Origin of the sequence: Rhizobium brockwellii, from assembly GCF_000769405.2 — a bacterium.
GTDB lineage: Bacteria > Pseudomonadota > Alphaproteobacteria > Rhizobiales > Rhizobiaceae > Rhizobium > Rhizobium brockwellii.
Genome location: NZ_CP053439.1, coordinates 2,729,190 through 2,840,255 on the forward strand (window position 1 = coordinate 2,729,190; position 111,066 = coordinate 2,840,255).

The 111,066-nt window shown below is 61.3% G+C and carries 109 protein-coding genes, 1 tRNA gene and 1 other RNA gene (2 of these 111 running past the window's edge); 50 read left to right on the top strand and 61 right to left on the bottom strand.

Annotated features, from left to right (window positions below):
- Positions 1–53 carry the 5' portion of a hypothetical protein gene (locus RLCC275e_RS13665; RefSeq protein WP_033180862.1) on the bottom strand. 250 nt of this gene lie to the left of the window's left edge, so the window shows 53 of its 303 coding nt (coding positions 1–53); it begins with the start codon at positions 51–53; its stop codon lies off the left edge, out of view.
- 247 nt (positions 54–300) lie between these two features.
- On the opposite strand from RLCC275e_RS13665, the gene RLCC275e_RS13670 reads away from it, so the two are divergent.
- A complete protein-coding gene (locus tag RLCC275e_RS13670; RefSeq protein WP_245485034.1) occupies positions 301–615 on the top strand; it encodes a hypothetical protein in 315 nt (104 codons plus the stop codon).
- A gap of 75 nt (positions 616–690) precedes the next feature.
- Here RLCC275e_RS13670 and RLCC275e_RS13675 read toward each other — a convergent pair whose 3' ends face one another.
- From RLCC275e_RS13675 to RLCC275e_RS13695, 5 genes are all read right to left on the bottom strand, one after another.
- Positions 691–987 (bottom strand): hypothetical protein, encoded by a 297-nt coding sequence (locus RLCC275e_RS13675; protein ID WP_033180864.1) that lies wholly within the window; start codon positions 985–987, stop codon positions 691–693.
- 155 nt (positions 988–1,142) lie between these two features.
- A tRNA-Lys gene (locus tag RLCC275e_RS13680) sits at positions 1,143–1,218 on the bottom strand.
- Positions 1,219–1,445: 227 nt separating this feature from the next.
- Positions 1,446–2,357: a PhzF family phenazine biosynthesis protein gene (locus RLCC275e_RS13685; RefSeq protein ID WP_033180865.1), complete on the bottom strand. Its 912-nt coding sequence runs from the start codon at positions 2,355–2,357 to the stop codon at positions 1,446–1,448.
- Between the two features lie 166 nt (positions 2,358–2,523).
- On the bottom strand, positions 2,524–3,297 hold the full coding sequence (locus RLCC275e_RS13690; protein WP_033180866.1) for an NUDIX hydrolase: 774 nt from the start codon (positions 3,295–3,297) through the stop codon (positions 2,524–2,526).
- Entirely contained in the window at positions 3,294–4,403 is a 1,110-nt protein-coding gene (locus RLCC275e_RS13695) for an endonuclease/exonuclease/phosphatase family protein (RefSeq protein ID WP_018446467.1), read from the bottom strand. Before RLCC275e_RS13695 ends, RLCC275e_RS13690 begins: the two co-directional genes overlap by 4 nt.
- 199 nt (positions 4,404–4,602) lie before the next feature.
- On the opposite strand from RLCC275e_RS13695, the gene RLCC275e_RS13700 reads away from it, so the two are divergent.
- Entirely contained in the window at positions 4,603–4,971 is a 369-nt protein-coding gene (locus tag RLCC275e_RS13700; protein WP_033180867.1) for a DUF4189 domain-containing protein, read from the top strand.
- Positions 4,972–5,518: 547 nt separating this feature from the next.
- Here RLCC275e_RS13700 and RLCC275e_RS13705 read toward each other — a convergent pair.
- The 4 genes from RLCC275e_RS13705 to RLCC275e_RS13720 form a co-directional block, all read right to left on the bottom strand.
- On the bottom strand, positions 5,519–6,538 hold the full coding sequence (locus RLCC275e_RS13705; RefSeq protein WP_033180868.1) for an ABC transporter ATP-binding protein: 1,020 nt from the start codon (positions 6,536–6,538) through the stop codon (positions 5,519–5,521).
- On the bottom strand, positions 6,526–8,220 hold the full coding sequence (locus tag RLCC275e_RS13710) for an ABC transporter permease (RefSeq protein ID WP_033180869.1): 1,695 nt from the start codon (positions 8,218–8,220) through the stop codon (positions 6,526–6,528). The genes RLCC275e_RS13705 and RLCC275e_RS13710 overlap by 13 nt, the downstream gene beginning before the upstream one ends.
- Positions 8,221–8,227: 7 nt before the next feature.
- Entirely contained in the window at positions 8,228–9,205 is a 978-nt protein-coding gene (locus RLCC275e_RS13715; RefSeq protein ID WP_033180870.1) for an ABC transporter substrate-binding protein, read from the bottom strand.
- Positions 9,206–9,478: 273 nt separating this feature from the next.
- Positions 9,479–10,246: an alpha/beta fold hydrolase gene (locus tag RLCC275e_RS13720; RefSeq protein WP_033180871.1), complete on the bottom strand. Its 768-nt coding sequence runs from the start codon at positions 10,244–10,246 to the stop codon at positions 9,479–9,481.
- A 231-nt stretch (positions 10,247–10,477) separates the two neighbouring features.
- Here RLCC275e_RS13720 and RLCC275e_RS13725 point away from each other — a divergent pair, with 231 nt between their 5' ends.
- The 3 genes from RLCC275e_RS13725 (at position 10,478) to RLCC275e_RS13735 (ending at position 13,375) form a co-directional block, all read left to right on the top strand.
- On the top strand, positions 10,478–10,948 hold the full coding sequence (locus tag RLCC275e_RS13725; protein ID WP_033180872.1) for a MarR family winged helix-turn-helix transcriptional regulator: 471 nt from the start codon (positions 10,478–10,480) through the stop codon (positions 10,946–10,948).
- 223 nt (positions 10,949–11,171) lie between these two features.
- Positions 11,172–12,230, top strand: a complete 1,059-nt coding sequence (locus tag RLCC275e_RS13730) for an aldo/keto reductase (protein ID WP_033180873.1) — start codon at positions 11,172–11,174, stop codon at positions 12,228–12,230.
- A 101-nt stretch (positions 12,231–12,331) separates the two neighbouring features.
- Positions 12,332–13,375 carry a DUF2278 family protein gene (locus RLCC275e_RS13735; RefSeq protein WP_033180874.1) on the top strand — a complete coding sequence of 348 codons (1,044 nt, stop codon included), beginning with the start codon at positions 12,332–12,334 and terminating at the stop codon, positions 13,373–13,375.
- Positions 13,376–13,414: 39 nt separating this feature from the next.
- Here the strand turns inward: RLCC275e_RS13735 and RLCC275e_RS13740 are convergent, their stop codons facing one another.
- Positions 13,415–14,635: an aminotransferase-like domain-containing protein gene (locus RLCC275e_RS13740; protein WP_033180875.1), complete on the bottom strand. Its 1,221-nt coding sequence runs from the start codon at positions 14,633–14,635 to the stop codon at positions 13,415–13,417.
- Positions 14,636–14,841: 206 nt separating this feature from the next.
- Between RLCC275e_RS13740 and RLCC275e_RS13745 the strand changes: the two genes are divergently transcribed.
- From RLCC275e_RS13745 to RLCC275e_RS13775, 6 genes are all read left to right on the top strand, one after another.
- The gene (locus tag RLCC275e_RS13745) at positions 14,842–15,942 is read left to right on the top strand and encodes a branched-chain amino acid aminotransferase (RefSeq protein WP_033180876.1); all 1,101 of its coding nucleotides are present in this window, start codon (positions 14,842–14,844) and stop codon (positions 15,940–15,942) included.
- Positions 15,943–16,285: 343 nt separating this feature from the next.
- Positions 16,286–16,495, top strand: a complete 210-nt coding sequence (locus RLCC275e_RS13755; protein ID WP_012758182.1) for an AbrB/MazE/SpoVT family DNA-binding domain-containing protein — start codon at positions 16,286–16,288, stop codon at positions 16,493–16,495.
- Positions 16,495–16,872 carry a type II toxin-antitoxin system VapC family toxin gene (locus RLCC275e_RS13760; RefSeq protein WP_033180877.1) on the top strand — a complete coding sequence of 126 codons (378 nt, stop codon included), beginning with the start codon at positions 16,495–16,497 and terminating at the stop codon, positions 16,870–16,872. Before RLCC275e_RS13755 ends, RLCC275e_RS13760 begins: the two co-directional genes overlap by 1 nt.
- Positions 16,873–16,990: 118 nt before the next feature.
- Complete coding sequence (locus tag RLCC275e_RS13765) at positions 16,991–17,242, top strand: ribbon-helix-helix domain-containing protein (RefSeq protein WP_012758184.1); 252 nt, start codon at positions 16,991–16,993, stop codon at positions 17,240–17,242.
- Complete coding sequence (locus RLCC275e_RS13770; RefSeq protein ID WP_017994652.1) at positions 17,226–17,561, top strand: type II toxin-antitoxin system RelE/ParE family toxin; 336 nt, start codon at positions 17,226–17,228, stop codon at positions 17,559–17,561. Before RLCC275e_RS13765 ends, RLCC275e_RS13770 begins: the two co-directional genes overlap by 17 nt.
- Entirely contained in the window at positions 17,551–18,138 is a 588-nt protein-coding gene (locus RLCC275e_RS13775; RefSeq protein WP_033180879.1) for a class I SAM-dependent methyltransferase, read from the top strand. The genes RLCC275e_RS13770 and RLCC275e_RS13775 overlap by 11 nt, the downstream gene beginning before the upstream one ends.
- Positions 18,139–18,187: 49 nt before the next feature.
- Here RLCC275e_RS13775 and ilvC read toward each other — a convergent pair whose 3' ends face one another.
- The gene (ilvC, locus tag RLCC275e_RS13780) at positions 18,188–19,207 is read right to left on the bottom strand and encodes a ketol-acid reductoisomerase (RefSeq protein WP_018074238.1); all 1,020 of its coding nucleotides are present in this window, start codon (positions 19,205–19,207) and stop codon (positions 18,188–18,190) included.
- A gap of 49 nt (positions 19,208–19,256) precedes the next feature.
- Positions 19,257–19,922 carry a TetR/AcrR family transcriptional regulator gene (locus RLCC275e_RS13785; protein WP_018074237.1) on the bottom strand — a complete coding sequence of 222 codons (666 nt, stop codon included), beginning with the start codon at positions 19,920–19,922 and terminating at the stop codon, positions 19,257–19,259.
- 141 nt (positions 19,923–20,063) lie between these two features.
- Here RLCC275e_RS13785 and RLCC275e_RS13790 point away from each other — a divergent pair, with 141 nt between their 5' ends.
- Positions 20,064–20,543: a hypothetical protein gene (locus RLCC275e_RS13790; RefSeq protein WP_171816914.1), complete on the top strand. Its 480-nt coding sequence runs from the start codon at positions 20,064–20,066 to the stop codon at positions 20,541–20,543.
- Between the two features lie 23 nt (positions 20,544–20,566).
- Positions 20,567–20,932, top strand: coding sequence for a DUF4087 domain-containing protein (locus RLCC275e_RS13795; RefSeq protein WP_033180881.1), 366 nt, complete (start codon positions 20,567–20,569; stop codon positions 20,930–20,932).
- Between the two features lie 83 nt (positions 20,933–21,015).
- Here the strand turns inward: RLCC275e_RS13795 and RLCC275e_RS13800 are convergent, their stop codons facing one another.
- The 3 genes from RLCC275e_RS13800 to RLCC275e_RS13810 all read right to left on the bottom strand — a co-directional run bounded on the left by RLCC275e_RS13800 (position 21,016) and on the right by RLCC275e_RS13810 (position 24,756).
- Entirely contained in the window at positions 21,016–22,698 is a 1,683-nt protein-coding gene (locus tag RLCC275e_RS13800) for a hypothetical protein (RefSeq protein WP_033180882.1), read from the bottom strand.
- Complete coding sequence (locus RLCC275e_RS13805; RefSeq protein ID WP_033180883.1) at positions 22,698–23,756, bottom strand: glycosyltransferase family 2 protein; 1,059 nt, start codon at positions 23,754–23,756, stop codon at positions 22,698–22,700. The genes RLCC275e_RS13800 and RLCC275e_RS13805 overlap by 1 nt, the downstream gene beginning before the upstream one ends.
- 91 nt (positions 23,757–23,847) lie before the next feature.
- Positions 23,848–24,756, bottom strand: coding sequence for an AraC family transcriptional regulator (locus RLCC275e_RS13810; protein ID WP_033180884.1), 909 nt, complete (start codon positions 24,754–24,756; stop codon positions 23,848–23,850).
- 204 nt (positions 24,757–24,960) lie between these two features.
- Here RLCC275e_RS13810 and RLCC275e_RS13815 point away from each other — a divergent pair, with 204 nt between their 5' ends.
- Positions 24,961–26,007 (top strand): NAD(P)-dependent alcohol dehydrogenase, encoded by a 1,047-nt coding sequence (locus RLCC275e_RS13815; RefSeq protein WP_033180885.1) that lies wholly within the window; start codon positions 24,961–24,963, stop codon positions 26,005–26,007.
- Between the two features lie 66 nt (positions 26,008–26,073).
- On the opposite strand, the gene RLCC275e_RS13820 is transcribed toward RLCC275e_RS13815, so the two are convergent.
- From RLCC275e_RS13820 to RLCC275e_RS13835, 4 genes are all read right to left on the bottom strand, one after another.
- Positions 26,074–28,032, bottom strand: a complete 1,959-nt coding sequence (locus RLCC275e_RS13820) for an elongation factor G (protein ID WP_033180886.1) — start codon at positions 28,030–28,032, stop codon at positions 26,074–26,076.
- A 209-nt stretch (positions 28,033–28,241) separates the two neighbouring features.
- Complete coding sequence (locus tag RLCC275e_RS13825) at positions 28,242–29,507, bottom strand: NAD(P)/FAD-dependent oxidoreductase (protein WP_033180887.1); 1,266 nt, start codon at positions 29,505–29,507, stop codon at positions 28,242–28,244.
- Positions 29,508–29,611: 104 nt separating this feature from the next.
- A complete protein-coding gene (locus tag RLCC275e_RS13830) occupies positions 29,612–30,169 on the bottom strand; it encodes a hypothetical protein (RefSeq protein ID WP_033180888.1) in 558 nt (185 codons plus the stop codon).
- Positions 30,170–30,196: 27 nt separating this feature from the next.
- Positions 30,197–30,661: an Lrp/AsnC family transcriptional regulator gene (locus RLCC275e_RS13835; protein WP_033180889.1), complete on the bottom strand. Its 465-nt coding sequence runs from the start codon at positions 30,659–30,661 to the stop codon at positions 30,197–30,199.
- A 156-nt stretch (positions 30,662–30,817) separates the two neighbouring features.
- Here RLCC275e_RS13835 and RLCC275e_RS13840 point away from each other — a divergent pair, with 156 nt between their 5' ends.
- From RLCC275e_RS13840 to RLCC275e_RS13855, 4 genes are all read left to right on the top strand, one after another.
- Entirely contained in the window at positions 30,818–31,537 is a 720-nt protein-coding gene (locus tag RLCC275e_RS13840) for an aspartate/glutamate racemase family protein (RefSeq protein WP_033180890.1), read from the top strand.
- Positions 31,538–31,768: 231 nt separating this feature from the next.
- Complete coding sequence (locus tag RLCC275e_RS13845) at positions 31,769–32,686, top strand: bifunctional helix-turn-helix transcriptional regulator/GNAT family N-acetyltransferase (protein WP_033180891.1); 918 nt, start codon at positions 31,769–31,771, stop codon at positions 32,684–32,686.
- Between the two features lie 60 nt (positions 32,687–32,746).
- A complete protein-coding gene (locus tag RLCC275e_RS13850) occupies positions 32,747–33,370 on the top strand; it encodes a TetR/AcrR family transcriptional regulator (RefSeq protein ID WP_033180892.1) in 624 nt (207 codons plus the stop codon).
- Between the two features lie 110 nt (positions 33,371–33,480).
- Positions 33,481–34,689 (top strand): MFS transporter, encoded by a 1,209-nt coding sequence (locus RLCC275e_RS13855; RefSeq protein WP_033180893.1) that lies wholly within the window; start codon positions 33,481–33,483, stop codon positions 34,687–34,689.
- 11 nt (positions 34,690–34,700) lie between these two features.
- Here the strand turns inward: RLCC275e_RS13855 and RLCC275e_RS13860 are convergent, their stop codons facing one another.
- A complete protein-coding gene (locus RLCC275e_RS13860) occupies positions 34,701–35,117 on the bottom strand; it encodes a winged helix-turn-helix transcriptional regulator (protein ID WP_027683816.1) in 417 nt (138 codons plus the stop codon).
- A gap of 123 nt (positions 35,118–35,240) precedes the next feature.
- Between RLCC275e_RS13860 and RLCC275e_RS13865 the strand changes: the two genes are divergently transcribed.
- A complete protein-coding gene (locus RLCC275e_RS13865; protein ID WP_033180894.1) occupies positions 35,241–36,128 on the top strand; it encodes an SDR family oxidoreductase in 888 nt (295 codons plus the stop codon).
- 219 nt (positions 36,129–36,347) lie between these two features.
- On the opposite strand, the gene RLCC275e_RS13870 is transcribed toward RLCC275e_RS13865, so the two are convergent.
- Positions 36,348–38,078 carry a WG repeat-containing protein gene (locus RLCC275e_RS13870; protein ID WP_033180895.1) on the bottom strand — a complete coding sequence of 577 codons (1,731 nt, stop codon included), beginning with the start codon at positions 38,076–38,078 and terminating at the stop codon, positions 36,348–36,350.
- A 266-nt stretch (positions 38,079–38,344) separates the two neighbouring features.
- Positions 38,345–39,097: a pyridoxine 5'-phosphate synthase gene (locus RLCC275e_RS13875; protein WP_033181029.1), complete on the bottom strand. Its 753-nt coding sequence runs from the start codon at positions 39,095–39,097 to the stop codon at positions 38,345–38,347.
- 451 nt (positions 39,098–39,548) lie between these two features.
- Here RLCC275e_RS13875 and RLCC275e_RS13880 point away from each other — a divergent pair, with 451 nt between their 5' ends.
- The gene (locus tag RLCC275e_RS13880) at positions 39,549–40,241 is read left to right on the top strand and encodes a MerR family transcriptional regulator (protein ID WP_003560859.1); all 693 of its coding nucleotides are present in this window, start codon (positions 39,549–39,551) and stop codon (positions 40,239–40,241) included.
- An 86-nt stretch (positions 40,242–40,327) separates the two neighbouring features.
- Here the strand turns inward: RLCC275e_RS13880 and RLCC275e_RS13885 are convergent, their stop codons facing one another.
- Both RLCC275e_RS13885 and RLCC275e_RS13890 read right to left on the bottom strand, forming a co-directional pair.
- Positions 40,328–41,455 carry an ATP-dependent DNA helicase gene (locus RLCC275e_RS13885; protein WP_003560862.1) on the bottom strand — a complete coding sequence of 376 codons (1,128 nt, stop codon included), beginning with the start codon at positions 41,453–41,455 and terminating at the stop codon, positions 40,328–40,330.
- Positions 41,456–41,528: 73 nt separating this feature from the next.
- Positions 41,529–42,452, bottom strand: a complete 924-nt coding sequence (locus RLCC275e_RS13890; protein ID WP_033180896.1) for a LysR family transcriptional regulator — start codon at positions 42,450–42,452, stop codon at positions 41,529–41,531.
- A 130-nt stretch (positions 42,453–42,582) separates the two neighbouring features.
- Between RLCC275e_RS13890 and RLCC275e_RS13895 the strand changes: the two genes are divergently transcribed.
- The 4 genes from RLCC275e_RS13895 to RLCC275e_RS13910 all read left to right on the top strand — a co-directional run bounded on the left by RLCC275e_RS13895 (position 42,583) and on the right by RLCC275e_RS13910 (position 45,947).
- Positions 42,583–43,062 carry a carboxymuconolactone decarboxylase family protein gene (locus tag RLCC275e_RS13895; RefSeq protein WP_033180897.1) on the top strand — a complete coding sequence of 160 codons (480 nt, stop codon included), beginning with the start codon at positions 42,583–42,585 and terminating at the stop codon, positions 43,060–43,062.
- A 68-nt stretch (positions 43,063–43,130) separates the two neighbouring features.
- Positions 43,131–43,886 (top strand): SDR family oxidoreductase, encoded by a 756-nt coding sequence (locus tag RLCC275e_RS13900; RefSeq protein WP_033180898.1) that lies wholly within the window; start codon positions 43,131–43,133, stop codon positions 43,884–43,886.
- A gap of 68 nt (positions 43,887–43,954) precedes the next feature.
- The gene (locus RLCC275e_RS13905) at positions 43,955–44,371 is read left to right on the top strand and encodes a cupin domain-containing protein (protein ID WP_033180899.1); all 417 of its coding nucleotides are present in this window, start codon (positions 43,955–43,957) and stop codon (positions 44,369–44,371) included.
- A 94-nt stretch (positions 44,372–44,465) separates the two neighbouring features.
- A complete protein-coding gene (locus tag RLCC275e_RS13910) occupies positions 44,466–45,947 on the top strand; it encodes a mechanosensitive ion channel family protein (protein ID WP_033180900.1) in 1,482 nt (493 codons plus the stop codon).
- A 114-nt stretch (positions 45,948–46,061) separates the two neighbouring features.
- Here RLCC275e_RS13910 and RLCC275e_RS13915 read toward each other — a convergent pair whose 3' ends face one another.
- Together RLCC275e_RS13915 and RLCC275e_RS13920 are read right to left on the bottom strand one after the other, a co-directional pair.
- Positions 46,062–46,550 (bottom strand): RrF2 family transcriptional regulator, encoded by a 489-nt coding sequence (locus tag RLCC275e_RS13915; RefSeq protein ID WP_033180901.1) that lies wholly within the window; start codon positions 46,548–46,550, stop codon positions 46,062–46,064.
- Between the two features lie 134 nt (positions 46,551–46,684).
- Entirely contained in the window at positions 46,685–47,278 is a 594-nt protein-coding gene (locus RLCC275e_RS13920) for a MarR family winged helix-turn-helix transcriptional regulator (protein ID WP_033180902.1), read from the bottom strand.
- A gap of 144 nt (positions 47,279–47,422) precedes the next feature.
- Here RLCC275e_RS13920 and RLCC275e_RS13925 point away from each other — a divergent pair, with 144 nt between their 5' ends.
- The 5 genes from RLCC275e_RS13925 to RLCC275e_RS13945 all read left to right on the top strand — a co-directional run bounded on the left by RLCC275e_RS13925 (position 47,423) and on the right by RLCC275e_RS13945 (position 50,095).
- Positions 47,423–47,758, top strand: a complete 336-nt coding sequence (locus RLCC275e_RS13925; RefSeq protein ID WP_033180903.1) for a cupin domain-containing protein — start codon at positions 47,423–47,425, stop codon at positions 47,756–47,758.
- A gap of 45 nt (positions 47,759–47,803) precedes the next feature.
- Positions 47,804–48,220, top strand: coding sequence for a VOC family protein (locus RLCC275e_RS13930; protein ID WP_033180904.1), 417 nt, complete (start codon positions 47,804–47,806; stop codon positions 48,218–48,220).
- 165 nt (positions 48,221–48,385) lie between these two features.
- Positions 48,386–48,766, top strand: a complete 381-nt coding sequence (locus tag RLCC275e_RS13935) for a COG4315 family predicted lipoprotein (protein ID WP_003560881.1) — start codon at positions 48,386–48,388, stop codon at positions 48,764–48,766.
- A 34-nt stretch (positions 48,767–48,800) separates the two neighbouring features.
- Positions 48,801–49,316, top strand: coding sequence for an RNA polymerase sigma factor (locus RLCC275e_RS13940; RefSeq protein WP_033181030.1), 516 nt, complete (start codon positions 48,801–48,803; stop codon positions 49,314–49,316).
- Positions 49,313–50,095 (top strand): anti-sigma factor family protein, encoded by a 783-nt coding sequence (locus tag RLCC275e_RS13945; RefSeq protein ID WP_033180905.1) that lies wholly within the window; start codon positions 49,313–49,315, stop codon positions 50,093–50,095. Before RLCC275e_RS13940 ends, RLCC275e_RS13945 begins: the two co-directional genes overlap by 4 nt.
- Here RLCC275e_RS13945 and RLCC275e_RS13950 read toward each other — a convergent pair.
- The 3 genes from RLCC275e_RS13950 to nthA are packed head-to-tail and all read right to left on the bottom strand — an operon-like array spanning position 50,090 to position 51,685.
- The gene (locus RLCC275e_RS13950; protein ID WP_033180906.1) at positions 50,090–50,467 is read right to left on the bottom strand and encodes a nitrile hydratase accessory protein; all 378 of its coding nucleotides are present in this window, start codon (positions 50,465–50,467) and stop codon (positions 50,090–50,092) included. The two genes, RLCC275e_RS13945 and RLCC275e_RS13950, sit on opposite strands and share 6 nt — an antisense overlap.
- On the bottom strand, positions 50,454–51,113 hold the full coding sequence (gene nthB / locus RLCC275e_RS13955) for a nitrile hydratase subunit beta (RefSeq protein ID WP_033180907.1): 660 nt from the start codon (positions 51,111–51,113) through the stop codon (positions 50,454–50,456). The genes RLCC275e_RS13950 and nthB overlap by 14 nt, the downstream gene beginning before the upstream one ends.
- Positions 51,110–51,685: a nitrile hydratase subunit alpha gene (gene nthA, locus RLCC275e_RS13960; RefSeq protein WP_245485069.1), complete on the bottom strand. Its 576-nt coding sequence runs from the start codon at positions 51,683–51,685 to the stop codon at positions 51,110–51,112. Before nthA ends, nthB begins: the two co-directional genes overlap by 4 nt.
- 400 nt (positions 51,686–52,085) lie before the next feature.
- Here nthA and RLCC275e_RS13965 point away from each other — a divergent pair, with 400 nt between their 5' ends.
- Positions 52,086–53,360, top strand: coding sequence for an SDR family oxidoreductase (locus RLCC275e_RS13965; RefSeq protein ID WP_033180909.1), 1,275 nt, complete (start codon positions 52,086–52,088; stop codon positions 53,358–53,360).
- Entirely contained in the window at positions 53,360–53,836 is a 477-nt protein-coding gene (locus RLCC275e_RS13970; protein WP_033180910.1) for a DUF2269 family protein, read from the top strand. The genes RLCC275e_RS13965 and RLCC275e_RS13970 overlap by 1 nt, the downstream gene beginning before the upstream one ends.
- On the opposite strand, the gene RLCC275e_RS13975 is transcribed toward RLCC275e_RS13970, so the two are convergent.
- The gene (locus RLCC275e_RS13975; protein ID WP_033180911.1) at positions 53,828–54,421 is read right to left on the bottom strand and encodes a LysE family translocator; all 594 of its coding nucleotides are present in this window, start codon (positions 54,419–54,421) and stop codon (positions 53,828–53,830) included. The two genes, RLCC275e_RS13970 and RLCC275e_RS13975, sit on opposite strands and share 9 nt — an antisense overlap.
- 152 nt (positions 54,422–54,573) lie before the next feature.
- Between RLCC275e_RS13975 and RLCC275e_RS13980 the strand changes: the two genes are divergently transcribed.
- Entirely contained in the window at positions 54,574–55,422 is an 849-nt protein-coding gene (locus RLCC275e_RS13980; RefSeq protein WP_033181031.1) for an aldo/keto reductase, read from the top strand.
- Between the two features lie 99 nt (positions 55,423–55,521).
- Here the strand turns inward: RLCC275e_RS13980 and ilvN are convergent, their stop codons facing one another.
- Both ilvN and RLCC275e_RS13990 read right to left on the bottom strand, forming a co-directional pair.
- Positions 55,522–56,094, bottom strand: coding sequence for an acetolactate synthase small subunit (gene ilvN, locus RLCC275e_RS13985; RefSeq protein WP_003541288.1), 573 nt, complete (start codon positions 56,092–56,094; stop codon positions 55,522–55,524).
- Positions 56,095–56,116: 22 nt separating this feature from the next.
- Positions 56,117–57,907 (bottom strand): acetolactate synthase 3 large subunit, encoded by a 1,791-nt coding sequence (locus tag RLCC275e_RS13990; RefSeq protein WP_033180912.1) that lies wholly within the window; start codon positions 57,905–57,907, stop codon positions 56,117–56,119.
- Positions 57,908–58,229: 322 nt separating this feature from the next.
- Between RLCC275e_RS13990 and RLCC275e_RS13995 the strand changes: the two genes are divergently transcribed.
- A complete protein-coding gene (locus RLCC275e_RS13995) occupies positions 58,230–60,269 on the top strand; it encodes an ATP-binding protein (RefSeq protein ID WP_033180913.1) in 2,040 nt (679 codons plus the stop codon).
- Here RLCC275e_RS13995 and RLCC275e_RS14000 read toward each other — a convergent pair.
- Together RLCC275e_RS14000 and RLCC275e_RS14005 are read right to left on the bottom strand one after the other, a co-directional pair.
- Entirely contained in the window at positions 60,254–61,180 is a 927-nt protein-coding gene (locus tag RLCC275e_RS14000) for a dihydrodipicolinate synthase family protein (protein WP_033180914.1), read from the bottom strand. The two genes, RLCC275e_RS13995 and RLCC275e_RS14000, sit on opposite strands and share 16 nt — an antisense overlap.
- Positions 61,181–61,201: 21 nt before the next feature.
- Positions 61,202–61,816, bottom strand: coding sequence for a LysE family translocator (locus RLCC275e_RS14005; RefSeq protein ID WP_033180915.1), 615 nt, complete (start codon positions 61,814–61,816; stop codon positions 61,202–61,204).
- A 145-nt stretch (positions 61,817–61,961) separates the two neighbouring features.
- On the opposite strand from RLCC275e_RS14005, the gene pdxR reads away from it, so the two are divergent.
- Positions 61,962–63,470, top strand: coding sequence for a MocR-like pyridoxine biosynthesis transcription factor PdxR (pdxR, locus tag RLCC275e_RS14010; RefSeq protein ID WP_033180916.1), 1,509 nt, complete (start codon positions 61,962–61,964; stop codon positions 63,468–63,470).
- Here the strand turns inward: pdxR and miaA are convergent.
- Positions 63,467–64,363 (bottom strand): tRNA (adenosine(37)-N6)-dimethylallyltransferase MiaA, encoded by an 897-nt coding sequence (gene miaA, locus RLCC275e_RS14015; RefSeq protein WP_082229740.1) that lies wholly within the window; start codon positions 64,361–64,363, stop codon positions 63,467–63,469. The genes pdxR and miaA overlap by 4 nt on opposite strands.
- Between miaA and serB the strand changes: the two genes are divergently transcribed.
- Positions 64,362–65,252: a phosphoserine phosphatase SerB gene (serB, locus tag RLCC275e_RS14020; protein ID WP_033180918.1), complete on the top strand. Its 891-nt coding sequence runs from the start codon at positions 64,362–64,364 to the stop codon at positions 65,250–65,252. The genes miaA and serB overlap by 2 nt on opposite strands.
- Positions 65,253–65,434: 182 nt before the next feature.
- Here serB and RLCC275e_RS14025 read toward each other — a convergent pair whose 3' ends face one another.
- The 5 genes from RLCC275e_RS14025 to RLCC275e_RS14045 all read right to left on the bottom strand — a co-directional run bounded on the left by RLCC275e_RS14025 (position 65,435) and on the right by RLCC275e_RS14045 (position 70,885).
- Complete coding sequence (locus tag RLCC275e_RS14025) at positions 65,435–67,159, bottom strand: Do family serine endopeptidase (protein WP_033180919.1); 1,725 nt, start codon at positions 67,157–67,159, stop codon at positions 65,435–65,437.
- A 199-nt stretch (positions 67,160–67,358) separates the two neighbouring features.
- Entirely contained in the window at positions 67,359–68,324 is a 966-nt protein-coding gene (gene hflC, locus RLCC275e_RS14030; RefSeq protein ID WP_003560921.1) for a protease modulator HflC, read from the bottom strand.
- Positions 68,325–68,327: 3 nt separating this feature from the next.
- Positions 68,328–69,410 carry an FtsH protease activity modulator HflK gene (gene hflK, locus RLCC275e_RS14035; RefSeq protein ID WP_003560923.1) on the bottom strand — a complete coding sequence of 361 codons (1,083 nt, stop codon included), beginning with the start codon at positions 69,408–69,410 and terminating at the stop codon, positions 68,328–68,330.
- Between the two features lie 148 nt (positions 69,411–69,558).
- Positions 69,559–70,077 carry a dihydrofolate reductase gene (locus RLCC275e_RS14040; protein WP_033180920.1) on the bottom strand — a complete coding sequence of 173 codons (519 nt, stop codon included), beginning with the start codon at positions 70,075–70,077 and terminating at the stop codon, positions 69,559–69,561.
- Positions 70,078–70,090: 13 nt separating this feature from the next.
- Positions 70,091–70,885: a thymidylate synthase gene (locus RLCC275e_RS14045; protein WP_033180921.1), complete on the bottom strand. Its 795-nt coding sequence runs from the start codon at positions 70,883–70,885 to the stop codon at positions 70,091–70,093.
- A gap of 111 nt (positions 70,886–70,996) precedes the next feature.
- Between RLCC275e_RS14045 and ssrA the strand changes: the two genes are divergently transcribed.
- The 4 genes from ssrA (at position 70,997) to RLCC275e_RS14065 (ending at position 72,631) form a co-directional block, all read left to right on the top strand.
- Positions 70,997–71,359, top strand: a transfer-messenger RNA (tmRNA) gene (gene ssrA / locus RLCC275e_RS14050).
- Between the two features lie 127 nt (positions 71,360–71,486).
- Positions 71,487–72,002 (top strand): SspB family protein, encoded by a 516-nt coding sequence (locus RLCC275e_RS14055; protein ID WP_003541317.1) that lies wholly within the window; start codon positions 71,487–71,489, stop codon positions 72,000–72,002.
- A 50-nt stretch (positions 72,003–72,052) separates the two neighbouring features.
- Positions 72,053–72,247: a DUF4169 family protein gene (locus tag RLCC275e_RS14060; RefSeq protein ID WP_003560930.1), complete on the top strand. Its 195-nt coding sequence runs from the start codon at positions 72,053–72,055 to the stop codon at positions 72,245–72,247.
- Positions 72,248–72,406: 159 nt separating this feature from the next.
- Positions 72,407–72,631 carry a ribbon-helix-helix domain-containing protein gene (locus RLCC275e_RS14065; RefSeq protein WP_033180922.1) on the top strand — a complete coding sequence of 75 codons (225 nt, stop codon included), beginning with the start codon at positions 72,407–72,409 and terminating at the stop codon, positions 72,629–72,631.
- Between the two features lie 92 nt (positions 72,632–72,723).
- On the opposite strand, the gene RLCC275e_RS14070 is transcribed toward RLCC275e_RS14065, so the two are convergent.
- The 3 genes from RLCC275e_RS14070 to RLCC275e_RS14080 form a co-directional block, all read right to left on the bottom strand.
- Positions 72,724–76,440: an AsmA family protein gene (locus RLCC275e_RS14070; protein WP_033180923.1), complete on the bottom strand. Its 3,717-nt coding sequence runs from the start codon at positions 76,438–76,440 to the stop codon at positions 72,724–72,726.
- Between the two features lie 202 nt (positions 76,441–76,642).
- Positions 76,643–78,055: an FAD-binding oxidoreductase gene (locus RLCC275e_RS14075; protein WP_033180924.1), complete on the bottom strand. Its 1,413-nt coding sequence runs from the start codon at positions 78,053–78,055 to the stop codon at positions 76,643–76,645.
- Between the two features lie 161 nt (positions 78,056–78,216).
- On the bottom strand, positions 78,217–79,251 hold the full coding sequence (locus RLCC275e_RS14080; RefSeq protein ID WP_033180925.1) for an aldo/keto reductase: 1,035 nt from the start codon (positions 79,249–79,251) through the stop codon (positions 78,217–78,219).
- A 93-nt stretch (positions 79,252–79,344) separates the two neighbouring features.
- Here RLCC275e_RS14080 and RLCC275e_RS14085 point away from each other — a divergent pair, with 93 nt between their 5' ends.
- The gene (locus tag RLCC275e_RS14085) at positions 79,345–80,247 is read left to right on the top strand and encodes a LysR family transcriptional regulator (protein ID WP_033180926.1); all 903 of its coding nucleotides are present in this window, start codon (positions 79,345–79,347) and stop codon (positions 80,245–80,247) included.
- Positions 80,248–80,503: 256 nt separating this feature from the next.
- Positions 80,504–81,598, top strand: a complete 1,095-nt coding sequence (locus RLCC275e_RS14090) for an AbrB family transcriptional regulator (protein ID WP_033180927.1) — start codon at positions 80,504–80,506, stop codon at positions 81,596–81,598.
- Here the strand turns inward: RLCC275e_RS14090 and RLCC275e_RS14095 are convergent.
- Positions 81,558–82,469 carry an AraC family transcriptional regulator gene (locus tag RLCC275e_RS14095; protein ID WP_033180928.1) on the bottom strand — a complete coding sequence of 304 codons (912 nt, stop codon included), beginning with the start codon at positions 82,467–82,469 and terminating at the stop codon, positions 81,558–81,560. The two genes, RLCC275e_RS14090 and RLCC275e_RS14095, sit on opposite strands and share 41 nt — an antisense overlap.
- Before the next feature lie 45 nt (positions 82,470–82,514).
- Between RLCC275e_RS14095 and RLCC275e_RS14100 the strand changes: the two genes are divergently transcribed.
- Entirely contained in the window at positions 82,515–82,922 is a 408-nt protein-coding gene (locus RLCC275e_RS14100; protein ID WP_033180929.1) for a DUF2000 family protein, read from the top strand.
- Positions 82,923–82,973: 51 nt separating this feature from the next.
- On the opposite strand, the gene RLCC275e_RS14105 is transcribed toward RLCC275e_RS14100, so the two are convergent.
- The 9 genes from RLCC275e_RS14105 to RLCC275e_RS14145 all read right to left on the bottom strand — a co-directional run bounded on the left by RLCC275e_RS14105 (position 82,974) and on the right by RLCC275e_RS14145 (position 96,639).
- On the bottom strand, positions 82,974–83,639 hold the full coding sequence (locus tag RLCC275e_RS14105) for a YiaD family glycine zipper/OmpA-like lipoprotein (protein WP_012758248.1): 666 nt from the start codon (positions 83,637–83,639) through the stop codon (positions 82,974–82,976).
- A gap of 251 nt (positions 83,640–83,890) precedes the next feature.
- On the bottom strand, positions 83,891–84,889 hold the full coding sequence (locus RLCC275e_RS14110; RefSeq protein ID WP_033180930.1) for a flagellin N-terminal helical domain-containing protein: 999 nt from the start codon (positions 84,887–84,889) through the stop codon (positions 83,891–83,893).
- 273 nt (positions 84,890–85,162) lie between these two features.
- A complete protein-coding gene (locus RLCC275e_RS14115; RefSeq protein ID WP_130707790.1) occupies positions 85,163–88,318 on the bottom strand; it encodes an efflux RND transporter permease subunit in 3,156 nt (1,051 codons plus the stop codon).
- Entirely contained in the window at positions 88,315–89,523 is a 1,209-nt protein-coding gene (locus tag RLCC275e_RS14120) for an efflux RND transporter periplasmic adaptor subunit (protein ID WP_033180932.1), read from the bottom strand. The genes RLCC275e_RS14115 and RLCC275e_RS14120 overlap by 4 nt, the downstream gene beginning before the upstream one ends.
- Before the next feature lie 255 nt (positions 89,524–89,778).
- Positions 89,779–90,699 carry an adenylate/guanylate cyclase domain-containing protein gene (locus tag RLCC275e_RS14125; protein WP_033180933.1) on the bottom strand — a complete coding sequence of 307 codons (921 nt, stop codon included), beginning with the start codon at positions 90,697–90,699 and terminating at the stop codon, positions 89,779–89,781.
- 171 nt (positions 90,700–90,870) lie between these two features.
- Complete coding sequence (locus RLCC275e_RS14130; RefSeq protein ID WP_003560959.1) at positions 90,871–92,421, bottom strand: SpoVR family protein; 1,551 nt, start codon at positions 92,419–92,421, stop codon at positions 90,871–90,873.
- Positions 92,418–93,695, bottom strand: a complete 1,278-nt coding sequence (locus RLCC275e_RS14135; protein ID WP_033181032.1) for a YeaH/YhbH family protein — start codon at positions 93,693–93,695, stop codon at positions 92,418–92,420. The genes RLCC275e_RS14130 and RLCC275e_RS14135 overlap by 4 nt, the downstream gene beginning before the upstream one ends.
- A 21-nt stretch (positions 93,696–93,716) precedes the next feature.
- A complete protein-coding gene (locus RLCC275e_RS14140; RefSeq protein ID WP_003560963.1) occupies positions 93,717–95,660 on the bottom strand; it encodes a PrkA family serine protein kinase in 1,944 nt (647 codons plus the stop codon).
- A 502-nt stretch (positions 95,661–96,162) separates the two neighbouring features.
- A complete protein-coding gene (locus RLCC275e_RS14145; protein WP_033180934.1) occupies positions 96,163–96,639 on the bottom strand; it encodes a VOC family protein in 477 nt (158 codons plus the stop codon).
- 247 nt (positions 96,640–96,886) lie between these two features.
- Between RLCC275e_RS14145 and RLCC275e_RS14150 the strand changes: the two genes are divergently transcribed.
- Positions 96,887–99,367: an ATP-dependent helicase gene (locus RLCC275e_RS14150; protein ID WP_130707792.1), complete on the top strand. Its 2,481-nt coding sequence runs from the start codon at positions 96,887–96,889 to the stop codon at positions 99,365–99,367.
- A 26-nt stretch (positions 99,368–99,393) separates the two neighbouring features.
- Here the strand turns inward: RLCC275e_RS14150 and RLCC275e_RS14155 are convergent, their stop codons facing one another.
- A complete protein-coding gene (locus RLCC275e_RS14155; RefSeq protein ID WP_003560970.1) occupies positions 99,394–99,741 on the bottom strand; it encodes a hypothetical protein in 348 nt (115 codons plus the stop codon).
- Between the two features lie 452 nt (positions 99,742–100,193).
- Between RLCC275e_RS14155 and RLCC275e_RS14160 the strand changes: the two genes are divergently transcribed.
- From RLCC275e_RS14160 to RLCC275e_RS14170, 3 genes are all read left to right on the top strand, one after another.
- On the top strand, positions 100,194–100,691 hold the full coding sequence (locus RLCC275e_RS14160; RefSeq protein WP_033180935.1) for an EF-hand domain-containing protein: 498 nt from the start codon (positions 100,194–100,196) through the stop codon (positions 100,689–100,691).
- Positions 100,692–101,010: 319 nt separating this feature from the next.
- Positions 101,011–101,637, top strand: a complete 627-nt coding sequence (gene pncA / locus RLCC275e_RS14165; RefSeq protein WP_033180936.1) for a bifunctional nicotinamidase/pyrazinamidase — start codon at positions 101,011–101,013, stop codon at positions 101,635–101,637.
- A 95-nt stretch (positions 101,638–101,732) separates the two neighbouring features.
- Positions 101,733–102,398 carry a dihydrofolate reductase family protein gene (locus RLCC275e_RS14170; RefSeq protein WP_033180937.1) on the top strand — a complete coding sequence of 222 codons (666 nt, stop codon included), beginning with the start codon at positions 101,733–101,735 and terminating at the stop codon, positions 102,396–102,398.
- A 96-nt stretch (positions 102,399–102,494) separates the two neighbouring features.
- On the opposite strand, the gene RLCC275e_RS14175 is transcribed toward RLCC275e_RS14170, so the two are convergent.
- Both RLCC275e_RS14175 and RLCC275e_RS14180 read right to left on the bottom strand, forming a co-directional pair.
- The gene (locus tag RLCC275e_RS14175; RefSeq protein ID WP_033180938.1) at positions 102,495–104,084 is read right to left on the bottom strand and encodes a hypothetical protein; all 1,590 of its coding nucleotides are present in this window, start codon (positions 104,082–104,084) and stop codon (positions 102,495–102,497) included.
- Between the two features lie 183 nt (positions 104,085–104,267).
- On the bottom strand, positions 104,268–104,513 hold the full coding sequence (locus RLCC275e_RS14180; RefSeq protein WP_033181033.1) for a DUF2164 domain-containing protein: 246 nt from the start codon (positions 104,511–104,513) through the stop codon (positions 104,268–104,270).
- A gap of 132 nt (positions 104,514–104,645) precedes the next feature.
- On the opposite strand from RLCC275e_RS14180, the gene RLCC275e_RS14185 reads away from it, so the two are divergent.
- Positions 104,646–105,377: an AzlC family ABC transporter permease gene (locus RLCC275e_RS14185; RefSeq protein ID WP_033180939.1), complete on the top strand. Its 732-nt coding sequence runs from the start codon at positions 104,646–104,648 to the stop codon at positions 105,375–105,377.
- A gap of 3 nt (positions 105,378–105,380) precedes the next feature.
- Positions 105,381–105,689, top strand: a complete 309-nt coding sequence (locus tag RLCC275e_RS14190) for an AzlD family protein (protein ID WP_003541364.1) — start codon at positions 105,381–105,383, stop codon at positions 105,687–105,689.
- A 69-nt stretch (positions 105,690–105,758) separates the two neighbouring features.
- Here RLCC275e_RS14190 and RLCC275e_RS14195 read toward each other — a convergent pair whose 3' ends face one another.
- On the bottom strand, positions 105,759–107,594 hold the full coding sequence (locus RLCC275e_RS14195) for an aminopeptidase P family protein (RefSeq protein WP_033180940.1): 1,836 nt from the start codon (positions 107,592–107,594) through the stop codon (positions 105,759–105,761).
- Between the two features lie 279 nt (positions 107,595–107,873).
- Here RLCC275e_RS14195 and RLCC275e_RS14200 point away from each other — a divergent pair, with 279 nt between their 5' ends.
- On the top strand, positions 107,874–108,047 hold the full coding sequence (locus RLCC275e_RS14200; protein WP_003541368.1) for a hypothetical protein: 174 nt from the start codon (positions 107,874–107,876) through the stop codon (positions 108,045–108,047).
- Positions 108,048–108,310: 263 nt separating this feature from the next.
- On the opposite strand, the gene RLCC275e_RS14205 is transcribed toward RLCC275e_RS14200, so the two are convergent.
- Positions 108,311–109,189, bottom strand: coding sequence for a 50S ribosomal protein L11 methyltransferase (locus tag RLCC275e_RS14205; protein WP_033180941.1), 879 nt, complete (start codon positions 109,187–109,189; stop codon positions 108,311–108,313).
- A gap of 68 nt (positions 109,190–109,257) precedes the next feature.
- A complete protein-coding gene (locus tag RLCC275e_RS14210; protein ID WP_033180942.1) occupies positions 109,258–109,860 on the bottom strand; it encodes an SCO family protein in 603 nt (200 codons plus the stop codon).
- A gap of 324 nt (positions 109,861–110,184) precedes the next feature.
- Here RLCC275e_RS14210 and RLCC275e_RS14215 point away from each other — a divergent pair, with 324 nt between their 5' ends.
- Entirely contained in the window at positions 110,185–110,655 is a 471-nt protein-coding gene (locus RLCC275e_RS14215) for a chemotaxis protein CheW (protein ID WP_003541378.1), read from the top strand.
- A gap of 253 nt (positions 110,656–110,908) precedes the next feature.
- Here RLCC275e_RS14215 and RLCC275e_RS14220 read toward each other — a convergent pair whose 3' ends face one another.
- Positions 110,909–111,066: the end of a CreA family protein gene (locus RLCC275e_RS14220; RefSeq protein WP_033180943.1), read on the bottom strand. Its footprint extends 337 nt past the window's final position; only the last 158 of its 495 coding nucleotides appear in the window; the start codon falls outside the window, past its right edge — the gene reads right to left on this strand; its stop codon occupies positions 110,909–110,911.

Sequence of the window (111,066 nt, forward strand, 5' to 3'; positions counted from 1 at the left end):
GCGAGGGCTACGGATGGAAACAACAGTGCGAGGGCCAGAACAACGCTTTTCATGGAAACTCCTGAATGTGAGAGAGCGAAGGTAGGGCATCGCACCCGATGCCGCCAGTCCGGAAACCCTCCGAATTGTACGCGTGAGCACAGCCGTGCCTTTTCTTCCGGGCACCCTTGAGAAGTCAGCTAAGGCACGAGCTCTTTGAAGGCAGCAAGGCCCAGGTGGCGGGACACGCCTTCGCTGCTGCCCCGGCGAGGGCATCGCTACATCCCGATCCATTAAGATATTTGGTCTACGCTGCCGGCCATGAAACCGACGTTTGGGCACAGACACCTTGCATTGGCAGAGCCGGAGCGGACGAGGGCCGTTCCAGCACGGAAGGTTGATACGTCGCCCGCCGGAAGCTTCGATTGGCCGAAAATGAGGCGTTACGCCAAAAACGCGACCGTGGTCCTGTTGATTGCTACAAAACTTTCGGTTGCGACTATTTACGTCCTTAGAATAAACGCCTCGCATTCCTTCCAGGAATACGCAGCGCCGATCGCAGTGATGGCAGCGCTGTCGTTTTTCATCGTAGCAGCTCTCTGGCTCGCAGGCATGAAACTGAGCGGCAGCGATTGAGGCAGCCTCGGTTGGCGCCGTCTGAAGTTGACCGCCGCCCGCAATTCCCGCTCCTTCCTCTCTCAACGGAAGCGTCTAGGGAAAGTTATAGGGCGACGCGGGGTCGAAAACGCAGGCATAATCAAGGATGCACTGCTTTCCACCTGCATCGCGCAAACTGGTCGTGGTGCGCTTATCGCCCATGCTGCATTGGGCGGGCGGATAACGGAAACTGCGGCCGCCGAAACCGACGCGGACAAAGACCTTTTTGTTCTGGCGGATCATCTGCGTCAGCTCGCTGCAACTATGCTCGCTCGCTTTGACGTTCACGACGCCTGCGGCAATGGCAGGCAACGGCAGAGACAATGCAACGACAAAAATAACGCTTCTCATAGACCCCTCCCGATATGCGAGAGGGAGATAGGGCGTGCGGATCGACGCGGCCAGTCCTGCGGACAGCGCGAACCGTGCCGCTCGCTTCGAGAACAGTTTCCAGCAGGCCGGAAAATCCGGCCCGAGCTCAAATACATCAATCTTTTCAAGAAATTTGGTGGGTGATGTAGGGCTCGAACCTACGACCCGCTGATTAAGAGTCAGCTGCTCTACCAACTGAGCTAATCACCCGTCCGCGCTTGGCTGCGCGGTGTGACGGGGCGTATAAACAGGATCGGCAGGCTTGTCCAGCACATAGGCAAAATTTCTTTGGTTAATCGCGAAGATTTTTCGGCATGGCTGAAATGCAACGCACGATCCCGAAAGTCGGAATCGATTTTCGGAAAGGATTATGCGCGGATTCAAAGTGATAGATCGTTCTTAGCGCGTCCTGTCGGACGCGCAACGCTCTGATCAAATCAAAGGTCGAGCGTGCCGCTGGCCAGCCGCACAGCCTGGCCACCGATCCGCGCGTTGGAGATCGTCCCGCCGTCGACATCGATATGCAGGTGGATGAAGGACGGCCGGCCCATCTCGACCCCCTGCTCGATCATGATCGGATGATGCCCGTCCGTCAGCCGGTCGAAATGGTGGATCGCGCCGGAGAGCGCGGCTGCCGCCGAACCGGTGGCCGGATCTTCGACGATACCCATGCCGCTTGCGAACATGCGCGCATGGAACTTTGCCACGTGGTTGACGCCGCCACGGCAATAGACATAGGCCGAGGCAAGCGCGCCATCGACGAAAGGCACAATCTTTTCCCAGAGCTGCGGATCGAATTCCACCCGTTGCGTGGCTCCGACATCGTGCACCGGAATGAGCAGGAAGGGAACGCCGGCGCTCCAGACCGACGGGACGTGATTTTCGAAACCGATCTCGGTGACCTTCAGCGATAGCGCATCGGCGATGCCGAGCTTGTCGAGCGGCATGATGGCCGGCTGCGATTTGCGCGGCAGGTCAAATTCGGCAAAGCTCGCCTCGCCCTCTCTCAGCCGCACCGCGCAACGCACCGGCCCGACATTTTCCTCCAGCACCGTGACGAGATCGCGCGTCGCAGCACCGTGCGCCCGTTCGGCCAGCGCCACCGCGGTGCCGACCGTGGGATGGCCGGCAAACGGCAGCTCGCGCCCGGGCGTGAATATCCTCAGACGCGCCGCATAGGCGGGGTTGGTCGAAGGCTGCACGAAGACCGTCTCCGAAAGATTGATCTCCCGGGTGATCGCCTGCATTGCCTCGTCGCTGAGATTGTCTCCGTCGAAGATCACCGCCAGCGGGTTGCCGGCAAGCTTTCGATCGGTGAACACGTCATAGACGCTGTAGCTTCGCGCCACATCGGCCTCCTTGAATCGTCATCGCGGCCGCCAACCTGCCCGACCGGGCGAGCGAGTGCAAGGCGATAAAACGCGTCACGTCAACCGGATTCACATGACTCGCTTTCGATCTTTACGTGATGCATGTCGTTATCCCAAAACGCTACATGGTTTTAGGCGGCATACATCAACGCCGCTCGGCCTTGCCGAAATACCAGTCGATCACGGGCAGCATGGCGATATTATAGGGATGCGCCGCGTGATCGGCCGAGCGGATTGCCGCCGCACCCGCGATCTCCTTGTCCTCGGCGACGAGCATGTGGCTCTCGATCCGTTCGACCATCTCGTCCGCCGTCATATCGAAGCGGAAGAGCCGCAACAGCGTCACCGTTCGGTTGGAATAACTGGCGAAGAGTCCTTGCCCCGCCACCGAACGGCCAAGATCCAATCCGGTCTCCTCATGGACCTCGCGGCGCATGTTCGCCTCGATGTCGCAACGCCCGTCGACGATATCCTCCGGTTCCAGCGAGCCGGCGGCGAAATAGACCTGGCCGGGATTGGCGGTATGGGCGCCCATACGGATCGCCACCAGCGCGCCGTCCGAGGTTTCGAGCACGGGATAGGCGAAGATGTGAACGCCGCCCTGACGCTGCGGCTGTCGGCGCCACCACATGAAGGCGGAAAAGGGAATGACGTGGCCCTCGCCCGCAATACCGTTTTCACTGAGGGAGAGCCGTTGCTGAAACACCATGCGCCCGTCGAACAGCGCCGGATTGGCGGCAGTCTCCCGCGCCCAGTTCTCACGGATCGCTGCTTCCTCGGCGGCGACCAAAGGATGGGGACCGGACAGGATGCGCAGATCCACGCCGGCAATGGGGAAGACCGTGGCCTCCGGCGGCCAGCCGGTGAAATCATCGGAAAAATGGCTGTTGGTGAAATTCGCGTTCAAATTCGCATTCATGGGAGATCCAGTGTCATGACGACGGGGCAGTGATCGGACGCCTTCGGCCTGTCCCAGCCGGTGCGCGGATAACGCTCCACCTCCTGCCCCGGCGGGAAGATAGTGCGGTAAGGCTGGCCACTGCGGATGATTTCCGGCAGGCGGCCGACATTGTGGGCGGCGAGTGCTGGCGAGAGCCAGAGATAATCGAGTTGGCAAAGCCACTGCTCCTGCGGCCCGCGCGCGTGATAGAGCGTCCAGCGGTCGAGAGCCGTGCGGCGGCGCACCACATTTTCGGCAAAGCCATCGCGGCTGAACACGTCGAGTGCGCTTTCGGCCTCATCCTGATGTTCGAAACGATAGCCGGCGCCCCGGCGGCCGATGACATCGACGCGCTCCTGATAATCGTTCATGTCGCCACAGATAGCGAAGCTCTTCGTGCCGGCCTGATCCGCCCCGAAGCGATCCTCGATGATGCGGCGCACGGCGCGCGCCTCGGCGCGGCGGATCGGCATGGTCGATTGCCGCCCGTCCAGCCCGTCGCGCGGATTGCCCATGGACTTGAAATGCACGACGTAGAGCGAAAAAGGCCGGCCGCCGATCAGAAGATCGAGCTCCAGGCAATCGCGCTTGAAGATCTTGTCGTCGATGCGGTTGGTGAGTGCCAGCTCCTCGTCGAAGAGATCGAGATCGCGATAGGTCGTCATCGCATGGCTTTTGATGTCCCTGAGCTCGATCTTCTGGCCGTCGCGCGTTTCCTCACGCATCAGGACGGCAACATCGATGCCGCGGCTGTCGTTGCCTTCGACCAGGTATTTCTGCCGGTAACCATTTCCGACCATCCGGAAGAGATAGCCGTATTCGAAGGCCTGAAGGGCAGCCATGTTGTCGATTTCCTGCAGGCAGAGGATATCGGCATCCGCGTCGGCGATTGCGAGCGCCGTCATCTGCCTGGTGTCGTCGGTCGCCGCGATCACGCGGGCCTGCTCGAGCTGCTGGTAGACGCCCTCGCTCGACACCTGGAAAAGCTTGATGACCCGGTCCTGGCGCAGCTGGTTGCGGAAACCGGTGAAATCGAAACGGGTCAGGAGATTTTCGACATTGAAGGTGGCGAGGCGAAGCGACATGGGAAGGATCCGGTTGCGGGGAGTACCTTAACCAGCAGAAGCCGCAGGAAAAGATGGCGGGGCCAAGAAATATGCGGACAAACACCCCTCTTGCAGCCCCGGACGCGATTGCCTGTGACCTAGGCCGCTGACATTCTCCCGCAAGCCCCGAATAATTCGTCCCAGACGACATTCACCAGTTCCGGCGCGGTGGCATTTCATGAAACGGATTTCTGCATCGCTTGCGATTCTGACTGTCCTCGCCGGCGCCGGCCCGGCACTTGCCGACAGCTATGGTGCCATCGCCTATTCGCCATCAACAGGCGCTCTCGGCTGGTCCTATGCCCATGACAATCGCGGCGACGCCGAAACCGTTGCCCGGCGCAATTGCGACAGCAGCGCCAATGACTGCCGGATCGCCATCTGGTTCCGCAATGCTTGCGGCGCGGTGGCCGTCGGCCATCGCGGCGGCTGGGGCTCCGGCTGGGGTTACGACAACCGTGAGGCCCAGCGCCAGGCAATCCGCAGCTGCAGAAAGCAAACCGGCAACTGCCGCGTCATCCGCTGGCAATGTTCGGAGAACGAATAAGCCGGCTAAGCCAAAGCAATGGCTATCCGAGCCACAAGGCAAGGCACGCCGGCGAACAAGTCGCCTCGACGCGTTTTTCAGCGGCGCTTAGATCCCGCCCGGTGGGCTTGAGGTGGCGCCATCGTGAGGTTGGCTGTGCCCGCCATCAGAACTGCTCGACGAGCTCCCGTTGCTCGAACCGCCATGTAATTCACTTGGTCTAAATGTCCGGGTTTTCCATTCGTCGCCCCGTTTCTGCCGCTCTAAAGATGGGCATCCCTGAAGAATGCTCGCCGCAGTTAAAAGAACCGCCGAAAGCGCGAAAACGGATCGGATACGCCTTACTTGAATTGGCATGCGAGTATGGTCCCTCAATAAACGATTGTCGCGCGGGCTTTATTTGACCCGTAGCGCTCGTAGTAATTTAGCCGTTTGCTTCCATCACGGATTACTAGACCGGAGATATTCAACTTTTTGGCGATTCGAAAGAAGGCAACGGCGACTTTCAACCTAATATCGTCGGGCTTCAAACTGGAGCAGCACCGTAAAAGTGTAGCGCCCGCCTCGATCAAAGCCGCCACCCGGCGCGGATGACAACACGAACCGCCTCGCCCGGCACGACAGCCACGCGGCTGAATGCGCGCAGCCTCTGACCGTTGCCGAGCATGAGCCTCACGGCGTAACGCTCGCCCTCGAAAAGCACGGATTCGACAGCTGCCGGAGCCCCCTCGACGCCGATGACCACATCCTCCGGCCGCACAAGGATATCGGCGCCATTGGTATTTGCAGCATGAAGCGCATCCTGCAGTTCGTCCCACTCCAGATAGCGTTCACGGTTCACAACCGGCAGCGTGAGAATGGCCCCCCGCCCGATGAGCCCGCCAACGATGCGCCCTTCAGGCCGAGCGTAGATCTCGGCGGGCGCCGCCACCTGCAGCAGCCGCCCTTCCGACATGACAGCGATGTCGGTCGCAAGTGCCATCGCCTCGCTCTGGTCGTGGGTGACGTAGATCATCGTCGCGCCCGAGCGCTGGTGGAACTCGCGAAAAGTCTCCTCCATCTCCTGTTTCAGGTGCCGGTCGAGATTGGCAAGCGGCTCGTCGAGCAGCACCACGTCGGGCGATGTCACCAGACAGCGGGCGAGCGCCACGCGCTGGCGCTGGCCGCCGGAAAGATCGGCCGGGCGTCGTTCGGCGTAGTCGGCGAGCCGGACAGTGTCGAGCGCGTCGCGCACCTTCGTCCGGTGGGCCTCGCCCGATATGCCGCGCACTTTAAGGGGATAGCCGACATTGTCGGCAACACTCATATGCGGCCACAGCGCGTAGGACTGAAAGACCATCGCCATGTTACGCTTTTCTGGCGGCAGTGACTGCGCGGCATCGGCAAGCAATCTCTCGCCGAGATGGATCGAGCCGTCGCTTGGCGTCTCGAAACCGGCGATCATCCGCAGCACTGTCGTCTTGCCGCAACCGGAAGGCCCGAGCAACGCCAGGAAGCCGCCCTCGCGCACATCGAGCGAAAAACTGCTGACGGCGGCGCGCCCGGTGCCAAAATCCTTGCCGAGCTGGTTGAGGATCAGCCTCGCCATGGGATCACTCCTTTCGGCAGTCGTTTCGCCAGAAGTTCGAGCAGCAGCATCAGTACGACGACCATGAGGACGACGAGCACCGAGAGCGCCGAAGCAAGGTCGGAGCTGCCGCTATCATCGAGATTGTAGATGGCAACGCCGAGCGTCTGGGTGCCGGCAGACCAGAGCAGCGCCGAGATCGTCAGCTCGTTGCAGGCAATCAGAAAGACAAGAATAACGGAGGCGCCGGCGGCCGGCGCAATCAGCGGCACGATGATATCGGCAAGCCGGCGGAAGAAGCCGGCGCCGGAAAGCCGCGCCGCCTCTTCCAGAGCCGGATCGAGCTGGTGGAAGGCGCTGACCACGGGTTTCAGGCTGACGGCGAAGAACGAGGAGAAATAGGCGATCAGGATGATCCAGATCGTGCCATAGAGCGACACGTGGAGGATCGGGATCGGTGCTGCGAACACCAGGATGAAGCAGACCGCCATGACGATGCCGGGCAGCGAATAGGGTATCTCGATCAGACTGGAGATGATGCGGGAAGCCGCATCCTTGCGCCGCGTCAGCGTGTAGGCGGCGAGCACCGTCACCACGAGGAGACAAAGCGCGGTCGCGCTGGCGAGCGACAGCGAATTGATAAAGGCGCTACGCGTCACCGCCTGCCGGAACAGGATCTCCTCAAAGGCATGCAGCGACATCGTCTTGAAAGTGAGCGGCACGCCATAGGCCGGCACCAGCGCGCCGGCGACAAGCGCGAAGAAGGGTGCTGCCAGCATGAAGAACAGGATCGCCCAGACGAGCGATGTGAAAACAAGGCGCCAGGCGCCGAGCTCGAAGGCCGCACTCGCCCCAGATAACCCGATGACACGGTAGTCGCGGCCGCGCAGCGCCCGGTCCTGGATCATCAGCCCGACGACCGAGATGACGGCGATGATCGCCGAGAGCACGGCGACGTCGCCGAAGGTACGGCTGGTGAAGGCAGAAAACTTGGTGAAGATTAGCGTCGGCAGTGTGAAGATCGAGGCCGGAATGCCGAGAATGGCGGGAATGCCGAAATTGCCGGTGCAGGAGACGAAGGAGATCGCCGCACCCGCAATGATGCCGGGCAGCGATAGTGGCAGGATGATATCGCGGAACACCCGCAAGCTGGAAGCGCCGGAAAGCCGTGCGGCCTCGACGCCGTCGCGCGGCAGCGTCATCAGCCCGGCCCGAAGCGCCAGGTGGACCAGCGGCGCATGCTGCACGCCATAGAGCAGCGCGATGCCGCCTACCGAATAGAGCGGCTGCGGCGAACCGAGTGGCGGAGCGATATGCAGCGCCTTCAGCAGCGGGCTGGAAGGGCCTGACATCTGTACCCAGGCAAGCGCCGTCACCTGTGGTGGGATCATCATCGGCAGCACGAAGAAGAAGCCGAGCGGCCCCTTGGCGCGGATATCGGTCAGCGTCAGCAGGAAGGCGAAGAGGCAGCCGAGGACAAGCGAGATCACCGTGCCCAGAATGGCGGTGATGACCGTGTAATAGGTCGCCGACCAGAGCGACGCCTCGCTCAAAACCGTCATCACGCCGCCATCGGCAAAGGCCGTCATTCCGACCATGGCGAGGCGAGCGAGCGGCAGCACGCTGAGGATCAGGACGATGATGACGACAAAGGGAAACAGCCAGGCGGGCTGGCTGTTTCCGGTTTTGATGTATCCTTGCATGAAAGGATCAGTTCGAGCCGTAGATGCCCGAGAAGGTCTTGAGATCCTGGTCGGTATTCTTCAATGCTTCGGCCGCCTTGATCGGCAGGACCTTGATGGTGTCGCGCGCCGGGAAGCCTTCCGGCAGCTTCATGCCGTTGCGGGCCGGGATGTAGCCGAGCTTCAGGAAGCCTTCCTGGCCCTTTTCGGAGAGCACGTAATCGACGAATTTCCTGGCGGCATCGGCATTCTTGGTGCTGGCGAGGATGCCGACCGGCTCGGTGACGGCCGAAACGCCTTCGCTCGGGAAGACGAACTCGACGGGCGCGCCCTTGGCCTTCTCGCGGATCGGCAGGTAGTCGACGACCATGCCATAGGCCTTTTCGCCCGAGGCGACCGACTTCAGCACGGCGCCGTTGCCGCCGGCAGCGATCGCGCCATTTTCGGCAAGCGACTTGTAGAAGTCCCAGCCGAGGCCGGAAACGGCAGCGAGCGTCTGTGCGTGGATGAGGGCCGCACCCGAGGCAAGCGGGCTCGGCATGGTGACGAGGCCCTTGGCTTCCGGCTTCGTCAAGTCCTTCCAGCTCGCAGGCTTCATCGCGACCGAGGTGTTGTACATGATGCCGGTGGTGATCAGCTTGGTCGAGTAGTAATAGCCGTCGGCGTCATAGAGGGCGGCGTCGTACTCAGCAGCTTCCGGCGACTTGTACGCCAGGAGCTTGCCATCTTCCTTGAGGCGCTCCAGCGTCACCACGTCGGCGATGAGGAGAACGTCGGCGACCGGGTTGCCGGCCTGGATCTCGGCTTGGAGCTTCGCCATGATCTTCGGCGTTCCGTCGCGCACCCAGTCGACCTTGATATCGGGATTGGCAGCCATGAAACCATCGACCGTCGCCTGCGCGTCTTCGTTCGGCTGGCTGGTGTAGAGAACGAGGTTTGCGGCCGAAGCCGGAATGGCAAACAGGCTCGCAGCGACAAATGCTGCGGCGGAAACGATCGTTTTCATGGGAGGGGTCCTCGATTTCGATATCCCTCCCTTATTAGGGGTCGTTAACAGAGATGTGACAGGGCGCGGCGGTTGGTCCACGCCCTGCACCACTACTTTGCCACCGACCAGTCGTGACCTCGCCACGCTCGCCTTGGTCAGTTCACTGAGGATCAACTGCAGCAGATGATTGACCAGCGGGGCCTGCCCCGCCGATACGTCGCGCAGGCAGAGCCGGTCATGGCCCGCGGACAAAACCTCCGCGGCGGCCGGCCACGGCGCTCGGATCGAATACTACTTTGCGGCCTCTTCGATCAGTTCCGCTACCTTCGCGGGATGCGACACCATCACGACGTGGGAAGCGCCGTCGACCACCACAGTCCGCTTGGAGCCTGCCCGCTCGGCCATGAAGCCTAGGGCTGCGGCCGGGATGTTCTTGTCGCCAGTGCCGTAGACAAACCACGACGGCAGCTTCTTCCAGGCGGGCTCGCCGGACTTTTCGGTCAGGGCAGACTCGGTGACCGGACGTTGGGCAGCCGCCATCAGGGCCGCCTGTTCGGCCGGCACATCGCTGGCGAACTGATCATGGAACTTGGCCTGGTCGATATAGAGATCGACACCGCCGGCGCTGAGCTTTACCGGAGCCGCAAGCGCTCCGCTCAGCGTACCGCCCGGAAACTTGCCGGCGAGATCTGCGACAGATTCTCCCGCATCCGGCGCGAAGGCCGCGACATAGACCAGCGACCTGACGTTGTCGTGGCCGTTGGCCGCGGTCGAAATGACCTGGCCGCCATAGGAGTGACCGACAAGGACCACAGGGCCGGCGATGCTGCCAACCACGTCAGAGACATAGGCAGCGTCGTTAGAAACGCTGCGTAGCGGATTGGCGGCTGCCACGACAGAAAAACCATCCTTGCGCAGGATTTCGACGACGCCGTTCCAACTGGATGAATCGGCAAAGGCGCCATGGACGAGGACAACGGTCGGCTTGGCCGGCTGGGCAACGGCAGCACCGGAAAGAAGAGCGCCCGCCAGGGCGACGGCAGCAGCAAACTTAAACATTGGTCATTTCCTTTCGTCGGTTGAATTTCATAGGAGCCGGATGGGGAGCCACAAGGGAATTCATGCGCTTGCGCATCTGGTGACGCAGCAAACCTCTGCAGCCTTCGGTGTTCGATATATAATTTGCCAGCGATTTCTTTGTGCACGATTTAACTAGGTCGTCTCGTCTGCCGAGTCAATAGCTTGCAAACAGATCGCGCACAAATTATATTGAGATGAAAGGAGAGCGTGATGAAAGACACCAGATCAAATGATCTCGCTGACGTGCCCAAGATCGATGAAATGCTTTGCTTTTCGATCTATTCGGCAAGCCACGCCTTTAACCAGCTTTACCGTCCCTTGCTCAACGAGCTGGAACTCACCTATCCGCAATTCCTGGTCATGACCGCTTTGTGGGCGCGCGACGACCGCACGGTGAAGGATCTCGGCGAGACGCTTTTTCTCGACTCCAGCACCCTCACTCCGCTGCTGAAGCGGCTGGAAAATGTTTGCCTCGTCACCCGCAACCGAAATCCCACCGATGAGCGCCAGGTGCTCTTGCGCTTGACGGAGAAGGGACTGGCCCTCAAGAGCCGTGCCTCCCATGTGTTCGACTGCATCGGCAAGGCTGTCGGTCTCGACGCCGAGGCTGTCAGCAAGATTCGAGACACGATTGCTTCCCTTCGCGACGATATTCACATCAAGGACAAACAGGAGAGCTGACGTGGCCTCCACCACGTCGACGCTGCGCCAAAACAATTTCCGTCGACAAGCCGATGACATATTGTACGATCTGCCGCTCGGGTCGTGATCGGCTACAGCCGCTGCATGGCCGGAAGATACCGGCGCTCAGATCTTGCCTAAGCCTCACCCCGCTGTGAATACGCACCCATTGCTATCTCGGAGCGTTGAGGTACGTCAGTCTTGTTTAAAGGGAGGAATTTCAATGGAATATCGTCTGCTCGGCCGTTCCGGCCTGAAGATTTCGACTTTGACCATGGGCACGATGACCTTCGGCGGCGTCGGCTGGGCGAAGACCGTCGGCGACCTCGGCGTCTCCGAGGCGAAAAAGATGATCGACATGTGCATCGATGCCGGCATCAACCTGATCGACACCGCCAATGCCTATTCCGACGGCGAGTGCGAAAACATCATCGGCGATGTACTCTCCGGCAAGCGGCCGCAGGGCGTGCTGCTCGCCACCAAGGCCCGCTTTCGCATGGGTGACGGCCCGAACGACCAGGGCCTGTCGCGCTACCACCTCATCCGCGAATGCGAGGCGAGCCTCAAGCGCCTGAAGACCGACGTCATCGACCTTTATCAGGTGCATGAATGGGACGGCCAGACGCCGCTGGAAGAGACGATGGAAGCGCTCGACACCCTGATCAGACAGGGCAAGGTGCGTTACGTCGGCTGCTCGAATTATTCCGGCTGGCACATCATGAAGGCGCTCGGCATCGCCAACGAGCACAGGTACCAGCGCTTCGTCAGCCAGCAGATCCACTATACGCTGGAAGCCCGCGACGCCGAATACGAGTTGCTGCCGATCTCGATCGACCAGGGCCTCGGCGTGCTGGTCTGGAGCCCGCTCGCCGGCGGCCTGCTCTCCGGCAAGCATCGTCGCAATCAGGCAGCCCCCGAAGGCACACGCCAGTTCGCCGGCTGGACCGAACCGCCGATCCGCGATGAGAACCGCCTTTGGAACATCGTCGAGACATTGGTCGCGATCGGCGAAGAGCGCGGCGTCTCGGCGGCACAGGTGGCGCTCGCCTGGCTGATCGGCCGCAAGGCGGTGACCTCGGTCATCATCGGCGGCCGCACCGAAGCCCAGTTCCGCGACAACATCGCCGCCGCCGAACTGAAGCTCACGGAGGAGGAGCGAAAGCGCCTCGACGCGGTCAGCCTGCCGCCGGTGATCTATCCCTATTGGCACCAGCTGAACACGGTTAGCGACAGGCTTGGTGAAGCCGATCTCGAGCTTTTCGGACCGCATCTGGAGCAATAGGCGATAGGGGATCAAGCATTGCACGGCGAAAGACAGACGTCATAAAAGATGCACCTTCGCCGTGTTATCGTCAAACCCCGCTACCCGCCGCGAGGTTCTCGATGCTGAAGAATTACAAGGTTCTGAAGGGTACGGCGAGCGCCCGTGCCCTCGACGACGACAACGATCCCCATATCGAAATCCGCATCGAGGCGAACGGCGTCAGCTATCGCATCGCGCTCAACGTCCGCTCCAAGGAATCGCCGCACGACTTGCTCTACGCCAATATCGTCGATTTCAAGCACCCGGCGCTGACCGAGGCGCTCGAAGCCCTGCCGATGGGCCTGACCGACATCCGCAAGGACCGTCCGGAGCTTGCCATCGACTATGTCCGCGGCGGGCTGATCGAGCGCGAGGACATGAATGTCGCGCCCTTCCAGCTCTCCGGCCCGAAGAACGACCTGCGTGACTTCATCGAGCCGATCGTCCAGGAAGGCATTGCCGATTCCGACGTGCATTTCTATGCCTTCGGCGAGGCCTGGGGGCCTGAGAACAACAAGCCGGACCAATATTTCGACTTCGAGCCCGGCAACGGCATCCACGACATCCACATGAACCAGGGCGACGGCGGCAGCTTCAAGGCCACCAACGGGCCGAACCAGGACGGCGCGCTGCTCGTCCATTTCAACGATACCGACGAATGGGCGGCGATCTTCCTCTGCTTCCAGTCGCAGAACTGGAACACCGATGCGGCGACCGGCCATCCGGTTTCCGACAGCCGCGGCGGCCAGGGCCGCGGCGAAGGCACACGCCGGCCGCAGCCGATCGTCGCCTCGTCGCTGCGCATCGTCGCCGCGCTGATCAACCCGGTGAACGGTGAAGGCGGCACCGAGGCCGAAACGGTGACGATCATCAACCGCTCCGACATGGAGGCATCGCTCGAAGGCTGGAAACTCGAGGACGAAAACGGCAGGACCCACACGCTGTCGGGATCGCTATACGCAGGCGAGCTGCGCACCATAGCGCTCGATGCCGCAGCCGGCGGCCCGCAGCTTGCCAACAGGGGCGGCGACATCATCCTGCGCAACGCCGACGGCGCCGTGGCCGATCGGGTCGGCTACGGCAAGAGCGAGACGGCGAACGAAGGCTGGACGACGATATTCTGATCGGCGCCCTGCCCTTCCCCGCCGGCCGGGCGACTGGAATCAGCTGCCGATCTCGGCCGAGATCAGCGCGCTCAAGCGGCCGATGCCATCTTCGATCATCTGCTCGTTGGCGCAGGAGAAGCTGAGGCGGATAGTGTTGGCGCCGGAACCGTCGGCGAAGAAAGCCTTGCCGGGCACGAAGGCGACCTTCGCGGTTTCGAGCGATTTCGCCAGCAGCTTGGCGCCGTCCATGCCTTCCGGCAGCGTGATCCAGATGAACATGCCGCCCTCCGGCTTCGTCCAGCTGGTGTCTTCAGGCATGTATTTATCGAGGGCTGTCAGCATACAGTCACGACGTTGGCTGTAGGCGGCCTTGATCTTGGCGACCTGCGCGTCGAAGCCGCGCGCGGCGACATCTGATATCGCCATCTGGTTGATCGTCGAGGAATGCAGGTCGGCCGCCTGCTTCATCAGCACCAGCTTGCGGATGACGGGCGCATTGGCGACGATGAAGCCGACCCGAAGGCCAGGCGCCAGCGTCTTCGAGAAGCTGCCGCAATAGATCGTGCGCGTATCGTTGATATGGCCCTTCTCGGCGATCTCGAGCGCCAGGATCGGCGGAATCGGATCGCCATCGTAACGCAGCGACTGGTAGGCAGCATCCTCGATGACGGCAATATCGAGATCTTCCGCCAGTGCCAGGACCTTCTTGCGGCCGTCAAGATCGACGGTTTCGCCGGTCGGATTGGAGAAGTCGGTGGAAAGATAGGCGAACTTTACCTTGCCGCCGGCAGCGGAAGCGGCCGCACGGTAGGACTCGGGCGTCCGGTTGCCGTTCGGCGTCAGCTGGTCGTAGGCCGGTTCATAGGCATTGAAGGCCTGCAGCGCTCCGAGATAGGTCGGCCACGTCACGAGCGCGGTGTCGTTTGGGGACAGGAACAGCTTGCCGAGATAATCGAGGCCCTGCTGCGAACCGGAGACGATGAAGACATTGTCGAGTTCGCAAGGAATGTCGAGAGCTGCCATCTGCCCGACCAGCCATTCGCGCAGCGGCTTATAGCCTTCGCTCACCGAATATTGCAGCGCCGAATTGACGGCGGCGCCGTCGAAGATATCGGCATAGGCCTGCTTGAATTCCTGATCGGGAAAGAGCGCCGGATCCGGAATGCCGCCGGCAAAGGAGATGATATCGGGCCGGTCGAGAAGCTTCAAGAGCTCGCGGATCTCGGATGCGCGCATGCGCGACGAGCGCGACGCAAACATGGTGTCCCAGTTCAGCATGGGGTTTCCTCGTATTTTTCTATTCCCCCAGCAGACCATGCCGGAGAATTTATGTCAATAATACTGACCTATTTTCTTGTCCCTATGACAACAAAGCGATTATTCCTCTGATCGATGTCGAAACCGGCTGATTCAGGCCTTTCCAAGACCAGCCCGGCGGCAGTAGTGTCGCCGCCACTATTCAATGTACTATCAAGGTGCCAGCAATGACCGCGACGACGACCTCTTCTGAAATCAAAATCGAATTGCACAAGTCTCCCGTCTCCGATGCCGACCGCATCCAGGCACTGGAGACGCCCGGCTTCGGTAAGGTCTTCACCGATCATATGGTCCTGGCACGATGGACTGCCGACAAGGGTTGGCACGATGCGAAGGTTACGCCGAGGCGTCCTCTCGAGCTCGATCCTGCAAGCGCCGTGCTACACTATGCTCAGGAAATTTTCGAAGGCATGAAAGCCTACAAGGCGGAAGATGGCCGGATTCTGCTCTTTCGGCCCGAAGAGAACGCTCGCCGCTTCGCGCAGTCGGCGATCCGCATGGCTATGCCTCCTGTGCCCGAAGAACTCTTCCTGAAGGCGGTCGAAGAACTGGTCCGCGTTGACAGGGCCTGGATTCCATCCGGCGACGCCAGTCTCTACCTTCGCCCTTTCATGTTCGCCAACGAGGCATTCCTGGGCGTTCGTCCGGCTCAGGAATATGTCTTCTGCATCATCGCCTCTCCGGTCGGCGCCTACTTCAAAGGCGGAGCGAAGGCGGTCTCCCTATGGGTCGAGACCGAATACACCCGTGCTGCCGCCGGCGGCACGGGTGCTGCAAAATGCGGCGGAAACTACGCAGCCAGTCTCGTGGCGCAGGCCGAGGCGGCGAAGAAGGATTGCGATCAGGTCGTCTTCCTGGACGCAGCAGAGCATCGCTGGGTCGAGGAACTTGGCGGCATGAACGTCTTCTTCGTCATGAATGACGGATCGGTGGTGACCCCGCCTCTTGGCGGCACGATCCTGCCGGGTATCACCCGGGCCTCGGTGATCGTACTCGCCGGAGAAAAGGGCCTGCGCGTCGAGCAGCGTCCCTACTCCTTCGCGGAATGGCAACAGGACGCAACCAGCGGCAAGCTCGTCGAAGCCTTCGCTTGCGGCACTGCCGCGGTCCTGGCGGGCATCGGCCTGGTTCGGCATGCCGGCGGCGAGTTTCTGGTCGGAGACGGACAAACCGGCAAGTTGACCAGCGAACTGCGCCAGCAGCTCGTCAGCCTGCAGAAAGGCGTAACCAACGATGAGCGCGGCTGGACGCGCCTTATCCCGGCCTGAACTCCGGACGATTCACGCCAACGGCGGCGTCAACACCGACATGGTGGGCGCCGCTCTCCGCCTCGCCCGCAAAGCCGCCGGGCTGGCGATCTATTCCGCCCTCGCCGGAGTTCGTTTCGATCTGCACGATACGATGTGCTTCGAGCCGAAAGCCATTGAGCAATCCGCGGATCGCTTTCGAAACCGAGCGCCGACCGGTTTTTTTGTGGCCGAGTCAGCCGGAAGAAACCATCGTCAACGTCCCATTTGGCGACCGAAATAGCACCAACGCCAAAAACGGTTCGCCATTGACCGACGCCAAGTGAATTCTTACTATCTACCAATCGATAAAGGAAAAGTAAGAATGGCAACCGCAACCCTCTCTACAAAATTCCAGATCTCCATTCCCAAGGAAGTGCGCGAACAACAGCACTGGTCGGCGGGACAGGAATTCGTGTTCATACCCAAAGGCAAAGGCGTATTGCTGATGCCGGTCCCGACGCTTGCCGATCTTCGCGGCCTCGCCGAAGGCGCAGACAACAAAAACTACCGCGACCGGAACGACCGTTTCTAATGCGCGTGATCGACAGCTCCGCATGGATAGAATGGCTGACGAAAAGTGCTGCCGGAACCAGGCTGCAGGCCGAAATCCCGGAACGCGATCAATGCATCGTTCCGACGATCGTGCAGCTTGAGCTTTCCAAATGGCTGGCACGCGAAAAGGACGAGGAAGCCGTCGACAGCTTCATCGCTTATACCGCGACATGCATGGTTGTTTCTCTCGACACGACGCTTGCTCGCCGTGCTGCCGAAATATCGGCAGCCCATAAACTCGCCACCGCCGATGCGATCACTTATGCGACCGCGGAGCGCCACGACGCCGACATCCTGACCTGCGATGCCCATTTTAAGGATCTCGAACGCGTCATCTATATCGATAAAAAAGACTGATCCGCATGTGACCCAAGCCCTCGACGGCGCGGCACAACGCTTCTATCACAAACTGGGAAATGATAATCTGGCATCTGGAATGGCTGAAAACCGGCATGTGCAGGCGGCACCGAATCCAATGGCGAAAATGACGATCTCGCTTCCGGATAATCTGGCGGAATACGTCGAAAACCGTGTCGCAAGCGGCAGATACAGCAGTGCCGGCGCATTCCTGGCGGAGCTTATTCTGAAGGATCAGCTCCATCACAAGCTTGACGACGAAGAACTGCGCAACATCCTGAGGCAGGCTGAGGAAAGCGGCCCGAGCGGTCGACGCATTCCCGACATCCTGTCGGAAACGAAGGCAAAGCTGCGTGACAACAACCTATAGGCTAACCCGAACCGCAGACTCCGTGCTATCAGGCATCGACGAATATGCTTGCCTCAATTTCGGCGAGGCGCAGGCGGACGCCTATCTTCTCGACTGGGACAGGATTTTCGTGCTTCTTTCGCACGCTCCCTCGATGGGAGAAGAGTGCGACGAACTCGGCGCCGGCCTTCGCCGCCTCCTCCACATGCGCCACGTCGCCTTCTACCGGGTGGCATCGGAAGGGATTGTCGTCATTGACATCATCGACGCCGACCGGCTCCCCGAAAGACATCTTCAATCCAACCGACGCCCACGATCGGCCGAACAGCATGCCTCTTGATTGCACCTCCGCCTTCTATGAGGAAAATGCCGAGACATACGCCAAGCGGGCGCACAGCCTGCCGAAGCAGCAGCTCGATGCCTTCCTCGCCGGGCTTGTGCCGGGTGCGGCAATCCTCGAACTCGGCTGCGGCGGCGGACAGGACAGCACCTACATGCTGGCGCAGGGTTTCGACGTGACGCCGACGGATGGCTCGACCGAGCTTGCGAGACAGGCGGAAGTGCTGATCGGCCGGCCGGTCAGGGTCATGTTGTTTCAAGAACTCGACGCCGACAGCGCCTTCGACGGCGTCTGGGCGCAGGCAAGCCTTCTCCACGTCCCGAGGCCAGAGCTGTCCGATATCTTCGCCCGCATCCGGCGCGCCCTGAGGACAGGCGGCATCATTCATGCGACCTTCAAGGCAGGCGATGCGGAAGGCCATGACGGCTTCGGGCGTTATTACAACTATCCCTCCGCCGAATGGCTTTCGGAGCTTTTGACGAAAGGCGGCTGGCGGAATATCGCCATTAGCGAAAGCGACGGCGGCGGCTATGACGGCAAGCCGACCCGCTGGCTGATCGTCGGCGCAGAACGGTAAAGGCCGGAGCTTTCGCCCCGGCCTTAAACTGCAACAGCACAAAAAGTGCTTAGTTGACCGACTTGTCGACCAGTTTGTTCTTGCCGATCCAGGGCATCATGCCACGCAGCTTGGCGCCGACTTCCTCGATCTGGTGGCTGTCGTTCAGGCGGCGGATGCCCTTGAAGCGCGAGCCGCCGGCGCGGTATTCCTGCATCCAATCGGACGTGAACTTGCCGGTCTGGATGTCCTTGAGGACGCGCTTCATCTCGGCCTTGGTCTCGGCAGTGATGATGCGCGGACCGGAGACATATTCGCCCCACTCGGCCGTGTTCGAGATCGAGTAGTTCATGTTGGCGATGCCGCCTTCATAGATCAGGTCGACGATCAGCTTCACTTCGTGCAGGCACTCGAAATAGGCCATCTCAGGAGCGTAACCGGCTTCAACCAGCGTTTCGAAACCAGCGCGGATGAGCTCGACGAGACCGCCGCAGAGAACGACCTGTTCGCCGAAGAGGTCGGTTTCGCACTCTTCGCGGAAGTTGGTTTCGATGATGCCCGAACGGCCGCCGCCGACGCCGCAGGCGTAGGAGAGAGCAAGTTCAAGCGCATTGCCGGACGCGTTCTGGTGAACGGCAACGAGGCAGGGAACGCCGCCGCCCTTCTGGTATTCGCCGCGAACCGTGTGGCCCGGGCCCTTCGGTGCGATCATGACAACGTCGACCGAAGCCTTCGGCTCGATCAGGCCGAAATGAACGTTGAGGCCGTGAGCGAAGGCGATTGCCGCACCGTCACGGATGTTGCCAGCGATGTCAGCCTTGTAGATGTCGGCCTGCAGTTCGTCCGGGGTGGCCATCATCATCAGGTCTGCCCAGGCGGCAGCTTCGGCAACCGTCATGACCTTGAAGCCATCGGCTTCGGCCTTCTTGACGGTCGGCGAACCGGCCTTCAGCGCGATGACGACGTTCTGGGCGCCGCTGTCCTTGAGGTTCAACGCATGGGCACGGCCCTGCGAACCGTAGCCGATGATGGCGACCTTCTTGGACTTGATGAGGTTAAGATCGGCATCACGATCGTAATAGACGCGCATTTGAAGTTCCTTCCCTTTGCTTGTCTTGTTGACTGTCATTAAAGCGGAATCAGCCGAGAACCGGCATCTCCGCCAGAACCTTGTCCGTGCCATAGAGCCTGAGGAAGGCGGTGACCGCCCTCTCCGCCTGGCGTGCGGTATCCTTGAGGCCCGGTTCGCCGAGCAGCATGCGCACATGCAGGTCGGAAACAACGAGGCCGTAAAGCGTGTGATAAGCCTCGTCGGCATCGGAAAAACGCAGGAGTCCTGCCCTCTTCCCGGCATCGATCAGCGCCATGGCGCGCCGGTCGATTTGGCGGCGGCCGCGCTCGAGCAGAAGCTTGCCGAGTTTCGAGCCGTCGCGGTTCGACTGGCCGATCGCCAGCCGGTTCAGCGCCAGCGAGACGTCGCCTGCGAGCACTTCCAGCAAGTCACGCGCAAAAATGACGACATGGTCGTGCAGGCTCGCCGCTGTCAGCCGCTCGCCGTTGCGTTCGAAGGTGCGCACCTTGCTTGCCTGATAGGCGATCATCGCAGACAGCAACCCGTCGCGATCACCGAACCACTTATAGAGGCTTTCCTTCGAGCAATTGGCGGCGCGCGCTACGCCCGAAGTCGTCAGCGCCTTCTCGCCGCCATCGACGAGCAACTGCAGCGCCTGCTCCAGAACGGCGTTCTGGCGCGGCGAAAATTCGCTCGGCTCTGCGGTATCGACGGACACGATCATGGCTCCCATATACGTACCGTACGGTACGGTTCGTGAGGTTTATGCGATAAACCGATCAGGTCGTCAAGAAGTCCAGATAGATTTTTTTAATACGGGAAACCGCGATGAAACACCAGAATTGGATAGGCGCGAATCCTCGGTGATCGCATAATGTCGCGCTACGCCATTTGCCCGGAGGCTTCGATGTCACGCCTGTCTGCAGCTCTTCTCCTGCTCGGAGCAATTCTCCTTGGCGGCCCAAGCGCCCTCGCACAGTCCGACAGCGACGTCTACAACCGCATCGAGGAACTGCCCGGCGATGCCGCAAGCTTCGACCGGCCGCTGCGCCAACTTGTTCGGGCGATGCGCTCAGGCGACGCCGAGACCATCGCCGGCCTTGCCGAATACCCGCTGACGGTCAAGGCCAACGGCGAGACCTACGACGTCGAGAACGCTGAGGATTTCATCGACAATTTCGACGATCTCGTGACGCCGGAAACGCGCAGCGCCGTCGGGCGCCAGCAATACGAGGACCTATTCGTCAATAGCGACGGCGTCATGCTCGCCGGCGGCGCCGTCTGGATGGGCGCGATCTGCGAGGACAACGCCTGCGAGGCGAGCCACTGGGCGATCATCGCGATCAACAATTAAAATCTGGCGACGAGGAAAAGCCGATGAAATACCGGATAGCCGCCGCAGTCATCACCGCAGCTCTCGCGATCGCCGCAAACGCACAGGCCGCCGAAACGCGCTGCGGCTGGATCGAGAATCCGACGCCCGCCAACTGGTGGCTGGAGGACGCGGAGAACACCTGGACGATCATGACCCAAGGCGACGATGCCGGCGAGGTGGAAGGCATGGAGCTGATCTCCGACATCTCCGAACATGATTATGTCAAGACCAATGGCAATTACGGCTATGCCTGCGCATGCATGAGTGTGGAAACTGATGGCAAGGACCGCATCACACGCATCCTCTCCTTCCGCCAGCTAAAGCTCGCCAAATGCCGTGCCGACAAGGCGCTGAAATTCCCCGGCTGACCAACCCATCACCCGAAGAGCGGATGGCGGCCGCGATCATGAGCCAATCGTCCAGAGGCAGTTGATCCGCGAAGAGCCGCAGCCTATGACGCCGTAGCGCAACCAGCGGGGATCAAGAGAAGCTCTGCCGGCATCGCCTTGTCGATCGCGTAAAGCTTTGCGAAACCCGCATCTTCGACCAGCGTCAGGCCCGCCGGCATCAAGGTGCCAACATAGCGATCGGGGATATCGGCATTGGCGACGAGGATGAAATCGAAACGTCTGCGCCAGTCCGACAGATAGGGCGTGAAGCCTTTATATTCCTGTATCATTGCCGGGCATGAAAGCACGCCGATCGACAGCAGATTGCCCTCGGGAACCGCGATCTCAGACCATGGCGACAGAACGGATAACGGCTGTTTGCCTTTTGCCGTGAAGAGCGTTGGCACGAAAGCATGCGACAAGGGCACGGCGAGCGTCGGCAGGTGCCGGAAAGTATCCAACCCCCAGGCAAAATGCCGGTTGGAGTGGGCAAGATCGCTCACTGTCTCGGGTTCATGTCCCAGAGGCAGCACGGCTGCACCGGCCGGCACTTTTCTAAGCACAGTCTCGACGGCGGCAACATCCTTCTGTGCCAGCCACCAGTTCCAGCCGACCCAGCCGGTACGGCCGAAGACCGCGAGATTGATGATGAGCGCCAGCAACAGCGCTTGCCGACGCGTGAGATTGGCGAAGGGGCACACCATCGCCATGGCGACGAGCGCTGTCATGATCGGAAAGCGCCAACTGATCCATCCGGTGCCGAGCATGTGGCGAGGCGAAACACAGGACAGAAGCAGCAGGCCGCAGGCGGCGACGGCAAGCCCCGCATGCATGCGGATGTCGCCCGCGCGGACGGCACGCGTGCAGATGAGGATCAGCGGCAGAACCAGCACGACATCCACCACCGGGACATAAGTCGTGATGGCGGAGAGCAGATTAAGGACGATCAGGATGATACCGTCGTTCCAGGCAAGGCCGAGGCCGTTGCCGCCGGCGTTGGGCAAAGCCGCCGTATGGAGATAGAGCGCGAGCGGCGGCAGGACGCAGGCGCCGAGCGCCAGCGCCAACCGGCCGGCGAGCCTCATCAGACCCGCCTTCGATCGCACGATATCGATGCGCCAGGAAAATTCGAGGCCGCAGACGATCGCCATATAGAAGCCAAGCGCGAAGAGATGCATCACCGTCAGCAACAGCGCGGCGGCGAGCCGCCAGGCAAAAACCACGGCGGGATTTCTGCGCTGCAGCCGCAGATCTACGCAGGCGAAGAACAAGGCCATGCCGAGGCCGATCTGGAAGTTGATGAAGCCGCCGATCATGGTGGCGCACCAGCCGAGCGACAGCATAGCGGTCTGCCAGTGGTGCCGGCCGCCGAAAAGCGCGCGGTGCAGGCCGATTGCCCCGAGCGGCGGCAGCACGATCGCCAGGAAAAGCAAGGCCCCTGCAAGCCTGTCTGCGCCGACAAGCGGCCCCATCCAGGTGGCCAGAACGTCGATCCCGACATTGGTGAAGGTGCGGTTCCAATCGACCGCATAGATCTCAGGAAACGGCGGCTCGCCGATCCCGCCCGAAAGGAGCCAGATACGGGCGTAGTGATTGGCGTAATCGAGAACCGGCGGAAAGGGAAACAGGAGAACCAAAGCCGCGGCAAGTCCGACGAATGCGACGATCGCAACGGTGGAGTCCTGTCTGGCGATCAATTCCCCGGGCCCGGCTGCGGCCACAGCAGGCGCGGCAATCCGGTCCATTATCCGATCCGGCTGTTCTTTTGCGAGCGCGGCGGCTCTTCGGATGCAAAGGCCGCATCCAGCGCGGCGCGTTTGTCGCTGGCGCTCATTTCCGAGAAGGCGATCGACAATTGTGCCTGTTCACCGCCGCGCACGATCGTCTCGACCATGAACATCGGCCGCTTCTTGCTCTCCTGTACCAGACGGCCGAGATACTCGCCGATGATGCCGATGCAGATCAGCTGGATAGCGCTGAAGGCGCTGACCGCGGCCATGATCGACGACCAGCCGGTCACCGTCTCGCCCTGCAGCCAGCGAATGAAGGTGTAGACGAGCAATGCGATCGCGACGCCGGCGCTCATCATGCCAAGCCAAGTGCTGATGCGCAGCGGTGTCGTTGAAAAGCTGGTGATCGCATCGAGAGCGAAATTGATCATCTTGCGCAAAGGATATTTCGTCGTGCCGGCAAAACGGGCGTCACGCTCGTAGGGGAGCGCCACCTGCCTGCCGCCGATCCAGCTGACCATGCCGCGGATGAAGCGATCGCGCTCCGGCATCGCCAGCAGGATATCGACGACACGCCGGCGCATCAGCCGGAAATCACCGGTATCGCGCGGGATGGTCACGGAAGCGAGCTTGGACAAAGCGCGATAGAAGAGCGAAGCGGAGGCCAGCTTGAACCAGCTTTCGCCCTGGCGGCGCGTGCGCTGACCGTAAACGACGTCGGCGCCGCGCTCCATGATCGGCATCATCATCAAAAGCAGCTCGGGCGGATCCTGAAGATCGGCATCGATCAAAAGCACGCGCTCGCCCCGCGACGCGGAAAGACCCGCCGTCGATGCCAGCTGGTGACCGTGATTGCGCAGAAGACGAACACCGAGCACCTGCGGCACATTTGCCGCCAGATCCGAAATGATCTCCCAGGTACGATCGGACGAGCCGTCGTCAACGAGAATGAGCTCGAAGGCATCGCCGGCAACGCTGTGAGCAGCGGCGGCAGCGCGGCGGCAGAACTCGCGCAGCCCTTCTTCCTCGTTGTGACAAGGCGCGACGATGGAAAGAAAGGGTGCTTGCGTCATGCTGACGTCGGTGCCTGCTTGATGTTTGGCGCCAGACTAGCGACGAAAGGTCAAACATCCTTTAACGATTGGCTGCCGGTCGCAAGGCCGACTATTCCGCCGCCATGACCTCGCGGGCGCCGTCGACATCGCGGGCCGGCGAGGCCCCGTAGAGGCGGCTGTATTCGCGGCTGAACTGCGACGGGCTTTGATAGCCGACGCGGTGACCGGCCGTGCCCGCATCGAGCCGCTCCACCAGCATCAGCCGGCGCGCCTCGTGCAGGCGAAGCTGCTTCTGATACTGCACCGGCGTCATCGCCGTGACCGACTTGAAGTGATGATGGAAGGAGGACACGCTCATGCTGACGCGGTCGGCAAGGTCTTCGATGCGCAGTGGCCTCGCGAAATTCTCCTTCAGCCATGCGACGGCGCGCGCGACCCTGTTGCTGTGGCTGTCTGCAGTGGCGATGTTGATCAGCCGCGCGCCATCCGGCCCGGTCAGCACCCGATAGAGGATTTCCTGCTCAATCAGCGGCGCCATGGCAGGAATGTCGCCTGGACGATCGAGCAAGCGCAGCAGGCGGACGGCGGCATCCAGGAGCTCCGGCGGAGCGACGTTCACCGCCATCCCGCGCTGCCCGTCGGTATCGGCGGCCGGGCGCGGAATATCGATGCGGCTAAGCAACTCCAGCAGCTTTTCGGAATCGATTGCCAGCCCCAGGCAGAGATGCGGAACCTCAGGGCTCGCCTCAGTGACGCGCCAGGCGACCGGCAGATCGAGCGAGGTCAGCAGATAGTCGCCAGTCCCGTAGCTGATAAGTTCCGCGCCGAGCCGCAAGCTCTTGGCCCCCTGCAGGACAAAGGCAAAACAGGGTCGGTAGCTGCTGTGTAAGGGATCGCTGGGCTTGGACCGACGGCTGATGTGAAGATTGCCGATATCAGTCGCGAATTCGCCGTCACCGGCTGCGAAGCGCATCGCGATATCGACAATTTCCTGATAGGGGCTGAAGGGCAAGGTCATGCGGCAACTCTTTCTGTCAACTGTCTGACGCCGGCGATACCGCTCTTATCTAGAGTGCCTTCGCCATTTCGCAAACAGGCTAGCGCCTCACTTTTGCAGGATCGTGCAAAAAGCTGAGAGGATCGCTCTAACCCTCTGCCGCAGTTCCGGGCAATAGTCCACCATCTCTTTCAACCCCCACCACAATCGAAAAGGATGGTTCCCATGCCTATTGCAAGAGGCTACGCCGCGACCGACGCTTCCAAGCCGCTGACCCCTTTCACCTTCGAACGCCGCGATCCGAACCCCGATGACGTCGTGATCGATATCAAGTTTGCCGGCATCTGCCATTCGGACATCCATACTGTCCGCAACGAATGGAAGAACGCCGTCTATCCGATCGTGCCGGGCCATGAGATCGCCGGCATCATCTCGGCCGTCGGTTCCGATGTGACAAAATTCAAGGTCGGCGATCGCGTCGGCGTCGGCTGCTTCGTCGATTCCTGCATCGGCTGCGCCGAGCGCGACCTCGATCGGGAACAGTATATGCCGGGGCTCGCCGGCACCTACAACGACTTCGAAGCCGACCGCAAGACACGGACCCAGGGCGGCTATTCCGACTCGATCGTCGTCAGGGAAGGCTATGTCATGTCCATTCCGGACAATCTGCCGCTCGATGCCTCTGCGCCGCTGCTCTGCGCCGGCATCACGCTTTACTCGCCGCTGCGCCACTGGAATGCCGGCCCCGGCAAGAAGGTCGCGATCGTTGGGATGGGCGGCCTCGGCCATATGGGCGTCAAGCTCGGCGCCGCCATGGGCGCCGATATCACCGTTCTCTCCCAGAGCCTTTCCAAGAAGGAAGATGGGCTGAAGCTCGGCGCCAAGGAATATTACGCCACCAACGACCCGGAAACCTTCACGAAACTCGCCGGCACTTTCGACCTGATCATCTGCACCGTCAGCGCCGAGATCGACTGGAACGCCTATCTCGGCCTCCTGAAGGTGGACGGTTCCTTCGTGGTGGTCGGCGCGCCGGAAAACCCGATCCCCGTGCATGCCTTCTCGATCATCCCCGGCCGCAAGAGCATATCAGGCTCGATGATCGGCTCGATCAAGGAAACCCAGGAAATGCTCGACTTCTGCGGCGAGCACAACATCGTCTCCGAGATCGAGAAGATCAACATCCAGCAGGTCAACGAAGCCTATGAACGCGTCCTGAAAAGCGACGTCCGCTACCGCTTCGTCATCGACATCGCCTCGCTGGCGGCTTGAGAACATGAGAGGCGGCTCCTTTGGGGGCCGCCTTCACGCCCACGACGAAGTATGCGCTGAGGAATCTCAGGACATGCCTTCGACATGTCGGTGCAGGCTCAGCAGATATTCGACGCCGTTGAACGGATCGGGTCCTGAACGCCGGCGAACGCGCGGCGGGCCGGCCATCGAGGCATGATGGTCGAAAGAGGTTTCCATGGTCCCCGCCCCGCTCGTCAGGCCCGGCAATTGCTGCTGGACGCTCTGGATCATCGCGGACGCCATGGTGCCTTCCACCCAGGCCATGCCGTGGGCAATGACGGAATCCGTCATCGTCGCGGCAGATTTCGCAAGCAGGGTCAGCAAGCCGCTCAAGCTCTCCGCGGGCGCTTCGAGATGAAAGCGGTCGATCGGTTCGCATAGGACGGTTTGCGCGGCCGACAGTGCATCTGCCAGCACCCAAGGTGTCAGTTGCCGGAAATCGGCGGCGGTGCTTGCAGGCGAGCTGTGCCGGGCTGCCGTCATCGCCACGTGGCAATCGATGACCTGCCAGCCGAAAATGCCTTGCTTCAGCGTTTCGAACACGGTTTCTTCGACTGCCCTGTAAAAGCTGGCGGGCATCTGGCCCACCTCCACATCAAGTGCAAAGCTGTTGCCTGCCCCTTCTGGACGCGGTTCGACGCGTAGACCGACAGTGGCAAGAAATGGATTGGGCTCCTTGAAGAGGATCTGCAGGCCTTCCCCGGTTCCAGCAAGCCTCTCCACCAAGATGACCGTGCTTTCCTCGAACGCAGCCTCGATACCGAAATCCGTCAGCAGGGTCGATTGGACGACCTCCTTCTGCACCTCGCCATAGAGCGATACGAAGATGTCGTCGGCATCATCGTTCCGGCGCAGATTGATCAATGGGTCCTGCTCCGCCATCTGGTTCAGCGCCAGCCAGAGGGCCGCCTTGTCGGAAGGCCGCCGGGCAAGGACGCCGGTTTCAAGGCTGGGCGGGGCAAACTGCGGCCGCCCACCCGCGAGCAGGTCGCCGCCCACCGCATCCCCGATGCGGGCGCCGGCAAGGCCGCTTAGGCGCGCGATCTGCCCGGCGCAAAAGCTTGCGGCGCCATGAACCCGGCCGGCCTCGAAAACCTCGATCGCGGTCACTCTTTCCGGGCCTTTGGGCAAATCCAGATGTTGCCGCAGCCGGACCATGCCTGACGTCAGGTATATATAGGCCAGCTTTTCACCGCCCCAGCCGCGTTCGATCTTGAAGATTTTTCCGGCAATCGGCCCGTCCGGATCGAGGCGCCGGCCGGGCAATATCGTCGCAATGGCGGATGTCAGGGCCGGCACGCCGACGCCGGTCGTTGCCGCACCTGCGAAGACAGGATGCACCAGACCGCGCGCGACCTGATCGCTCAGGCAGCGTCCAAGCCTGTCCGCCGTCAGGCGATCGGGCGCCAAGACGTAGTCGTCCAGCAGCGCCTCGTCATTCTCTGCGAGAGCTTCGCAGAGCGGCGTGAAAAGCGGTTCGCATCCGAGAGCCAACGCCGCCACCCTGGCAAGCCTGCTGCCGGCATCGATGACGGAAGACATGGCGATGGGGCGAACCGGCAATTGGCTGGCAAGAGCTTTCAGCACGTCCTCATATTGCGCGCCGAGACGATCGACCTTGTTGACGAAGAAGATGAAGGGAACGCCAAGCCGCCGCAGCGCCCGCACCAGCACCCGCGTCTGGGCCTGCACGCCTTCGGCCGCCGAAACGACGACGACCGCGGCATCTAGCAATCCGAGCACCCGCTCGACCTCGGCGATGAAATCCGGGTGACCGGGGGTGTCGACGAGATTGACGATCCTGTCGCCGATCGTAAACGACACCACCGCGGCTCTGATCGTGATGCCGCGTTGCCGTTCGAGTTCGAGAGTGTCCGTCTGTGTATTGCCGTTATCGACGCTGCCGAGCTTGTCGATGACGCCGGCATCAAAAAGCAGTCTTTCGGTAAGGCTAGTCTTGCCTGCATCCACATGGGCGAGGATACCCAGATTCAAAGTGCGCATGAACCACCAACTTCTCAGAATTTCGAATGTGATTTTCGTGAGAAGTGAATCGGCGCATTGGAACCTCTACCCGCTGCTAGCTACGGCTGGATGCGTAACTCCCGGTGGTTTTCGGAAGACGCGACCAAACCCTAAGGGCGGATCCGAAGATATGTCAAGCTTGACCATATCGCTGCTTCGAGGCTCAGCCTCTGGGTGCGGGAGAAGAGTTACTCCTCCTCCCGCATCGTTTCCCTCTGGGTTATCAGCCGGGCGCTGTGCTGGCCGCTCAGATAGATCCACAGCCAGCTCCAGGCGACGGAGAAGCGTGAGCGGGTGCCGATCAGGAAGTAGATATGGGCAAGGCCCCAGATCCACCAGGCGAGCCAGCCTTTCAGCTTGATCCGGCCGAAATCGATGATCGCAGCACTCTTGCCGATCGTCGCCAGGCTGCCCTGATGCCAGTAACGGAAAGGCGCCGGGGCCGGTTTGCCCGATATGCGGGCGCGGATCACCTTGGCGACGTAACCGCCCTGCTGCTTGGCGGCGGGCGCAATGCCCGGCACCGGCTTGCCGTCCTCGCGCATGACCGATGCGGTATCGCCGACGACGAAGACGTCGGGCAAGCCCGGCGCGCTCAGATCCTTCTCGACCACGACGCGGCCCGCCCGGTCGGCCGCAACGCCGAGCCACCTTGCCGCCGGCGAGGCGGTGACGCCGGCTGCCCAGACGATCGTCCGGCTGGCAACGAAGGTCTCGCCGATCTTCACGCCGTCGGCGTTGCATTCGGTCACCGGCTTGCCGAGATGGATCTCGACCCCGAGCTTCTCCAGCGCCTTCTGCGCATAGGCCGAAAGCTCCTCGGCGAAGGTCGGCAGCACCCGCGGGCCGGCCTCGACCAGCACGACGCGGGTCTTGCGCGTGTCGATGTTGCGGAACTCCTTGGGCAGCGTGAAATGCGCGAGCTCGGCAATGATGCCGGCCAACTCGACGCCGGTCGGCCCGGCCCCGACGATGGTGAAGGTCAGCAGCGCGTCGCGCGCGGCAGGATCGCTCTCCATCTCCGCCTTCTCGAAGGCGAGCAGCACACGCCGGCGGATCGTCGTCGCGTCCTCCAGCGTCTTCAGGCCCGGCGCCACCGGCTCCCATTCGTCATGGCCGAAATAGGCATGCGTCGCCCCGGTCGCCAACACCAGCGTATTGTAACCAAGAGTCATGCCGCTGCGTAGAGAAACTGTCTTGGCGCCGCTGTCGACGCCGGTGACCTCGCCGAGCAGCACGGTCACGTCAGGCCGGTCGGCATAGAGACGACGGATCGGCCAGGCGATCTCGGAGGTGGAGAGAATGGTGGTCGCCACCTGATAGAGCAGCGGCTGGAAGAGATGATGATTGCGCCGGTCGACCAGCGTGATCCTGACACCAGCATCCTTCAACCCGTTGACGAGCTGCAACCCGCCGAAACCGCCGCCGACAACGACGACATGATGATCGCTCATGACCTACCCCTTTGCGCCATTTCGCTAAGGCCAATGTGGTCATCGCTGCAACGGTTGCAACCGTCGTTTCGGCATATCTCCCCTGCATCGCTCGCAGTCGAGGGTTATCGGCTCCCTCGGCAATCGAACCTTGCTTTTTCAAGCAAGTTGTAGACTTGGCGCGCACCGTCGATCGCCAGAAGCTGAGGTTCGTTCGAGAGGCCGGGTGTCCAGACGCTTGCCATCCTGTATCGCTGATTGGAAGGCACGCTGAACTTAATCGTACCCCTGCCATGGCTGTCTTCTGCAAGACTGATCGACGGCAGGAGTTCGAGCTGAGTGGCGGAGAAATTGGGAAAGGGGCCACTCCTGCGAATGATCACGCGCCTATCGGTCAAGCTGTATTCAGTCCGGGCCCGCACGGCCGCATCGACGACAAAACGTCCGGCAATCAGATAGAGGCCTATGAGCACAAACGGAATACCCCACAGACGCATGAGAACCGGGGTGCCCACCGTATTCATTACACTCATTTCCCAAAATATTGCGAAGCCGCCCCAAAAAAGCGAGAATGGAACAAGGAGAAGATCCCACGGTGTCAGGCGAAACCCTTGTACGGGACGCCCGGACCACAGTAGTTTTTCCCCCGGCATGAAATAACTCTGAATATCGCTAGTGCCCATCTTATCGTAGCCCCTGAGAACGACGGTTCACCGGACGTATCCCACGGGTATTGCCATTCCATGTTTCAATTCTTCCATCGAAATCGACGCGGAGACATCAAAGAGTTCGAGCCGGCGCACGATCTGCTTATAGATCACATCGTAATGCTCGACGCGTGGCAGGACGATCTTCAAGATGTAATCGTGGTTACCGGTCAAACGGTGCGCCTCGACGATCTCGGGAATGTCACTGATGATCCTTCGGAAGCTTTCCGTCCATTCGTCGGAATGGTGTGCGGTCTTGACGAGTGCGAAAACCGTTGTCGGCACGCCCATCTTGTCCCGATCGAGCACGACGATGCGCCGGGCGATATGGCCGCTCTCCTCTAGCCGCTGGATGCGCCGCGAACAGGCCGACACCGAAAGCGCCACGCGCTCGGCAAGGTCGGTCACGGATATGCCCGCATCCTTTTGCAATGTATCGAGAATGCGCCTGTCGCGATCATCAAGCATGTGTCAAACGTAAACCCTTCGCCCAATTTTTGCATGCTTCCTTATAAACACGCAAAATAATATCACATATCTCACGCGAGGGACAAACAACGCAAACACGCCGCGCTGGGATTGGGGCATCATCCTTGTAGTTGAAAAGCTTGGGAGCATGAAAAGATGGAAACGATCGGCCTGATCGGCGGCATGAGTTTTGAAAGTTCGGCGGTCTACTACCGTCTCGTCAACGAGATGGTGCGTGACCGCAAAGGTGGCCTCGCCTCGGCCGAGCTCATCCTCCATTCGGTGAACTTCGAGGAGATCGTCGCGCTTCAGAAGGCCGGCGACTGGGATATGGCCGCCCGTCGCCTCGCCGACGTGGCTCTGCGCCTGCAGATCGCCGGTGCCGGCTGCATCCTCATCTGCACCAACACCATGCATCTGATTGCCGACAAGGTCGCAGACAAGATCTCTGTGCCACTGATCCACATCATCGACGAGACGGCGAAATCGCTGCATGCGGCCGGCCAGAAGCGCCCGCTGCTGCTCGCCACTCGCTACACGATGGAGCACGGCTTCTACAGCGACCGCATGAAGAGCCATGGTGTTGATATCATGGTGCCAGATGCTAGCGACCGCACGACCGTGCACGACATCATCTTCAACGAACTCTGCGCCGGCAAGGTGCTCGACAGCTCGCGCGACAAGCTCATGGCGGTGATTGCACGCGCCATCGACAACGGCGCCGACAGCATCATCCTCGGCTGCACCGAGATCTGCCTGATCCTCGACCCTGACCACCTCCCCCTGCCGGGCTTCGACACCACCGCGATCCACGCCCGGGCGGCGGTCGATTTCGCGCTGGGAATGGACGAGACCGCGGAAGAGGAAGCCGCCTGACATCGCCACGTTAGTTGACTCAGTCCATTAAATGCAGAACAAGATCTCCATCTGGAGATCTTTGCCGGACTGCTGACAAAGTCGGCCAACTCCTCTTTCGTCATGCTCGGGCTTGTCCCGAGCATCTGCAACCGGTGCAGCAGATCCTCGGCACAAGGCCGAGAATGACGTCGAGTAAAGGGCGATGTTTGTCAAAAAACTGACAAAGATCTCCATCTGGAGATTTTTGTCATGTCCGATATTGCCCTTATCGAAACCGCCCGTGATTTCAACCGCTTCTATACGAACTTCCTCGGCCTCCTGAATAAGGCCTATCTCGACACGCCCTTCACGCTGACCGATGCCCGCATCCTCTTCGAGATCGGCTCGCATGGCGGCATCAGCGCTGTAGCGCTTGTCCGCGACCTGCAGCTCGACCCGGCCTATCTCAGCCGCATCCTAAAGCGTTTTCGCGCCGAAGGGCTAATCGAAACCAGCCCCGATCCGGCAGATCTTCGCAGCCAGGTCATCATTGTCACCGATCAGGGACGAGAGACGTTCGAGGAACTCGGCCGACGCTCCAATGCGCAGATCGCCGCCCGTTTCGATCGCTTGGCGGCCGGCGAGCCGGAGGCCGCCGTCTCCGCCATGCACACGATCCGCGCGCTGCTCGACCCGGCGGCGAAGCCTCCGCCGGCCATCATCCGCGCCCACCGCGCCGGCGATATCGGCTGGATCGTTCAGAGCCAAGGCCGCTTCTACGCAGAAGAATATGGCTGGGATCTGCGCTTCGAGGCGCTGGTCGCCGAGGTCGCCGGAAAATTCCTCGCCAATTTCGATCCAGCCAAAGAATATTGCTGGATCGCCGAACGCGGCGGCATCAATGTCGGTTCGGTCCTCGTCACCAATGGCGGCGACGGCATCGCCAAGCTCCGCCTACTCTATGTCGACAAATCAGCCCGCGGTCTCGGGCTCGGCAAATTGCTGGTCGATGAATGCATCCGCTTTTCCCAGCAGAAGGGCTACCGCGAACTCTCCCTCTGGACCAACGACATGCTGGAGACCGCCCGCGCCATCTACGTCAAAGCGGGCTTCCGGCTTGTCTCCGAGGAGAGACATCGCATGTTTGGCCCCGAAGCGAACGGCCAGAACTGGGTGCTCGATCTCTGAATTTGCTGCGCAGCAGAAATTTCACTTGATTTGGAAACGATCATTCCCTAATTAGGCGCCATGACCGTTGCCACTCTCACACCAGAAGCAAAGACCCGCAGCCGTGGCCGTCCGCGCGAGTTCGATATGGACGCGGCACTCGATGCAGCGCTGCGCGTCTTTTCCGAACGCGGCTACCATGCCGCCTCCATCAGCGAATTGACCGAAGCAATGGGCCTTGCTTCGGGGAGCATCTACAAGGCATTCAAGGATAAGCGCGGGATATTCCTCGCTGCTTTCGCCCATTATCGAAAACTTGGCCGACGGCGCCTGGAAGCGATGATCGCGTCTGCTGAGACCGGTCGCGAGAAGGTCTTCCAAATGGTGATGTATTATACCGAGCTTTCCTATGGCGAAGCCGGCCGCAAAGGCTGTCTCGTCGTTGGCGGCGCCAACGACTTCGCCCTGCTTGACGAGGAAGCCGCTGCCCACGTCGTGACTGCCTTTACCGCGGACGAAAAGCTGATGGCCGATCTCATCCGCATCGGTCAGGCTGACGGCAGCATTCCGAAGACGGTAGACCCGGATGCCGCCGCCCTCGCCTTCCTCTGCTTTACCAAAGGCCTGCGCGTCATCGGCAAAACAGGACGCAGCAGGGAAGAGATGTTGTCCGCGGCCGAGGCCGCGATGAAGCTCGTGACCTGAACAGTCCACACCGTGGACGAGAGAAATACCGGCATTCGGTCAAGGATCGGGTGGCCGCAGTCAGCATTTTTGCATTCAATCCTTTCAATCTTTGAATACCGGAGTTTCTGATGAGCGTTTCAGCCACCACGCCGGATGAGGCCATTCCCAGCGCGCTATCCCCCTGGCTAACCTTCCTTTTCGCCGCCGCCTGCGGATTGGTGGCCGCCAATCTCTATTACGGCCAGCCGCTGGCCGGCCCGATCAGTGCCGATCTCGGCTTCACGCCTGCCGCCACCGGCCTCATCGTCACGCTGACGCAGATCGGCTATGGCCTCGGCCTGCTGCTGATCGTGCCGCTCGGCGACCTCACCGAAAACCGCCGTCTGGTGTTGATGCTGATCGCCGTCTCCGCCGTTGCGCTCATCGGTGCGGCGCTGTCGTCGACGCCCACAACCTTCCTCGTCGCCTCGCTCTCTATCGGTCTTTCATCGGTCGCAGTTCAGGTCCTGGTTCCCTTTGCCGCCAACATGGCGCCGGATGCAACGCGCGGCCAAGTCGTCGGCAACGTCATGAGCGGCCTGCTCTGCGGCATCATGCTCGCCCGCCCCTTCGCAAGCTTCGTCGCCGAAGCCTCCTCCTGGCACGTGGTCTACTACGTCACCGCAGCGCTTATGCTCGTGCTCGCCGTCGTCTTGCGCATCAACCTGCCGGTTCGCGTGCCGAAGACGAAGCTGCGCTATGGCGAGTTGCTCGCTTCTATGGGCCATCTGGCGCTCACCTCGCGCGTGCTGCAGCGCCGGGCGCTCTATCAGGCCGGCATGTTCGGCGCCTTCAGCCTGTTCTGGACGACGACGCCACTGTTGCTCGCAAGCCCAACCTTCGGCCTGACGCAGAACGGCATCGCTCTCTTCGCCCTCGCCGGTGCTGCCGGCGCCGTCGCTTCGCCGATCGCCGGCCGACTTGCCGACCGCGGCATGACAAAGATCGCCTCGACGCTTGCCATGCTGCTCGGCATGGCCGCCTTCCTGATCAGCGATTTCGCCGCAGACGGCTCGCTTACCGCCCTACTGCTTTTGACGGCAGCGGCGATCCTCCTCGATTTCGGCGTGACCACCAATCTCGTCTGCGGCCAGCGCGCCATCTATGCGCTGAACCCGGAACACCGCAGCCGGCTCAACGGCCTGTTCATGGCGACCTTCTTTGCCGGCGGTGCGCTGGGCTCAGCGCTCGGCGGCTGGGCCTATGCGACCGGAGGCTGGACGATGACGGCGTGGATTGGCTTCTGCTTCCCGGCGCTGGCCTTCCTGCTGTTTCTGACGGAAGGACGCGGCAAGTAGAAGAGAGCAGCCTATTTGTCGGTGGAATCAAAATGCGAACGGGCGGCGCGAACGGCATCATGGTTCGCTTCCGCCCAGTTCAGAAGCTGCGACAGCGGCTTGTAGAGCGAACGTCCAAGTTCGGTCATCGAATATTCGACGCTCGGCGGCTTGGTCGGGAATACCTCGCGGTCGATATAACCATCCCTTTGCAGGTCGCGCAGCGTCTGCGTCAGCATACGCTGCGAAATATCGGGGATCATCCGCCGCAGCTCGCCAAAGCGATAAGGCCGATCCGCCAGCACCTCGAGTAGCAGCGTCGACCATTTGCCGCCGATCTGCTGCATCATGTCCCTGACCGGGCAATTGCCGAAATCGAGGCCGGCGAGATCGATCTCGCGCCGCGCCCCCGGCACTCTGTTCTTCAGACTGACGACCGCACCGCTCATCTGCCGGTTCCCTTTTGGTAACGTAGAGCTGAAAAACTGCCTCCTTTACACTGCCTAGTCAATTCCTATTCTAGTGTTACTCTCTTTTCGAGACCACCTGCACAACACAGAAGGAAACGACGTATGAGCGAAATCATCCTGGTCACCGGCGCTGCGGGGCAGCTCGGCCAACGTGTCATCCATCACCTCATCGAGACCTACAAGGTCGCCCCCGGCAACATCGTCGCGGCGACGCGCAGCCCGGAAAAGCTCTCCGAACTCGAAAAGAAGGGTGTCGTCACCCGCAGGGCCGATTTCGATGACGCGGCAGGCCTGGAGAAGGCTTTCGCCGGCGTCGACCGGCTGCTGATCATCAGCACCGATGCGCTGGACACTCCCGGCAAGCGCCTCGCCCAGCACAAGGGCGCCGTTGCAGCGGCCGTCAAGGCTGGCGTCAAGCACATCGCCTACACCTCGATGCCGGCGCCGGACGATTCGCTTGTCACCTTCGCGCCCGATCATCTCGGCAGCGAAAACGCCATCAAGGCAAGCGGCATCGCCCATACGATCATCCGCGACGCCTGGTATCACGACAATTACCTGCACGGCATGCCGCACAACCTGCAGGGCGGCAAGTGGTATAGCGCCACGGGCGACGGCAAGATCTCGACCATCTCGCGTGACGACTGCGCCCTGGCGATTGCCGCAGCCCTTGCCTCCGGCACCTCGGAGAGCGCCACCTATACGCTGACCGGCGCGCAGTCGCTGAACAACCGGCAGATCGCCGCCATCGTCTCCGATGTCGCCGGCAAGCCGTTAGAGGTGATCGACGTCAATGATGAGCAGCTCGGCCAGGGCATGCGCGGCGCCGGCCTTCCCGGTTTCGTCGCCGACATGCTGGTTTCGGCCGACGCCAACACCCGCGCCGGCAAATTCGACATCGTCACCGAAGACTTCACCAAGCTGACCGGCAAACAGCCGCAGCCGCTGAAGGATTTCTTCGCGGAGCACAAGGCGGCGCTGACCGCCTGAGGCAACGCTTGTCGCCCCTGTCCTTTGGGTTTAACCTAAGGACAGGGGTGCAGTAGACACGGATCTTGACTCAAAAGAGCTTCATTCCAGGTGCGCCATTCACGACGAAGACGCCCCGCGGCTGGATTCTGCAACAATAACGTGACCGAGGGAGAATACCGCGCTGCTTCTCGACACGAGATCGCCCGACAGCTTCATGACGCGGGAAATAGCCGATCCTTAGAATTGCGAGACGAAGCGAGGCGGTTTTTCCCTAAGGTCCAGCCCGTATTCAAGCTCGGCCCGCATCCAGAGAACACCGCTTTCATAGGGATCGTCAGACATTGTCTCAGTTCGCGCGTCGGCGACATTGCTGTCAGGCCAGTTCTTGACGCACGCGCCGTTCTCGCGTTTCCGCTCGTTCCGGTCGATCGCACACCATTCTCGTCTCTCGTCGAACGGAACCCATGCGAGACCATCCCGGAAACAGGTGATGGCGCGATATCTCGGCTCGACGACGATATTCCCGGCGGCATCCGCGATGCCCCAAAGCAAGGTTCCGTTCGAATTCCTGGAGACGCGCTGTCCGCCGTCTGGTTCGCAACGCAACTTTGATTGCCGATCCTCCAGGCGGCGCGGCTCGGCGACTTCACGTCCTGATGCGTCGATCCAAAACTTCCGCGCATCCTTCGATACCGCATAGGCGCCGGAATCGGGCTGCATCTCATCGAACTGGGGAGCGAGGGCCAGTACGCCGCTGCTGTCCAGTATTCCCCACTTGCCGTCAACTTTGACGCTGGCATAGCCACCGCTGAAACCAAATTGGCTCTGAAATGACGGCGGATCGACAAGCAGTTTGCCGTCCTGCTTTAGAAATCCCCATTTTCCATTGTACCGAACCGATACGGGGAATTCGCAAGTCATGTGCGTGTCGTCAAAGAGATACGAAACCGTCGGCTTTTCGTCCGCTCCGACGACCTGAATACGGTTGCCGCTGTGCATGAATTTGATACCCGAAGGACATGCAACCAGCGCCTTCCCATCCTCCGGGTTGGGCACCAGATCCCCGGCACGGTTGAGCCCGATCCACTGGCCGTCGACCAATATCTTGGCCACCTCACCGGAATAATCGGGCAATCTCGCATCGTCAAACAAACGCCCGCCAAGCAACCGTCCCGCCTCGTCAAGGAGGCCGGCTTTCTGGTCTTCGGTCACACGGTAAAAACCGTTTCGATACCCATGAATCCTAAACTGCTGTGGGGCGAGAATAGTTTGACCGTCACGGTCGATCACGCCGCATTGGGTGGCGTCGGCCAGGCCATGTTGGGCGGACTGATCTTTTTGTCCGGCCGGCCGACCATAACAGACAATTGCTCTTCCTCCATGGAGTTTACCGACTGTTTCGAAGCGAGGCTCGATCTTCCAGGTTCCGTCGGGAGCAAGCAATCCGTATCGTTTATCTCCCGGTTGAGCGGCCCAGACGAAAGTGCCGAATTCGAATTCTTTAATGGCCAGCTTATCCTTCAGGATCTTTCCCGAAGGCAGATCAATGAGCAGATAGCGCAGATCGCCCCTCTCCACGACCAATTCACCGATCGTGAAGCGTAACATGCCAAAGGAATCCGACGCGATCGCTTTGCCAGGACGAACGAGGGCCGCCTCGGCTCCGAATGGGATGGCACGCGCGTAGTTCGGCGCCAATACGAGCTTTCCCGCCCTGTCGATGATTCCTGCCTTGTCACCGAGCACCACCTCGGCATGGCCTTTGCGAAATGCACGGGCAAGGTCGAACGCAGGCGCGATCACCATATTGCCACTCGAATTGATATAGCCGAATTTCCCCTCGGAGCGCACGGCGGCCAGCCCCTCCGAGAAAGGAAGTCCAACTTCGAACTTGCGATCGATCCGTGGTTCTAACGTCGCTCTGTCGATATAGCCGCAAAGAGCGTAGACGCCGCCGCACCTTTCCACCCATCTTTCCGGCCGGGGATCGGCGACCCCGGCTCCAACGGAGCAGAGCAAACACGCCCATGCTGCCGCGACAAACATAAATTGACGCGTAACAACTCTCATCCTAGCGCCCCCCGGTTGAAAGAACTAGGAGATGCTCGTGTGTTGGAAATATGGCCGGTCCGCAAGTCGGATGTCACGAACACAGGAATCCTGCGCGCGCGGCACGAGAGACCCTTGCAGGGCAAGTTAGTCGCCGCCCAATACGCAAGAAGGAAAAGACTTCCTCAAACCACCTGACCACAGGCCCGGCAGAAGCGCCGCACCGTTTCCGCCATGCCGTATTCCAGCGCATCGGCGGTCAGCCCATGGCCGATCGAAACCTCGGCAAGAGCGGGAATGCGCTTCACCAGATCAGGCAGGTTTTCGACCGTCAGATCGTGACCGGCATTGACGGCAAGGCCGATTGCAAGGGCTGCATCCGCCGTCCGTCCAAGCGCTTCAAGGATCGGGCCTGCCCGCTCCGGCGCATCGAAGCAACCGCCATAGGGGCCGGTATAGAGTTCGATCCGATCGGCGCCGACCGCCTTGGCGATCTCAACCGCCTGTGTGTCCCCGTCACCGTCGGCAAACAGCGACACCCGGCACCCCATCGTCTTCAGCCGCGCGACGGCATCGGTCAGGAACGCCTGGTGCTTGCGGAAATCCCAGCCGTGATCGGAGGTCGCCTGGGCGGGATCGTCAGGCACCAGCGTCACCTGCTCGGGTGCAGCCCCGGCGCAGAGTTCGAAGAATTCTTCGGTCGGATAGCCCTCGATATTGAACTCGGCCTTGGGGAATTCGTCGTCGATCAGGTTGCGGATCACAGGCAGGTCGGAAAAGCGGATGTGCCGCTGGTCGGGGCGCGGATGCACCGTCAGCCCGCTCGCTCCAGATTTCAGCGCGATACGCCCAAGCGCTTCGACGCTCGGCCAGGGCAGGTCGCGCCGGTTGCGCAGCATGGCGACGGCGTTGAGGTTCACAGAGAGCTTGGCGGGCATGGCGAGATCCATCGGTCACGGAAATGGGAGGCCTGCTTTTAAGCCAAGTGCTCCGCGATGGCCAACGAGATTCACAAATGGATGCGATGCCAATCGCTGATGGGGCACCGAAATTACGCTGAGCATTTGCCGCACGCGTACCGCAGATAGTAAATCCCGTCACCTTTGAAGAGGACCACGAGATCCCGCAGTGCAACACATGTTTTTGTGCAACACACCCAAGAACCCGGCAAAATATGCCGGTAAAGTTGCTATCCCATTTAAAAGAGATTATTTTTAGCACTTATAAAAAAGATCGTTCACGCATAACGTGGACATCGTATCGCGTAGAGTATGCCGCGTACTGCTTCTTTCCCAATGAGAAGAACGCCTAGAGGAAACCCCACTCGCCGCGCATGGGAAGCAACTGGCAAAGCCGCATGAGGTGCAACAACATGCCCCAGGAGGGTTCATGCCAGACGGTTCCAAACGCCTGTTTGCCACCGCCGGTATCGCTTCGGAGGCCCGATCGAAATATCGGTTCCTGCCTTCAGCCGCGCTACCGCCGGATCTACCTGATGGTCCGGTGCCCATTGCCGACATGGCAAACGCATTCGGCGTCACACACAGGACACTGCATTTCTATGAAGAGAAAGGGTTAATTTCAGCCAACCGCATCGGCCTGATGCGGGTCTACGGCCAGGACGATGTGATGCGCATGGCCGTGATCACGGTCTGCCGCGATACAGGTATGCCGATCGCCGTCATCCAGGAACTGATGGGCGAACTCCGCAACGCCGATTCGCAGGAAGCGGCCGAGGCAATGTTCCGCGAGGCCCTTGAGGTGCGCAAGCGCGAACTGACGGCGGAGATGTCGACGCTGCACCGCCAGCTCCAGCAGGTCGGCGACCTCCTGGACTACGACGGCAGCATCGAGGAGGCGCCGTTAAACGACAATCAGGACAGTGCAAGCCTGACCCCGCAGGAGCGGCGTTGCCTGGAACTGATGGCGGAGGGTTATTCCACCCAGCGCATCGCCCGGGCGCTCGACCTGAAACATGACGAAACCCGTGACCTGGAGGCCGGAATCATCCTGAAATTCCGCGCCAACAACCGCTTCCAGGCCATCGCCAAGGCAGTTCTGCTCGGTATCGTGCAGGCTTAGCGCCATCCGCCTAAGACACGGCCGCCACCGTTTCTTCCTCACCACTCCAGATCGGGAATGCGACCTGGTCGCAGGTGCGACCGGGATTAGCGGACGATCGTCAGCGTCTCCGCCGCGCGCGTGATTGCTGTATAGAGCCAGCGTTCCCGGGTATCGCGAAACGCCCAGCTCTCGTCGAAGAGCACGACATCGTTCCATTGCGAACCCTGCGCCTTGTGAACGGTCAGCGCGTAGCCAAAGTCGAATTCGTCGTAGCGTTTGCGGGTGTTCCAGGGGATCTCGCCCTCGACATCCTCGAAGGCCTGCTTCAGCAGTTTGATCTTGGCCGCTCCCCGGTCCATGTCGTCATCCTCAGGCCGGACGAGCAGATTGATGCCGGGCTTCGTCGTTTCCTTGGACGAGGTCATCACCTGCCAGAGCGAGCCGTTGAGCAGGCCCTTGGCCGGATCGTTTCGCAGGCAGACGAGCTTGTCGCCAGTCTGCGGATAATCGGCGTTGAAGCCCTTCAGCTCGCGCAGGCGCTGATTGTAGCGCCGCCGCGTGCGGTTGGTACCGACGAGCACCTGGTCGGCATCAAGCACCAACTGCTGCGTCACCTCGTTCTTCGAGATCACCTTGGCCGTGCCGTAATCGCCGTACATCACCTCATTGCCTTCGCGCACCTGCATGGCGAGCTTGATGATCGGATTGTCGCGCGCCTGCCGGTGGATATCGGTGAGAAGGTAGTCCGGATCCTGATTGGTGAAGTAGCCGCCGCCGGTCACCGGCGGCAGCTGGCCGGGATCGCCGAGCACCAGGATCGGCGTGCCGAAGCTCATCAGATCCTTGCCAAGCGCCTCGTCCACCATCGAGCATTCGTCGACGATGATCAGCGCTGCCTTCGCGACCGGGCTTTGCCGGTTGATCGAAAACATCGGCGCGATCGAGGTCTTGCCTGTTTCCTCGTCTTCCACCGCCTCCTCGCCGCGCGGCCGGTAGATCAGCGAATGGATCGTCCGGGCGTTGGAGGCGCCGCGCGAGCGCAGCACCTGCGCCGCCTTGCCGGTGAAGGCGGCAAACAACACGTCGCCATCGACATTTTCGGCAAAATGCTTGGCAAGCGTCGTCTTTCCCGTTCCGGCATAGCCGAACAGGCGAAAGAGCGGCGAGCGCCCTTCCTTCAGCCATTTCGAAACAGCCTTCAGGGCTTCATCTTGTTGCGGCGCAAATTGCATGATCGGACGACTTGGCAGGATTCGCGGGCTTTAGGCAAGGCGGAAAACGGCAAATCGCGCGGCCGGGCGATCATCAGTTCCACTGCCGGTCCGCGCCGCTGGCGCACATCGACGGGTCCTGCCCCATAGCCTCGATGAGAAAATCCAGAACCGTCTTGACGCGCAGCGGCATGTTGCGCCGCGAGGGATAGACAACGGTAACCGGCAGCCGGCTGGGCTGGAAATCCTTCATTACGGGGACCAACTGGCCGGCGGCGATATCAGGCATCGCGATGATGTGCGAAAGCACCGCAAGACCCGCTCCAGCAAGGGCTGCCCGGTGAATGGAGACGGCATTGCAGGCGGTCAGCCGCGGTGAGATCCGGACCGATATGTCTTCCGAACCGTTCGAGAAGGACCAGGTATTGGCCTCCCCTGCCCTGTTGTAGCACAGGCATTCATGGTCCTTGATCTCCTTCGGTGCGCGGGGAGCCGCCCTACGTGCGAGATAGGCGGGAGATGCAACGAGGAAGGCGGTCGTCCAACCGATCCGCCGGCAGACGAGGCTGCTGTCGGCGACGTGGCCCAAGCGCACTTCGAGATCCAGGCGCTCCTCGATCATATCCGACCCCTGCTCCCTGAAGATGAGTTCGACCGAGAGCTTCGGATGGGCGGCGAGAAGATCGCCGAGCCGCTCGCTGAGATAGAGGCCGAGTGGTGCTGGAACGCTGAGCCTGACCTTTCCCGAGGCCATGGTTCCGTCCGATCCGGCCGCATCGCCGAGCTCCTCAACCGCTTCGAGAATCCGCAGCGCCATCGGCAGCATCCGCTCCCCCTCTGCCGTCAGCGACAGGCCGCTCGTCGTGCGATGCAGGAGGCGCGTGTTGAAGTGGCCCTCGAGGGCTGCGACCTGTCGTGAGACCGCCGGCTGCGTCACGTCGAGATCGTGCGCCGCCGCCGAAAACGAACCCGTCTCCACGACGCGCTGAAAGGTCCGCAATGCCGAAACGATATCCACCCCTGCCCCTCATACTTTTGCGCATAGGCTTTATGCAGCCAGACTAAGCGAGAATGGCTTTACAGTCCAGCAATTAAGGATATCTTTTATCCATAAGGATATTTAATATCCTTAATTAAAGGAGAGACGCATGACCCAGCGACTGAACTACGCCCAGCAGTCCCCCGAGCTTTTCAAGAAATTCATGGAATTCAGCATGGCGCTGAAGAGCAGCGTGATCGACGAGAAGCTACAGGCCCTCGTCGAGACTCGCGCCTCGCAGATCAATGGATGCGGCTTTTGCCTCGATATGCATGTAAAGCAGGCCAAGATCCATGGCGAGACGGAACTGCGGCTCTACCACGTGGCCATTTGGCGGGAATCGAACCTGTTCATCCCCCGCGAGCGCGCAGCCCTTGCCTGGACCGAAGCGCTGACGAGGCTTCCCGAGGGCGGCGTTCCAGACGAGATTTACGAACGGGTGCGCGGCCAGCTATCCGAGAAGGAAATCTCGGACCTGACTTTCGTCGTCATGGCGATCAATGCCTGGAACCGCGTCAATGTCGGCTTCAAGACCGTGCCCGGTACGGCCGACAAGGCCTACGGCCTCGATAAGGCCGGCCTGAACTAAACCGCGCAATTTATTGAGAAGATTCAACTTTGACGCTGCCGCGCCGCGGCAGCGAACGGAGATCCATTATGAAAATCGTTGTCATCGGCGGAACCGGCCTTATCGGTTCGAAGACTGTCGAACGCCTGCGCAAACGCGGCCATGACGTGATTGCCGCATCGCCGAACTCCGGCGTCAACACAATCACCGGAGAAGGACTGGCAGAGGCGCTCTTCGGCGCCGAAGTCGTGCTCGACCTCGCCAATTCGCCGTCCTTCGAGGACAAGGCCGTCCTCGAATTCTTCGAGACCTCGGGTCGCAACCTTCTCGCTGCCGAGAAATTCGCCGGCGTCAGGCACCATATCGCCCTTTCCGTGGTCGGCACGGAGCGTCTGCAGGAAAGCGGCTATTTCCGCGGCAAACTCGCTCAGGAAAAGCTGATCAAGGCATCGGGTATTCCCTATACCATTGTGCATTCGACGCAGTTCATGGAATTCCTCGGCGGCATCGCCCAATCGGGGACGGTCGGCCAGACGGTCCGCCTGTCGCCGGCCTATGTGCAGCCGATCGTTTCCGACGACGTCGCCGATGTCATGGCGGATATGGCTCTCGCACCGCCCGCCAACGCGACGATCGAGATATCAGGTCCGGAACGGGCGCGCCTCAGCGAACTCGTCGGCCGATATTTGAAGGCCATGAAAGATCCGCGCACCGTCGAGGCCGATGCCGAGGCGAAATATTTCGGCGCGAGACTCAACGACCGGTCGCTCGTTTCCGACAACAACTCGCGGCTCGGCGCGATCACCTTCGAGCAGTGGTTTGCCAAGTCCGCCCAGCCGAAGTGATGCGACTTGCCCTGAGGACGCGGCCAGTCGGGCGCGTCTTGCCAAACCCTGCAACCATGGAGATTCCGATGATCAAAACATCATTCCTCGCCGGTGCGCTCGCCCTTCTGGCAGCCACGGGCGCCAGCGCCGATGAGAGCAGCAAAGCTGCCAAGGTGACGCTCGTCTATGAAAACGAACTTCCGAACGTACCGGGCAAGAGCATCAAGGGCGTGCTGGTCGAGTACGGCCCAGGCGGTTTCTCCGACGGCCACACACATCCCGATACGGCCTTCATCTACGCCACCGTGCTCGAAGGAGCGATCCGCAGCCAGGTCAATGACGGCCCCGTCAAGGTCTATCATGCCGGAGAGAGCTTCTCCGAAATGCCGGGCGACCGCCATGGAGTCAGCGCCAACGGTAGCAAGACGAAGCCCGCCCGCCTGCTCGCCGTCTTCGTCGTCGATACCAAGCAGAAAGAGCTGACCTATCCGCTCAAGAAGTGATGATCCGCCTATACCGCCTGCGCAGGCCCGATGCTTGCGCAGGCGGCCGAGATACTGAATCAGGGGCGGCTCGCCCCATTCCGGAGACAGAGAGATGATTGACGACGTGCTCTTCGGCAAGCCTCTGATATCCCTCATTACAGTTGGATTCGCCGGGATCATCATCTGGCATCTTCTCTCCCGCCAACGGCCGACGACGCGACTGGTGGTGCAAATCCTCTTCTTTGCGGCGATGACGTTGATCCTTGTCGGCAGCGGCATCGAACCCCACCGGTTTCAAGGATATGAGTCCGAGGACCCGCAGGCCCTGCTCGTCATCGTCGCAAAAACGCTCTGGTGGATCCATCTGGCATGGGCCGTCATCGGTTTCATCAGGCTGTATCTGGTACTGGAGGGTAGTCCGCGAGAAGCCCGACTGCTCCAGGATCTCGTCATCGGGGTCGTCTATATCGGCATGGCCCTGTCGGTTATGGCCTTCGTCTTCGGTGTGCCGATCGGCACCCTCGTCGCGACCTCGGGCGTGGTCGCCATCATTCTCGGTTTGGCGCTCCAGAATACGCTGGCCGACGTCTTCTCCGGCATCGCGCTGACACTCGGCCGGCCATACATCATCGGCGACTGGATCCTTCTCAGCGACGGCACGGAGGGGCGCGTCGTCGAAAGCAACTGGCGCGCGACACACATCCTGACTAGCGCAAACAATGTCGTCGTTCTGCCGAACAATTTTCTGGCAAAGCTCGGCCTGACGAATGTAAGCCGGCCGGACGAGAGCCATCTCCTGGTCCTCACCATCCGCATCGCCCCGACGCGGATGCCGGCATCGGTCCGGCAAGTCATGGCAACGGCGCTTGCGAGCTGCAATTCGATCGTGCGCGAGCCGCCGCCGGTCGTGGCACTGAAGGGGCTGGATGCCACGGCGCTGGAGGTCGAGCTGTGGTTCCGGGTGACGAGCCCGAGCCGGCGTGTGACGGCGCGAAACGAGGTGCTCGATCTCGTCTATCGTCACTGCAAATCAGGCGGCCTGCTTTTGGCTGTTCCGGCGGCGGCCTCGATCCTGACGGGCGATCTGCCGACCGAAGAAAGCACACGGCCGCCCCGTGTGACGCCGCTCGAACTGATCGAGGCCATTCCGATCTTTGCGACGCTGACATCGGATGAAAAGCAGAAACTCGCCGAGACCACGGCCGTGCGGGAGTTCCGCAAGGGCGATGTCATCGTGCGGGAGGGCGAGATGCTCCCGTCGCTGATGATGGTGCGGGCAGGTATCATCGCGGCGCGGCACGGAGATGAGGAGCGCGGGCGGCTTGCGCCGGGTGATGTCTTTGGAGAGACCGGCCTGCTCGCAGGCATGCAGGAAGTCTGCACCCTGGAGGCTCTTACCCCGGTGACAACCTATGAAATCGATCAGAAGGCCTTCGCGCCGCTGCTGAGTGAACGTCCCGCGCTGGCGGAAGAAATCGCCGAAGACCTCGCCAGCCGCGCCGAGCGCTTTCGCGACATCGCCGCCCTGCCGCCGGAACACGCCCGTAACGCGCACGCCATTCTGAAAACCATCCGGACCATCTTCAGGGCATAGAGCAATTCCAGCAAAAGTGCGCAGCGGTTTGGCGTCCGGAATTGCGAAAAACAAATACAGGGCATTTCCGCGGCTCGGAAAAAAGCGGAGATGCCATGAAGGGCGGCCATTCGCTCAGCCGGCGCGCTTAAGCACCCATGCGAAGGTGCTCTGCCAAATGTCGGACGGCACTTCCTCGGACAAGGTGCCGACCAGATCGGAAAGCCGGACGCGCCTCAGCGTATCCCGCCAGGCCTCGTCGGCCTCCCACATGATGCGCGCGACCGCGCATGGCTTGCTGTCGCAATATCCTTCCGGTCGGCAGGGATTGTTCGCCCGGATGTTCGTACAGGTAAAGCTGCGGGCCTTCCCCTCGACCGCCTCCACGATCTCGAGAAAATTGATGTCCGAGGGGGTCTTGGCAAGCCTGTAGCCGCCACTCGGACCGAGTGTGGTCTCGACCAGCGATGCCTGCGAAAGGCTCTGCAGTGCTTTGGATAGATATTCCTTCGGCAGACCATGAAGCTCCGCGAGCGCCTTGGTGGAAAGATACCTGCCCTCTGGCAGGCCCGCGAGAATGGCACAGCAGTGAAGCGCCCACTCGACTTGGCTTTTCAGGATCATTCAGCAACTCGTGTGGATGGCTGGTTCTGCCAATGGAATTAAGGATATACCATATCCGAAAACCGACACGATGTAAATGCGCTGCAAAAGCAGCGTGTTGTTGCCTGAACGGCGATGCGGGCTCCGGTCTCCGCTCAGCCCCCGTTCTCGTCCTCCCCGCGCGTCTGCTCATTTTCAATTCCGGCGATCAGCTTGCGCAGCAGCGCAGCGAGCGCCTCGCGCTCGTTTCCGTCAAGAGCCTGCAGAAACGAAGCTTCGCTCGTCATGTCGGTGCGGAAGGCCTTTTCGGCGAGTGCCGCACCCGCCTCGCTCAATGCCACCAGCACGCTGCGCCCATCGCGTGGTGATTTCTCCCGGCGGATCAGTCCCGCCTTCTCCAGCCGGTCAAGCCTGTGGGTCAGGCCTCCCGAGGAGATCATCAGCGCCGAATATATCTCCGTCGGGGTCATCAGGTAGGGCGTTCCGGAACGGCGAAGCGTTGCGATCACGTCGAATTCGCCGCGGTCGAGGCCAAAATCGGCAAATGTCGCCTCAATGCTGGGGCGCACCAGGTTCGACAGCCGGAAGGCCCGCCCCAGGATCGCCATCGGCTCCGTGTCGAGGTTGGGCAGTTCCACCGCCCATTGCCGGCGCAGCCGGTCGACATGGTCATCCGCGGAGCGGTCACCCTCCCTGGGGCGGTCCTCGTCCCCCCGGCGGTCGCGGTCTCCTTCAGTCCCATTCATCATTCTCTGCCTCGTATGCCACCACAGCCGAGACATACACCTTCCATTCGATTCAAGGAAGATATCTTGACAGGAAGATACCTTTAAGAATATATCTTCTCACGAAGATACTTTGTATTCGCAAACGACACGAGCGGGAGGCAGGTGATGTTCAGGATAGTTCGCCACCAGGAGCCACAACCCGATCAGAGCCGGACGGTCCGCTTCGAGGGCCGCGACTACGGCGGCGAGATCTCGCTCTTCATTGTTGACAATGAACCGGGTCAGGGGCCGGGCCTGCATGTCCATCCCTATTCCGAGACATGGGCCGTCAGGAAGGGCGAGGCCGAATTCACCGTGGGTGAGACCACGACCCGCGCCTTTCCGGGCGATATCGTCGTCGTGGCCGCCAACGTTCCGCATCGTTTCGAGAATGTCGGCTTGGGACGGCTCGAAATCGTCTGCATTCATGCCAGTGACACGATCGTGCAAGAGTTCTTGTGAGGCGAGACTGTCCCCTGGAAAACAACTGAAGAGGAGGAAACTGCAATGCCCAAGATGATCTTTGTGAACCTGCCGGTGAAAGACATTGCTGCTGCGACCCGCTTCTACGAAGCGATCGGATGCACGAAGAACGAACAGTTCAGCGACCATCAGGCGTCGAACATGGTGTGGTCCGACGCCATCATCTTCCACTTGCTGACGCGCGATTTTTTCGCGACCTTCACGCCGAAGCCGGTTGCCGAAGCGCAGAAGACCAGCGAGGTCCTGTTAGCCCTGGCACAGGACAGCCGCGAAACGGTGGACGCCATCGTCGAAGCGGCAGCAACCGCCGGCGGCAAGGCCGATCCGCGCGCCCCAACCGACATGGGCTGGCTCTACAACCGCGCCTTCGAGGATCCCGATGGCCATATATTCGAGGCGGTCTGGGTCGACATGGCGGCAGTGTCCACCACCGGAGAATAGCGGCAACACCGGCCACATTGATCTGCGGCATGGCATCAGGTGCAGCGGGCTTCCATCCGCCTCACTCGTCTTAAAAACATTTCCCACCCATGGAATAAAAGCGCCTCGGCTCGTGTCTCATGTCAGGTACCGCAAGACTGCGTGCCCAATCTGAGGAGAGACACCATGAAATTCGTGAAATTCCTGTCCGTCGTGGCGGCTGCCGCCTTTGCCGCGACCGCTGCTTTCGCCGCCCCTCCTGTCAAAACAGTCGAATCCGAAAAGGGCAAGGTGCTTGCCGGCGAAAACGGCATGACACTCTACACCTTCAAGAAGGACGTGAAGGGCGTTTCCAATTGCAACGGCGATTGCGCAAAGAACTGGCCTCCGCTGATGGCTGCTGGCGATGCCAAGGCCGATGGTGCATATTCGATCGTCGAGCGCAAGGATGGCATGAAGCAATGGGCCAAGGACGGCATGCCGCTCTATTTCTGGGTGAAGGACAAGAAGATGGGCGACATCACCGGCGATGGCGTCGGCGGCAACTGGGATCTCGCCAAGCCTTGATCGCCAAGATCCCGATCACAAGCGAGTTGCCGGCGTGAAAACACCCGCCCCCGAAACCTTCGAGGGCCAGATCCTGGCCCTCCTGCCCTCGCTCAGGCGCTATTCGCGCAGCCTGACGCGCTCGGATGCGGATGGCGAGGATCTGCTCCAGGATTGCGTCGAGAAGGTTCTCACGCGCCGCGGCCAGTGGCGCGGTCTCAACCTGCGCGGCTGGGTCCTGACCATCATGACCAATCTCTATCGCAACGGCCGGCGCGGCAAGACCCGCGACGGCCTCGTCGAACTCGACGCCGCAACGGACCTGGCCGCGCCTGAAGTGCCGGCCGATCCGCAGGAGCGCGCGCGGCTGGACGATGCGCTGAACAGCCTTTCGGAGGAATACCGCGCCGTGCTGATGCTTGTCGTTATTGAGGGATACACCTACAGCGAGGTCGCAGCCGCTCTCGATATCCCCATCGGCACCGTCATGTCCCGCCTGTCGCGCGCCCGCCAGCGTGTCGCCGAGCGGCTGAAAGCCGACAATATCATTACGCTCCGGAGACCGAAATGAACGACACCAACCCGAGCGTAACCGAAGCCGACCTCCACGCCTATGCCGACGGCCAGCTGCCGGAAACGGCACGCGCCCGCATCGATGCCTTCCTGGCAGACAATCCCGACGAGGCGGCGATGATCGCCGAATGGCAGGCGCAGAATACAGGCATCAGATCGCTGTTTGCAGGCTATGAAAAAACAAGGGAAACCGACGCTCTCCTGGTTTCGCCGCCCCGCGGCATCTCTTCCGGGCGGAAACGCGCGGCGATCGCCGCAGCCGCCCTCGTCGTCTTCGCGCTCGGCGCCGTCAGCGGCCATTATGGTCCGGCCCTTCTGGAAAAACCGGAGTTGCAGCTTGCCGGCTCCGAAACCCTGCCGAAACAGGCTGAGACCGCCTTCATGGTCTATGCCGCCGAGGTTCGCCACCCCGTCGAAGTCTTCGCCAACGAGGAGGCCCATCTCGCCACCTGGCTCGGCAAACGCCTGGCGATAGAGAATCTCAAGATCCCGAACCTGCAGTCGCTCGGCTTCAAGTTGGTCGGCGGCCGCCTGCTGCCGGTCGATGGCAGGCCGGGCTCCATGTTCATGTATGAAAACCAGGCCGGCGAGCGCCTGACTGTCCTGGTCGGCCGCAACACGGAAAACCGCACGACGAGCTTCCGCTTCGCCTCATCCGGAAATGTCGAGACCTTCTACTGGATCGACGGCGAACTCGGCTACGCCGTCACCGGCGAAATCTCCCGCGAGACACTGCGGGAGGTAGCCGAGGAGTGCTACAAGCAATTCCCGTCATGAGGATCCGCGCGAGGGATCGTTGCCGAGCTCGATCGGCCGTCCGTGCGGCGTCGCTTCCGCCGCCCGCTGCCAGCTTTGTTGCAGTGCCAGGATCGTTTCCACATCGGCGATGCCGTTGTCGACGATAAGGTCGGAGAGTGCCGCCACCCAGCAGTCAAAATAGTCGCTGCCATCTTCAGCCCGGCCAGGCTTGTGCAATTGCGCGGAAAGCGTTTCAGCCCATTCGCTCCAGCTGAACAGGCCCTTTGCATGCAGGTGCACAGTCATGGCAAAGGCTTCGGCGGCCCATGGCTCGGGAAAGACCGGCTCGCCCTCCGGCGACCTCGGCAGGCTGGGCGATTGCGTCAGCGGCGACATTTCATGCTGGTTCAAGATAGCTCTCCCAGGCATCGATTGACACGGTCAGCGTCGGATCGGCATCCTCGCCCCAGATCTCCGCGCCGTCGAAAACGACCGTATAGAGCCATTGCGGGTTCTCGCCCTTGCCATGAGCATTGTCGTCGGGAAAGACGAACGAACCCTGCACCGCCTCGACCACACCGGTCCTGGCCCTGGCATAACGCGGCAGGCGCGTATGCGTCGCCGGATTGAAATTCTTCGTCCTCACCGTCTCACCGACCACGAAGAGCGGCGCTGCCTCGACGGGACGATCGCAAGGCCCACCCTTTGCCAGAACGGCTGGCACCATGTCCGCCTTCAGCACCCGCTTCGGCACGGCGCCGTCTTGCAGCTTCCGCCCAGAAAGCAGCTCCTCATGCGTCGCAAAGCCGTGCCGTTCGAGCAGCTTGTCGATGCCGCGGATCCAGATCTCGTAATAGCTGGCGGCAAGGTAATCGGCCGGCGGAATGTTTTCGCGCGCATGCCGGCTTTCATCGATGGTCCAGGCGCCGAAGGCGCCGCAGGAAAGGGTAATTCCGAGCGCGCGCTTCTCCCATCCGGCATGGAAATAGGGCTCGTCCTTTTCCGGCGCGACAGGACCGAAGCCCATCTGCCCGCCGAGATCGTGCGGTCCGTTCATGTGGCGCTCTCCGGCTTGCCGGCAACGGCCGTGCCGATCATCGCATCGCGGCTGACGAGGTCGGCGAGCGTCTGCTCGTCAATTCCCTCTGTCCCTTCGGGTCGCTCGGGAATGACGAGATAGCGCAGCTCCGCCGTCGAATCCCAGACGCGGACCTTCTTCTCCTCCGGCAGCGTCAGCCCGAATTCGGCCAGCACGCCGCGTGGATCGATGACGGCGCGTGAGCGATAGGCCGGCGCCTTGTACCAGACCGGCGGCAGGCCGAGCACCGACCAGGGATAACAGGAGCAGAGCGTGCAGACGACGAGGTTATGGGTCTCGGCCGTGTTGAAGACGGCGCGCATGTGCTCGCCCTGCCGGCCGGTGTAACCGAGGCTTGATATCGCCGCCGTCGCGTCGCGCTTCAGCCAGTCGGCGAAATCGGCATCGCTCCAGGCCCTGGCGACGACATGGGCGCCGTTTCTCGGTCCCACCTTCGTCTCGTAGGTCTCGACGATCGCATCGATCGCCGCCGGATCGATCAGCCCTTTCTCCGTCAGCAGCGTTTCCAGCGCCTTCACGCGCGCCTGCATGTCGGAATAATGGTTGTCGTGGTGGTCATGGTCGTGCAAGGCAATGTCCTCCCGGTACGTCAGAGAGGCGGCTCTCACCCTCTCTGACGGGTCTGAAAAGTAAGCGAGGTCCGCGGCTTGGTTCCCTATTCTCCCCAGCGGGGAGAAGCTGGCCCGAAGGGTCGGATGAGGGGGCCGCACGGCACAACCATCAATATTGCCCTTCGCTTGCGCTTAGCGCATTCACTGCTTCGCCGCTCACCCCCTCATTTGCCTGCCGGCATCTTCTCCCCGCTGGGGAGAAGCGGAATCGTGGCAGCGTGTCGCATCCCTAAAAACGTCCTCTCTGCTACTTCTATCACACACCGCACGCCCGCCAAGCCCTCCTATACCACTCACGCTTTTCCGCTAATCTCCTGTCATGAACATCCTGATTCTCGGCGCAACCGGCTTCATAGGCTCCGTCGTCGCCGCCCGGCTCGTTGCCGACGGCCACACCGTGATCGGCCTCGGCCGCAATCCCGCGCGTGCGCGCCTGAAACAGCCGGCGCTCGACTGGCGGCGCGCAGATCTATCGCGCATGACGAAACCAGCGGATTGGGACGATATCCTCAAGGACCAGCATGTCGTCGTCAATTGCGCCGGCGCCCTGCAGGACGGCCTGTCGGATGATCTGTCGGCCGCCCAGGCAGAGGCGATGCTGGCGCTCTATTCCACCGCAAAACGCTCATCGCGCCCGCTGATCGTGCAGATATCGGCAAGGACGGCGGGAGCCGCTGGCGATCTTCCCTTCCTCGCCACCAAGCGGCAAGCCGACGAGGCGCTGGCTGCAAGCGGCCTGCCTTACCTCATCCTGCGCCCTGCCCTCGTTCTCGGCCGCAATGCCCACGGCGGTTCGGCCCTGCTGCGGGCGCTTGCCGCCTTTCCCCTCATGCTGCCGCTGGTCCATGCCGAAAGCCCGATCGAAACACTTTCGGTGGACGATGTGGCGGAAGCCGTGTCGCGGGCAATCTCCGGCGGCATCTCCGGCGATATCGATCTTGCCGCCGACGAAGTTCTGACGCTCGCCGAGCTCGTCCGCCTTCACCGCCGGTGGCTCGGCCTGCCGCCCGCCCGCGTGTTTTCCCTTGCCCCCTGGCTTGCTAGGCCGGTGACGTGGCTGGCCGATATGTCTGGCCTGCTCGGCTGGCGTTCGCCGCTGCGCTCGACAGCCATGACAGTGATGTCGGAAGGTGTGCAAAGCTCGAAATCAGGAAGCGGCCTTGCTGCGACATCCGCGACCGCAGCGCTCTCGGCCAATCCCTCCGGCGTGCAGGATCTCTGGTTTGCCAGGCTCTATCTTCTGAAGCCGCTCGTCATATCGGGCCTGTCCGTTTTCTGGCTGCTCTCCGGGCTGATCCCGCTGCTGACACTGGAGAAGACGTCCGCTCACTTCCTGCCGTTCATGCCTGAGGCCGCTGCAATGGCGCTGACGCTTGCAACCTGCCTGATCGATACCGCTCTCGGCGCTGCCGTCCTCCTTCGCCCGCTGGCGAAACGTGCCCTTGTCGGCATGCTGGCCGTGTCGTTCGCCTATCTTACCGGCGCCAGCCTGCTCGAACCCGCGCTCTGGCTCGATCCGCTCGGTCCCCTCGTCAAGGTGCTGCCGTCGATCCTGCTGGCGTTCACCGCACTTGCCACCCTGGATGAACGCTGATGCTTGAGGAATGGCTGCTGCTTGCCCATGTCACCGGCGCGACCGTGCTCTTCGGCACCGGCGCCGGCATCGCCTTCTTCATGGTGATGGCGCACCGAACACGCGATCCCAAGCTGATCGCCCATGTCGCCGGCACCGTCGTGATCGCCGACACGATCTTCACCGCCACCGCAGCCATTCTCCAGCCGGTGACCGGCTACCTGCTGGCCCGGTCGATCGGTTGGGACCTGTCGGAGGGATGGATTGCGCTTTCGCTGCTGCTTTATGTCGTGACCGGCCTGTTCTGGCTGCCGGTCGTCTGGATTCAGATTCGGCTGCGCGATCTCGCCCGCGCCGCAGCCGCGGCGGGAAAAGCACTGCCGCCAGCCTATTTCAGCCTCTACCGCATCTGGTTCGCCTGCGGTTTTCCGGCTTTCTCAGCCGTCATCGGCATTCTCTGGCTGATGCTGACGAAGCCGTCGATCGCTCTATTTTAGCATCGGCCAGAGGCTTAGCACCAACAGCACCGCCATGCTGATATTGAACCACTTCAACCGCACCGGATCGGAAAGCCATTCCCTCAGCGCTGAGCCGAAACCTGCCCAGGTCGAAACGCTGGGCACATTGACCGCCGCGAAAGCGAGACCGACGATCAGCACGCTCGCGAGATAGAGTTGCGGATTGGTGTAGGTCGCCATCGCGGTCACCGCCATCACCCAGGCTTTCGGGTTGACCCACTGGAAGGCGGCCGCCGCGAAGAACGACATCGGCTCGACGCCAGTGCTGCTTTCGCTGAGCGAGCGCGAGGTAGCGATCTTCCAGGCTATCCAGACGAGATAGGCGCCGCCTGCAAACTTCAGCGCCGTATAGACTACGGGCACCGTGTGGAGCAGCGCGCCGAGCCCGAAGCCGACGCCGATGAGCAGCGAGAAGAACCCGACGCCGATGCCGCACATATGCGGGATTGTCCTGCGGAAACCGAAATTCACGCCTGATGCGAAGAGCATCATATTGTTCGGCCCCGGCGTGATCGAGGTCGTGAAGGCGAAGAGAACGAGGGCGAGAAATGTATCCAGCGGCATGCGACCTCCCGAAGCCAGCTTTTCTGCGGCCTGTTTATTTAGGTCAGCATAACTGTCCTAAACCATCGATGCTATTACATCATTGTCATGGTGACAGGATTACTTGAAAGATGGCGACCCGGCCCAATCTCTTGTCAAAGGGACAGAAAACCATGCAGGACGACCCGATTCCATCGATCACATTCCCTGATGGCACCGAGGTGCCGGCGCTCGGCCAGGGCACCTGGGCCATGGGCGAGGATGCCGGCCACGCGAAGGCCGAGATCGGCAGTCTCAAGGCCGGCATCGATCTCGGCATGACGCTGATCGATACCGCCGAAATGTATGGGGATGGTGGCGCCGAAGAGATCGTCGGCCAGGCGATCAGGGGCCGGCGCGACGAGGTCTTCATCGTCAGCAAGGTCTATCCTTGGAATGCCAGCCTGAAAGGCACGATCGAGGCCTGCGAGCGCAGTCTCGAACGGCTGGGTACCGATCGCATCGATCTCTATCTGCTGCACTGGCGCGGAGACCATCCGCTCACAGAGACCGTCGCCGCCTTCGAAATGCTGAAGGCATCGGGCAAGATCGGCGCCTGGGGCGTCTCCAATTTCGACACCGACGACATGGAGGAACTGCTTGGAGTGCCCGACGGCGCCAACGTCGCCGCCAACCAGGTGCTCTATAACCTTTCCCGCCGCGGCATCGAATTCGATCTGCTGCCCTGGTGCCAGAACCGAGGCATTCCCATCATGGCCTATTCGCCGATCGACCAGGGAAGCATCCTGCACCATCCCGAGCTGATCCGCATCGCCAAGGCCTATCAGGCAACACCCGCCCAGTTGGCGCTCGCCTTCCTGCTGGAACGCGACGGCGTCATCGTCATCCCGAAGACCTCGAATGCCGAACGCGCGGCGGAGAACCGCGACTGCGTCTCGCTTGATATCACCGACGACGACTGGGATGCCCTCGACGCCGCCTTTCCGCCGCCCACAAAGAAAAAACCGCTGGAGATGCTCTGACCTTCAGCGGCTTTCCCGATTATTGCAGCATCGGACTTACATGCCCAAGCTGTAATCTTACATGCCTTGGCGGTAATCTTACATGCCCGGGCTGTAATCTTACATGCCCTGCACGCCGCGATTCATCGCCGCAATGCCGGTACGGCAGACCTCGATGAGGCCGAGCGGCTTCATGATCGCGACGAACTGATCGATCTTCGACGATTTGCCGGTGATCTCCAGAATGAAGTGACCGACCGTCGCATCCACCACCTTGGCATGGAAGGCATCGGCAAGGCGCAGCGTCTCGGCGCGCATCTCGCCCTCGCCGATCACCTTGATCAGCGCCACTTCGCGCTCGATCGGCCGGTCCTGGCCGAGCTCGCGGGCACGCACCGTCAGGTCGACGACGCGATGCACCGGCACGATGCGCTCGAGCTGCGCCTTGATCTGCTCCAGCACCTGCGGCGTGCCGCGTGTGACGACGGTGATGCGGGAAAGATGCGCCTGATGCTCGGTCTCGGAGACGGTCAGGCTCTCGATATTGTAGCCGCGGCCGGAGAACAGGCCGATAACCCGGGCAAGAACGCCCGGTTCGTTGTCGACGAGAACCGAAAGCGTGTGGCTTTCGACGGCCGCCGTTTCCGGCGAGATGAAATAGGCGGAGCCCGTGGGCTGTAAGTGTGCGTTCATGGCGATGTTTCCTCTTCCCTTTTTAGACGAGCGCGCGGCCCTTGGCGTCGATCGCATTGGCGACCGCTTCGTCGGTGGCTTCGTCCGGCAGCAGCATTTCGTTATGAGCCTTGCCCGAGGGGATCATCGGGAAGCAGTTCGCGAGATTGGCGACGCGGCAATCGAAAATGACCGGCTTCCTGACCTCGATCATCTCCAGAATGGTGTCGTCGAGATGTTCCGGCTTTTCGCAGCGCAGGCCGACGGCGCCATAGGCTTCTGCCAGCTTGACGAAATCGGGCATCGCCTCCGTATAGGAATTCGAAAGGCGGTTACCGTGCAGCAGCTGCTGCCACTGGCGCACCATGCCCATATACTGGTTGTTCATGATGAAGATCTTGATCGGCGCATCGTGCTGGATCGCTGCCGACATTTCCTGGATACACATCTGGATCGAGGCGTCGCCGGCAATGTCGATGACGAGGCTATCGGGATGGGCGATCTGCACGCCGAGCGCGGCCGGCAGACCATAGCCCATCGTGCCGAGGCCGCCCGAGGTCATCCAGCGGTTCGGCTGCTCGAAACCGAAAAACTGCGCCGCCCACATCTGGTGTTGCCCGACTTCTGTCGTGATGTAGGTATCGCGATCCTTGGTGTGGGCGAAGAGCCGCTCCAGCGCATATTGCGGCATGATGACGTCATTGCTCTTCGTATAGGCGAAGGAGTTGCGTGCCCGCCAGCGGGCGATATCGGTCCACCAGTCGTCCAGGCGAGCCTTTTCCGGCTTCTTCGGCAGCGCCCGCCACAGGCGGACCATGTCTTCGAGGACATGGCCGACATCGCCGCGGATACCGATATCGACACGGACGTTCTTGTTGATCGAGGATGGATCGATATCGATATGGATCTTCTTCGAGTTCGGCGAAAAGGCATTGAGACGGCCGGTGATGCGGTCGTCGAAACGGGCGCCGATGCAGACCATGACGTCGCAGTCGTGCATCGCCATGTTGGCTTCGTAGGAGCCGTGCATGCCGAGCATCTTCAGCCAGTTCTTGCCCGAAGCAGGATAGGCGCCGAGGCCCATCAGCGTCGAGGTGATCGGGAAATCGGTGAGCTCGACCAGTTCGCGCAGCAGCTTGGAAGCCTCGGGGCCGGAATTGACGACGCCGCCGCCGGAATAGATGACGGGACGGCGCGCATTCGCCATCAGCTCGATCGCCGCGTGGATCTGGTTGAGGTCGCCCTGGACCTTCGGCTGGTAGCTCTTCTGGATCGAGTAATCTGCCGGCGGGGTGTAGGTGCCGGTCGCAAACTGCACGTCCTTCGGAATATCGACGACGACAGGGCCCGGACGGCCGGACTGGGCGATGCGGAAGGCCTCGTGAATGACGGCGGCGAGTTCGTTGACATCCTTGACCAGCCAGTTGTGCTTGGTGCAGGGCCGGGTGATGCCGACCGTATCGCATTCCTGGAAGGCGTCGGAGCCAATCAGCGAGGTCGGAACCTGGCCGGTCAGGCAGACGAGCGGGATCGAATCCATCAGCGCGTCCTGCAGCGGCGTGACGGCATTGGTAGCGCCCGGACCCGAGGTGACCAGCATGACGCCGACCTTGCCGGTGGAGCGGGCGTAACCCTCGGCCGCATGGCCTGCCCCCTGCTCATGGCGGACGAGGATGTGCTTGACATCTTCCTGCTGGAAGATCTCGTCATAGATCGGCAGGACCGCGCCGCCGGGATAGCCGAAAATATGTTCGACGCCGTTGTCCTTCAGCGCCTTGAGAACGATCTCCGCTCCCGTCATCCGATTGCCTGCCGCCTGATTGTCCGTGCTCATCTGTCTGTTCCGTTTGATGCTGGGATTGCGTTTGTGGCCGGAAGCCCGAATTTCGGGCATAAAAAAAGGCCCCTGAGGAGCCTGTCATCTAGCGCATGGGTGGCTATCGCCGGATGGTTACACCATCCTGCCCATGCGCTTTCCCACCACGATAAGAGCCGTTGCGATTTTCATGGTCGGAAGTGATAGACAGAAAATTTCGCAGCGTCAACGCATGCCGCAATAAAAAACTGCCCACGCCTGCGCCCCCGAAAATCGATAGGATGAAGGATTTGTTAAAGGATCGACTTTATTCTTCTACGCTACCGCATGGAGTAGCCCTTTGCTCAACAACGACTTGCACCCGTCTGGCAAGGCGGGTGAACAGGATCGCCGCGATGGCCATACACCGGGGAACCGCTTTCTCGGCCGCGTCGTTGCATGCAGCGGGTCGCGGGCCACCATCGCCGCCGTCGCCGAACAGGGCGGCACCGATCTGACCGAACTGTGGTCCGTGGGCCGGCTGATTTCGATCAGCGTCGGCCGCAACCGCGTCGTCGCGCTCGTCTATCAGATGAACACCGGCAGCCATGCCTGGGGCGAAGGCGAAGACAATATTTTCAAGATCGAGACCGAGCTGCTCGGCGAGGTCCGTGTCGACGAGGACGGGCGCGAGGAATTCTCGACCGGCATCTCGCGTTATCCCTATCTCGGCGCCATCGCGCACCGCATCCGATCCGCAGACCTGATGCGCATCTATGATGCCGGCCAGGGCACGACCGCCGTCATCGGCAAGCTGACGCAGGACGAAAGCATCGATGCGGCGATCCATATCCCTTCGATGCTCTCCAAGCATTTCGCCGTCGTCGGCTCGACCGGTGTCGGCAAGTCGACGGCCGTGTCGCTGCTCCTGCACAAGGCGATCGCGGCGGACCCGAAGCTGCGTGTACTGATCCTCGATCCGCATAACGAATTCGCCGCCGCATTTCCTCAGCACGCCGTCACCATCGATACCGATACGCTTGATCTGCCCTTCTGGCTGATGCGGCTTGAAGAGTTCGCCGAAGTCGTCTTTCGCGGCCGCCCGCCGGTGCCCGAAGAGCTCGATATGCTGCGCGATATCCTGCCGGAAGCCAAGCGCGCCTTCCGTGGTAGCGACAATTCACTGGTGCGCCGCACGACCGAAAAGAGTTCGATCACCGCCGACACGCCGGTTCCCTACCGCATGGCAGATTTGCTGGCGCTGATCGACGAGCGCATCGGCCGCCTGGAAGGCCGTTCGGAAAAACCCTTCCTGCGTTCGTTGAAGATGCGCATCATCGCCGCAATCAATGATCCGCGTTATCATTTCATGTTCTCCAACAACACGATCACCGACACGATCACCGACACCATCGCGCAGATCTTCCGCATTCCCGGCGAGAACCGGCCGATCTGCGCCTTCCAGCTTGCCGGCATTCCTTCCGAGGTCGTCAATTCGGTCGCTTCCGTGCTTTGCCGCATGGCCTTCGAGGTGGCGCTGTGGAGCGAGGGCGCCATCCACATGCTCGTCGTCTGCGAGGAAGCCCACCGCTATATCCCCTCCGATCCGAGCCTCGGCTTCGTGCCGACGCGCCAGGCGATCGCCCGCATCGCCAAGGAAGGCCGCAAATACGGCGTCTCGCTTGGTATCATCACCCAGCGGCCGGGCGAGCTCGACCAGACGATCCTGTCGCAGTGTTCGACGCTCTTTGCCATGCGCCTCGCCAACGACCGCGACCAGGAAATCATCCGCTCGGCCATCCCGAATTCGTCGATCTCGACGACAAGCTTCATCTCCTCGATCGGCAATGGCGAAGCGATCGCCTTCGGTGAGGCGATCAGCGTGCCGATGCGCATGCGTTTTTCCCGCGTCGAGGAGAACCTGCTGCCGAAGGCGAGCAACGCCAACAGCAAGCAGAGCGAGGAAGATCCGGATACGGTCGATTTGCGCAAGATCGTCACCCGCATGCGGGCGGTGACCGTCGGACCCGACATTTCGAATTTCCAGCAGAACTATGCCGCGTCCGCGGCAGGTTTCGACGAGACCGACGCAGCCGACGAGGATCTTGACGCGAAGCCATACACGCCGCCCGCCTCTTCCGCCGCGCCGCCCGCCTCCGCGCCGCTCGAAACCTACCGGCGGGAACTGCTGCCGCAGACGCCGCGGCTGGACCCGGCCACGTCACCCGCGATCGATCCCCGGCTGGACGCGCTTCGCCGCGAGATGCGCCGCGACGAGCCGGTCTTTCCCCGGCCGGCACCACCGACGGACCAGTCCGCAGCCTCCCGCCGGGAGCCCGGCACGTCGCTGCGCGAAAGCATCCTGAAAAAACCGCTGAGCAGCCTCTACAACAAGGATTGACGCTTCAGCTCGCCCTCCAGGGCGATCAGAGGCTCGACGGCGTCGAGCACACGCTGCCGGTCCATCGGCCCGAGCGGCAAGAGAGGGCGTGGGAGCTCTGCCCTGGCGAGTGAGAGAAGGTCGACCAGCGTATAGACCACGCGAAGGCTTCCGAACGCCTTGAACGTTTTCCAGAGCGGCTCGAGAAGACCATCGAGCCGACGCACTTCGCCGCCCTCGCCCGCAATCGCCGCCTTGGTCAGGGCAAGGGCGACGCGCGGAAGCAAGCCGCCGATGACGCTGTACCAAGCGTCGGCACCTGAAAGCAGCGCTTCGGCCGCGCCCCAGTCGCCGCTGTAGCCGATCGCAAGCCTGGTCTTCTCTCGCAATGCCGCCAGCTCGCCTGCGAAATCACCGTCAACAGGCAGAGGCATCTTCACGGCCCTGATCGTCTCGATATCGGACAGGCGCTGCAGAAGGTCCGGGCTGAAGGTGAAGTGGGTCGTGCCGGGATTATTGTAGATACAAAGCGGCAATTTCGCGGCCTCCGTGACCGCCAGGAAATGCTCGTAGGCTTCATCCTGGGTCAGCGGCGTGTAGGACACCGGCGCAAGCAGAAGAGCATCTGCACCGGCAGCCTCGGCATCCCTAGCCAGGTTCCGGGCATGGTCTGTCCTCAGAGCGCCGACGCCGACGACGAGGGGAACACGACCGCGAACGCATTCGACCGCGGCCTCGACGGCTCGCCGTCGTTCCTCGCGCGTGAGAAAGGCGTAGATCCCGGTGCTGCCGAGAAGGCCTATCGAAGCGACGCCTGCATCACACAGGCGTTCCAGCAGGCGGCAGAGGGCTTCGGTGTCGACCCGGCCATCCCTATTGGCGGGCGTGGGCGGAAAGGCCGAAAGACCATGAAACGGAGAAGCGACAAACATGATGCGATCCTGAAAATCCGGTCAATGTAAGAACAGAAGGCGCGATCCGGCGCCCGCGAAGAAGACGGCGAGACTACCCTCGATCCACCGCCGCGCACGGGCGTAGCCGCGCACCATCGGCGCCGTCGAGAAAAGCACGGCATAGCCGGCAAATATTGAGATCCCCAAGAGCACGCAGCCGCCGAAAGCCGTGACGGCCATCTCCGGCGAAGCGCCCGGCTTGAGGCCAAGCGACATGATCGCCACCCAGGCCAGAACCGCCTTCGGATTGCCGAGATGCATCAGAACGCCGCGACGATAGAGCACGCCAAGTTGCGCGGCAGGCCGGACGACCTCGCTTGCCGGCATATCCGGGGCTGCTGCCGAGCAGGCCGCCCTCCAGGCGAGCCAGAGAAGGTACAATCCGCCTGCGATCTTGAGAAACAGCAGGGCATGGGCATAGCGTACCAGCAGTGTGGAGATGCCGGTGACCGCAATCAGCCCCCAGCATGTCGACATCGTTATAACCCCGGCGGCAAGGGCGAGCGCCGGTCGACGCCCTTGCCGCATCGCCACATTCATGATGGCCATATTGCTTGGTCCGGGACTGCCTGCAGCGATTGCGTAGGCGATGTAGACGACGAGAAGATCCTGCATTTGCGTTTTATCCAGAAGTTTGCGCTCGCACGACCCACGAAGACAAAGAATGCGCCATCGGGGAACCGCCAATACGCTTCCTTTTCTTCGAAAATTGGTTCATCATGAAGCGCCATTTTGAAGAATTTGTATAGACCACTTTGCGATGTCCAAACGGCGCAGCACCATCGAAATACCGTCGCTCAAGGCGATCGATCGAACGGTCAACGTCAGCCGCCAGCTTGCCCAGGCCCTGCGGAATGCAATCGCCTGCGGTGAGCTGAGGCCAGGCGAACGGCTTCCTTCGACGCGCAGCCTTGCGGCTTCGCTGAAGATCGCGCGCGGCACCGTTGTCGAAGTGTTCGATCAGTTGACCGCTGAAGGCTATCTCGAAGCGCGGGTCGGAGCCGGAACCCGTGTTGCCACCGATCTGATGCACACCACGCCGGCGCCCCCGCTTGCACCGGCTGTGCCATCTACCGCGGATGCCGTCGATCTGCCTTCCCAGGCTGCCCGGCTGATTGCCGTCGCCCGTGCGCTCACCCCGCACCCGCCCGTTCCCTTCGCCATCGCCGTCCCGGCTTGTGGCATTGCGCCCGACGACAACTGGCGCCGTCTGGGCAACCGCGTGCGCGCGTCGCGACAGGCCGCACCCTCTGGTTACCACGATCCTATGGGTTTGCTCGAACTCAGGCTTGCCATTGCCGACCACGTCCGCCGCGCGCGGGCCGTTCATTGCGAGCCGGAACAGGTCATCGTCACGTCAGGCACCCAGCAGGGCCTCTATATGGCGGGCCGGGTCCTTCTCTCGCGTGACGATGCGGTATGGGCCGAGGACCCGGCCTATCCCGGCCTGACGGCGGTGCTCGATGATCTCGGTGTCCAGACACACCGCCTGCCGGTCGATGCACAAGGAATGAATGTGGAACGCGGCCTCGAGCTATGCCCGCAGGCACGCGCCGCATTCGTCACTCCGTCGCACCAATATCCGATCGGAATGCCGCTCAGCATGGCTCGGCGCAATTCCTTGATCGCCTGGGCCGACCAAAATCGCGCCTGGATCGTCGAAGACGACTACGACAGCGAGCTGCGTTATGCCGGACACCCCTTTCCCTCGATGCAAGGGTTACGTCCCTCACGCGTCATCTATCTCGGCACGTTCAGCAAGGTGCTCTTTCCTTCCCTGCGCCTCGGTTACGTCATCGCCCCTCCGCCGCTCGCAGAAGCCTTTGCCGGCGCCCGCGCCATTCTCGACCGGCATTCGCCGATCGCCGAACAGCACGTTCTGGCGGCCTACATGCGGGAAGGCTATTTCGAAGCGCATATCCGGCGCATCCGCGGCCTCTATGCCGAGCGCCGCGCTGTTCTGCTCTCGGCGCTCGATCGTGCCTTGCCTGAGGGCTGCCGCGTCCAGGAGAGCGACCAAGGCATGCATATTCTTCTATGGCTGCCCGAAGAGGTCGACGACGTGCAACTTGCAGCCCGTGCCCTCTCGGCCGGCCTCGCCGTGCGTGCGATTTCCCCAATGTATGCCGCGCGGCCGGCGCGCACCGGCCTGATGCTGGGCTTCGGCGGATTTCTGCCGGACCAGCTGCAGGCGGCGGTCAGCGAACTCGTCAAAATGCTGAGCCAGCAGATGTCTCAAGCGGGAGGCCCGCAACAAGCTGAAGCCTAAACTGTCAGCCGTTCCCAGCTATCGTCCATCTGGTTGCGAAACCATGTCATTTGCCGCTTGGCATATTGCCGTGTCGCCGCAGCCCCCTTCTCCAGCACCTCGTCGCGCGTCATCTCGCCTCTGACCATCGCCGTAATCTGCGACACGCCGATTGCCTTCATCACAGGCGCCTCGGCCGGTAGATTGAGCGCAAGCAGCGCCCGAACCTCGTCTTCCGCGCCTTGCTGCAGCATTTTTTCGAAACGCCCGTTGATGCGCTGATGCAGCACCGCCCTATCCGGCAGCACGACGATCTTGCGGGCCTCATCGGCGTCGATGATCACCGGTCCCGACCGGCCCTGGAAATCGGCGATCGACCGCCCCGTCGCCTTCAAGACCTCCAGCGCGCGGACGATCCGCTGCCCGTCCTGGCGGTTAAGGCTTGCCGCCATGGCGGGATCGGCCGCGGCGAGTGCGGCATAGAGCCCGTCCGGGCCCTCCTCCAGCAGCCGCGTCCTGAGGGTCTCCCGCAGCGCCTCCGGTATCGCGGGCATATCGGAGAGACCGCCGGTCAGCGCCTTGAAATAAAGTCCCGTGCCGCCGACGAACACCGGCAGCCGTCCCGCAGCCCTGAGCGCGGGTAGTAGTGCTGCGACATCGCGCAGCCAGGCGCCTGTGGAATAAGCTACACCCGCCGGCGTGTGGCCGTAGAGATGATGCGGCACACCCTGCATCTCCTCTTCCGACGGGCGCGCGGTCAGCACCCGCAGTGTGTCGTAGACCTGCATGCTATCGGCGTTGACGACCGCGCCGTCATGACGCTTGGCCAATTCGACGGCGAGCGCGGACTTGCCGCTGGCGGTCGGCCCGGTTATCAGGATCGCGTTCACTGTGCTCAGAAGGTTTTCCATCATGGCCCTCGTTGCCACGCTTGTTGCCAATCCGTCAAATCCCGTGCTGACACCCACGATCGCCGAGCAAGCGGCGGAGGCCGTGAACGCTTCAGGCCTCTACTGGCTGGCAGACGGCATCGCCTGTGACATCGCGCTGCGCGACGGCACCGATGCGCAAGCGGCCGAGGCCAATATCCTTGCCGTCATATCAAGCGCGCCGATCGACCTCGTTATCCAGGAGCAGGAGACCCGCCGCAAGAAGTTGCTGATCGCCGATATGGATTCGACGATGATCGGCCAGGAATGCATCGATGAACTCGCCGCCGAAGTCGGCCTGAAGGAGAAGGTCGCGACCATCACTGCCCGCGCCATGAACGGCGAGATCGCTTTCGAGCCCGCCTTACGTGAGCGTGTTGCCCTGCTGAAGGGCCTGCCGATATCGGTCGTCGACGAGGTCATCGCCAAGCGCATCACGCTCACGCCGGGCGGCCCAGAACTGCTTGCCACCATGAAGTCGAAAGGCCATTACACCGCGCTTGTCTCCGGCGGCTTCACCGTCTTCACCAGCCGTATCGCCGCCACCCTCGGCTTCGACGAGAACCGCGCCAACACGCTGCTCGAAGACGGCGGCATCCTCTCCGGTTTCGTCGCCGAACCGATCCTCGGCAAACAGGCGAAGGTCGATGCGCTGAACGAGATTGCGGCGCGCCTCGGCATTTCGCCGGCAGAAGCAATCGCCGTCGGTGACGGCGCCAACGATCTCGGCATGCTGCACCTCGCCGGCTCCGGCGTCGCCCTTCACGCCAAGCCGGCCGTCGCCGCCGAGGCGCAGATGCGCATCAACCACGGCGACCTGACCGCACTGCTTTATATCCAGGGTTACCGGAAGACGGACTTCGTTTCCCGGTAAACCGCTCGGACGACCTTTGATTGATAAGCAGTTGGACGAACTCCAGGCACTGGAGAAGCGTCACGACGAGAATATCGACACCAGCGGTATTTCTGACCGACGAACCGTAGCGAGTTGCGCGCAAAGGCAATCTGTACCGGCCTGGAAATCAAAAAAGGAGCGGCTGACCGCTCCATTTTCGCTTATTCCATCGGCACCGCAACGAACCGCAGATCGCCATTCGCCGATGCGATCATCAGCTGGGCGTTGCGGCGGCCTTCCTGTTTCAGCGCCTGCACCTTGGCGGCGACCGCATCCGGTGACTTCATGAACTCCTGCGCCACCTCGACGATCACGTCGCCGGGCTTCAGCCCCTTTTCAGCCGAAGCGGAGCCGGGCGTCACTTCCGTCACGACGACGCCATCGACGCTCTCGGCGATGCCGAAGACCTTGCGCGTCTCGGCGCTCAACAGCGACAGCGACAGCCCGAGCACGTTCTTCGGCGTGGCCGCATCCGGCGACACTTGGCCCTTATGCTGGTCGGGCGTGCCGGGTGCGGGCTTGGCCTGATCGCCTGAATCCGGCTGGTCCATATCGTTGTTCTCGCCGGGATCCGGAGCGATCACGCCGTCGTCCTGCGAGCCATCGGGCGCCGCATCGTCGGATGCAGCCGCCTGATCGCTGTCCTCGAGCCGGCCGAGCTTCACCTTGACGTTCTGCTCCTTGCCGTCGCGCAGGACCACCACGTCGACTTCCTTGCCGACCGTGCTTTCCGCCACGACACGCGGCAGGTCGCGCATTTCGCTGACGGTCTTGCCGTCGAATTTCAAAATGACGTCGCCCGCCTTGATCGAGCCGTCGTCGACGGGGCCACCCTTGATGACGCCGGCGACCAGCGCGCCCTTTGCAGTGTCGAGCCCGAGGCTGTCAGCGATATCGTCGGTCACCGGTTGGATGCGCACGCCGAGCCAGCCGCGCCGCGTTTCGCCATATTCGCGCAGCTGGTCGACGACGCCGGAAGCAAGCTCGGATGGCACCGAGAAGCCGATGCCGATCGAGCCGCCGCTCGGCGAAATGATCGCCGTGTTGATGCCGATCACTTCACCCTTCATGTTGAAGAGCGGGCCGCCGGAATTGCCCTTGTTGATCGCCGCATCCGTCTGGATGAAGTTGTCGTAGGGGCCGGCATTGATGTTGCGGCCACGCCCGGAAATGATGCCCACCGTCACCGAACCGCCGAAGCCGAACGGATTGCCGATCGCCATCACCCAGTCGCCGATGCGCATCGTGCTGGAATCGCCGAATTTCACGGATTTCAGCGGCGCCTTCGGCTCGACCTTCAGCACCGAAAGATCGGTCTTCGTATCGGTGCCGATCAGCTTCGCCTTGAGCTTGGAACCATTGGCAAAATTGATCTCGATATCGTCGGCACCCTCGATCACGTGGTTGTTGGTGACGATATAGCCGGCCGGATCGATGACGAAGCCGGAGCCAAGCGAGCTGACATTGTGGTTGCCGCCCTTGTTGCCCTGCTGCTTGTTGAAGAAATCGTTGAAGAATTCCTGGAAGGGCGAGCCGTCGGGCGCGCGCGGCGCCGGGCCTGCGCCCTCATCGTCCTTCACATTCTGCGAGGTCGAGATGTTGACCACGGCGTCGAGCAGCCCCTCGGCGAGATCGGCGACAGAAGCCGGGCCGTTGTTGGGCACTGCGGCCTGGACCGGAGCAGTCTGTTGCTGTGCGGCGGGTGCGAGAGGCGTAGGAGCGGGAGCGGCCGTTTCCGGAGCAGCGGGTGCCGCAACCCCAGGTGCCGTCGTCTCAGGAGCGGTTTGAGCATAGGCGACCCCGTTCATGCTGGCATGCGCAAGAATTGCAGCGCTGGCCATAAGCGCGAGCGTTCGTCTGAAGGGCGAGCGAATCGTGGGGGCCATCAAGCTTCCTCATAAGGGTGCATGCGCACATTGAGCATCAGCATAAGGCGGAATGATGGAGGGTGAAATCACCTTTTCGCGAAATCCCCGTGCAATGTGACGTGGCCTCGCAAAAGCCGGATCGTCTCAATCATTCCACGAAAAAAGGGCCGGCGCTCGGGCCGGCCCTTCCAGGATTGTCGGGGTCGTTTCCCCGCTGTCAGTTCGTCGGCTGGGCCGGTGCTGCGGGAACAGCTGCGCCGGGAACTGCCGGAACTGGTGCGGCCGGATTTGTCGGCTGCAGGGTGCCGGCGGCATTGTCGAAATAGCGGAAGAATTCCGAATTCGGCGACAGCACCAGCGTCGTATCCTGCGACGAGAGAGCGGAGGAATAGGCCGCCATCGAGCGATAAAACTCGAAGAAGGCTGGATCCTTGCTGAAGACTTCGGCGAAGACGCGGTTGCGTTCCGCATCGCCCTGGCCTCGAAGGATTTCCGCATCGCGCTGCGCGCCTGCGGTGAGCTCGACAACCTGACGGTCGGCGATGGCGCGCCGCCTCTGGCCTTCCTCATTGCCCTCGGCACGGATACGCTCGGCCTCGGCAAGGCGTTCCGAACGCATGGCATTATAGGTGTTCGGTGCAACCTCCGGCGAAAGGTCGGTGCGGCGGATGCGAACATCGTCTATATGCAGGCCAAGATTTTCGGCATCTGTGCGCAGGTCGTCGCGAATCTCCAGCATCATCGCGACACGCTCTTCCGAGAGTGCAGCATTGTAGTCACGCAGACCGTAGACGCGGCGAAGCGATGAATCGAGCTGCGCTCTCAGCCGCGCTTCCGCGGCTTCGCGATCGCCCGATACCGTTTCGCGGAAGCGGCGGACATCCGCGATGTTATAGATCACGAAGGCATCGACGTCGAAGGTCTGGCCATCCTGAACCTGAACGCGAATATTGTCGAGATCGAGCCTCAGCGCCTGCTTTTCGACCAGCTGAACACGGTCGGCATCCATGAAGCCGAAAGGCAGCTTGAAATAAATGCCAGGCTCGGTCTTGACCGACTGGATCTGGCCGAAACGGACGACGATGGCCTGCTCACGTGCATTCACCACGAAGATGGATGAATAAAGCCCGACCAGCACGATGGCGAGGATGATGAGAATGATGGGAAGTCTGTTCGATGTCATGACTCAACCTCCCTGCTGCGCCGGCTTGCCGAGCTCATTGAGCGGCAGATAGGGCAGGACGCCCTGCTTCTCATCGATGATGACCTTCCGGGAGTTCTTCAGCACCTGCTCCATCGTTTCGAGGTACAACCGCTTGCGGGTCACATCGGGTGCCTTGGAATATTCGTCGTTGATCGCCGTGAAGCGCTGCGCTTCACCTTCCGCTTCTTTCACGACACGATCCTTGTAGGCGGCTGCATCTTCACGGATTCTGGCCGCATCGCCTCGCGCCTGGCCGAGCTTCTGGTTGGTATAGCGATTGGCTTCTTCGATCGTGCTATCGCGGTCACGGCCCGCACGCTGCACTTCTTCGAAAGCATCCGCGACTTCCCGCGGAGGTGCCACGTTTTGGATCGTCACGCCGGTCACGGTCACGCCTGCGCCATAGCGGTTCATCGTGTCCTGCAGGATATTGAGCACATCCACTTCGATCGGCTGGCGATTGCTGCGGAAGGCGTCCTGCGCCGGGCGTCGGCCGACGATTTCACGCATGGCACTGTCGGAAACCTGCTGCAGCGTCTCTGCCGGATTTTCGACGTTGAAGAGATAGGCCTTGGGATCGCTGACGGTGTAGAAGACAGCGAACTGCACGTTGATGACGCTCTTGTCGCTGGACAGCATCAGGCCGTTCGAAGACGATGCCGAAGTCGCCCCGATGTTCAGCTGCTGCACGGTCACCTTGACCGTCTCCACGGTCTCCATCGGCCACAAGTGGAAATGCAGGCCCGGCATCGAAATCTCATCCTTCGGCTTGCCGAACCGCAGTTCGACGCCGCGTTCGTCCGGCTGCACGACATAGATGCACTGGATCAGCCAGAATACGGCGACGATCGCCGCGACGATCACCGCCACGCCGCCGTTGAATCCGCCGGGAATGATGTTGCGCAGCTGGTCCTGGCCGCGCCGGATGATATCTTCCAGATCAGGCGGTCCGCCCTTGCCGCCGCCACCGCGCGGCCGGTTCGGCCCCTGTCCCCATGGTCCCTGATTATTACCGCCGCCGCCGCCCCAAGGGCCGCCGCCGCCATTCTGATTGCTCCAGGGCATCAAAACCTCGTTGTTCGTTAAGTCTCGACGCATCCGAAACCGTGGGGGCTGACCGGCGGACGCGTTGGTGACCGTTATAGGTATCACCGCACCGGCTTTCAACGCAGCGTGAGAAACTTGGTCAATTTAATTGGAAAATAGTTCATTTTCAGGCGTATCGGCGCTCATAGACGATGAAACGCGTGGGATAGCTGTCCTTTTCGCCGGCCGGAACCGCGATCGCCTCCCCCGCCTGCCAGATGTCGGGATCGATCGCGGGAAACGACGCGTCTCCGTCGAGATCGGCCTCGACATGCGTGATGCACATCCGGTCGGCAAGACCGATCGCCTGCGCATAGACCTGCCCGCCGCCCAGAATGCAGATCTCGTCGACGCCGGTTTCGAGCGCCAGCCTTTCGGCCGCCGTCATCGCCTCCGGCAGCGAATGGGCCATGGAGACATCAGGATGGCCTATCGCCGCCTGCCGCGAGATGACGACGTTCGGCCGTCCCGGCAGCGGCTTGCCGATCGAATCGTAAGTCTTGCGGCCCATCACGACAGGCTTGCCCAATGTCAGCGCCTTGAAGCGCTTGAGATCGCTCGAAAGCCGCCACGGCATGTCGCCGTCACGGCCGATAATGCCGTTGCGGGCAACGGCGGCGATAATGGTCCTGCGGATGTCGGCCATGGAATGTCCCGGATCAGACGGCGATCGGCGCCTTGATGCTGGCATCGGCCTCGTAGCCGATCAGCTCGAAATCGTCGAAGGTGAAGCCGAAAATGTCCTTCACATCAGACTTGATGCGCATGAACGGCAGCGGCTTCGGCCGGCGCGCCAGCTGCAGCTTCGCTTGGTCGAAATGGTTGTGATAGAGATGGGAGTCGCCGAGCGTGTGAACGAAATCGCCAGGCTTCAGCCCGGTCACCTGAGCCACCATCATCGTCAGCAACGCATAGGAGGCGATGTTGAACGGCACGCCGAGGAAGATATCGGCCGACCGCTGGTAGAGCTGGCAGGAAAGCTTGCCGTCAGCCACATAGAACTGGAACAGGCAATGGCAGGGCGGCAGCGCCATTTCGTCCACTTCGGCCGGGTTCCAGGCCGAAACGATGTGGCGACGGGAATTCGGGTTGTTGACGATGCCTTTGACGAGATTGGCGATCTGGTCGATATGGCCGCCGTCGGGCGCTGGCCAGGAGCGCCATTGGGCGCCGTAGACCGGCCCGAGATCGCCGTTTTCGTCGGCCCATTCGTCCCAGATCGAAACGCCGTTCTCCTTGAGATAGCGGATATTCGTCTCGCCCTTCAGGAACCAGAGAAGCTCGTGGATGATCGAGCGCAGATGCAGCTTCTTCGTTGTGAGGACGGGGAAGCCCTCTTCGAGGTCGAAGCGCATCTGGTAACCGAAGACCGAGCGCGTGCCGGTGCCGGTGCGGTCGCCCCGGTCGGAGCCCTTTTCCATCACATGATTCAAGAGATCGAGATATTGCTTCATGTCGCGCTGATTCCGTTTCGGCCAATTTAAGCCTTCGGAACTGGGAAACCAATCACCGGCTGGCATTTTCCCAATCTTTCTGATGGGTCGCATAACGCTTTTGTGACGTTTGCCCTTTCCTTGGGCTGAGGAAACCACTATATCAGCCTTGCCGGCTTTCGGGCCGGCTATGGCGATAAATGAGCGGTGTAATAAACCTATTGGACCCGGGGGCGGTACCCGGCGCCTCCACCAAAAACCGGCGGTCTTAAAGGCCGGCTTTTGATGGGGGCGAAACAGGATCGACAAGGGTGTAAAGATCGTCTTTTTGCTCGGCATTGTACCGCCGTTATCGGGCTAAAATTGTAGTTGCAAACGACAACTATGCGGAAGCTCGTCTCGCTGCTTAATCGCGGTGTGACACTTCAAATAAAGTCCTAGTGGTTCGCACCTCTAGGCGGGGTCCGAAGGCACCTGGCAACAGAAGCCTTCACCTTCTCCCTGCCGCCGAAATCATGTATGCTGCTTAAAAACGTGACTCGGCTCCGGTCTTTCCCAAGGCGCCCGAACGTGGCATACAACCTTGTGAAAAGACTCCGAACCGACGAAAGACAGGAAAAGCATGGGGCAGGATCATATCCGCTACGACATTCTGGCACAGGATGCACTTCGCGGCGTCATCCGCAAGGTATTGGCGGAAGTCGCAGCCACGGGCCGCCTGCCCGGTGATCATCACTTCTTCATCACCTTCCTCACGGGCGCGACCGGTGTGCGCATCTCCCAGCACCTGAAGTCGAAATACCCCGAGCAGATGACTATCGTCATCCAGCACCAGTTCTGGGACATGAAGATCACGGAGACGCATTTCGAGATCGGTCTTTCCTTCTCGGACGTTCCGGAAAAGCTGGTCATCCCATTCAATGCGATCCGCGGCTTCTACGATCCCTCCGTTAACTTCGAGCTCGAGTTCGACGTGCCTCTCGCCGACGGCGAGGAATTGCCGTCCGGCGAAATCACCGCCTATCCGGTGGATGCGGCAGGAAAGCCCGATGACGCCGCAGGCGCAAAACCCGCCGACGGCGAAGAGAAGAAACCGGGCTCCGTCGTCTCGCTCGACTCCTTCCGCAAGAAGCAGTGATTTGAAGGGAGGCCAAGCCTCCCTTTTTCATAGGGAATCCAGGTAACCGCATGAGCGCCGAAATCATCAATCTGCGCCAGTTCCGCAAGAAGCAGGCTCGCTCCGAACAGGAGAAGCAGGCCGAGCAGAACCGCATCTCCTTCGGCCGCACCAAGGCCGAAAAGCAACTGACCCGCAGCCTGAACGACAAGGCCGACAAAGCCCATCGCGACGGCCGGATCGAGACCGATGACGACGGCGCGTGACGGTTTCACGCAAAGCTTGAAGAGCCGGAATGGAACCTGTGATCAGCCACTTGCGCGGTTTCCTTGAATCGATCTGCCGACCCACGCATGATTTGATAGAACGTCCTGGGGGCGTCCTCGCGGACGCGCCGCGCTCTAACCGGGATGTGAAGGCGCTCCATGATCCGCAAGCATTCGGCGACATTGCACGGCCACCGCACCAGTTTCTCGCTGGAGGATGAGTTTTGGGCTGAGCTGAAGACCGTTGCCACAGCCCGTTCGATACCGCTCGCCGCCCTGATCTCCGAAATCGACGACCACCGCCCGCCGGACAGCAACCTGTCCTCAGCGCTGCGCTTGCATGTCCTTTCCTGGCTGAAGGCCGGCGCCGGCCACCAGCCCTGATGCATGTTGCTTAAAATCGCGTAGCGATCGGGGACGACATCAATGAAAACAAAGACCTGAAGCGTCTTCCATGAATCAAATTCTATGCGCTTTCACTGCGCCTGAACGCCCGGCAACTGGTCGAAATTGAGCGGACCGGGCTGCGCTTGTCCGCTACGCCGTGCTGCTTCCGCCTCTGCTGCGGCCCTCGCCTGCGCATCCGCATCCGCCTTCGCTTTGGCTTCCGCCGCGCGTGCGGCCTCCGCCTCGGCAGTAGCCTTCTCAGCGGCTGCTTTCTGCGCCAGCGCGCGCAACCGCTCTTCTTCCGCCTGCCGCTGTTGCTCGATCTCGGCCGCCTTGATGCGCTCGGCGTCGTTGAACCGGTAGAGCGCCACCTCGCGGCGCAGCCGCTGTTTTTCGAGCACGACCGCCTGCAGCCGCTCGACGCGCCGGCGCTCCCGCTCGAAGGCGCGCAGCGACAGATAGCTGGTGATATCGGTCACATCCATCGTTTTGCCGGGCGACGGCAGCATGCCGGAAAAATTCAGCCGGAGCGCCGGCTCGGCGCCGGAAAGCGCTTCCGTGCCAGGATTGAACCCGACACCCAGCGTCGCGCTGATCCGCTCTTCCGGCAGCGCGATCTGCGCATCGGCGGTGATGCGGGCGAGATCGTTGGCGACGGTGACATTCTGCACCCTCAGCGTCCCGTCGGCGATGTTGAAGGGGACGCCGAGCGGCGGCAGCTTTGCCTCGCCGTTGCTGAGCAGCGTCTCGATGATCGGATGCACCTTGCCGGCATTGATCTGCTCCTGCATCGTATCGGTCGCGGCAAGCAGCGGCGGAAGGATGGCAAGGTTCAACCCGCGTATGCTGGTTTCGCCGAGCCTCAGTTCGCCCGAACCATTGAGCGAGCTGGCGATCTCGCCGATCGTCTTGCCCGAAGCCTCCATCGATAGCGACAACCCGAACTTGCCGTTGGCGATCGGCGCGCCGTCGCGCAGCCAGACGACGCCGGAAAGATCGGAATCGGCAAGCGCAAGCTTCGTCTGCACGAAACCTATACCGTTGGCATTGGTGAACAGCAGATTGCCGGAGAGCTTTCCACCGTCCCAATTGCCGGCCATGTCGTTGAGCTGCAGCTCGTCGCCTTTGTAGGCAATGTTGCTGGTGAAGTCCGACACCGCCGTTTCCGGCAGGCCGGGCCAGAACTCCTTGGCCGCCAGCTTCACGTTGACGTCGAGATCTTTGAAGATGGGCAGCCCCAGCGGCGCCGTCGTCAGCTGACCGTTGGCGGGATCGACGATCTGGCCGAACACCGCCTCGCCCAGCCAGCCTGCATCGGCCTTGGAGAGTGTCAGCCCGCCGCTCGCGGTCGTCTTCGCAGCCTTCCGGTCGAAGGTCAGCGCACCGGAAAATTCGTTGTCGGCCGCATGTCCCTTGAGATCGGAAAAGACGATCTTGTCGCTGTCGACGGCGGCATTGACCTGCAGGCCGAACGGCAGCCCGGTTCCGGTCTGCGGCAGGGCGATGCCGTTCATGATGAGATAGGGGTCGATATCGGCGCTGTCGAGCGAAAGCGCGATCTGGCCGTTCATGAAGGTCTCCGGCCGGACATCGACCTTGCCGTTGGCCATGAACGAGGTCCGGTCGGTCGCAAAGGTCAGTGCCGCGTCGGCGGGATCGTTGCCCGATGCCTTCACCTTCAGCGTCAGTCGGCCATTGGCGCCGACATCGACCGGCAGCGGGTCGAGCCCGGCCTGGCCGAACAGGACTGATGGCACGGCGTTTTCGAGCGTCGCCTCGAGGCTCGTCGTGCCGTTGCCGGTCAGCGCCAGGAGGTCGGACATGCGGTAATCGAGATTGACGCGGCTGCCGTTCGCCACGCCGGCAAGCGTCACCGTCAGCGCATTACCCTCGTCGCCGCCAAGCGTCAGCGCGCCGCGAAGCGCCGTATTGCCGTACCAGCCGGCATTACGCACCAGCCGGTCGAGCACCGGGTGATGCGGCAGGTGCTCGCGCAGCATGGTGAAGAAGCCGCCGGGATCGGCCGATTTGAAGGTGATTTCGCCCGCGCCCTTGTAGTCGAGCAGCGAGCCTTCCGCCCTGCCCGTCGCCGTCAGCTCGGCGCCGGCGATATTCTTGATCGACAGCCGGTCGACGGCAAGCGCCCCATCGGCGATCGTAAACGTGGTCTCGACATTCTCGGCACTGACGCCGAAGGCGGTGAACTTGTCGGCCTTGAGCTGGGCGGCGATCTTGTGGTCGAGCACGTTGTCGCCGGCATCCTGGCCGGTCATGAGCCCGCTCAGCGCCTGCAGCGCGTCAAGATCGAGCGTATCGCCGTTCAGCACCACCGATAGCGTCGGCGTTTGGCCGGAGATCGCCTGGCGCTCCACCCGGCCCTTCAGCGTCGCCGGTCCGATTGCGATCTCGAGATTTTCGAAACGCTGCAATTCATGCGTCAGGCTGACATTGGCGGAAAAGCCCGCCTGCCTCAATTGCCGGATAGCCGGATCGACCGAGCCGGCTAGCCAGGAGGCAAGCCCCGTCGGCTGGCTGGAGGCCACCAGGATCTGGCCGTTGAACGAAGGTTCGCCCTGAAGCAGGAGCTTGCCCTTGCCTTCCACCTGCGTGCGCCCCGGCAGCGTGCCGGTGGCACTGTCGATCATCCAGCCGGTGCCGGCCGGTTCGAGCTCCAGTTGCACGTCACGCAGGGTCGTATCGCCTGCGACGATCGCCGGCAATTTGACGCTCGCCTTGCCCGGCACCTGCGGGATCGGCACCTGCGCGACGATATCGATCAGCGAATTCAGCCGCTGGCGCGCCGAAACAGCGGGATCCCGCGTCGTCTTGCCGGCTGACCCCTGATTGCCGATACGGTTGACGTCGATCTGCTGCCCGTCGGCGGTCAGCAGGAATTCCGGCGCATTGCCGGTATCGAGCGTCGCCTCGCCGGTTATGACATAGGGGTCGTCCGTCGGGCCGATCTCCATCCGGTATTCGGGGATGCGGATGCGTTCATTGGTGAGCTCGAAGCGGCCCTTGACGCGCGGCGGCTGCTCTTTCTTGTTGGCGGGCTTGGCGCTGTTGCGGATTTCGATCGCGGCCGAAAGCTGACCCTGATAGTTCGGCTTGCTGTCGACGAGCTTCAGCTCGCCGTCGAGATCGACGCTGACAGGGTGCTTGTCCGGCGAAAGCCTCGTGCGCATGCGCAGCACGCCCTTCTCGTCCGGCTGACTGCTCGAGATCGAGAAGCCACCGTGCTCGCCGTCGAGCGCAGCGTCGCCCTCGATGCGCCAGGGACCGGCCAGCGACTTTGCCGACATTTCCGCATTGAGGCCGGTGATGCGACGCGAGCGGCCCGACTGGTCGTCGATGAATTCGACCTCGCCGCCGCTGACGTGCACGTTTTCGAGAACGACGGTCCTTGCCGGTATTTCCGCGCGGCTGCCGCGCATCCAATCGAGCGTACCGTCCTTGAGCAATCTCAAGCGCACCTTCGGATTGACGATGCGCATGTCGAAGATCAGCGCTTCGCCCGACAGGAAAGGCGCGAGTTCCGCATCCATGGAGAACTGCTCGACCTTGACGATCGGCGTGCCGTCTGCTTCCTGGCCGACGCGCACGTCATGCAGCGTCACCGATGGAAACGGCAACAGGCGCGCATCCACCGTGCCGTAGACGGTGACCTTCTTGCCGATAATGCGGCTTGCCTGATCCTCAAAATTCTTGCGGAAGTCCGTCCAGTCGATGAACAGCGGCGCAAGCAGCGCCACAAACAGCACTACGACGATCACTCCCCCCAGAAAGACGAGGAACCGGCCTACCAATGCAAAGCGTCTCCATTCGGGATTCTGTTGCCGACACTAGAGCATGATGCCGAAAAGTGTGAGCGGTTTTCGGACGACATCATGCTCTAACTCTTTATTTGAGAACAGGATTCAGATTTTAGGTTGAGCCGGCCCAACATCATCTTGTTCTAGCGCTATTCATGCCGGGGGCAAGACCCAACTTCATGAGAATATTCCGTTTTCAGCCATGGTGGAAAATCTTGCCGGGATTGAAGATATCGTCCGGATCGAGCGCCTGTTTCACCTGTCGCATCAGATCCACCGCGCCGCCGAGCTCCTGTTCCAGAAACGCCATCTTGCCTTGCCCGATCCCGTGTTCGCCGGTGCATGTCCCGTCCAGGTCGAGCGCCCGCCGGTTCAATCGCTGCACGAAGCTTTCGGCCATGGCGATGTCTTCGGCACTTTTGTCGTCGAACAACAGCAGCACATGGAAGTTCCCGTCGCCGGCATGGCCGACGATCGGCCCCAGCAGCCCGTGTTCCTCGATATCCGCCTGCGTTTCGGAAACACAATCGGCGAGCCTCGATATCGGAACACAAACATCGGTCGAAAGTGCGGCAAGCCCGGGCGCCAGCGCCCTTGCAGCCCAATAGGCGTCGTGGCGCGCCTTCCAGAGCTTCGTCCGTTCCTCGGCATTGGCGGTCCACAGGAATTCGCCGCCGCCGCATTCGGCGGCGATCTCGGCAAAGGCTGCCGATTGCAGCGGCACCGTCTCGTCGGTGCCGTGGAATTCGAGGAACAGTGTCGGGCTTTCGGCATAGGAGAGCTTTGAATAGGCGTTGCAGGCCCGCATCTGTACCGTGTCGAGCAGCTCGATGCGCGCCACCGGAATGCCCATCTGGATCGTCATGATGACGGCATCGCAGGCGGCCTTGATGCTCGGAAAGGCACAGGCCCCTCCGGCGATCTTCTGCGGAATCGCCTGCAAGCGCAGCGTCACCGAGGTCAGGATGCCGAGCGTGCCCTCGGCGCCGACGAAGAGCCGCGTCAGGTCGTAGCCGGCAGAAGATTTGCGGGCGCGCCTGGCCGTACGGATCTCCTCGCCATTGGCGGTGACGGCGGTGACGGCAAGCACATTGTCCTTCATCGTTCCGTAGCGCACCGCATTGGTGCCGGAGGCCCGAGTCGAGGCCATGCCGCCGATCGAGGCGTTGGCGCCGGGATCGATCGGGAAGAACAGGCCGGTATCGCGCAGGTGGATGTTCAGCGCCTCGCGTGTCACACCCGGTTCGACGGTGCAGTCGAGATCTTCGGGATTGACCTCGAGCACCCGGTTCATGCGGCTGAAATCGATCGAAATGCCGCCATTGGCGGCATTGACCTGGCCCTCCAGCGAGGTGCCGACACCGAAGCCGATCACCGGCACCTTGTGGGTCGCACACGCTCTGACCGCCACCTTCACGTCCTCGGCGCTCTCAGCGAAGAGCACACCGTCCGGCAGCTGCGGCGGGATGTAAGTGGTCGTATGGGCATGCTGTTCACGGAAGGACTGGCCGGTCTGGAAACGCTCGCCGAAGCTCTGCTTGAGAATACCAAGCACCGCGGCAATTCCCGCCTCGTTGCGTGTGCCCGCCTTCGCGTCCTTCAGCGCCATCCCTTTGATCTCCCTGCCATTCCGCAGAAACCATATCATGTTCCGCAGGTCAGGCTGGGTATGCGGCAAGTCAAAGCGGCTGTCCAGTTAAGATTGGCAGAAGATTTCATTCCCCTTTTGTTATAGGCCGGTTGCTATTGCCAAGTCCGCCGCCTCGCACCTCAGACAATCGGCGGATTGAGCCGCGCAAAACCCTCCTGCCTGCGATAGGGAAAATAGGGATAGGGCGCCGTGACAGTGCTGACCGCGTCGAGCCGTTCGATCTGCTCCCTCGACAGGTTCCAGCCGACCGCGCCGAGGTTCTGCCGGAGCTGCGCCTCGTTGCGGGCGCCGATGATGACGCTCGATACCGTCGGCCGGTTAAGCAGCCAGTTGATGGCGATCTGCGGCACCGTCCGGCCGGTCTCACCTGCGATGGCGTCCAGCACCTCGACGATGTCAAACAGCTTCTCGTCGTCGACGGGCGGGCCGTATTGCGCCGTCTCGTGCAGCCGGCTTGCCTTGGGCAGCGGCTGGCCGCGGCGGATCTTGCCGGTCAGCCGTCCCCAGGCAAGCGGGCTCCAGACGAGGGCTCCCACACCCTGGTCGGCGCCGAGCGGCATCAGCTCCCATTCGTAATCGCGCCCTGCCAGCGAATAATAGACCTGATGGGCGACATAACGCGGATAGCCGTGGCACTCGGCGGCGGCGAGCGACTTCATCAGCTCCCAGCCGGCAAAATTGGAAACGCCGACATAGCGAATCTTGCCTGCGGCGACGAGCCCGTCGAGCGTCGACAGCACCTCCTCGACCGGCGTCGAGGCATCGAAAGCATGAAGCTGCAGGAGGTCGATATAGTCGGTCCCGAGCCGGCGCAGCGCATCCTCGGTCGCGCGGATCAGCCGTGCTCGCGACGTTCCCCAGTCCTGCGGCCCCTCGCCCATTGGCAGCGCCGTCTTCGTCGAGATCAGCACAGCGTCTCGCCGGCCGCGGATCGCCTGGCCGAGCACCTCCTCGGAAGCGCCGGCCGAATAGACGTCGGCGGTGTCGAAGAGATTGACGCCGGCTTCGAGGCAGATATCGACAAGCCGCCGCGCTTCCTCGGCATCGGTATTGCCCCAGGCGCCGAACAGCGGCCCGCTGCCGCCGAATGTGCCCGCGCCGAAGCTCAAGACCGATACTCTGAGGCCGGAGGCACCGAGATTTCTGTAGTCCATGGATCTGTCTCCTTAGGTTTATCCTCAGATAGACCTCAGACGTTCGATGATATAGATTGCCTGAAAGCAAATCATCTGTGACTTGAATTCATTATGAGTCGTCAGGACATCAATCGCTCCGGCGAAATGGAAGTCTTCATTAGTGTCGTCGAGCGCGGCGGTTTTTCCGCCGCCGCCACGGCCCGCCGCATGACGCCGTCGGCTGTCAGCAAGCTCGTCGCCCGGCTTGAGACACGCCTCGGCGTCCGCCTCGTCAACCGCTCTACCCGAAAGCTGCAGCTGACGCCGGAAGGCTGTGCCTTCTACGAGCGCAGCATCGCCATCCTTGCCGATATCGCCGAGGCTGAACGTCAGGCCTCGACAGGTGAACAGGCCTCAGGCCGAATCCGCATCAACACCAGCGGCTCTTTCGGCAATCATGTGCTGGCGCCGCTCGTGCCCGCCTTCATGGCCCTTCATCCGGCCGTGACGCTGGATATTTCACATACCGACAGGATAGTCGACTTGATGGAGGAGCGCGCCGATGTCGCAATCCGCGCCGGCCCCTTGAAAAATTCCAGCTTGATCGCCCGCAAGCTTGGCGCCACCGGCAAGATCATCGTCGCATCGCCGGATTATCTCGCGCGTCATGGCAAACCACGCACGATCGCCGATCTCCGCCGCCATTGCCGCATCGGCTTTTCTTACGCCCGCGCCATCGAGGGCTGGTCGCTGCGCGAAGGTGGCGAAACGGTAACGATCCCGATCACCCCGGGCCTGCAGGTAGGAGACGGCGAAGCCATGCGTCACCTCGCTTTGTCAGGCGCCGGCCTTGCCCGGCTCGCCGCCTTCACCGTGCGCGCCGATATCGATGCCGGGCGCCTGGTGCCGGTGCTCGAAGAGGCCAATCCCGGCGATCTCGAGGAGTTCTACGCCGTCTATATGGGCCAGGGCGGCCAACTGCCGGCGCGTGTACGCGCCCTGCTTGATTTTCTCGCCAGCCACGTGCGTTTCTGACGGTACCCCGCCCAAAATCGTGCGGTGGCTCAGGAGAGCGGCATACATAAAAACAATGACTTAGAGCGGCCGCATGAATCAAATTCGCATTTTAAGACGCTGAGAAGCCAAATTTCGCAATTGACCGCTCGCCTTCCACCCGCCTATACCGGACCCGCGCCAGCCGGCTCTTGTAGCCGGCCTTTCTTCGTCATGCCGGAGCCCCTCCCATCTTCAGCCTCAGGGCTTGGCGCCGGCCAGGAAAGACACGGGGATCATGTCACTCAGCGACGCAAGCCGCCTGCTGCGGGATGCCGGCCTGCCGAAATGGGCGCTGCTGCTGGCACTTTCGACTGCTCTCGTCGTCTTCCTCGAACTCTTCGCCCTGCCGGCCTCGCTGCTGATTGGACCGATGGTCGCGGCAATCGCACTGGCGCTGACCGTCGGCAAGGGAAAGCTTCGCGTGCCCTTCTGGCCGCTGCAGTTCGGCCAGGTCCTCGTCGGCCTGATGATGGCGCGCACCATCACCTCTGACATTCTCGGCACCATGGCGAAGGACGCGCCGCTCTTCCTGCTGTTCATCTTCTCGGTCATTGCCATTGCCACCGGCCTCGGCTGGCTTTTGACGCGCTGGCAGGTGCTGCCGGGGACGACCGCGGTCTGGGGTTCCTCGCCGGGCGGCGCCTCCGCCATGGTCATCATGTCCGAAGCCTATGGCGCCGATGCCCGTCTCGTCGCCTTCATGCAGTATCTGCGCGTCGTCTTCGTCGCCGTCGGCGCCTCTGTGATCTCGCGCCTGTGGGTGGCAGCCGACGGCGCCGAGCCGCCGCCGCTTGTCCTCTTTCCCGAGATCGACTGGCCGGCCTTTGCAGCGACGATGGCTTTTGCGGCCTTTTGTGCCTATGGCGTCTGGCGCCTGCGCCTCCAGGGCGGCACGATCATCGTGCCGCTCTTTCTCGGCGCCTTCCTGCAGGGCATGGGCCTCCTAAAAATTGAGTTACCGATGTGGCTGCTCGCCATCGCCTATGCCCTAGTCGGCTGGAGCATCGGACTGCGTTTCACCCGCTCGATCCTCAAGCACGTGGCGCGCGCCCTGCCGAGGGTATCGGCCTGCATCGTGCTGCTGATGGTGCTCTGCGGCTGCATGGCGGTAGCGCTTCACGTCTTCGCCGGCATAGATCCGCTGACCGCCTATCTCGCCACTAGCCCCGGCGGCGCCGATTCCGTCGCCATCATCGCCGCCTCCAGCGATGTCGACGTGCCCTTCGTCATGGCAATGCAGACCGGCCGTTTCCTGGTGATCCTGATGGTCGGCCCGATGCTCGCCCGTTTCATCGCGCGCCGTTCCGGCCTTGTGGAAAACCCCGTATAGAGTGCGGCGCGGAGTTATGCGCGAGCGCTGCCCACTGGCCAGGCGTCATGCCGTAGGCTTTTTTGAAATGGCGGTTGAGATGGCTCTGGTCGGCAAAGCCGGTCGCCGCCGCCACATCGGAAATCCCCTCGCCCACACCGATCATCGCCCGGGCCCGCTGCAGCCGCCGCATCAGGAGGTAGCGATGCGGGCTGGTGGCAAAGGCCGCCCGGAAATGCCGCGACAGCGCAAAACGATCGAGACCCGTCACCGCCTCAAGCTCGCAGGAATTCACTGCCCGGGTCGCATGCGCCTCAAGATAATCCCGTGCCGCCCGCGCATGCCGCCAGGCGACGAGGCCCAGCGGCCGGCGCGGCATGCGCGCATGCCGTGACAACCCGACCGTCACCCGCGATACGAAATCGTCGACGAAAAGCGCGTCCAGTTCGCGGTCAAGTTCGCCGAGTGCCGCCAGCAGCACGCCCGCCAGCGCAGGATCGCCGATAACGGGTTCATCGACAAAAGGCAGGCCGACGCCATCCGCCTCCAGGCATTCGAGAAGCAGCGACGGCTCCAGATAGAGCATGCGGTATTGCAGCCCATCCTCGGTCCCCGCCCCGCCGTCATGCTCTTCGTCGGGATGCAGCACGATCACCTGCCCCGGCAGGCTGAAGCGCCGCTCGCCGCGATAGCGGAAGGTCTGAACCCCCTTCAGAGTCACGCCGAGTGCATAGGTGTCGTGCCGATGCGGCTCGAAAGCATTGCCTGAGAACTGCGCCTCGATGCGCTCGATGCCGGGAAAGGCCGGCGCAGCCAGGATGGCGTTGCCGGATGGTCCCGCGCACAAACGTTCAAGACCCTCGAAGACCTGCGGATGTAAGTCCTGGTTCAACGCGCCCGATACTCCATAACCCGTAGATAGGTGAAAGACCGTCCGATGTTTGATACCAAAATTGCCGTCGTCCTGCGAAACAATCTTGCCGGCTGGCAGAAGCTGAACGTCACCGCCTTCCTGATGACGGGCATCGCCGGCCGGCATCCCGAGATCATCGGCGAAGCCTACAGGGACCGCGTCGGCAATCTCTACAATCCCCTGTCGATCCAACCGATCATCGTGCTCTCCGCCGACGAGGCGACGATATCAGCCGTTCACCGCCGCGCGCTGGAGCGCGATATCACCAGTTCGCTGTTTATCGAGGAGATGTTTGCGACCGGCCACGACGCGGCCAACCGCGCCGTCTTCGCAGAATTTGCGCCCGAAGATGCCAAGGTTGTCGGCATTGCGCTGCGCGCCGAAAAGAAGATCGTCGACAAGATCACCAAGGGCGCAACGATGCAACACTGACGAAAAAGGCCGGGCATTACCCGGCCTTTCCGCAAACGTTATGAGCCAGAATCAGCCCTGCGTAATTGGCGCGATCTGAATCTCGACGCGGCGGTTCTGCGCACGGCCGGCCTCGCTCGCATTGGAGGCGACGGGTTGGGAAGGGCCGAAACCGACGGCGGAGACTCGGCGCTGGTCGATGCCCTGGCCACCGAGATAATCGGCAACCGACAGCGCGCGGCGCTGCGACAGGTCCTGATTGTGCTGCAGGCTGCCGGTCGAATCCGTATGGCCGTTGACGTCAATCAGCGTGCGGTTGAACTTGCGCAACACGATCGCCACCGAATTCAGCGTCGGATAGAAGCCCGGCTTCACCGCGTCCTGGTCGACGTCGAAGGTGATGTTCGAGGGCATGTTGAGGATGATGTTGTCGCCGTTGCGGGTCACCGAAATGCCGGTGCCTTCGAGCTGGGCGCGAAGCTCGGATTCCTGCTGGTCCATGTAATTGCCGATCGCGCCGCCGGCGAGAGCGCCGACACCTGCGCCGATCAACGCCGCATTGCGCTTGCCGTGGCCGCCGCCGCCGACAGCCACGCCGACGAGAGCGCCTCCGAGGGCGCCAAGAGCAGCACCACCCGCCGTATTGGAAACCTTCTGTTCACCGGTATAGGGATCAGTCGTCGTGCAGGCACTGAGATAGCTTGCGGCAATAGCGAGAAGTACGAATTTTTTGATCATGGACAGGACGGTCTCCGTTCGACTGATCCGAGCAAATGGCAAGGATTGCGGCAAGAAAATGAAGATGTTCTCCTGATACGGCAAATTCGAGCGTCGAAACACAGCCATGTTGCCGGAATGCGCTGATTATCACCAGTTTTGGTGGACGCCGTCCCTGCGCCTCCACGGGAATTTGTGAAAACTCCGCAGCGGGAAGCACTTCCTGCCTGCGGAGTTCGATGTCACGCGTTTCGGATGAAGAGAGTCTGGGCTCAGAAATTCTGGAACAACTGCCGCACGGTATCGTAAGTTGCGTTGGCGATGTTCAGCGATTGCAGGCCGAGTTGCTGCTGCGTCTGCAGCGCCCGCAGCCTGCTCGACTCCTCCTCCATGTCAGCATCGACGAGCTGGCCGATGCCGGCGGTGATGTTGTCGTGCAGTTTCGTCGCGAAGTCGTTCTGCAGATTGATGCGTTTTTCCAGCGCGCCAAAAGCCGAACCGACCGTCGTCAGCTGCGTCAGCGCTGCATCGACGACGCTGATCATTTCGCTGACCTGTCCTTTCGTCGTGCTGGCCGAGAGCGAAATCACCACCTGCCCGGTGGTGGTGCCGTTTTTGCTCTGCATCAGCACGTAGTCCTGCGACGCGCCGAGTTCGGTAGCGAAATAGGCCGATGTCAGCACGCCGTATTCGCCCGAACCGGTGGCGCGATCGTCGATCAGGTAGCGCGCGTCCTTGGAGGTCGTACTCCCGCTCGGCGTCGTGTCGATATGGTAGCTCAGCATGCCAACCGAGATCGTCCCATCGGCATTGCGGATGAAGGAGGCCGGAATCTGGCGCGGCTGCGTCGGTGTCGCATCGTTGTTGAGAACCACCCAGTTGTCGCTATTGAAAGTCGCCGCCTCGGAGACGCTGCGCAAATGCTCTTGCAACTGCTTGATCTCTTCATTGACCTTGTCCTTGTCGACCCCGTCTTCGGTCGCGGCAACCAGCTTGGCCTTGATCTCGGAGACGACATCGATGACGTTCTGGACGCCGGTATAGGCCGTTCCCATCGTCGCCGCCGCCATACCAAGCGCATCCTGGATCGCCGAAACCGCCTTGTTGTCTGTTCGCGCAGTGGTGGCGACCGACCAATAGACGGCATTATCGCTGGCCTTTGCCACACGCATACCGGTCGTGATGTGATTTTGCGTGACCGCCATATTACGGTTGATATCGCGCAGCACATGAAGCGCCGCATCCACCGAGACGCGCTGGTAAATACTCACAGAACTAAACTCCAAAAACACAACACGACGCAAACTGCACAAGAAATGAACCGTCCGCACGGACTGTCATGTCCGGGGTCGCTGGAATTCCAGCGCGTTGCGGCCTTCAAGAAACGAAGAAGACCAGTCGGTTACTGGCAACAATCATTGCCGTTTATGCTTAACAAACGACTAAACTTCAGAAGTAATTTATCTTATTTCGCAAGGTTTCATACACCATAAGAAACGCCGCAGGAGGAGATCCGGCGGCGTTTTCAAACTTGGATGAAAACCTTATTCGGCGGCCTGCAACTGCTCGTCGTCGGGCGCAGTGCGCGGCCGTGTGGCAACCGACATCTCTTCGTGTAGGCGCGCCTCCTCGTGGGCGTGCGGCTTGGCGAAGCGGGCAAGCAGCAGATAGGCGACCGGCGTGATGAACAGCGTCACCAGCGTTGCGAAACCGAGACCGCCGACGATCACCCAGCCGAGCGCAACGCGTGCTTCGGCGCCGGCGCCATGGGCAAAGACCAGTGGCACGCCGCCGAGGATGGTGGCGATCATCGTCATCATCACGGGGCGAAGGCGCAGCGCGCAGGCCTTCTCGATCGAGGACCGCACATCCTCGCCCCGGTCGCGCAGCTGATTGGCGAATTCGACGATCAGGATGCCGTTCTTCGCCATGACGCCGACCAGCAGCACCAGGCCGATCTGGCTGTAGATGTTGAGGCTGGACCCGGTGATAACAAGCGCGAAGACCGCGCAGGCAAGACCAAGCGGCACCGTCGACATGATGATCAGCGAAGACAGCACGCTTTCGAACTGCGCGGCCAGCACCAGGAAGATGATGACGATAGCAAAACCGAAAGTCAGCGCCATGCCGCTCGAATTCTCTTCGAGCGTCGCCGCCTCGGCAAGCGGCAGCAAGCGGGAGCCTGGCGGCAGCAGCGGCTCGGCGAGATCGGTTACCTGCTTGACGGCATCGCCGAGCGACATGCCATTCCTGAGGCCGGCGGTGATCGCCACGGAGGCAAGTTGCTGCTCGCGGTTGAGCTGCGGCGCGACCGAACCCTCCTTCATCGTGGCGATGACCGACATCGGTACGATCTTGCCGTCGCCGGTCTTCAGGAACACGTTCTCAAGATCGGTCGGATCGTCGATCGGCCGCGTCGTCGAGGTCAGAAGCACGGGATAGGATTCGCCGTCGACGAAGACGTCGACCACCGATCGCCCTTCGAGCAGCGATTGGATTGCCGTCGAAAGCCCGGTTATGTCGATGCCCAGATCCGAGGCGCGCTCGCGATCGATCGCCACCGATACCTGCGCTTGGCTGGGCTCGTTGGTGAGGCGCGGCGTATCATACTGGCCGGTGGCCTCGAGCGACTGAACCAGCTTGGCGGCCGCCGCCGTCAGCGCCTCGTGATCATTGCCGATCAGCGCCATCTGCAGACCGCTGCCGGCGCCGCGGATTCGAAGGCTGTTCGATGAGATAGCGTTGCCGCGCAAGGCCGGCACCCTGGAGGCTGCCTGGTTGATATCGCCGACGATTTCCGTCTGCGTCCTGTCACGTTCTCCCCAGGGAGCGAGCGTCAGCACCATGAAGCCGCTGTTCAGCGAACCGCCCTGGCCGGAGATCGAGAAGATATTGCGGATGTCGCCGCTGTCGACCAGCGGCTGCAGATATTCCTCGACGAGCTGCATCTTATCGCGGGTATATTCGAGGCTCGATCCCTGCGGCGTCGTCAGCCGCATCATCACCATCGACCGGTCCTCTTCGGGCGTCAGCTCGCTCTTCACCGTCGAGAAGGCGACGAGTGCCGCACCGGCAAAGATCACCGAGAACAGGATGACCACGAAGGGCGCATTGAGACAGCCGTGCAGCGCCCATTTGTAGAGATCGGCCAGCGCCCCGCCGAAGCGGCCGAGCACGCCGTGATCTTCGAGCATCGGCTTGGTCAGCATGCGCGAAGCGAGCATCGGACACAGCGTCAGCGCCACGATCGACGACAGACCGACCGAGAAGGCGAGCACGAAGCCGAATTCGCGGAAGAGACCACCGACCTGTCCCGGCAGGAAGGAGAGCGGAATGAACACCGCCGCCAACGTCGCCGTCGTGGCGATGACGGCGAAGAACACCTCACGCGTACCGAGCACCGCGGCCGCGCGCGGCCCCATGCCTTCGGCGCGCCGGCGCACGATATTTTCGAGCACCACGATCGCATCGTCGACGACGAGGCCGGTCGCCAGCACGATAGCGAGCAGCGTCAGGATGTTGATCGAGAAGCCGACCATATAGATTGCCGCCAGCGTGCCGATCAGCGCCACCGGCATGCTGACCGCCGGGATCAGCGTCGCCCGCCAATCGCGCAGGAAGAGATAGATGACAGCGGTGACGATGACGGCGGCGAGTATCAGCGCCAGCACCACCTCGTGGATCGCGCCCTGGATGAAGACGGCGTCGTCGCTGGTGATGGCAATCGTCGTGCCCTCGGGCAGTGTCTTGGACAGCTGGTCGACGGCAGCCTTGACGCCGGTCGAGATGTTCAGCGTATTCGACTGCGCCTGGCGGATGATGCCAAGACCGATACCCGGCTTGCCGTTGGAGCGTAGCGCCGTTTCGCCGTCGCGTGGCCCAAGCATCACCGTCGCGACGTCGCCGAGCCGGACGCGATCCTGCAGGATGACATTGGAAAAATCCGCCGGCGTCTGCAGGTTGGCGGTGGCGCGCACTACGATATCCTGCGTATTGCTCTTCAGCGAGCCGGCCGGCACGTCGAGTGCGGCGTTGTCGAGCGCCTTCGTCAGGTCGCCGATGGTCAGTCCGCGGCTGGCAAGCGCGCCCTGATCGACATCGACGCGGAAGACCTTCTCCTGGTCGCCATATTCCTCGACGTCGGCAACGCCGTCGACCGAGGCGAGACGATCGATCACCTCGTTTTCGACGAGCTGGGTCAGGTCGTCCATGTTGAGATTGGTGGAGGTGACGGCAAGGCGCATGATCGCCGAGGAATCCGAATCCGCCTTGACGATCTGCGGCGCATCCGCTTCGTCGGGCAGGTTCTGGGTAATGCGGCCGATCGCGTCGCGCACGTCGTTGGCGGCGACCGAGAGATCGATCGCATCGGAGAATTCCAGCGTCACCCGGCTCTGACCGAAGGAAGAGGTCGACGAAATCGATTTCAGGCCGCTGACGCGCGCGACCGCCCCCTCGATCACCTTGGTCAGTTCCTGGTCGATCGTCTGCGGCGATGCGCCATCGAAGGTGGTGCGCACGGTGACGACGGGACGGTCGACATCCGGCAGTTCGCGCACCTCGACGCCGACATAGGCAGCAAGGCCGGCGACAACCATCAGCGTGTTGAACACTAGCGCCAGAATCGGCCGGCGAACGAAAAGCGCGGTGAAGCTCTGCTTGCCCGAGGCCCTGTCCTGATGAATCTCGGTCACGCTCATTGGGTGGCGACCTCCGCAGCCGCGACATCGGCGCCCACACGCACTGCCCCGCCCTCGCGCACGCGCTGCAGGCCCTGTGTCACGATCACGTCGCCGTCCTTGAGGTCGGCTTTGACGAGCACGAAATCCGGGTTGCGCTGCACGATACTGACCCGCACCTTGTGCGACTTGTCGTCGTTGACCTGCCAGACGAAGGAGCCCTGCGAATCCCACTGCACCGAGACCGGGGCGACGGCCGGATATTTATCGCCGGCAAATTTCATGCTGACGCTGAAGGACATGCCGGCGCGCAGCTCGTCGGAACTGTTGTCGATCTTGGCGCGCAGGCGAAGCGTGCGGCTTGCCGCGTCGATGCGGTTGTCGACGGCTTCGACCACGCCCGAAAACACCTGTCCTGGCCTTGCCACTGACATCGCCTCGACCGGCTGGCCGACCGACACCGTATTGGCGAAGCGCTCCGGCACCCAGTAGTCGACGAGGATTTCCGAACGGTCGTCGAGCGTGACGATCGGGATGCTCGTCGTGACGTTGTCGCCGATATTGACCGGCACGATGCCGACGATACCGTCGATCGGCGCAGTGATATCGCGCCGGGCGAGATTGAGCTCGGCGGCCTGCAGCTGCAGCCGCGCGCCCTGCTCGGCGATCTCGGAATCGAACACGTCCATGCGCGACACGCTGGACTTGATGTTGTGATAGAGGTTGGACTTCTCGACGGCGGCCTTGACCGCCACGTCAGCCTGGCCGCGGGCGATCACCTGCTCCTCGCTGTCGAGCTTGGCGAGCACCTGGCCGGCCTTCACCCTGTCGCCCGACTTGATGAGGATTTCGCGGATTGTGCCCGATGCCTGCGGCGTGACCGCGACCGAACGGATCGCGTCACCCGTGCCGATGGCATTCAGCCGGTCATTGACGATACCTTGGACGACTGCCTGCGTCGCGACGAGAATGGCACTGTTGCGCCCGCCACCATTGCGGCGGTTCTGTCCCTGCCCTTGTCCGTCGCCGCGTTGCTGCCCCTGCGCCCGGGTCGGAGCGTCAGCATCCGCCGTCTCCTCAGCCTTCGGCGCGATCTCGGAAACGATGCTGTCTGGAATCCCTGCATCGCGCATCGTATCGCCGGCGCCGGGCACAAAGAAAACCCACGCGGCAAAGCCGGCAATAATGACGATGAGCGACAGTATAAACTGCTTCCAAAAGGCCATTCACGTCTCCAGAGGGACTCGAGGTTGGACCAGGGTCGGTCGAAAGAGGCGCTGCGGGATCGAGATTCCCGTCTGATGCGACAATATCGCGCGTTTACAGCTTACCGGCAAGCATAAGCAGCCGGCATTACCGATTTGTAATATCAGCAAAGAATGGAAATAACCCGGCCGCTCACTTTTGCTTGAACGAACACTCGCCCGTGTCTTTGACTCCGCCGATTTTCGGGCAGATTTCTGAAGATGCGGGTTGGATGCCTATCGACGCATCGACCACCGCACGCCCATGACAGCCGCAATCCCCAGTATCGGCCACACCGCCCAGAACTGCCCCGTCCAGGTGAAGAGGTTGATGCCGGCAAGGCCAAGTGCCAGGATCGCCAGCGAGGTGATCTTTCGGTTGAACAGGATCTGATCGCGGTTCCAGGCGAGCGCCGCGATGACGGCGAGCGCGAGCACCGGAAACTGCGCCCAGAAGACGCCCTGCCACGACAAGAGATTGATACCGATCAGGACGGCGGCGATGACGCCGAGCACGCCATACAGCCTGCGTCCGCCCGGTGCTGGGGTTGTCTCGGCCTTAGCTGCCGCCATAACCGGCGCTGGCTGCGGCCGCGTGGGGCCGGATAGTTCGGCAGGCGGCGTCTCGTCCCTGGCATCGCCGATCTTTACCGCATAGCTTGGCACGCCTTCATCGACATTCTTCACCATCAGCGGCCCGAGAAACTCGAAACCAACCGCCACCTTGTTGCGGACCTGATCGTAAACGGTACTTGATATGACGATGCCGCCGGCCGCAGCCGACGCCTGCAGCCGCGCGGCAATATTCACGCCGTCGCCATAGATGTCCTCCCCCTCGACGATCACGTCGCCGAGATTGATGCCGATGCGGAAGAGCATGCGACCGTCGGCCGGGCGGCGGGCGTTGAAGCCCGCGAGTTCGTTCTGGGTGTCGACGGCCGTGCGCACCGCCTCAACCACGCTCGGGAAATCGGCGATCAGCCCATCGCCCCAGGTGTTGATGACACGGCCACCATGGCTTTCGATCAGCCGCCCCATCGCCTCCCTGCAGCGCTTCAGCGCCGCAAGCGTCCCCTCCTCGTCGGCGCCCATCAGTCGCGTATAGTCCTGCACGTCAGCACAGAAGATCGTCGTCAGCTTGCGCCGCGTTTCACTCATATCATCTCGTCTCCGCGCTGTCCGCCGTCCCCGGAAGGTCGCAGCAAAGGCTGAATCTGTTTGACTGGAGATCAATATAAGGGATTGCAGTGACAGTGAATTTGTTTTTTCGACTATCGATAATTGCTCGTTTATAGAACCCGTCATGCCGCGTCGACATGACGGCGCCAGCTATTGGACGATCTTGCGCGGGCTCGCTGCGTATTCCCTGGCCACGGTACTCGAACCGTCGATTTCCTGAAGCAATACGTCGTAGCCCCAGAGATCGGCCAGATGCTGCAGGACGAGCCTGGTGTCGGCCTCCTGAAGATGGCAGCCGTTCATGACGATGTGCTGCAGCAGCAGGCGCCGGTCGCCGGCTAGGTCGACATCGACGATGTCGATAACGGGGTCAGTCCAGCCGATATCGTATTCGCGCGAAAGCTGGCGGCGGATGCGCAGATACCCGCGCTCATTGTGGATCGCCGAAACCAGCACACCCTCGGTTTGATCGGGATCGTCGTAGAGATGGAAGAGCCGCAGCTGGCGGATCAGGTTCGGGCTCAGGAACTGGCTGATAAAACTCTCGTCCCGGTAATCGGCCCAGATGCCGCGCAGGACAGCCATCGCATCGCCTCGTCCTGATATATCGGGAAACCATGCACGGTCCTCTTCCGTCGGCTTCGTGACGATCCTCTCGATGTCCTGCATCATCGCAAAGCCGAGCGCATAGGGGTTGAAGCCCGAGAACCGCCGGTCGTCATAGCTCGGCTGGAACACGACATTGGCGTGCGACTTCAGAAATTCGAGGAAGTTTCCGTCGCTGATCTGCCCCCGCTCGTGAAGCCGGTTCATGATCTGATAGTGGACGAACGTGGCCGTTCCCTCGTTCATCACCTTGGTCTGGCGCTGGGGATGGAAATATTGCGCGACATGGCGGACGATGCGAAGGATTTCGCGCTGCCACGGCTGCAGCCGCGGTGCGGATTTCTCGAGAAAATAGAGGATGTTGTCCTGGGGAAGACCAAGGGCGGCGCGGCGTTTTTCCAGGCCGATGTCGCCTCCCTTGCGGGCTTTGCCGACGGGAACCGTGCGCCACAGATCGTTGAACATCTGCTCTTCGTGCGCGCGGCGCTCCTGTTGCCGCTTCTCCTCCTGGCGAAGGTCGACGGTTGTTTTGCCCGCATATCGATGCACCCCGTGCGACATCAGCGCATGGGCTGCGTCAAGCGTCCGCTCTACGGCTGCCTCTCCATAGCGTTCCTCGCAGCGGGTGATGTAACCCTTGGCGAAATCGAGGTAATCGAGGATGCCCTTCGCGTCGGTCCAGAGCTTGAAGAGATAGTTGTTCTTGAAGAAATGATTGTGGCCGAAGGCCGCGTGCGCGGTGACGAGCGTCTGCATCGTCGCCGTATTCTCCTCCATCAGGTAGGAGATGCAGGGCGAGCTGTTGATGACGATCTCGTAGGCGAGGTCGCGCATCCCGCGGCGGTAGAAGGCTTCGTGATGCGCGAAGTGTTTGCCGAAGGACCAATGGCGGTAAAACAGCGGCATGCCGGTCGAGGAATAGGCATCCAGCATCTGCTCCGAGGTGATGACCTCGATCTGGTTCGGATAGACGTCGAGGCCGAGTTCGCCGAGAGCGATCTCCTCGCAGGCGTCGTGGATGCGCTGGAGCGTTGAGAAGTCCCAGTCCGCACCCTCGAACAACAACCGCTCTTTCGGCCTCACCGTCGTGGTCATGGCGTCACCTTCGACTGTCCGTCACGTTTCTGGAAGAGATCATGGAATACCGGGAATATTTCGTTTCGCCGGCAGACCTTGCGTATCGACAGCGGCAGCAGTTCGGAACGGATCCCTTGATAGAGCGTCCAGAGCGGTGAACGGGATGCCGAAGAGTCGCCGCTTTCTTCGCCGACCTCGATATAGGCAAAATACTGGCACTGCGGCAAAATCTCGTGCCGCAGCAATTGCCCGGTCAGGTTTCCGTCCGAATGGGAATTGTCGCCGTCCGAGGCCTGCGCGCCGTAGATATTCCACTCCGTCGGATCGAAACGCGCCGCGATGATCGCGCGCATTGCCGCTAGTGCACTGGATACCAGCGTGCCGCCCGTCGCCGGGCCGTAAAAGAAGGTTTCCTCATCAACCTCCTCTGCCTTGTCGGTATGGCGGATGAAGACGATCTCGACTTTCTTGTAGCGCTTCGACAGGAAAAGGTAGAGCAGCAGATAGAACCGCTTCGCCAGGTCCTTCATGTGTTCCGACATGGAGCCTGAGACGTCCATGAGGCAGAACATCACGGCCTTCGCCACAGGTTTCGGCTCGTTTTCGAAGCGCCGATATCGCACATCGAGCGGATCGATATAGGGAATGCGTCTGGTTTTTTCCGTGAGCGATTTGAGTTTTGCCTCAAGCGCCAGGCGGCTTTTGTCGTCCGTGCACTCCTCGATCTGCCGCTGCAGGGCTTCCAGCTCTTCGGCACGCGGGCGATGAAGTGCGACCCGGCGCATCATCGCAAGCCTCGTCGTGCGGCCGACGGCGATGTTGGACGGCGATCCTGACACGGAGTAGCCGGCCCGTATCGGACTTTCTTCCTCGGTTTCGCTCAGTCGCCGTTTGGCAAGGTCGGGCAGTTCCAGATCGTCCAGAAACACATCGAGGAATTCCTCGCGCGTCAGCACGAAACGGAAGCCATCCTCACCGTCGCCCTCGCCCGCTTCCTTGGGTTTTCCACCGTTCCTGCCAGGCGGCCGCGGAATGATATCGCCTTCGACGAAGGCTCTGTTTCCCGGCAGGATTTGATCGCTGATACCGTCTCCGCCCCTGCGAAGGCTCGGTTCGGCCATTCCATCAATCGGCAGGCTGATCTCACCGCCGTCGAGCACATCACGAATGTTCCGATTCTGCAGCGAACGTTTCACCGCTTGCTGCACGGTTCCCTTCACGCGGCGAAGGAACCGTTGACGATTTTCTAGACTTTTACCGCGCGGATTTAGCCGACGGTCGACAATGTGCATGATGGCTCCCATACATGACCATTAACTTGCCTGCTTGACGCGCATGTACCATTCGACAAGGCGTCTAACCTGCCTCTCGGTGTAGCCCCGCGCGGCCATGCGCGAGACGAATTCGCTGTGCTTCTTTTCGGTCTCGCCATCCTTCTTCGAGCCGAAGGAAATGACCGGCAAAAGATCCTCGACCTGCGAGAACATCCGCTTCTCGATCACTTCCCGAATTTTCTCGTAGCTCGTCCATGACGGATTCTTGCCGCCGTTGCCTGCCCGTGACCTCAGGCAGAACTTGACGATTTCGTTGCGGAAATCCTTCGGATTGGCGATTCCCGCCGGCTTTTCGATCTTCGTTAGTTCCTGGTTGAGGAGCTCGCGGTCGAGAAGCTGTCCTGTATCTGGATCCTTGAAGTCTACATCTTCGATCCAGGCATCGGCATAGTCGACGTAACGGTCGAACAGGTTCTGTCCGTAGTCCGCATAGGACTCAAGATAGGCCTTCTGGATCTCATTGCCAATAAACTCTGCATAGCGCGGCGCAAGATCGGCCTTGATAAACTCCATATAGCGCTTCTCGACATCGTCGGAAAACTGCTCGCGGCGGATCGCCTGCTCCAGCACATACATCAGATGGACTGGATCAGCGCCGATGTCAGTGGTGTCGTGATTGAAGGTCGAGGCAAGCACCTTGAAGGCGAAACGGGTCGATACTCCGTCCATACCTTCATCGATGCCGGCGGCATCCCGATATTCTTGAACGCTGCGCGCGCGCGGATCGGTTTCCTTCAGGCTCTCGCCGTCATAGGTGCGCATTTTCGAGAAGAAGGTCGAGTTTTCGTGTTTGCGCAGGCGTGAAAGCACGGAGAAGCGAGCCAGCATTTCCATCGTTGCCGGGGCGCAGGGCGCATCTATGAGTTCCGATCCCTCGATCAGCTTCTCGTAGATCTTCTGCTCCTCCGTCACCCTGAGGCAATAGGGCACCTTGATCACGCAGATACGGTCGATGAAGGCTTCGTTGTTCTTGTTGGCCTTGAAGCTTTGCCATTCCGCCTCGTTCGAATGCGCAAGAATGATGCCCGAGAAGGGAATGGCGCCGATATTCTCGGTGCCGATATAGTTGCCCTCCTGCGTCGCCGTCAGCAGCGGATGCAGCATCTTGATCGGCGCCTTGAACATCTCGACGAATTCGAGCACGCCTTGGTTGGCGCGGTTGAGCCCGCCTGAATAGCTGTAGGCATCGGGATCGTTCTGGGAGTAAGTCTCCAACCTGCGGATGTCGACCTTGCCGACCAGCGACGAGATATCCTGGTTGTTCTCGTCTCCGGGCTCGGTCTTGGAGATGGCGATCTGGCGCAACCGCGAAGGCTGTATTCTGACCACACGGAAGCGGGAAATATCGCCCCCGAAGTCATCGAGCCGCTTCAGGCACCACGGGCTCATCAGCCCGCTCAGGCGCCGCAAGGGGATGCCGTATTGCTTTAGAAGAAGCTCGCCCATCGTCTCCGGATCGAAGAGGCTGAGCGGACTTTCGAAAACGGGGCTGATCTCGTCGCCGGCCTTCAGCACGTAGATCGGATGAACTTCCATCAGCTGCTTCAGGCGCTCTGCCAGCGACGACTTGCCGCCGCCGACCGGGCCGAGCAGATAGAGGATCTGCTTGCGCTCCTCGAGCCCCTGCGCCGCGTGCCGGAAGAAGGAAACGATACGTTCGATCGTCTCTTCCATGCCGTGGAAGCCGGTAAATGCGGGATAGGTCCGGATGGTTCTGTTCATGAAGATCCGGCCGAGGCGCGAATCCTTGGCTGTGTCGACCATCTGCGGTTCGCCTATCGCGGCGAGCAGACGCTCCGTCGCGTTCGCATAGGCGATCGGTTCTTTCTTGCAGAGATCGAGATATTCCGCGACGGACAAATCCGTCTCGCGACGTGCTTCGTAGCTGCGTGTAAACGCATCAAACACCGATTCACTCAGCATGGGCCCTCCATTCAAGGTTTTGCCGCAGGCTTCTGATCGTCACACCATTAAAATGGCGACGACATTGCTAAGAATCAATAGTTTCGCAGGTATATTCCACGTCCGCGGACTGTTTATTGCAATGCACGAAAACGTGTACGCACCGATACTTTTTTGATTCTGCGAAACTGTTCTGCAGTGTAGTTGAGAAAGGCACCACCCGGGTATCAGCATATTTCGGGACGTGACATGAACTTTAAAAAGGTGTGCTATGTCGCCGGTGATTCGAGCGCTGGGAAACGCGGCAATTCGCGGCCAGCGAGGGCAAACTCGATTTGGCGAAAGCCAATCGGTAGAGGTTATTCACTGAGATCATCTGGTAGAACACGGCCGAACTGACGTTCTGCCCCGGTTTTTCTCAACTGCCAGCCCCTGTTCACATTTCATTGCAGCGCCGTTTATATTCTTGACCTTCAACGGCACGCCGGCGGACGCATTTCGATCATGCGCCCACCTTGGCGATTCAGCCGTTGAACGCTTTCTCCAGCGCGGCGATATCGATCTTGACCATGCCGAGCATCACTTCGGTTACGCGCCTGGCCCGCTCGCGGTTGCTGTCGGCGATCATTTCGGACAGCATGCGCGGCACGATCTGCCAGGAAAGACCCCAGCGGTCCTTCAGCCAGCCGCAGGCCTCCGGCGTGCCTCTATTGGCGAGGAATGCCTCCCATATCCGATCGATCTCGGCCTGGCTTTCCACGAGAATCGCGATCGAGAAGGAATGGTTGAAGCTATCGAGCGGGCCGGCCTTCATCGCCAGGAAGGCCTGGTCGGCGAGCGTGAACTCGATCAGTTCGACACTGCTGGGAGGCCCGCTCGGCGTTTCCGCCGGCAAAATGGTGGTGCGGCCGATCATGTAGTCCGGGATAACAGACACATAGAATTCGACGGCTTCGCGTGCTTCCTCGGCGAACCACAGATTTGAAACGACCTTCGGCATGAAACGGCCTCCTTGTTGACGGTGCTGATCCGGACGGCTGTCCGATGACCCAAGGACGCCCCACCGGCGCTTGTTCCGACAGGCCGCGATCCGAAATTTTTAGCCCCGCTCGCCCGCGTGACGACCATAGCTGCGCTCTGCGGCGGCATTGCTGCCCGCAACCTACCGCCCGGGATAGCGGCGGCTCAGGAATGAAAGCAGAACATCTTTTCTGGTCTTTCCTTCCCGAATCACTACATTACGCGCCATGAGCAATAGTTTCGACGATATGCCCTTCTTCGACGAAGAGCCGGGCGAGATGGCGCGCAAGCCGCAGCCGCCTGCCGCACCCGCCGAAAGGGGGCCTGTCGCCGGTGGCGGCATCGCGGCGCGCGCCATGGCGGCTCGTGACGGCGGCAAGCGGCCGGATTACCTCGCCGGGCTGAACCCCGAGCAGACCGAAGCCGTCGAAACCTTGGAAGGCCCCGTCCTCGTGCTGGCCGGCGCCGGCACCGGCAAGACGCGCGTACTGACGACCCGCATCGCCCATATCCTCAACACCGGCCGTGCCTTCCCCTCGCAGATCCTCGCAGTCACCTTCACCAACAAGGCGGCCCGCGAGATGAAGGAGCGCATCGCGCTGCTCGTCGGTGGCGCCGTCGAAGGCATGCCCTGGCTCGGCACCTTCCATTCGATCGGCGTCAAACTTCTGCGTCGCCACGGCGAGCTCGTCGGCCTGCGCTCCGATTTCACCATTCTCGATACCGACGACGTCGTCCGCCTGATCAAGCAGTTGATCCAGGCCGAAGGCCTCGACGACAAGCGCTGGCCGGCCAAGCAGTTCGCCGGCATGATCGATACCTGGAAGAACAAGGGTCTCGGCCCCGCCGATATCCCCGAGGGCGACGCCCGCGCCTTTGCCAACGGCCGCGGCCGCGATCTCTATGTCGCCTATCAGGCCCGCCTCTCGACACTGAACGCCTGCGATTTCGGCGATCTGCTGATGCACCCGATCGCGATCTTCCGCAAGAACCCGGATCTCCTGAAGGAATATCACGGCCGTTTCCGCTATATCCTCGTCGACGAGTACCAGGATACCAACACAGCCCAGTACATGTGGCTCAGGCTTCTCGCCCAGCGCCCCAAGGGCGAGCTGCAGAATGTCTGCTGCGTCGGCGATGACGACCAGTCGATCTATGGCTGGCGCGGCGCCGAGGTCGACAATATCCTGCGCTTCGAGAAGGACTTCCCCGGCGCCAAGGTCATCAAGCTCGAGCGCAACTACCGTTCGACCGAACATATCCTCGGCGCAGCCGCCCATCTGATCGCCCATAATGAGGGCCGCCTCGGCAAGACGCTGTTCACCGACCGCTCCGACCCCGACGACGCCAAGGTGCAGGTCCACGCCTCCTGGGATTCGGAGGAGGAAGCCCGCGCCATCGGCGAGGAGATCGAGCAGCTCCAGCGCGGCAAGCATCTCTTGAACGACATGGCGATCCTCGTGCGCGCCTCCTTCCAGATGCGTGAATTCGAAGACCGCTTCGTCACCCTCGGCCTCAACTATCGCGTTATCGGCGGCCCGCGCTTCTACGAGCGCCTCGAAATCCGCGATGCCATGGCCTATTTCCGCCTGGTCGCTCAAGCCTCAGACGACCTCGCCTTCGAGCGTATCATCAACACCCCGAAGCGCGGCCTCGGCGATACGACGGTGCGTGCGCTGCACGACTATGCCCGTGCCCGCGATATCCCGATGCTTGCGGCAGCCGCCGACATCATCGAGACGGACGAGCTGAAGCCGAAGGCGCGAAAGGCGCTCTTCGACGTGATTCAATCTTTCCGCCGATGGCAGGAACTGCTTGAAAATACACCGCATACCGAACTTGCCGAGCAGATCCTCGAAGAGTCCGGCTATACCGACATGTGGAAGAACGACAAGAGCGCCGAAGCCCCCGGCCGCCTTGAAAACCTCAAGGAACTGATCCGTTCGATGGAAAGCTTCGAGTCGATGCGCGGCTTCCTCGAACACGTCTCCCTCGTGATGGATGCCGAAACCAACGCGAACCTCGATGCAGTCTCGATCATGACGTTGCACTCGGCCAAGGGCCTCGAATTCGACACCGTCTTCCTGCCCGGCTGGGAGGAAGGCCTCTTCCCGCACCAGCGCTCGCTGGATGAGAGCGGCCGCGCCGGCCTGGAGGAGGAACGCCGCCTCGCCTATGTCGGCATCACCCGCGCCAAGCACCGCTGCCACATCTGGTTCGTCTCCAACCGCCGCATCCACGGTCTCTGGCAATCGACCCTGCCCTCGCGTTTCCTCGACGAACTGCCGGTCACCCATGTCGAGGTCGCCGAAATGGAGCAGAGCTATGGCGGTTACGGCCGCGGCGGCTACGGCCAGTCGCGCTTCGACAAGGCCGAACCCTTCGCCAATTCCTATTCCACACCCGGCTGGAAACGCGCTCAGGCCAACAAGACCGACGCCACACGCGACAACTGGGGCACCCGCTCTGGCCACGCCGTCGAACGCATCGGTTACGGCGAAAGCGGTCCGAAGGGACGCACGATCGAAGGTGAGCTGGTGGTGAAATCCACATCCGCGGAACCGTCGCGCTTCACGCTCGGCGACCGCGTGTTCCACCTGAAATTTGGCAACGGCAACATCACCGGCATCGAAGGCAACAAGCTGACGATCGAGTTCGACCGGGCGGGACAGAAGCGGGTGCTGGATGGGTTCGTCGAGCGCGTGTGACCTCGCGTCAGCACGACGCGAAACGCTCACCCAAGCATCCGCATCCTTCCGAGCCCGAGAATATCGTTGACGAGGGCGATGCCCATTCCCGCAGCGACTATCCCCAATCCGATCAGAAAGAGCCGGCGCGACCGATCATATTTGACGGCGATGAGTGAGTCGCGCGCCAGCAGATCGGCGAAGACCTTCACCTGGATGGCGATGCCGACGACGAGGAACAGCATCGGCAGGATATCGATGCGGCTCCAGTCGTTGGGATTGGAAACCCAGACACTGATAAAATTAAGGGAGAAACCGAGGATGATCCCGGCCGCCGTCAGCGATCCGTTGCGGAACGTCGCATCGATCTTTTCGTCTGGATCTGGCTCGGACATGGCTTCGCTCCGGCTTGCTGCTGAGGCAAGAAAGGCAGAAATCGCGGCAGGGAGCAAGATCGGCTTGGCATAGCGCTTCGCGAAGGCGGACGAAATGCCGCAGCGGCGGAGAGCTGGCATATAGCCCATTGCCCCTTCCGCAAGCCGCGCCGGCGCGATCTCCTGCTATCGCAGGCATGCGCTTCCGCTCGCCGGAACCCATCGATCGCCAAAAAAAGCCAATAATTCCAATGAAACAGTTTTGGTAACCGAAAGGTTAACGTGGGTCGCCACGCGCGGTCAATCGCACTTCTACCCTGTCAAAACGTCGCTTTGACGCCTTCTGCAAATCAGCTTAGCCCAAAGGTTGCCCGCCCATGAAAGGCAGGCTTCCTTCTGCAAATCAGCTTAGCCCAAAGGTTGCCCGCCCATGAAAGGCAGGCTTCACGACGAACTTTTCAAAGGAGGTTCAAGTGACCAGTGTTTCATCTCTCGGCAGCACAGTGACCCAGTACCAGTCTCCGCTTTCCAGCCTCGACAAGAATGGCGACGGCGTCATTTCGGCGGACGAGTTGGCCGCCGCCTCGCAGTCCTCGACATCGGGTACGACGTCGACCGACAGCGACGACAGCAGCACCGACATCGTCAAGAAGATCACCGCCGACATTCTGTCGCTGATGCTGTCCATGCAGAAGACCGACAGCAGCGACGATCAGGGCGACGGCAGCGATCAGAGCGACGACGCTTCCAAGGGCGTCTTCGCAGCGATGGATACCAATGGCGACGGCAAGTTGACCGAGTCCGAATTCCTCGCCGCCGATCCGAACAGCATCAAGACTTCAGGTGATAGCGATCCGCTCCTCACCAAGGTGCTGAGCGATATGCAGACGGCTCTCCAAGCCTATCGCAATACCTACGGCGCTTCCGCCGCAGCAGGTGATTCTGCAGCCGACAACGTGGCGGCGGTCTAGCCGGGAGATCCGGGCTCTGCCGGGGGAGCCTCGATCCATCGATGCCGCACAAAAGCGTCCTACGCGGCAATTGCCGCCGTCGCGGGCTGTGTCTGCGATCAGAAAATCATGCACGAGCCATCCTCATCCCTCCTTTCCATTTCAACACGAGAACCGCCGCTAACTATCGCAATGATTGCATTAGAGCATTCTGTTTCGACGACTTACTACCGCTAGTGCCAGAATTAACACTTGCGCGTCCGCGCCTGGAAATCCACTAGTTGATCCATTCAGTGTGCTTGGCGTCTTACACTGCAATAAAGCGAAGGGATTGGCCTTGATGAAAGCGCTGCTGCTCGTCGATATTCAGAACGGCTTCTGTCCGGGCGGCAATCTGCCGGTGCCTGACGGCGACAAGGTGGTTCCCGTCGCAAACAGGCTGATCGACAGCGGCAAATACGATCTGATCGTCGCTTCGCAGGACTGGCATCCGCCGGGCCACGGCAGCTTTGCCTCCGCCCATCCGGCTGCCGCCCCCTTCGAGATGGGGGAACTGTCGGGCAAGCTGCAGATGATGTGGCCCGACCACTGCATTCAAGGTACGCTCGATGCCGAACTGCATCCCGAACTCAAATCCGAAGAGATCGACCTGATCCAGCAGAAGGGCGAGCATCCCTATATCGATAGCTATTCGGCCTTCCGCGACAATGACCACGATGCCTCGACCGGCCTTTCCGATTTCCTCGAGGATCAGGGCGTCACCGACCTCGACGTCTGCGGGCTGGCGACCGACTATTGCGTCAAGTTCTCCGCGCTCGACGCGCTGGAGATGATGCCTGGTATCCACGTGCGCTTCATAGAGGATGCAAGCCGCGGCATCACGCCCGAAGGCGTCGCCGCCGCCATCGAGGAGATGCGGGCGCATGGCATCGCGATCGTCGACAGCGCCAAGGTCCTGGCCGGCTGATTGAGATCAGCGAGAAAAGACAATGTGGCAGATGTCGGATCGGCACACGTCCATCCGTCCTTGGCTCTGAACGCACCAATCATGGGAGTTGAGAGATGAGAAAGCTTGTTACCGCAGCCTTCGTGAGCTTGGATGGCGTGATTCAGGCGCCGGGCGCACCGCAGGAGGATCCCACCGGCGGCTTCCCCCTTGGCGGCTGGACCGTCAATTACTGGGACGAGCCGATGGGCGGTTTCATGGACGGGATTTTTGTCGACCCCTTCGCGCTGCTGCTCGGCCGCAAGACCTACGAGATCTTCGCAGCGCACTGGCCCTTCGTCGGCAAAGACGATCCCGTCGGAAAAGCCTTCAATGCCGCGACCAAATATGTCGCAACCACCTCGAAAGAGCCGCTCACCTGGGAAAATTCCGTTGCGCTGCGCGGCGATGCCGCCACCGAAATCGCTCGCTTGAAGCAAGAGGACGGTCCCGACCTCCTGACGCAGGGCAGCGGTGGCTTGCTGCAAACCCTGTTGGCGCACGACCTGATCGATGAACTCCGGCTCCTGACCTTCCCGCTCATCCTTGGCCCCGGGAAGCGCTTGTTCGGCAAGGGCGCCAAGCCGGAGGCGCTGAAGCTCACGGCCAACTCGGTATCGACGACCGGCGTCATCATGAGCGTTTACGAGCGCGCCGGCGAGGTCGAAACCGGCAGCTTCGGAATGCCCGAGCCTTCGCAAGCCGAGATCGCACGCAGAGAACGGATGAAGCGCGAGGGCTGAGACGCGCCGGCGCGTTCCTCAGGGATCTGCGTTTCATCGAGGATGCCAGCAGCAACCGCGTGAACGTGTTGCGCAAATACTCTGCTGACTGGCGTCTTATTTCAATACGTAGGCGTCGAACGTCTCATCGCTTCCGGCAACCGGGCCGAAGCGCTTGACGAGGCTTGTCGCGCTCTGGAAAGCAGAAATATCTTCCGGCGTCAGAGACAACCGCCAAACGTAGCTTTCACGCAGGGAAACGGGCGCAGTAATCTGATCAAGCCGCTGCGAAAGAAGAACGACGACAGGCACATGCTCACTCTGTTGCAATCGATGTGCCGTTTGCAGAATATCGGCAAGGCTGAGCGAAAGCCGCGCGTTCCGGGTATATCGCACGATGTCGCCGAACCGCTCCTCCCGCAGAAGATAGGTGCGATTGGAGACGTAATAGGGCAAGGCTTCCACGAGATAGTCGGGATCCGCCATGATGACCGCGTCCTTAAGATCAGGGCGCGACTGCATGAACGCACCGAAATCCTTGCTTCGGCTCAGGGGTATTTCGGCTATGAAGGCCTGATTGATCTTTTCGATACCGGACATGACCTGTAGCGCCAGCAATATCAGGAAGCACAGACGTCCGAACTTTACGATCCCCCCAGCAGCCTCGGCGCCGACAGCGCTCCCCTCGCGCTGAGTATGTGTGGTCAAGGCGGTGATGGCGATCATGAAAACCAGCCAGAGCGCCTGATGTCTGTATCCGCCGGGATAGACAAGCGTAAAAAGCAGCGAAAGCCCTACGAGAACCAGTCCGGCTGCGATCATCGCCGGCCGCCGGTTCGCCAGGGCCAACAGGCTGCCGTAGATGAGCACGGACATCAACGCTGCGAAAATCCGCGAGGCCAGCGGATACGCCACGACCAGTTCGAGGACGCGGCCGGGATAGAATTCCATAAAATGGGAACTGGGCGCGGCAAGAGCACCAAGGGCAAGCAAGGCGAAATTCTTGCCACTGAGGTCGTTCTGCCCCGTATCATTGAAGGTCGGATAGACTGTTACGAAACATAGAACAATTCCAACCGCGGCAATGGCAGTTGCTGTCGCAAAGGCCAGATATTCCGTCAGAGGCGGCCTTGGTCGAGCCAGAATTAAATCGAAAAACCAATAGGCGAGGAAGCCGCCGACGAGGACGACCGAATGGACGTTGGTATTTGCCAGCAAGGCAAACAACAGGCCGAGCAATAGCCCGTTGCGTGTTCCTTTCTCCCAACTCAGGACGATAAGGAAAATAATCAGCATGCTGATGCCGTAATTTCGCGACATCGCGGCATAATCGTAAACCGAAAAGCTGCTGAACAGCGACAGCAGCATAATAGAAAGCGGCAATTTCAGCCTGAAAACAAGAAGATAGGCCGCAGCCGCCGCAATCGTCAGGGCGACGATCTTCAGGACGACAGGCGAACCGACCACGACATAGGCGGCGCGCAGCAGGATATACCAGAGAGCAGGATGACCCTCGCCATGCATCTGGCGAAGCATATCGATGAAATTATCCCCCTGGAGGGCGAGTGACAAAGCACGAACCTCGTCACGCCAGACCGTTTCGGACCGGCAAAGCGCAGACGCCAGCGCAAGCCACACCATAAAGATCAACGCCTTGCCGAGCTTGGCGAATCGAGGTTCATCGATAGTGGAGACAATCACGGCCAAATAACACGCAACCCGGTGAACGAAAGCGTCACGACCATATCGGCGCAGAAATAATTTGGCGTTAAGTGAAACCCCTGTTTGATTTTAGGGCGCTAAAGCATGTCGCGCAAAACTGTGCAGCGATTTTGCGACAACGACATGCGTAACAGCGCGACAAGCGAATCTGAAAGATCGCGACGCGCTTTAGAATTTTTCCTCCCTCTCAAGAAGATGGATATCCTCGGCTACGTCGTCCATTCTCTGCAATAAGGCGGCCTGGGCATCTCTCAGCCCTCGATTGTAGAAGTACGGCCCGATCTCCTCGGCGAAGAAGTCAAGCAGGAATTCAGCCGGCAATGCGCCGATGGGATCGAGTTCCCGGTCGAAATATGCGCGGATGCGCGAAACGATCTCAGCCTTTTCTTCCTTCGAAAATTCGATCTTTTTCATGGTTGCCTCTTTGCGAATGCGATCGGGACTTCGATGGTTCAGCAAAATCGATTGGTCAATCAAGGAAATTCAATTGCGGTCGCAAGCCGCAGACCATAAGGGAAAACTTGAATTCCAACTGGACAAGATCGCATGAATCGCGCCGACTTTGTTGAAGGTTTGCGGGGCGGCTCCGCCGTTGCGCTGGCATCGGCGCCCTTTGGCGCTCTCTTCGGAGCGCTTGCGGTCGAAAACGGCATGTCGCTCTCCGAAGCCGCCTTCATGAGCGCCACCGTCTATGCCGGCGCCAGCCAGATGGTCGGCATCGAACTCTTCGGTCACAATGTCCACGCCTGGCTGATCGTACTGTCGATCCTCGCCGTCAATTTCCGCCACGTGCTCTATTCGGCGGCGCTGGCGCGCTACATCGGGCATTTCACGCCGGTGCAGAAATTCTTCACCTTCTTCCTGCTCGTCGATCCGCAATTCGCCGAAGCGGTAAAGCGCGCCGAGACCGGCCGGCAACTCACCTTCGCTTGGTATTTCGGCTTTGCCATCATCATCTACATTCCCTGGGTGCTGATCAGCGTCGCCGGCGGCATGCTCGGCGGCTTCATCGGCGATCCCAAGGCCATCGGCCTCGACATCCTGCTGCCGGCTTATTTCCTCGGCATCGTCCTCGGCTTCCGCAAGCGAGACAATTTCCTGCCTGTGGCGCTCGTCAGCGCGGTGGCTTCCGTGTTCGCCTACCGTTACGTCGGCTCGCCCTGGCATGTCAGCCTCGGTGCTGCCGCCGGCATCGCGCTCGCCGCCGTGCTGCCTTTGCCGCCGCAAGAGGCTGATCTCGAAGCCGACGCCCTCAAATCTGAAGTGCACGAGGTCTGAGCCATGGAATTCGATCTTCACATGGCGCTCGTCATCCTCGCCGCAGCCGCCGCCACCTTCGCCACCCGCATCGGCGGCTATATCCTCATCACCCGAATGAAGAGCATCCCCCCGCGCATGGAGGCGGCGCTGAATGCCGTGCCGGCCGCCGTGCTGACGACGCTGGTTGCCCCCGCTTTCTTCATCGGCGGCTGGGAATCGAAGCTGGCGCTAATCGTCGCCCTCTTCATCGGCCTGCGCTTCAGCCATACATGGATGCTGGTCGCCGCCTGGATCGTCGTGATGAGCTGGCGCCACACGATCGGCGCTTGAGCACCGGCCCGAAAGCCGGCGCAGAAATTCAAGGCATTACAGCGTCGCCGACGCTGTAATGCTGTTTTCTCAATATTCCAGCGGCAGTGTCGCGTTTTCGAGCCACGCCCTGACATCGTGAACATGGATGAGCGGCATCAGCGCCTCACATGTGCGGCGATGATAATCGTTGAACCAGTGTAGTTCGTCATGGGTCAGAAGCGCCGGAATGACCAGGCTGCGGTCGATCGGGCAGAAAGTCAGCGTCTCGAATCCGAGCATCGGCGCATCGCCGCCCTCGATCTCTTCGGCCCCGCGCACATAGATCAGGTTCTCGATGCGGATGCCGAAGCTGCCGGGCCGATAATAGCCCGGCTCGTTCGAAAGGATCATGCCGGGCAGCAGTTCCTGCGTCGAAAGCCTGGAGATGCGCTGCGGTCCCTCATGCACCGAGAGATAGGAGCCGACGCCGTGGCCTGTGCCGTGAGCGAAATCGGCGCCGGCCCGCCACAGTGCGATGCGCGCCAGCGGATCGAGATCGCAGCCGCGCGTGCCCTTGGGGAAACGCGCGGTGCTGATCTCTATCATCCCCTTCAGCACCAGCGTGAAGAAGCGCCGATGCTCTTCCGAAACTCTGCCGATGCCGACGGTGCGGGTGATGTCGGTCGTGCCGTTGATATATTGGGCGCCCGAATCGATCAGGAAGAGTTCGCCGGCCGCGATCATCCGGTTGGTCTCGGTCGTCACGCGGTAATGCATGATCGCCGCATGTTCGCCGGCGCCCGAAATCGTGTCGAAGGAAATGTCCTTCAGCGGGTTCTGCATGCTCTGGCCGACGCGGGCTCGCGCCGCTTCGAGATGCTCGGCGGCAGCGATCTCGCTCACCGTGCCGGGCTTTCTCTGCGACAGCCAATAGAGGAATTCAACCATCGCCGCGCCGTCCTGCAGATGCGCGGCGGCCGAGCCGTTGATCTCGACGTCGTTCTTCACTGCGCGCGGCAGCTTGGCGGGATCGGTGCCCTCCATCACTTCGCCGCCCGCCTTGCGGATAATCTCGGCCAGCGCATAGGCGGCGATATCGGGGTCGATCAGCACACGGCCGCCATCCATGGAAACGGCGGCGAGCTTTTCTTCCAGCGCCGACGGCGGCAGCTGCGTGGAGATCTGCGCGAGATAGGCCTCGGGCTCGATGCCGGTCTTGCGCTTGTCGAGGAAGATCTCGGCCCGCCCGTCGGCATGGATGATGGCACGCGCCAGCGGATGCGGCGTATGCGGCACGTCGGCGCCGCGGATATTGAAGGTCCAGGCGACCGAAGAGGGATCGGCGATCAACACCGCCGCAAGGTTCTTCTTCGAAAGATCGGCGGCGATCGTCGCGATCTTCTCCCTCGCCAGCACGCCGGCCTGCGCGACGTTCTGGATGCTGACTGCGCCGAGCGGCTCGGCCGGCCGGTCAGCCCAGAGCCTGTCGAGCGGATTGTGCGGCAGGAATATCAGCGTTCCACCGATCTGCGACAGCGCTTTTTCCAGACGGCGCACCTCGGCCCCTGCATGCAGCCAGGGGTCGATGCCGAGCCGCAGGCCATTGCTGCCGTTTGCGGCAAGCCAGACATGCGGCGGCTCATTGACGAGATCGCCGCCCGAAAAGACCGAACCGTCGACCTGTTCGGCAAGCTGCGTCACATAGCGCCCGTCGACGAAGACAATCGCCTGCGTGCGCAGGATGAGCGCAATACCGGCCGAACCGGTAAAGCCCGTCAGCCATGCCAAGCGCTCCGAACATGCGGGAACATATTCGCCGTTGAATTCATCGGCGCGCGGCACGAGGAAGGCGTCGATGCCGAGCGAATCGAAACCGGCGCGCAGCGCCGATACACGATCCCTGCCGAATTGCGGCGTGGAGGTAACCTCGAAAGACTGGAACATGCTGGAAACCCGAATGATTGAAACGAATCCGGTTAATGGGATGCCCGCTATGTTAGCGAAATTTCAACCGATGGGGAGAAAAAGCGACCAAACGGGTCGAAACCCCTGGGGCCGCTCAACATTTTGACGGAACTGTGACGCCAAAAGTTAATTTGGCACGCTTTATGCATTGGCCGCATGGCTCCCATGAGCAAAAACCTCTGCCTCCGCATTTCAGAATAGCTATATAGGCGTCATCGAACGGTTCGTGATGAACCTGTAAACAAAGGAATTCTTGAAATGACCGCCTCTCTCTCGCGCTTCGCATATAGCAGCCCGGTGCAGGCTGGCGAACGCCAGACCGTGCGTCACGTGATCGGCGCCCGCCGCCCGCAGAACGAGGACAGCCTCAAGCTGCTCGGCGCCGGCCAGCGGGCCACGCGCCACAAGGGCGCCCCCAGCTACGCGTTCTAAGCCTGAAAGCCAGTCCGTCTCCTCCCTCCCGGACCGGCCTATTGGAATGCAGTAGAGCCCGCTCGAGCGCTCCTCCCCTTGAGCTCGCGGGCATTGACCGGATAGACCGGTCTAGGGCGGTGCCATCGGCACCGCCTTTTTCTTTTGCCGATTTAGGATCCAATGCATGCCGCCCAAAACTGTGCAGCGGTTTAGGGATAACGGCATTGCATAAAAACAAGGACCTACTCGCGTTGCATGAATCAAATTCTATGCGACGCGCATTAGGGCCGGTCGAAGTGGATGGTCACCCAGCCGTTGCGCCAGATGGTTCTGACATGGCGAAGCCTCGCGCCACTATAGGCGGCAATCACCTTCCAGCGTTGCCCGGCAAGGATGCCGGAGAGAATGACCGATCCGCCAGGCGCAAGATGCGTCGCAAGCTTCGGCGCCATGCGGATCAGCGGCCGGGCGAGAATGTTGGCGATGATGAGATCGAAGGGACCATGCTCGGAAAAGGCCGTCGAATGAAAGCCCGGCGCGGTCCTGGTGACGATGCCCGAGGCGATGCCGTTGCGGCGCACGTTCTCGGCCGCCACCTTCGTCGCGATCGGATCGATGTCGGTCGCCAGCACCGGTATGTTCCTGAGCTTGCGCACCGCAATCGCCAGTACGCCGCTGCCGGTGCCGAGATCGAGCGCGTTGCGGACTAGGCGCGAGCGCACCACGCTATCGATCACCTCGAGGCAGCCGGCCGTCGTGCCGTGATGGCCAGTGCCGAAGGCCTGGCCGGCATCGATCTCGATGGCAATATCGCCGGGGCGGATCTTGTCGCGGTCATGCGAGCCATGCACCAGGAAGCGCCCTGCTCGGACGGGCTTCAGCCCCTCCAGCGATTTCACCACCCAGTCGACCTCGGGGATGACTTCCCGCTCTAGCCGGGCATCAGGGAAAGAGGCCTTCAATGCGTCCTCGACGCGGGATTGCACCTCAGCCTCGTCCTCGGCCATCATGTAGATCGAGGCTTCCCAGATATCCTTCTTCTCATCGATCTCGGTGGTGCCGATGGCAAAGTCTTCTTCACCGAAGACCGCGCTCAGAAGGTCGAGGATCTCTTCGGCCTTGCTTTCGGTCGTCGTCACGTAAAGGCGGATTTCACTCACGATAGGCGGTCTTTCCCGTTTCCGTTGCCCGCCATCGGTCGAGCCAACGCCCCATCACGCTGAAACCATCACCCCTTGTTGACGAGATTCTCCAGCTTCTTTACCGCCGTGTCCGGGTTTTCGCCATAGGCGATTGTTCCGGAAAACCGCCCGGCCGAATCGAGCAGGAAGACCGAGGCGGTGTGATCCATCGTATAGTCGCCGTTCGGATCCTTCTCGTCGACCGGCACTTTCTTGGCGTAGACGCGGAACCCCTTGACGACCTCGGCGATCTTATCAGGCGCGCCTGAAATGCCGGTGATGCGCTTGGAAACATTGGAGACGTATTCGTTCATGATCTCGGGCGTGTCGCGCTCCGGATCGACGGTGACGAAATAGGCCTGCAGCTTGTCGCCCTTCGGATCGACCTTCTCCATCCAGCCGTTCAGCTCGAAAAGCGTCGTCGGGCAGACTTCCGGGCAATGGGTGAAGCCGAAGAACAGCGCCGTCGGCTTGCCGCGTAAAGCCTGCTCGGTGATCGGCTGTCCGCTTTGGGAAATCAGCGTGAAAGGCACGCCGAAGGGAGCCTCCGCCACCACATCCTTCGACTTCGTCAGGTTGAGCGTAAACGCTCCGAGAAACCCGGCCAGTATCAGGACACCGACCCAGACGGCGATGCGGAATGTCTTCATTGGCATGATCCTCGATCCAGGCGGATATCTGCTGCCCACCCTTTGCCCCGCGTGATTATAACCTCGACCGGACGCGCGCAATTCAAGAATATGTTTTCTGACCGGTGATAAATTGTCTCACCGATAGAAACTGCAATGGCAATGAAATCCGACCTCAGGAATCTACGCGGATCAAAAATGGCATGTTTGTGAATAGTTTGCCTTTAGAGCGACGGGTAATCTGAAAATACATATCGTTAGGAAAGACTTAAGCCGTCACATATATATTTAACAGCAGTTCTGCATCGCCTCTCCCGCCGGGGACAACTGGGAAGAATTCTGACCATGAACAACAACAACGCCATCAAGCAGTCGGGCGCTTATCTCGAAATCGTTTCGTTCCACCTGGGCGATCAGGAATTCTGCATCGACATCATGGCCATCCGCGAAATCCGCGGCTGGGCACCAGTGACGCCGATGCCGCACACCCCGCCCTACGTCTTGGGTCTCATCAACCTGCGCGGCGCCGTGATCCCCGTTATCGACATGGCCTGCCGCCTCGGCATGAAGATGACCGAGCCCTCCGAGCGCTCGGCGATCATCGTCACCGACATCGCCGGCAAGCTGGTCGGCCTGCTGGTCGAGCAGGTTTCCGACATGATGACCATCAAGAGCGAAGACCTGCAGCCGCCGCCGGAAATCATCCCGGAAGCCCAGCGCGCCTTCTGCCGCGGCATCGTCGCGCTCGAAAAGACCATGGTGTGCTTCTTGAACCTCGACACGGTCATTGCCGACGAGCTGACGCAGGCCGCCTGAGGAATACTCATATCTGGAATTCGAAGGCCCGGCTCGTCCGGGCCTTTTCGTTTGATGCAGGAGCAAAGCGGGCATAGAATCAGCTTTTAGGAAGCCCCCTCCCCAACCCCTCCCCACAAGGGGGAGGGACTACCCGGAGCGCCCGCCTCGTTCATCTCGAAACGTGCGGCAGTTTAAGCCCCTCCCCTTGTGGGGAGGGGTTTGGGGCGGTGTCTTCAACAATGCGGGGGAAAGCTCCCGGAACCTCCCCGCCTTATTGCGGCTTCCCATTCTTCCAGGTCACGCTCTGCCCATAGAGCGGAATGGTCGAGATCGACATCTTCGCCGAACCGTCGGTCAGTTCGCGCGAATGGGCGAGATAGATAAGCGTGTCGTTCGTCTTGTCGTAGATGCGGTTGACGACCAGCGTCT

What these genes read in the sequence shown, in the direction of transcription:
- RLCC275e_RS13785 (WP_018074237.1), bottom strand. Translation starts at nt 19,922, where the DNA reads ATGGGAGCCATGATCGTGTCCGTCGATACCGCAGAGCCGAGCGAATTT.
- RLCC275e_RS13840 (WP_033180890.1), top strand. Translation starts at nt 30,818, where the DNA reads ATGGAAACGATCGGCCTGATCGGCGGCATGAGTTTTGAAAGTTCGGCG.
- RLCC275e_RS13935 (WP_003560881.1), top strand. Translation starts at nt 48,386, where the DNA reads ATGAAATTCGTGAAATTCCTGTCCGTCGTGGCGGCTGCCGCCTTTGCC.
- miaA (WP_082229740.1), bottom strand. Translation starts at nt 64,363, where the DNA reads ATGATGGAAAACCTTCTGAGCACAGTGAACGCGATCCTGATAACCGGG.
- RLCC275e_RS13975 (WP_033180911.1), bottom strand. Translation starts at nt 54,421, where the DNA reads ATGCCGCTGGATACATTTCTCGCCCTCGTTCTCTTCGCCTTCACGACC.
- RLCC275e_RS13730 (WP_033180873.1), top strand. Translation starts at nt 11,172, where the DNA reads ATGGAATATCGTCTGCTCGGCCGTTCCGGCCTGAAGATTTCGACTTTG.
- RLCC275e_RS13920 (WP_033180902.1), bottom strand. Translation starts at nt 47,278, where the DNA reads ATGATGAATGGGACTGAAGGAGACCGCGACCGCCGGGGGGACGAGGAC.
- RLCC275e_RS13810 (WP_033180884.1), bottom strand. Translation starts at nt 24,756, where the DNA reads ATGACCTTGCCCTTCAGCCCCTATCAGGAAATTGTCGATATCGCGATG.
- RLCC275e_RS13930 (WP_033180904.1), top strand. Translation starts at nt 47,804, where the DNA reads ATGCCCAAGATGATCTTTGTGAACCTGCCGGTGAAAGACATTGCTGCT.
- RLCC275e_RS13690 (WP_033180866.1), bottom strand. Translation starts at nt 3,297, where the DNA reads ATGAATGCGAATTTGAACGCGAATTTCACCAACAGCCATTTTTCCGAT.
- RLCC275e_RS13895 (WP_033180897.1), top strand. Translation starts at nt 42,583, where the DNA reads ATGACCCAGCGACTGAACTACGCCCAGCAGTCCCCCGAGCTTTTCAAG.
- RLCC275e_RS14185 (WP_033180939.1), top strand. Translation starts at nt 104,646, where the DNA reads ATGAATCGCGCCGACTTTGTTGAAGGTTTGCGGGGCGGCTCCGCCGTT.
- RLCC275e_RS13900 (WP_033180898.1), top strand. Translation starts at nt 43,131, where the DNA reads ATGAAAATCGTTGTCATCGGCGGAACCGGCCTTATCGGTTCGAAGACT.
- RLCC275e_RS13715 (WP_033180870.1), bottom strand. Translation starts at nt 9,205, where the DNA reads ATGAAAACGATCGTTTCCGCCGCAGCATTTGTCGCTGCGAGCCTGTTT.
- RLCC275e_RS13880 (WP_003560859.1), top strand. Translation starts at nt 39,549, where the DNA reads ATGCCAGACGGTTCCAAACGCCTGTTTGCCACCGCCGGTATCGCTTCG.
- RLCC275e_RS13815 (WP_033180885.1), top strand. Translation starts at nt 24,961, where the DNA reads ATGCCTATTGCAAGAGGCTACGCCGCGACCGACGCTTCCAAGCCGCTG.
- RLCC275e_RS13800 (WP_033180882.1), bottom strand. Translation starts at nt 22,698, where the DNA reads ATGGACCGGATTGCCGCGCCTGCTGTGGCCGCAGCCGGGCCCGGGGAA.
- RLCC275e_RS13945 (WP_033180905.1), top strand. Translation starts at nt 49,313, where the DNA reads ATGAACGACACCAACCCGAGCGTAACCGAAGCCGACCTCCACGCCTAT.
- RLCC275e_RS13860 (WP_027683816.1), bottom strand. Translation starts at nt 35,117, where the DNA reads ATGAGCGGTGCGGTCGTCAGTCTGAAGAACAGAGTGCCGGGGGCGCGG.
- RLCC275e_RS13980 (WP_033181031.1), top strand. Translation starts at nt 54,574, where the DNA reads ATGCAGGACGACCCGATTCCATCGATCACATTCCCTGATGGCACCGAG.
- RLCC275e_RS13710 (WP_033180869.1), bottom strand. Translation starts at nt 8,220, where the DNA reads ATGCAAGGATACATCAAAACCGGAAACAGCCAGCCCGCCTGGCTGTTT.
- RLCC275e_RS14210 (WP_033180942.1), bottom strand. Translation starts at nt 109,860, where the DNA reads ATGAAGACATTCCGCATCGCCGTCTGGGTCGGTGTCCTGATACTGGCC.
- RLCC275e_RS14215 (WP_003541378.1), top strand. Translation starts at nt 110,185, where the DNA reads ATGAACAACAACAACGCCATCAAGCAGTCGGGCGCTTATCTCGAAATC.
- RLCC275e_RS14100 (WP_033180929.1), top strand. Translation starts at nt 82,515, where the DNA reads ATGTTTGATACCAAAATTGCCGTCGTCCTGCGAAACAATCTTGCCGGC.
- RLCC275e_RS14000 (WP_033180914.1), bottom strand. Translation starts at nt 61,180, where the DNA reads ATGTTTGTCGCTTCTCCGTTTCATGGTCTTTCGGCCTTTCCGCCCACG.
- nthB (WP_033180907.1), bottom strand. Translation starts at nt 51,113, where the DNA reads ATGAACGGACCGCACGATCTCGGCGGGCAGATGGGCTTCGGTCCTGTC.
- RLCC275e_RS13905 (WP_033180899.1), top strand. Translation starts at nt 43,955, where the DNA reads ATGATCAAAACATCATTCCTCGCCGGTGCGCTCGCCCTTCTGGCAGCC.
- RLCC275e_RS13845 (WP_033180891.1), top strand. Translation starts at nt 31,769, where the DNA reads ATGTCCGATATTGCCCTTATCGAAACCGCCCGTGATTTCAACCGCTTC.
- RLCC275e_RS13865 (WP_033180894.1), top strand. Translation starts at nt 35,241, where the DNA reads ATGAGCGAAATCATCCTGGTCACCGGCGCTGCGGGGCAGCTCGGCCAA.
- RLCC275e_RS13675 (WP_033180864.1), bottom strand. Translation starts at nt 987, where the DNA reads ATGAGAAGCGTTATTTTTGTCGTTGCATTGTCTCTGCCGTTGCCTGCC.
- RLCC275e_RS14200 (WP_003541368.1), top strand. Translation starts at nt 107,874, where the DNA reads ATGACCGCCTCTCTCTCGCGCTTCGCATATAGCAGCCCGGTGCAGGCT.
- RLCC275e_RS13695 (WP_018446467.1), bottom strand. Translation starts at nt 4,403, where the DNA reads ATGTCGCTTCGCCTCGCCACCTTCAATGTCGAAAATCTCCTGACCCGT.
- RLCC275e_RS14090 (WP_033180927.1), top strand. Translation starts at nt 80,504, where the DNA reads ATGTCACTCAGCGACGCAAGCCGCCTGCTGCGGGATGCCGGCCTGCCG.
- RLCC275e_RS14115 (WP_130707790.1), bottom strand. Translation starts at nt 88,318, where the DNA reads ATGAGCGTGACCGAGATTCATCAGGACAGGGCCTCGGGCAAGCAGAGC.
- RLCC275e_RS14080 (WP_033180925.1), bottom strand. Translation starts at nt 79,251, where the DNA reads ATGGACTACAGAAATCTCGGTGCCTCCGGCCTCAGAGTATCGGTCTTG.
- RLCC275e_RS13760 (WP_033180877.1), top strand. Translation starts at nt 16,495, where the DNA reads ATGCGCGTGATCGACAGCTCCGCATGGATAGAATGGCTGACGAAAAGT.
- pdxR (WP_033180916.1), top strand. Translation starts at nt 61,962, where the DNA reads ATGTCCAAACGGCGCAGCACCATCGAAATACCGTCGCTCAAGGCGATC.
- RLCC275e_RS14085 (WP_033180926.1), top strand. Translation starts at nt 79,345, where the DNA reads ATGAGTCGTCAGGACATCAATCGCTCCGGCGAAATGGAAGTCTTCATT.
- RLCC275e_RS13855 (WP_033180893.1), top strand. Translation starts at nt 33,481, where the DNA reads ATGAGCGTTTCAGCCACCACGCCGGATGAGGCCATTCCCAGCGCGCTA.
- hflC (WP_003560921.1), bottom strand. Translation starts at nt 68,324, where the DNA reads ATGACATCGAACAGACTTCCCATCATTCTCATCATCCTCGCCATCGTG.
- RLCC275e_RS13805 (WP_033180883.1), bottom strand. Translation starts at nt 23,756, where the DNA reads ATGACGCAAGCACCCTTTCTTTCCATCGTCGCGCCTTGTCACAACGAG.
- RLCC275e_RS14170 (WP_033180937.1), top strand. Translation starts at nt 101,733, where the DNA reads ATGAGAAAGCTTGTTACCGCAGCCTTCGTGAGCTTGGATGGCGTGATT.
- RLCC275e_RS14195 (WP_033180940.1), bottom strand. Translation starts at nt 107,594, where the DNA reads ATGTTCCAGTCTTTCGAGGTTACCTCCACGCCGCAATTCGGCAGGGAT.
- RLCC275e_RS13970 (WP_033180910.1), top strand. Translation starts at nt 53,360, where the DNA reads ATGCTTGAGGAATGGCTGCTGCTTGCCCATGTCACCGGCGCGACCGTG.
- RLCC275e_RS14105 (WP_012758248.1), bottom strand. Translation starts at nt 83,639, where the DNA reads ATGATCAAAAAATTCGTACTTCTCGCTATTGCCGCAAGCTATCTCAGT.
- ilvC (WP_018074238.1), bottom strand. Translation starts at nt 19,207, where the DNA reads ATGCGCGTCTATTACGATCGTGATGCCGATCTTAACCTCATCAAGTCC.
- RLCC275e_RS14065 (WP_033180922.1), top strand. Translation starts at nt 72,407, where the DNA reads ATGATCCGCAAGCATTCGGCGACATTGCACGGCCACCGCACCAGTTTC.
- RLCC275e_RS13925 (WP_033180903.1), top strand. Translation starts at nt 47,423, where the DNA reads ATGTTCAGGATAGTTCGCCACCAGGAGCCACAACCCGATCAGAGCCGG.
- RLCC275e_RS14150 (WP_130707792.1), top strand. Translation starts at nt 96,887, where the DNA reads ATGAGCAATAGTTTCGACGATATGCCCTTCTTCGACGAAGAGCCGGGC.
- RLCC275e_RS13830 (WP_033180888.1), bottom strand. Translation starts at nt 30,169, where the DNA reads ATGGGCACTAGCGATATTCAGAGTTATTTCATGCCGGGGGAAAAACTA.
- RLCC275e_RS13670 (WP_245485034.1), top strand. Translation starts at nt 301, where the DNA reads ATGAAACCGACGTTTGGGCACAGACACCTTGCATTGGCAGAGCCGGAG.
- RLCC275e_RS14125 (WP_033180933.1), bottom strand. Translation starts at nt 90,699, where the DNA reads ATGAGTGAAACGCGGCGCAAGCTGACGACGATCTTCTGTGCTGACGTG.
- hflK (WP_003560923.1), bottom strand. Translation starts at nt 69,410, where the DNA reads ATGCCCTGGAGCAATCAGAATGGCGGCGGCGGCCCTTGGGGCGGCGGC.
- RLCC275e_RS14120 (WP_033180932.1), bottom strand. Translation starts at nt 89,523, where the DNA reads ATGGCCTTTTGGAAGCAGTTTATACTGTCGCTCATCGTCATTATTGCC.
- RLCC275e_RS13705 (WP_033180868.1), bottom strand. Translation starts at nt 6,538, where the DNA reads ATGGCGAGGCTGATCCTCAACCAGCTCGGCAAGGATTTTGGCACCGGG.
- RLCC275e_RS13755 (WP_012758182.1), top strand. Translation starts at nt 16,286, where the DNA reads ATGGCAACCGCAACCCTCTCTACAAAATTCCAGATCTCCATTCCCAAG.
- RLCC275e_RS13965 (WP_033180909.1), top strand. Translation starts at nt 52,086, where the DNA reads ATGAACATCCTGATTCTCGGCGCAACCGGCTTCATAGGCTCCGTCGTC.
- RLCC275e_RS14055 (WP_003541317.1), top strand. Translation starts at nt 71,487, where the DNA reads ATGGGGCAGGATCATATCCGCTACGACATTCTGGCACAGGATGCACTT.
- RLCC275e_RS14135 (WP_033181032.1), bottom strand. Translation starts at nt 93,695, where the DNA reads ATGCACATTGTCGACCGTCGGCTAAATCCGCGCGGTAAAAGTCTAGAA.
- RLCC275e_RS13740 (WP_033180875.1), bottom strand. Translation starts at nt 14,635, where the DNA reads ATGCTGAACTGGGACACCATGTTTGCGTCGCGCTCGTCGCGCATGCGC.
- RLCC275e_RS14005 (WP_033180915.1), bottom strand. Translation starts at nt 61,816, where the DNA reads ATGCAGGATCTTCTCGTCGTCTACATCGCCTACGCAATCGCTGCAGGC.
- RLCC275e_RS13910 (WP_033180900.1), top strand. Translation starts at nt 44,466, where the DNA reads ATGATTGACGACGTGCTCTTCGGCAAGCCTCTGATATCCCTCATTACA.
- RLCC275e_RS13720 (WP_033180871.1), bottom strand. Translation starts at nt 10,246, where the DNA reads ATGTTTAAGTTTGCTGCTGCCGTCGCCCTGGCGGGCGCTCTTCTTTCC.
- RLCC275e_RS14075 (WP_033180924.1), bottom strand. Translation starts at nt 78,055, where the DNA reads ATGGCGCTGAAGGACGCGAAGGCGGGCACACGCAACGAGGCGGGAATT.
- RLCC275e_RS14155 (WP_003560970.1), bottom strand. Translation starts at nt 99,741, where the DNA reads ATGTCCGAGCCAGATCCAGACGAAAAGATCGATGCGACGTTCCGCAAC.
- nthA (WP_245485069.1), bottom strand. Translation starts at nt 51,685, where the DNA reads ATGCAGGCGCGCGTGAAGGCGCTGGAAACGCTGCTGACGGAGAAAGGG.
- RLCC275e_RS13765 (WP_012758184.1), top strand. Translation starts at nt 16,991, where the DNA reads ATGGCGAAAATGACGATCTCGCTTCCGGATAATCTGGCGGAATACGTC.
- RLCC275e_RS14040 (WP_033180920.1), bottom strand. Translation starts at nt 70,077, where the DNA reads ATGGCCGACATCCGCAGGACCATTATCGCCGCCGTTGCCCGCAACGGC.
- RLCC275e_RS13835 (WP_033180889.1), bottom strand. Translation starts at nt 30,661, where the DNA reads ATGCTTGATGATCGCGACAGGCGCATTCTCGATACATTGCAAAAGGAT.
- RLCC275e_RS14060 (WP_003560930.1), top strand. Translation starts at nt 72,053, where the DNA reads ATGAGCGCCGAAATCATCAATCTGCGCCAGTTCCGCAAGAAGCAGGCT.
- RLCC275e_RS13775 (WP_033180879.1), top strand. Translation starts at nt 17,551, where the DNA reads ATGCCTCTTGATTGCACCTCCGCCTTCTATGAGGAAAATGCCGAGACA.
- RLCC275e_RS13915 (WP_033180901.1), bottom strand. Translation starts at nt 46,550, where the DNA reads ATGATCCTGAAAAGCCAAGTCGAGTGGGCGCTTCACTGCTGTGCCATT.
- RLCC275e_RS13700 (WP_033180867.1), top strand. Translation starts at nt 4,603, where the DNA reads ATGAAACGGATTTCTGCATCGCTTGCGATTCTGACTGTCCTCGCCGGC.
- RLCC275e_RS14130 (WP_003560959.1), bottom strand. Translation starts at nt 92,421, where the DNA reads ATGACCACGACGGTGAGGCCGAAAGAGCGGTTGTTGTTCGAGGGTGCG.
- RLCC275e_RS13875 (WP_033181029.1), bottom strand. Translation starts at nt 39,097, where the DNA reads ATGCCCGCCAAGCTCTCTGTGAACCTCAACGCCGTCGCCATGCTGCGC.
- RLCC275e_RS14045 (WP_033180921.1), bottom strand. Translation starts at nt 70,885, where the DNA reads ATGAAGCAATATCTCGATCTCTTGAATCATGTGATGGAAAAGGGCTCC.
- RLCC275e_RS13745 (WP_033180876.1), top strand. Translation starts at nt 14,842, where the DNA reads ATGACCGCGACGACGACCTCTTCTGAAATCAAAATCGAATTGCACAAG.
- ilvN (WP_003541288.1), bottom strand. Translation starts at nt 56,094, where the DNA reads ATGAACGCACACTTACAGCCCACGGGCTCCGCCTATTTCATCTCGCCG.
- RLCC275e_RS13825 (WP_033180887.1), bottom strand. Translation starts at nt 29,507, where the DNA reads ATGAGCGATCATCATGTCGTCGTTGTCGGCGGCGGTTTCGGCGGGTTG.
- serB (WP_033180918.1), top strand. Translation starts at nt 64,362, where the DNA reads ATGGCCCTCGTTGCCACGCTTGTTGCCAATCCGTCAAATCCCGTGCTG.
- RLCC275e_RS13990 (WP_033180912.1), bottom strand. Translation starts at nt 57,907, where the DNA reads ATGAGCACGGACAATCAGGCGGCAGGCAATCGGATGACGGGAGCGGAG.
- RLCC275e_RS13790 (WP_171816914.1), top strand. Translation starts at nt 20,064, where the DNA reads ATGTCGCGCTACGCCATTTGCCCGGAGGCTTCGATGTCACGCCTGTCT.
- pncA (WP_033180936.1), top strand. Translation starts at nt 101,011, where the DNA reads ATGAAAGCGCTGCTGCTCGTCGATATTCAGAACGGCTTCTGTCCGGGC.
- RLCC275e_RS14140 (WP_003560963.1), bottom strand. Translation starts at nt 95,660, where the DNA reads ATGCTGAGTGAATCGGTGTTTGATGCGTTTACACGCAGCTACGAAGCA.
- RLCC275e_RS14145 (WP_033180934.1), bottom strand. Translation starts at nt 96,639, where the DNA reads ATGCCGAAGGTCGTTTCAAATCTGTGGTTCGCCGAGGAAGCACGCGAA.
- RLCC275e_RS14190 (WP_003541364.1), top strand. Translation starts at nt 105,381, where the DNA reads ATGGAATTCGATCTTCACATGGCGCTCGTCATCCTCGCCGCAGCCGCC.
- RLCC275e_RS13725 (WP_033180872.1), top strand. Translation starts at nt 10,478, where the DNA reads ATGAAAGACACCAGATCAAATGATCTCGCTGACGTGCCCAAGATCGAT.
- RLCC275e_RS13820 (WP_033180886.1), bottom strand. Translation starts at nt 28,032, where the DNA reads ATGCGCACTTTGAATCTGGGTATCCTCGCCCATGTGGATGCAGGCAAG.
- RLCC275e_RS13795 (WP_033180881.1), top strand. Translation starts at nt 20,567, where the DNA reads ATGAAATACCGGATAGCCGCCGCAGTCATCACCGCAGCTCTCGCGATC.
- RLCC275e_RS14025 (WP_033180919.1), bottom strand. Translation starts at nt 67,159, where the DNA reads ATGGCCCCCACGATTCGCTCGCCCTTCAGACGAACGCTCGCGCTTATG.
- RLCC275e_RS14180 (WP_033181033.1), bottom strand. Translation starts at nt 104,513, where the DNA reads ATGAAAAAGATCGAATTTTCGAAGGAAGAAAAGGCTGAGATCGTTTCG.
- RLCC275e_RS13850 (WP_033180892.1), top strand. Translation starts at nt 32,747, where the DNA reads ATGACCGTTGCCACTCTCACACCAGAAGCAAAGACCCGCAGCCGTGGC.
- RLCC275e_RS13885 (WP_003560862.1), bottom strand. Translation starts at nt 41,455, where the DNA reads ATGCAATTTGCGCCGCAACAAGATGAAGCCCTGAAGGCTGTTTCGAAA.
- RLCC275e_RS13735 (WP_033180874.1), top strand. Translation starts at nt 12,332, where the DNA reads ATGCTGAAGAATTACAAGGTTCTGAAGGGTACGGCGAGCGCCCGTGCC.